This is a genomic window from Kribbella sp. NPDC003557, assembly GCF_040610805.1.
GTDB lineage: Bacteria > Actinomycetota > Actinomycetes > Propionibacteriales > Kribbellaceae > Kribbella.
The window spans coordinates 222,218-329,192 of sequence record NZ_JBEXMY010000003.1 but is presented as its reverse complement, the minus strand read 5'-3'; the positions used below and the strand labels follow the sequence as shown (position 1 = coordinate 329,192).

Below are 106,975 nucleotides of genomic sequence, written 5' to 3'. Positions count from 1 at the left end.
GGACGACAGGGCGGGGACGGGCGCTCCGCTGGGGGACGTGGGCCGGCTGACATGAGTCGGCCCACAAGGCTCCGCTCCACGCAGCCGTCTGGATCCATGAACTCACCTGGTTCATGTACAAAGCTGGTCATGGGCGCCTGGTCATGGATCCGCCTGGGCATGGACCCGTTTGGTCATGCACCCGTTTGGTCATGCACCCGCCTGGTTATGCACCGCCTGGTTCGGTACCCCACCTGGTCCCGTGACCAGCCTGGTCCATGCACGCGCTGGTCCATGCACGCGTCCACCTGGTTCCGTACACGCGCGTGGTTCCGCACACCGGGCTGGTCCGCGCGCGCATCTGGTTCGTGCACCCGCCTGGTTCCGTACATCCAGCTGGTTGCGCCCATCTGCTCGGTTCCGTGCCACCTGGTTGGCCGCACCTGCTCGGTTCCGTGCCACCTGGTTGGCCGCACCTGCTCGGTTCCGTATTACTGGTTGGGCGTGTGCCGGGTCAGGATCTGTGGTGGGCGGTGGGCGGTGGGCGGTGGGTGGGAGTGGTTAGGGGTGGGATAGGTGGTGGTGGGCTCGGGTGGCTAAGGACTGGACTGTGGGGTCGGTGTCTGGGGGGAGGGTGGTTAGGGGGAACCACTTGAGGGCGTGGGACTCGTTGCTTACTACGAATTCGGTTGTTGTTGCGGTTACCAGGAACTGGACGTCCAGGTGGTAGGCGCCGGCGCAGCCGCCTGCTTCTAGTTGGTGGCGGGAGAGTTGGAGGGGGGTGGGGGTGATGGTCAGGGCTGCGAGACCGGACTCCTCGGTTGCTTCGCGTAGGGCCGCGGCGGTGAGGGTGGGGTCGGCCGGCTCGCAGTGGCCGCCTAGTTGGAGCCATCGGCCTACTGTTTTGTGCAGCGTCAGCAGGGTGTTCTGGCCTGAGGCGTCGACGACCAGGGCGCTGGCGGTCACGTGCTCGGGGCGGCAGGTTCGCCACATTCCGTCCGGATGCGCGGACAGGTGTTGCAGGTAGTGCGCGCGCAGCTCCTCCTGCTCTGCGTCGGGCGCACTCCAAGCCTTCAAGACCTCAACAGCGTCCGCATGAAGCATTCCGCAAGTTTCCACACCGCCGCCCGAGGAAGCTCGGGCGGGGTGCGGTCCGCCTACTTGGTCGGGTTGTCGCCGTCGTCCTCGGCGGGCGGCTCGGGGGTCTCCGCGTCGAGGAAGTCGCTGATGTCGATGTCGGAGAGTTCGCCTGCGTGCTGGGCGAAGCCGATCGGGTCGTCCAGGTCGCCGGTGCTCGGCATCAGGTCCGGGTGGGACCAGAGGTTGTCACGGCCTTCGACACCGCGGGCGTCGCGGACGGCGGCCCACAGGTTCGCGGCGTCGCGGAGACGGCGCGGGCGGAGCTGCAGCCCGACGAGGGTCGCGAACGTCTGCTCGGCCGGTCCGCCGGCGGCGCGGCGGCGGCGTACCGTCTCGGCGAGCTGGACCGCGGCGGGCATCCGCTCCTTGGTGGCCTCCCGTACGACGTCGTCGACCCAGCCTTCGACCAGTGCGAGCGTGGTCTCGAGCCGGACGAGGGCTGCCTTCTGCTGCTCCGAGTCCTCGGGCTCGAACAGACCGCCGGCGAGCGCCTCCTGCATGGCCTCCGGGTTCTGCGGGTCGATGTCGGCCATCGCGCGCTCGATCTTGCCCGTGTCGACCTCGATCCCGGCCGCGTAGTCCGCGACCGCGGCCAGCAGGTGCTGACGCAGCCACGGCACCCCGGCGTACAGCCGCTGGTGAGCGACTTCCCGCAACGCGAGGTACAGCCGGACGTCCTCGTCGGTCAGCCCGAGGCCCTCGGCGAACTTGGCGATGTTGTCCGGCAGCAGGATCGCCTGACCGGTCGGGCCCAGCGGCAGCCCGATGTCGGACGAGCTGACGACCTCGCCGGCGAGCTCACCGAGCCCCTGGCCGACCTGCGCTCCGAAGACGGAACCGCCCAGCTGCCGCAGCATCCCGGCCATCGGACCGGCGAACTGCTGCGCTTCGGCAGGCAGCGCGTTGCCCATCGCACCCGCGACGTGCTCCGCGACCGGGTCGACGATCGTCTGCCAGACCGGAAGCGTGTTCTCGACCCATTCCGCGCGGCTCCAGGCCGCGGAGGTCGCGGACACCTCGGGCAGCGTGGTGGCGTCGTCGAGCCAGTGCTCGGCGAGCCGGACCGCGTCGGCGACCCGATCGCCGTCGGCGGACGTCATCGACCGGTCACCGGCGGTGGAGACGGTCTTGCGGGCGATGTCCTTGGCCAGGTCCCAGTTCACCGGCTTGCCGTCGGTGGAGCCGCTCAGCAGCTGCTGGACCTGGGCGAAGATCGCGTTCAGGTCCGGGGTGCCGCCCGCGCCGGCCGCACCCGAGAACTGCTGGAACATGGCCTCGAACGGCGTGCCCTTGAACGGGTTGTCCGGTTCGTCGCTCATCGGAGGGCCTTCCTGTGCGGGTGGGGCGTACAACTCCAACGTACTGGTTCCGTCGGCCAGTTCCCCGCCCGGTGAACGCATCGCCGCCTGTGTTCGCCGCAGGCAGAGCCGGGAACCCGGCGGGGCGGGCGGATGGCGGGTAGGTGAGGAAGGCAACAGTCTCTCCCGGTGCACGCCGCAGCACGCACCGCAGCCCCCGGATGCGCCGGAACCGGGAGGGGGTGTCCGGGAAACGGCGGGCGGGAGGGAGAATTGCGGCGTGGGGATGGAATGGTGTGGTGTGAGCGTGGGGACCCGGCGGGAATGAGGAACCGATGAGCGACGCGATCAGACTGCTGGACATCCGCGACAGCGCGCTGTCCAGCGACGAGGTGCTGGCGGCCGTCGCGGATCCGACGGCGGGCGGAACTGCGCTTTTCATCGGCACCGTGCGCAATCACGACCAGGACAAGCCGGTCGACCGCCTGAGCTACGAGGCCCATCCGGACGCGCTGGAGCACCTGCGGAAGGTCGCTCAGCGTGTTTGCGACGACCCGTCGGTGACCGCGCTGGCCGCCGTCCACCGCACCGGGGACCTGGTGATCGGGGACGCCGCGGTGATCGTGGCGGTGGCCGCAGCGCACCGGGATGTGGCGTTCGCCGCCTGCCGGCAGCTCATCGACGATCTCAAGGCCGAGGTCCCGATTTGGAAACACCAGCGCTTCAGCGACGGTGGCAGCGAGTGGGTCGGCGCTCACTGACCCGTACGCTGGGCGCATGAAGGTGGCCGGATGAAGGTTTTGGCGTGGCTGGCGTTTCCGCTGACCGCCACGCTGCTGGCGATGTGCTGGGCCGCCTGGCGCGGCTGGCGCAGCCGTGAGCCGCGCCGGGCCGGCGGTGCCTTCGCCTCGGTCGAGGACTTCCGTCGCTTCAACGCCGCGCTCGCCGCGCCGGGCCCGCGGGCCACCCCGGAACGTCGGCGCGGCCTCGGTCGTCGTATCCATCAGCCGGTCTCTTCCGAGGTCCCTGGCTCCGGCTCCAAGATCGCAGGGCAGGGTTCGTGACACGTCGTACCGCCACATTGGTCGCCTCGATCGTCGTGCTTGTCGTCTCGCTGGGACTGGTCACCGCCTTCCCGGTGCCGTTCGTCTCGTTCAGCCCCGGTCCGGTCAAGGACACGCTGGGGGCGTCGAAGAACAAGCCGGTCATCGAGATCTCTGGTCACGAGACGTTCCCGACGACGGGGCAGCTCGATCTGACGACGGTGTCCGTGACCTCTCCGGACCGTCAGTTGACCCTGCCGCAGGCGATGCGGAACTGGCTCGACCCGCACCACGACCTGTTCCCGCGCGACATCATCTATCCGCCGGACCAGAGCGCCGACGAGGTCGAGCAGCAGAACACCGCGGAGATGACCGGCTCCCAGGACAGCGCGGTCGCGGCCGCACTGCAGGCGGCGAACGTTCCGTTCCACACGAAGGTGTCGACGGTCGCGGACAAGTCCCCGGCAGAGGGCAAGCTCAAGCCGGGCGACATCGTGCTGGCCGTCGACGGGCAGCCGGTGACGCAGGTCCCGCAGGTCGGTGAGTTCGTCCGCAAGCACAAGGTGGGCGAGGACGTCGTGTTCCTGATCCGCCGCGGCACCGCCGAGCAGACCGTCGCGCTGAAGACCGCCGCGACGCCGGGCGAAGAGACCCGGCCGATGGTCGGGATCACGATCGGTGTCGACTCGCAGGTCAAGGTGACGGTCAACCTCGGGCAGGACATCGGTGGTCCGAGCGCGGGCACCGCGTTCGCACTGGCCATCTACGACAAGCTGACCCCTGGTGCGCTGCTGAACGGCAAGCACGTCGCAGGCACCGGGACGATCGACGCGCTCGGCCAGGTCGGCGCGATCGGCGGTATCCAGCAGAAGATCGCCGGCGCCCGGAACGACGGCGCGACGGTGTTCCTGGTCCCGGCGCCGAACTGCGCGGCCGCGCTGCACGCGGGCGTCAAGGACATCCAGCTGGTGAAGATCAGCACGCTGACCGACGCGATCAGTGCCCTGAAGGCGATCGCCGACGGCAAGGGAGAGGTCCCGTCGTGCAGCCAATGAGTCATGTGTTCGAACCGGTGAGCCGAGGGGAAGATCTGCCGGCATGGATTCCGTAGGCATGCTGCCGTCCGACGCGCTCAGCCGCGCGGTGATCGAGATCGAGAAGCACGTGAGCAGCTCGGGCTGGGACCAGCCCGCGCAGTTGTTCGCGCTGGTCCCGACCGCGGACCTGCTCCGCGCGGAGCCGCAGCTCGCCGCGGAACTCGGCGCCGAGGACGCGTCCCAGCCGCTGACGCCGGTCGCGCAGGGGGAGCTCCCCGGCGGCGTGGAGGACGAGCATCTCGCCGATACCCTCGGCCGGATCGAGTGGCCGGACGGCGTCGCCGGCTGCGCGCTGGCGATCGAGCGGATCGTGCTGCCGGCGGCGGCCGAGTCGGGGCTGTCCAGCGTCGAGTCCGATGCCGAACTGGCCCGGCTGGCCGGTAGCGATCCGCGCCGGCACGAGGTCCGGATGGTCGCCGCGGTGCTGCGTGAGGGCGACCGGTTCGGCGCCGTCCGGCTGCGCGCACACGACGAGGACAGCGCGGTGCTGACCGGCGTCGACTTGGTCCCCACGCTGTGCGAAGTACTGTCTTTGACATTCGAACCTTCGGTCGGCAGCCGGTCGGGCGAGGGTCCTGGGGTCGACGGCATGAGCGACAACGAGGAGAAACCATGAGCGACGGCGTCTATGACATGCCGGAGGAGCCCGCCGCCCGGAGACCACGGCGCAGTGGCGGGAGACCCCGTGCCCTGCTGCCGACGATCGCCACGCTGATCGTCCTGCTGATCCTCTTCAGCGTCTTCACCGACGTCTGGACCCAGCGGCTCTGGTACCGGTCGGTGGACCTCGGCTCGGTCTTCAGCACCGTGCTCGGCACCCGGGTGCTGCTGTTCGTGATCGTCGGGGTGCTGATGGCAGCGGCCGTCGTCGCGAACATCATCGTCGCGTTCCGCACCCGGCCGCGGGTGGCGCTCGCGCCGTCGCCGAGCCCGGGCTTCGAGCGGTACGGCGATCTGCTGCAGCAGCACGGGAAGATCGCGGTCGGTGTGATCGCGACCCTGATGCTGATCTTCGGCGGCTCGGCAGCGTCGGGGGAGTGGAAGGTCTTCCTCGCCTGGCGGAACCGGACACCCTTCGGCGTCACCGACAAGCACTTCAACAAGGACATCGCGTTCTTCGTCTTCGACTACCCGTGGCTGCGCGTGCTGCTCGGCTTCGGCTACTCGATCGTCCTGCTGTCGCTGGTCGCCGCGATCATCACCCACTACCTCTACGGCGGCTTCCGCCCGTCCGCCAAGGGCCAGAAGGCGTCGGGTGCGGCGCAGGTGCAGTTCTCCGTGCTGCTCGGGCTGCTCGTCCTGCTGAAGGCCTTCAGCTACTGGCTGGACCGGTACGGTCTGACGACCTCTGATGCCAAGCTCTTCACCGGTGTTTCCTACACCGGCGACAACGCCATCCTGCCCAGCAAAGAGATCCTGGCCGTCATCGCGGTTCTCTGCGCGGGTCTCTTCTTCGCCAATGTGGTCCGGCGGACCTGGCTGCTTCCCGGGGTCGGCACGGTAGTGCTGATCCTGTCGGCGATCCTGCTCGGTGCGCTCTGGCCGGCCGCTCTCCAGCAGTTGCGGGTGCGACCGAGCGAGCCGGTGAAGGAAGCGCCGTACATCACGAAGAACATCGAGGCCACGCGTCAGGCCTACGGGCTCGAGGGCGCCGATGTCACCGAGTACAGGGCGCAGACGACGGCCAAGCCGGAGGAACTGACCGCGGATGCCGAGGTCCTGCCGGGGATCCGGCTGATCGACCCGACCGTGATCGGCCCGACCTTCGAGCAGCTCCAGCAGGTCCGTGGCTTCTACTCGTTCCCGACCGATCTGGATGTCGACCGGTACAAGGTCAAGGGCAAGGTCAACGACACCGTCATCGCGGTCCGTGAGGTCCAGGTCGACCGGCTGCCGGCCGGCCAGCGCAACTGGAACAACGACCACACCGTCTACACGCACGGTTACGGCGTCGTCGCCGCGAACGGGAACCAGTCCCAGGGCGGCATCCCGGTGTGGACCGAGAAGGACCTGCCGCCGACCGGCGACCTCGGCAAGTACGAGCCGCGGATCTACTTCGGCGAGCAGTCCCCGGACTACTCGATCGTCGGCGCCCCGGAAGGCGGCCAGGCGGTCGAGCTCGACACGCCGGAGGGCAAGTCCGGCGGCGACCCGACGCTGAACACCTACGAGGGCAAGGGCGGCGTCCCGATCGGTTCGTTCGCCAACCGGTTGCTCTACGCCACGAAGTTCCGGGACGCGAACATCCTGCTGTCCAGCCGGGTGAACACCGAGTCGAAGATCCTCTACGACCGCAGCCCGCGCGAGCGGGTCGAGAAGGCGGCGCCGTGGCTGACGCCGGACGGTGACCCGTACCCGGCGATCGTCGACGGCCAGGTGGTCTGGATCGTCGACGGCTACACCACCTCGGACAACTACCCGTACTCCCAGAAGGTCGACCTGGACGTCAGCACCCGGGACACCACCACGGGCCGCGGGACGATCGCGCAGCAGCCGAGCGAGAAGATCAACTACATCCGCAACTCGGTCAAGGCGGTCGTCAACGCCTACGACGGCTCGGTCGAGCTCTATGCCTGGGACGACAGCGACCCGGTGCTGAAGACCTGGATGAAGGCGTTCCCCGGCACGGTCAAGCCGCGCTCGGACATCTCGCCCGACCTGATGTCGCACCTGCGCTACCCGGAGGACATGTTCAAGGTGCAGCGCGACCTGCTCGCGAAGTACCACGTCGAGGACGCCGGCACCTGGTACCAGAACAGCGACCTGTGGCGCGTGCCGGACGACCCGACCGCGGTCTCGTCCGGTGACTCGGCGACGCATATCAGCCAGCCTCCCTTCTATCTGTCGTTGCGGATGCCCGGTCAGACCGAGCCGAAGTTCTCGCTGACGTCGGTGTACGTGCCGAACGGTGAACGGGAGAACCTGACGGCGTTCATGGCCGTCGATGCCGAAGCCACCTCACCGGACTACGGCAAGTTCAGGATCTTGCGATTGCCGGGCAACCTGCAGATACCTGGTCCGGGGCAGGTCTACAACAAGTTCCAGACCGACGAAGGCATCAGACAGGCGTTGCTGCCGATCAACCAGCCGAACAGCGGGGCAAGAGCGCAGTACGGCAACTTGCTGACGCTGCCGCTCGGCGGTGGTCTGCTCTACGTGCAGCCGGTCTACTCGGTGCGGACCAGCGGAGCGGGCACCTACCCCGTCCTCCGGTACGTCCTGGTGTCGTTCGGTGACGGCGTCGCCTACGGCGGGACGCTGCAAGAAGCCCTCAACAAGGTCTTCAAGACCAACGTCGACACCGGCGAGCTGCCACCAGGAACCAAGACGCCACCTGAGCAGCAGCCGAACCAGACGGTCAAACAGGCCATCGCCGACGCGCAGGCTGCCTGGACACGCGCGCAGGCTGCCCTGACGAAGGGCGACCTCGCCGGCTACCAGACCAACCTGAACCAGATGAAGGCAGCGCTCGACAGAGCTGCCACCGCCGCGGCGGGAACGCCCACGGCGACGCCGTCGGCCACGCCGTCCGGCAGTCCGTCGAGTCCACCCGCATCGACGCCGACGAGTCCACCGACGTCGCCGACAGGCTGACGCACAGGGCTTCCAGGGGCGGCGACACCGACAGCAGTCGGCGTCGCCGCCCCTTCGCCTGTCCAGGTTGGTTGCCTACGGCATCACGTCGCCGGCTCCGGGTGGAACCCGGCCGCGGTGTCGACCAGGTCCTCGTCGGTGAAACGCTCGTGATCGATCGTCACCTCGGCCGCGACACCGGGCTCGACGAAGTAGAACACCTCGTCGCCGGCGAGCAGACCGTCGTACCCACCGACCTTGACCGGGACGAGCTGCCAGTCGCCCGGCTCCTTCTCCTCGTACTCGACCAGGAAGTCCTTCACGGCTTCGAGGTCGGTGAGCCGCTCGCCGCGCAGCGTCTTCACGGTCAGGTCGACCTTGAACGCGCCCTCCGCATCCGGCCCGGTCTCCCAGACCCGGCTGTGGAACGACACGTCCTCCCACTCGTACTCGAAGTCGCTCGGGGTGCCGAGGCCGTCGGGGAGGTTCTCGATCACGAAGCCGTCCAAGGTGCCAGCCCTTTGCTCGATCGATGGATGAATCGCTGCGGACGACGACGGTGTGAACCCGGTTGCTGAGGCAGGGACCGTCGTCGAGAGCCCGAGCGCGGCCAGGACGGCCGCGGTCCCGGTCACGATACGACGGGCGGACGGCACGGCTCGGGAACGAAGCGATGAACGCGACATGGCTGCCTCCTGGAAACGGCGGCGCCTCGCCTGCTGCGAGGCGTCCTTCGTGACCAAGAAGGTGCAGTGATCGTCGCTCGCCCGGACCGGCGAATCCGGATCTGTGGACAAACCCGGCGTCAGTACCCGCTCAGTACCCGATCAGTCGGTGCAATCGGTGGAACGTCTGCCGGAACCCGAGCCGCGGCCATGTCCGCGACGACAACAGGTTCGTCACCCGCCAGTCCGTCACGACCGACGTGTACCCGGTCTCCGCCGACCACTGCAGCACGGCCTCGCCCAGCACGCGTCCGGCGCCGAGGCCGCGCGCCGCGGGCAGCACAGCCGCGAACCCGAGGAAGCCGGCGTTGTCAGGCTTCGCCAGACCGTTGTGCGAGCTCGACTTGTCCAGCGAGCATCCGACCGACGAGCCGACGACCTCACCGTTGTACGAGGCAACGAAGGTCGCGTAGTCCTGGTCGTCGATCGAGTCCTCCCAATCCGCCACCGCCTCCTCCAGGGACGGCATCTCCCCGGACGAGAACACCGGCGACAAGCCTTGATGACGGGGGAGTGCGAGATCGAGCTCCGCGAGCACCGGAATGTCGGCGCGCACGGCCCGTCGTACGGCGAGATCGCGCGGCGATGCGAGGGGAGACTCGGGGACCGGGCGGACGGCGTGCGCATGCTGCGAACCGAACGCCAGGCGGAACCAGGCGTCGAGCAGTTCGCCGTCGTCGGGCACCAGGACGTAATGCGCGATGCGGCCGTCGTCGACCCACTTGGCAGCGGCGGCGCCGTACAGGTCGCGAATGTGTTCCGGCTCACGGACGGCGTGACCGGCGGCCTCGACCCAGATGTTCGGACCCCAGACACGCGAAGGCTTCGGCGCAGCCAGCAGATAGCCGGTGAGTTCGCCGTGCTCGACCATGACGGCACCGGACGCGCCCTCGGTCTCCCACGCCGCCGTCACTTCGACGAGCGCGAGCCGTTCGTCCTCGTAGTCGGCGGGAAGCAACGGGTGACGCTTGCGGTGCTCCTGATGCCGCTCGGCGAGCAGGCCTGCCGCCGCCGGCAGATCAGCCTCCTCGAACGGGCGGATGACGTGTTGGGACATACTCGGACGGTACGCCGGGACGTGCTCGGCAGACACGGGTTTTCGCCGGTCCGGAGCCGCGCCGGGACTCGATTTGGATGCTCGGCCCAGATCCTCTAAGCTAAAGACACAACGACGCGGGGTGGAGCAGCTCGGTAGCTCGCTGGGCTCATAACCCAGAGGTCGCAGGTTCAAATCCTGCCCCCGCTACGGAAGAAGGCCCGGACCATCAGGTCCGGGCCTTCGTTTGCTCCCTGCAAGGATGGTGGCCATGGTGAGCTTCCACGCGCGGTATGTGTCCGGTGATCCCGATGAGGTGTGGCGCGATCTGCGCGGGCTTGGTGTGAAGGTCTTCGACGACCCGTACCGCGAGGACGCCGAGGCGGTCGCGCGCGAGTTCGGCGACCGGGCTCGCAGGAACGTCGAGACGTTGGTCGAGCGGCTGCAGGCGCAAGGCTTCCGCGCGGAGGTGAACGACGACGAGGGGGCGCCGTGTCCCGCGCACGTTCCGCCGTCGCCGGGCGCGCCCGCGTTGGCCGACTGGCTGGAGGCGACGTTCACGCCGTTCCCGATGACGGTCAGCGCGTGGATCCGGCAGGTGGGCGATGTGTGGCTCGTCGGGCAATTGCCGGGATGGCCGGCCAGCGTGCTCGCGGATCCGCTGGTGGTGCAGTTCGAGTGGGCCGAGCGGGGCGGCTCGCGCTCCTACTACGAGGCGGAGCACGCCGAGTACCTCACCGACACCGTGCGCCGGGACGCCGGTATCGCGTTCCAGCTCGACTACGCGCCCGATGAGCTGCACAAGGCGAACATCAGCGGTGACGCGCCCTACGGCATCGACCTGCCCGGCCCCGGAATCGACGGGAAGGTGGGGCCCGAGATCTGGTTCGTCGACGATCTCAACACGGCGTTCGCGGCCGGCGGTTTTCCCGGTGCGCTGTGGGACGAGGGTTACCAGGAGCCACCCGCGGGCTTGCGCGAGTCACTCGCCGCGGGGCTGCTGCGGCTCTGAGGGTGCAGCTTCTAAGGAAGCTCTAAAGGTCGCTGAAAGTGGGGTTGAGGGCGGGGCGGTTGTGTGTCGTCCACGGCGCCGGAGCTCGTCCGGCGCGTTCGGTGGATGCGAGGGATCACGATGATGAAACGTGCACAACTGGTCGTGGCGACGGTGGCGGTCGCTGCGCTGGTCACGACTGGGTCGGCCTCGGCGGCGGTGTCCGGGGCGGATTCGAAACCGGGCGCCGCGAAGAGCGGGGCCGCGGTCAAGCTGGAGGCCAAGCCCGGCAAGGACGCCAAGCCCGGCAAGGACGCCGATCTCCGCAAGGTCGCGGCGCAGCTCGGGGTGACGGTCCATCGGCTCGAGGCGGCACTCGCGGCGGCCAAGATGTCGCTGGCAGGCCCGAGCAAAGTGACGCCGCAGGCGTTCGTCGCGGCGGTCGCGGCGAACCTGAAGCTGCCGGTCGCCCAGGTCAAGGCTGCCGTCGAACCGTTGTTCCTGAAGCCCGGTCGCCCTCGTCCCGGCGACAAGCACGACAGCAAGGGCAAGCAGGGCAGCAACGGCAAGCAGGGCAGCAAGGACAACAAGGACGACCCGTTCGCGAGTGACGCCGCGGCGGCGCGGTTGGCGGCCGCGCTCGGGGTCAGCCGGGCCAAGGCCAAATCCGCCCTGGCCGCCCTGGTATCGGCTCCCGGCGGGATCGTCCCGACGTCCAAGGCGTTCCGCGACGTCGCCGCCTCGCTCGGGGTCGGCGCCGAGCGGTTGAAGACCGCGTTGGGGGACCTGAAGCAGTCGCCGGCCGACGGCTGACGGTCGCGCACCTCATCAAAACTTCATGATTGACGGCGAGGATGGACGACCATGCGGATACTTGTCGTGGACGACGACCCGGCTGTACGGCGGTCCTTGGAGCACGCGCTGGGCCGCGACGGGGTACGACGTGGCGTCGGCCGCGGACGGGACCTCCGCCCTCGCCGAGCACGGGGTGTTCCGCCCGGACGCGGTGGTGCTCGACGTCCTCATGCCCGAACCGAACGGGCTCGAGGTCTGCCGGACGCTGCGTTCGGGCGGGTACGACACGCCGATCCTGATGCTCACCGCCCGGGACCTGGTGACCGACCGGGTCGCCGGGCTCGACGCAGGGGCTGACGACTACCTGGCCAAGCCCTTCGCGCTGGAGGAGCTGAGGGCTCGGCTTCGAGCACTGCTGCGGCGAAGCGGTGCCAGGGCCGAGGTGCTGCACTTCGATGACATCGTCCTGGACTTGAGCGGTCGCCAGGTCGTACGGGCAGGCCGCCGCCTGGAGCTGACCAAGACCGAGTTGTCGCTGCTCGAGCTGTTCCTGCGTAATCCTCGCCGGGTGCTGAGCCGGACCCAGATCTTCGAGTCCGTCTGGGGCTACGACTTCGGTCCGGAGTCCAACGCGCTGTGGGTCTACATCAGCTACCTGCGGAGCAAGCTCGAAGCGGACGGCGGCAGCAGGCTGATCCAGACGGTCCGCGGTCTGGGGTACGTCCTGCGCGAGGAGCCATGAACCTGCGTACCCGGCTCGCGATCGCCGGAGGAGCCACAGTCGTCGGCGCTCTGGTGCTCGTCTCGGTGGTCCTGTATCCGGCCGTGGAACACAGTCTGCGCGGCCAGATCGACAGCTCCTTGGTGACGGCGGCAGGCCAGGCTCCGGACGTGGCGAAAGCCATCAAGGAGAAGTTCCGGGGGACGTCGGACGAAGGGGCGTTCCCGGCTGTTCCGCTGGGGATCGGGAGCACCCAGCTGCAAATCGTGCCGGGTCCTGTCGAGGCCGGGCCGTCGACGCGTTTCGTCGACCTCACAGACCACGACGTCGCTGTCGCGAACGGGACCGCCCCTGCCTATTTCCGTAACGCGGCCTACGACAACATCGCCTACCGCGTCTACACCGCCCAGTTCCCAGGAGCCTCCGGCTCGCTCGTGCGTACGGCGATCCCACAGTCCGATCCGGCACCGACGCTGCACCGACTCGCCTGGCTGCTCGCCGCGTCGACGGTGGGCGCCGGACTCCTGGCAGCGCTTGCCTCACGGCTGACGGCTCGCCGCGTGCTCCGGCCCGTCCGTCGGCTCACGGAGACCGTCGAACTGATTCGCACGACCGGCGACCTGGCAATCCCGATCCCCGCCGACGGGCAGGACGAGATCGGGCGGCTCGGTTCCGCGTTCGCCGGGATGACCGCTGCCCTGGACGAGTCCGTCGGCGCCCAGCGCCGTCTGGTGGCCGACGCTTCGCACGAGCTGCGCACACCGCTGACGAGTCTGACCGTGAACCTCGAACTGCTGGCCGAAGATCTCTCCGACAAGCAGGCCCCACAACTCGCCGCCGAAGCGCTCGACCAGGCAAGCGAACTCAAGACGCTCATCAACGACCTCGTCGACCTGGCCCGCTACGGCCAGCCTGCGTTCCACACCGAAGACGTTCGCCTGGACCTCGTCGCCGAGCGCGTCGCGGCCCGCGCGACACGGCGGGCGGCGCAGGTCCGCTTCGAGCTGACCTGCGTGCCCACCCTCGTCCACGGAGACCCCGACGCCCTGGAGCGCGCCGTGGCGAACCTGGTCGACAACGCCGTGAAATGGAGCCCGTCCGGTGGCCAGGTCCGGATCAGCGTCAACGAGGGCACTCTCGACGTCGCGGACGCCGGCCCGGGGATCCCCGACAGCGACGTCGAATTCGTCTTCGACCGCTTCTACCGGTCGCCCGCTGCCCGCGCGCATCCCGGATCCGGGCTCGGCCTGGCCATCGTCCGGCAGGTCGCCGAGGCTCATGGCGGGACGGCTGAGGTCGTGCCGCGCCGAACCGGCGCGCTGCTCCGCCTGAAACTGCCGGTGGCTACCGAACCCGCCGAGCCCTGCAGGCAGATTTCACGAGCACCCACTGCAGCAAACGCGTCATCGGTTGGTAAGGAGTAGGACGTTCAAGGCAGATCTACCCTATGGTCAGGGGAGGTTGTCGTGAGACAGGCATGGGAGGTTCTGACCGCGGGGCCCGAGGATGCGGACCACTCGGTCCTGCTGCTGCCTGGGGGAGCCAACGCCGCCCGCTCGTTCGACCTGGTGATGGCTGACCAGGCGCTGTCCGGGGTTCGCCTGGTGGCCACGACGCTGCCGGGCATGGCGGGGGCCCCGCTGACCGACGACGTGTCCGTGCCGGCACTGGCCCGTACGGCGGGAAACCTGGCCGCGGAACATCGGTGCGACGTGCTGGTCGGCTTCTCTCATGGCGCAACCGTCGCGCTGGAGATGCTGCTGTCCGGCCACTTCCACGGCCCGGTCGTCCTGCTGGGCATCAGCTTGACGACTGAGGACGAGGCCGGGTTCTTCCGGGCCGTCGTCCGGGCGTCGCAGAGGGTGGGGAGCTGGCCCATGGCCGTGCTGCTCCGGCTCCTGCCGCTGGCGGCCAGGTCAGGCAAGATCCCTGAACCGCACAGACGGGAGCTCATCGAGGATCTCAAGCAGAACCGGGCCGGAGACGCCGTCCGGGTGAGCGGCGCGTACCTCGACTACATCGCCGCCGACCGGGACTACGCCGACCGCTTGGCCGCGTCGGGCAGTGCAGTGTGGGTCGTCCACGCGGTGAAGGGCGACGGCGGGCTCACCGACTCCGAGCGCGCCACACTCGATGCGGCACCCAACGTGACTTTGGTGACCGTCCCGGGCGCGGTGTTCCTGCTGCCGGACGAGGCGCCGGAGCAGACCGCGGCGGCGATCGCCGCGGCCGTTTCGAAGGTGACCTGACCGGATCAGTTGACGGCGAGTTCGCCGAGCTCCGACCAGTCGTTCTGGGCGAGCTTGAAGTTGACGATGCGCGGGGTCTCCACCAGGTGCGGCGGGAGGTGCTGCTGGGCGGCCTTGAAGTGGTCCGAGGTGACGTGGTGGCTGGCGGCCTCGTCGTCGGCGAAGGCTTCGACCAGGACGTACTCGTTCGCGTCGTCGACGGAGCGGGACCAGTCGAACCACAGGCAGCCGGGCTCCGCGCGGGTCGCGGTCGTGAAGTCGGCGGTGATCGACGGCCAGTCGGAGGCGTACTCGGGCTTCACGCGGAACTTCGCGGTGATGAAGATCATGAGGACCAACTTATCGGCCGCGGCCGGCGATGACGGTCGCAATCTGAGATCAGCGGAGCGTGAATCCTGTGCCCAGTGGGTCGCGCGGGTCCAGGCTGAATGTCGCCGCACCGGTCCGGTAGGCGGCCCCGGCCACCTCGGTGACGACCCCGTCCGGCGTCTGCGCGACGACGCGGCCGAGGAACGTCGTGCCGACGATCGAGTCGTGGCGCAGCGTCTGCCCCGGCCCGAGGCGACCTTCGTCGTGCAGAAGGGCCAGGCGTGCCGACGTACCGGAGCCGCAGGGGGAGCGGTCTGCCTCGCCGTCGGCGAAGACGGCCAGGTTGCGCTGGTGCGGGCCGTCCTCGAGGTCGCCGAGATCGTCGTACAGGATCGTGCCGTACAGCCCGTTGAGGCGCGGGTCGGTCGGGTGCACGGCGACCGGGTCGAGCGCCCACTTGATCTCGCGGCCGATCGCGATCAGGTCGGCGTACGACGAGGGCGTCACCGACAGGCCGACCGACGAGGCCGGGACCGAGGCGTAGAACGCGCCGCCGTAGCTGATGTCCGCCAGCACGTCTCCGCGTGCCGTCGACACCGGAACGCCTCGGCTCAGCACGTACGACGGAACGTTGCGGAAGGCAACACTTCCCGCGTCGTCCACGCGCGCGGTCACTCGCCCGGACGGCACGTCGATCGTGACCTGTCCAGGTCGGACCAGACCGGTTTCGACGGCCCAGGTGGCCAGCGCGATCGTCCCGTGCCCGCACGCGGTCGAGTAGCCGTCCTTGTGCCAGAACACCACGCCGAAGTCGGCGCCGTCGTCGTCACCCGGTACGACGAACCCGCCGTACATGTCGGCGTGACCGCGCGGCTCGTTCACCAGCAACTGCCGTACGGCGTCGATCTCCGCGGACCGCTGCGCCGTGACCCGGCGATCCGCCACGGAGGTGCCCGGGATCTCGACGGAGGTCACGATCCGGAACGGCTCCCCGGCCGTGTGATAGTCCACAACGCTGACGTCGTCCACGACGAACACCCTAGACAGGCGAAAGCCGCTGCCCGCCCCGGCATGGGGCTGACAGCGGCTCGAGCGGCCTGGACAGGTTGGGTCAGGCGGCTTGCGGTACGCGGTTCCGGGCGGCCCAGACAGCCCGGCGCAGTTTGGCCTTGTCGGGGTAGCCGGCTTCACAGCCGATCACGTACACGTCGTGGCTGCGCATGTTGACCATGCCGGCCACGAACCAGACCGGGCTCCCCTCGGCCAGCATGGTGACGATCATGGTCCGGACGTCGGTGGTGGTGTTCATTCTGACCCTCTCCTTTGGTCGCTCTTACTGATACGTCGAACCAAAGGGGCCGGATTCGACACCCGCTCGCACAAGAAAACGAAGCGCCCCGATCGATGATCGGGGCGCTTGTCCGTGTGGGTCCCGGGGGGAGTGGGACCACCACACGTTGGGGGGGATCTCGAAGGTAACCCCACCAAGGGGTCACGCCCGGGCGTTCCGTGCCGGTTCCGTCGCCGAACGGCAGCAGACCTGCGATCAGCGGTTGGTACGCCGCCGATACAGCGAAGTGGCCAGCACGACGGAGAACAGGAGCAGACCACAACACCATGCCAGCGCGATGCGGCCGTCGTTCTCCATCGGTGTCCCGATCAGCAGGCTGCGGACGGTTTCGATCACCGGCGTGATCGGCTGGTGCTCGCTCACCGGCCGCAACCACGACGGCATCGACTCCGGCCGGACGAACGCGCTGCTCAGGTACGGCAGGAACAGCATGAAGAAGCTGAGCGTGCTCGCCGACTCCACCGACTTGGCGATCACACCGAGTGCCGCCGCCAGCCAGGACAGCGCGAGGACGTACAGCAACAGCAGGCCGATCGCGGCCAGCCAGTCCAGGACGCCGCCGACCGGGCGGAAGCCCATGGCGAGCGAGGCGAGGATGACGATCGCGGTCGACGTCGCGTTGCGCGCGACGCTCGCGACCACATGCCCAGTCAGCACGGCGAAGCTGTGGATGGGCAGCGAGCGCAGCCGGTCGATCATCCCGTTGTGCATGTCGTCGGCGACCACCATCGCCGTCGACGCGGCGCCGTACCCGGTGGTGAGCAGCAGGATCCCCGGCACGACGTAGTTCACGTACTCGGTGCCGGTGTTGATCGCGCCGCCGAACACGTAGACGAACAGCGCCATCATCAGCAACGGCAGCAGCAGCGACACGAACAACGTGTCGACGTTGCGCCGCGCCAGTCGCACACTGCGGTCGATCATGGTCACCGCGTCCGAACAGGCGGCGACGACTCCTTGGTGTGACATCAGCAAACCCCTCAGGCGGTCAGTGCGAGGAACACGTCGTCGAGCGTGGGCCGATGGGACGACACCCGCTGCGGCTCCAGCCCGTTGTCGCGCAGGACGTCGAGCACGTGGTGCAGATGCGCCGCGGTGCCGTCGGACGGGACGTTCAGTACGAGCTCGTCGACCACACCGTCCAGTACGCCGGCCGCCTTCAGCAGTTGCACCTCGTCGGCGAAGCGCAACTCGATCCGCTCGCCGCCGATCTGGGTCTTCAGCGCGTCCGCCGTACCGCTGGCGACGATCCGTCCGCGATCGAGCAGCACGATCCGGTCGGCGAGCCGGTCCGCTTCCTCCAGGTACTGCGTGGTGAGCAGGATCGTCGTACCCTCGCGGACCAGCTCGACGATCGCGTCCCACATCGCCGACCGGCTGGCCGGATCGAGCCCGGTCGTCGGCTCGTCCAGGAAGATCACCCGCGGCCGGGCGATCAGGCTCATCGCCAGGTCGAGCTTGCGTCGCATACCGCCCGAGTACGTCTTCACGCGCCGGCCCATCGCGTCGGTCAACCCGAACTGGTCCAGCAGCTCCGCCGTTCGTCGCTGCGAGGTACGCCGGCCGAGGTGCATCAGCCGGCCGACCATCACCAGGTTCTCCCGGCCGGTCTGGTTCTCGTCGACCGCGGCGTACTGCCCGGTCAGGCTGATCACGCCGCGGACCCGGGCCGGCTCGCGCAGGACGTCGTACCCCGCGATCGTCGCCGTGCCGGAATCCGGGCGGGTCAGCGTGGTCAGGATCCGCACGGTGGTGGTCTTGCCGGCGCCGTTCGGGCCGAGCAGGGCGAGCACCGACCCCTCCGCGACGCTCAGGTCCACCCCGGTCAGGACGTCGGTCGCGCCGTACGACTTCCGCAGGCCGGTCGCCTCGACGATCATGGTCCGCTCCTTACTGCGTATTAGGTACGCTAAATAGCGTAGCAGGTACGCAGTACGGCCTGGCAAGCCCTAAACTGACCCGGTGGACAACGACGAGCTGCCGGCCGACGTCGCCCTGATGTGGCGGCTGCGGGAGACGCCGCGGCGCGGGCCGAAGCCTTCGCTGACCCTCGACGACATCGTCACGGCCGCGATCGCGCTCGCCGACGCCGAGGGGCTGGCGGCGGTCTCGATGGCGCGGGTCGCGGAGCGGCTCGGCAACTCGACGATGGCGCTGTACCGGCACGTGAAGAGCAAGGACGACCTGCTCGTGATGATGTCCGACGCCGCGCTCGAGCGTCCGGAACCGATGCCCGACGGCGTCGACTGGCGGACCGGGCTGACGTTCTGGGCGGACGGCGTGCTGACCGCGATCCGGCGGCACCCCTGGTACGCCCAGGTGCCGATCTCGGGACCACCGGCGGGTCCGAACAACCTGGCCTGGTTCGATTCCGCGCTCGGTGTGCTCCAGGACACCGGCCTGCCCGAGGAGGCGAAGGTCGGCGTGGTGATGGGCCTCATCACCTACGTGCAGGGCGAGATCCGGATGGCGTTCGACCTCGCGGCCGGCTACGCGGAGAACCCGGACGCCTTCCAGCGGTTCGGTTCGACACTGCGGCGGGTCGCGGACCCGCGGGTGTACCCGGCGGTGGCGCGCACGGTCGAGGCCGGGGTGTTCGACGAGGTCGGGAGCTTCGAGGAGGACAACGAAGCCGACTTCGACTTCGGGCTGCAGCTCTACCTGGACGGCGTGGCCGCGTTCATCGACCGGGTCGGATGATCGCGTCGGCCGCCGGTGCGGTCGCCGCGATCAGCTGGGCGTTGCGCTCGTCCGAGCCGTACGTCCGCTCGTGCGCTTCCTCGGGTGATCGGCCGAACGCCCGGTGCCTGGCCTCGAGCCGCGCGTGGCGGAGCTCCTCAGGCACCTCGACGTACCAGCACTCGTCGAGCAGCCGGCGTACGGTCGACCAGGGCGGCTCGTCGAGCAGCAGGTAATTGCCCTCGGTGAGGACCAGCGTGACCTCGGGTGCCACGCCGATGCTCGCGGCGATCGAGTCCTCGATGCCGCGGTCGAAGCGTGGCGCCCAGATCTGCTCGTCCGGTGACTCCTTGAGCCGCCGCAGCAGGGCGACGAAACCGAGACCGTCGAACGTGTGCGGCGCACCTTTCACGTCCGCGATGCCGAGATTCTCGAGCACCGACTGGGCGAGGTGGTAGCCGTCCATCGGCACGAGCGCGACCTGGTGACCGTCGGCGGTCAGCTTCGCGGCGACCTGCTCGGCGTACGTCGACTTCCCGGCCGCCGGCGCCCCCGTGATCCCCAGGACCTGCCGCCGCCCGCGCGTCGCCAGCTCGACGGCACGGTCATAGGCGGCGGCTGAGTCCAGGGTCATCTGCACCCACAGGATCCTAAGCGAGGTACCCGTCCGGGCGGATCAGGATCTCGTCGCCCGGTTGCGCGTGATAGATCGCGAAGGCTTCCGGGGAGGTGATGTCGACGGTGTGCGGGTGGGTCGCCGGGGTGGTGGGGGAGAACCGCAGCAGCGTCTCGTGCGGGCCGCGGAACAGCTCGAACAGGCGCACCTTGTTGCCCTCGGCATCTGTGAGTGGCGCGTCGGGCGCCCGGTCGCCGGAGACCAGCGGGCGGGTGTCCGACGGGTCCCGGTACGAGATGTCCAGTTGGCGGGTGTTCTCGCCGCGCTCCAGTGCAGAGTCGTCGCCGTCGACGTGCTTGCGCATGATGTCCTGGCTGATCCCGAGCACCCGCTCCGCGTTCGTCCGGCGCTCGGTCTCGTACGTCGCCAGCACCTCCTCGCGCCCGTCGGCCAGCTTCCAGCCGAGGTTGTACGCGTCCTGGACGCCGGTGTTCAGGCCCTGCCCGCCGGTCGGCGGGTGCACGTGGGCGGCGTCGCCGGCGAGGAAGACGCGGCCGACCCGGAACTTCGCGGCGAGCCGCACGTTCGGGCGCCATACCGTCGACCAGGTGAGGTCGCGAAGCTTCGCGGTCCCCGGGCCGGCGAACCTGTCGACCACCTCCTGCAGAGCCTCCAGCGACGTATCCGCGTCCTCGCCGTCGAGTGGGGCGCCGAACTGGAACTGGTCGCCGCCGGACAGTGGCGTCATCGCGATACCGGACATCGGGTTGTCCGCAGCGCCGAACCAGTACCCGACCTCGTGGTCGAGCCCGTCGGCCGCGACGTCGCCGAGCAGCATCCGGATCGATTCGTCGGTCGTGCCCTCGAAGGCGATGCCGAGGTGCTTGCGGACGAAGCTCTTCCCGCCGTCCGCGCCGACGAGGTAGTCGACCGTCAGTGTCTCGCCGGTCGACAGCTCGGCGGTCACCGCGTCCGCGGTCTGGGTGAATCCAGTGATCGCGGTGTCCAGTTCGACGCCGACGCCGTACTCCGCGAGCTTGTCGCGGAGGATTTCCTCGGTCTGGGACTGGCCGAGCATGTGGCCGTTCGGGTACGGGATGTCCGGCGTCGGCTCGACCGGCTCGGCCATCCGGCGCTCGCCCACGAACCGGCCGCCGACGTAGATCTTCATCACCGGCATCGGCCGGCCGCGGCGCAGCACCTCGTCCAGGACGCCGAGGTCCTCGAACACCTCCAGGGTCCGCGGTTGCAGGCCGTCGCCGCGCGATCCGTCGAAGAACCCGGCCGCCTTGTCGATCACCCGGACCGCGATGCCGCGCCGGGCCAGCTCGATCCCGAGGGTCAGTCCGGTCGGTCCGGCACCCGCGATCAGGACGTTCATGGTGGTCTCCTTGACTGAATTATGATTCACTGAATTCGGATTCAGTGTGCGGGTCACTAAGGTTCGGTGTCAAGGAGGTTGTCGTGACGGACACGGTGAGCCGCCGGCAGCGGGCGGCCGGGACCGAGGTGGCGCTGAAGCAGGCCGCGCGCGAGGTCTTCGCCGAGCGCGGGTACCTGAACACGAAGATCACCGACATCACTGCGGCCGCGGGCCGCGCGACGGGGTCGTTCTACAACCACTTCGCGAGCAAGGAAGAGTTGCTGGAGGCGCTGCTGCGCGACATGCTCGAGGCGGCGGACGAGGCGGTCATCGACGACGCCGGACACGACGCCGACTTCAGCAAACGGTCAGCGATCCGCTGGCATGTGGCGGCGTTCTGGCGGTTCTACCAGGCGCACCTGCCGGAGATGATCGCGGTGAAGCAGGCCGCGATGGTCGACCCGGAGCTCGGGCGCCGGCTGCAGCAGATCATGGCGGACGACGACCAGCACATGGTCGAGCACTTCGCCCACCTGCCGAACCCGCCGGCCGATCCACTGGTCACGATCTCGGCGATGAACGCCCTGATGGAGGGCTTCGCCTACACCTGGCTGGTGGTCAATCCGGCCGACGGCCGGACGATCGCGGACGACGAGGCCGTCGACACCCTCACCGACCTCCTGCACCACGGGCTGGTCGGTCAGTCCTCGGGCGGAGCTTCCGCGCCCTCGCGCTCGTCGCGCTCGGCCCACTCCATCAAAGTCGCCAGCGAGTAGACGTCGTCGTCGATCGTGGCGTGCAGGTCGCCGAGCTCGGCATAGCGCTGCGGCACGGTCCGGATCGTGAAGTCCTTCGGGTTCACGTCGTCGATCTCGTCCCAGCGGATCGGGGTCGACACGGTGCCCTCGGGGTTGCCGCGGACCGAGTACGCCGAGGCGATCGTGTGGTCGCGGGCGTTCTGGTTGTAGTCGACGAACAGCTTCTTCGGGTCGCGGTCCTTGCGCCACCACGTGGTCGTCACGTCGTCCGGCGCCCGTCGCTCGACCTCCCGCGCGAACGCGAGCGCGGCCCGCCGGACGTCGGAGAAGCCGTACGCCGGCTCGACCCGGACGTAGATGTGGATGCCGCTGCCGCCGGACGTTTTCGGGTAGCCGACCGCGCCGAGCTCGTCGAGGACCTCGTGGACGGTGTGCGCGACCCGGCGGACCCGGTCGAACGGGCAGTCGGGCATCGGGTCCAGGTCGATGCGCCACTCGTCCGGCTTCTCGGTGTCGGCGCGCCGGGAGTTCCACGGGTGGAACTCGACCGTCGACATCTGCACCGCCCAGGCGACGTGCGCGATCTCGGTGACGCACAGCTCGTCGGCGGTCCGGTTGTACCGCGGGAAGGTGACCCGGACCGTCTCCATCCACGGCGGCGCTCCGTGCGGCAGGCGCTTCTGGTGCACCTTCTCACCCGCCACACCCTCCGGGAACCGGTGCAGCATGCACGGCCGCTCCCGCAGCGCGTTGACGATCCCGTCGCCGACGGACAGGTAGTACTTCACCAGGTCGAGCTTGGTCTCGCCGCGCGCCGGAAAGTACACCCGGTCCGGATTCGAGATCCGGACCGTCCGCTCCCCGACCTCCAGCTCGATCGCCGGAGACTTCCCCTTGGACTCGGCCATGACGTCAACTTAACCGGCGGCGGGGACAATCGGCATCAGGCCAGGCGGGTGAGCCAGCCGCGGGGGTCGGGGATCCGGCCGTACTGGAGGTCGAGCAGCGTGCTGCGGATCTTCGCGGTGATCGGGCCGACGCCGTGGTCGACGGAGTGGTCGCCGATGGTCAGGTCGCCGTCGGGCCAGGCGACGCGGCCGATCGGGGTGATGACCGCGGCGGTGCCGGAGGCGAAGACCTCGGTGATCTCGCCGGTGCGGACGCCGTCGCGCCACTCGTCGGCGGAGATCCGGCGCTCCTCGACCGGGTGGCCGAGGTCGGCGGCGAGCTCGATCACCGACGCCCGGGTGACGCCTTCGAGGATCGACCCCGACAGCTCAGGCGTCGCGATCCGGCCGTCGGCGTAGACGAAGAACATGTTCATGCTGCCGATCTCCTCGAGCCACTTGTGCTCGACGGCGTCGACGAACGCGACCTGCTCACACCCGTTCGCGACCGCCTCGGCCAGGCCGGCCAGGCTGGACGCGTAGTTGCCGCCGCACTTGGCCGCCCCGGTGCCGCCCGGCGTGGCGCGGATGGTCGAGGTCGTCAGCCAGATGGAGACCGGCTTGGGGCCGGTGTCGAAGTACGGCCCGGCGGGGGAGGCGATGACGCCGAACAGCACCTCGTGCGCGGGCCGGACGCTCAGGACGGCCTCGGTGGCGATCATGTACGGCCGGAGGTACAGACTGGTCTCGCCGTCGTCCGCTGACGGGACCCAGGCTTCGTCGACGGTCACCAGCGCACGCAGAGCCGCGATGAACTCGTCCTCCGGCACCTGCGGGAGCGCGAGCCGCTCCGCGCTCGCAGTGAACCTGGCAGCGTTCCGATCCGGGCGGAACGCCCAGACCGAACCGTCCGCGTGCCGGTACGCCTTGAGGCCTTCGAAGATCTCCTGCGAGTAGTGGAAGACAGCAGCCGCCGGGCTGAGCGACAGCGGCGCGTACGCCGTGACCTTCGCGTCGTGCCAGCCGCGGTCCAGCGACCAGTTGGCAACGACCATGTGGTCCGTGAACGACTGGCCGAACGCAGGGTTCGCCAGTACGGCGGCTCGGGCCTCCGCGGTGGCCGGATCGGGACGCAGCTCGACCGCGAAGTCCCATGCGTCTGTCATTACCGTTGTCCGCTGTTCACCTGTCACCCGTCGCACGCTACCCCCGCCGTCACCTCCAGCTCGACCCGACGCCCACACTCCGGCCACTCCGGGACATCGGCCGGGCCAGCAGCCGCCGGAGCTCGGCCGCACCGGGCTCTGTCTGTACGACGCGCAGCACGCGGTCGGCCGCGTCGTACACCAAGGTGTCGTGCCACTCGTCCGGCAGCTCGACCAGGACCCGGAGTGCCGTCGCCAGGCCTGCCGCGACTTCCCCGGCGACGACGAGGCACTCTGCCAGGCTCAGGTCGAGGCGTGCGCGCTCTCCGATCCAGCTGTCCGGACAGAGCTCTCTGGCGCGCTCGAGTAGGACACAGCCCGCCACGCCGTACCCCAGCAAGGTGCAGACGCGTCCTTCGGCCCAGTGCAGTTCGAACGGCGAGGCCTGCGGAGTTGCCCGCAGGAGCTCGTCGCCGACACCGATCAGCTCCTGCAGCGCCTGATGCGCCTCGTGAGTCAGGCCGAGCTCGGCCAGCACCAAGGCCCGCGCGGTCAGCGGCGCGCAGCCTGCTCTGCCCGGTGCTGCCCGATCAAGCGCGACCGACTCGTCCGCGAGCTGCAGCAACTCCGTCAACGGACGCCGCTCGGCCAGACCGATGGTCGCCTCCCTGGCACGCGCCAGCGCCGGCAGTGGGCCGCTACCGGCGCTGTCCGCGGCCGCGCGTGCAGCCCACCACCAGCGCCTTGCACTGCTTCGCTCACCCAGCCTGGTGAGGGTCTCGGCGATCAGGATGCTCAGCTCGGCTGCCTCCGCCTGGGCGGCGCCCTGCAGTTGCCGCAGCAGATCAGGGAGCAGCGAGACCGGTGGCACGCTGTGGTGGTCGGCGGGCATCGGGCAGTCGGCACCGAGCGTCGCGGCCAGTCCGCGCCACGCAGTCTCCAACGGGTCGGCCTCCGGCCGGAGCTGCGCCGTGCGGGCGGGCCGCCGCTCGAAGGTGGCGGACAGCCGGCCGTCGGTGCCGAGCTCCTCGTCGCAGAGCCGCGCCAGGTCCGCGGAGCCCGGCCGCTGGCCGCGCTCCACCTGTGACAGGTAGCTGTGGTCGTAGCCGACACGTGCTGCCAGTTGGCGCAGGCTCAGTCCGGCCGCCTGCCTGCACTGCCGCAGCAGCGGACCGAACGATGTCTCGGTCGGTGTCTCGGTCGGTGTCTGAGTCGATGTCTGGGTCGATGTCTGGGTCACAGGATCACCCCGTTCGCGCTTCGAGCTCATGTGGTGCGTGCCGGCGAAGTTACAAGCCCTCGCCGACAAAAACCGTGGAAAACAAGGGCATGTGGGCTGTGGGCTGTTCCCACAGCCCACAGCCCACACCTGTTGGGCGCACTGCGTTCTGGGCGAGCCTGGGCAGGTGAACACGCTGCAGCGACAGGCTCGCCTCTTCCGTCTGGTCCGCCCCACCGCCGCCCCTGGTTCCCGGATGGTCGCGGAGGGCGCGGAGTGGTCCGATGGTGCCGTCGCGCTCCGGTGGCTCGGCCGCTGGTCGAGCACCTCGACCTGGGACGGCATCGAGTCCCTGCTGGCGGTTCACGCCGACGACGGCGACACCTGTCTGCACTGGCTCGACCCGCCGCCGGTCCGTCCCGCCGCACCACCTCCCGAGACGCCGGGCCGGGCGGTCTGGCTGCCTGCGCCGACTCCTGACGGCCTGTGTTCGCGGTGCGGCCGGCCGTGGCCCTGTCTGGCCTGCGGTCCGTGAGACATCGCGTCCGCACTTACTTGACGCGGTTTAGTGTGAGGTGGTTTGGGTTGGGTCGGTGAGGGGTGATGCGGGTGGCGGACGGTGCGGTGGTGGATCCGCTGGACGAACTGGACGCTCAGGTCGCTCGGTTGCGGGTGGTGGCCGACGAGTTGCGGGAGGCTCGGGGCAAGCCGGTGCTGGACGGGAACCAGGTCGAGCTGATCGAGGACGGGCCGACCCTGCTCCGGGCCTACGAGGAGATGCAGTGCAGCTGCCGGGTCCAGGTCCGGGCGCTGGACCGGCCGCCGTACTCGGCACCGCCCGCGGCGCAGCAGAAGCTGGAGCTGGACCGGCTGGCCGACGGCCTGGCGTACCGCGCGATCTACGGGTTCGAGGTGTTCGAGTCCGACGAGGTGATGGCGCTGCTGCCGGAGTTGCGCGCCGCCGGCGAGGTCAGCCGGGTGCTGCCGCAGATGCCGATGAAGATGGTGCTCGGCGACGACAACATGGCGCTGGTCGCGCTGACGAAGCGGGCGCCGGCGGAGTCGCACCTGCTGATCAGGTCGTCGGGTCTGCTGGACGGCCTGATCGCGATGTTCGAGATGCTGTGGGGACTGGCGGTCCCGATGCCGGAGCTGGAGGCGAACGGCGAGGTGGCCGAGCTGCGGGCTCCGGACCGGGACATCCTGATGCTGCTGGCCGGTGGGGCCACCGACGACATGATCAGCCGCCGGCTGCGGATCAGCCCCCGGACGACCCAGCGCCGGGTCCGCGCGCTGATGGATGCCCTCGGCGCGCAGACCCGGTTCCAGGCGGGCGTTCAGGCCGCCCGCCGGCGCTGGATCTGAAACAGCTGGGAGCTAGTTGATCGTCACCACCGTCCCGGCCCGGTTCGGGAACTCGACGAAGCCGGTGGAGCGCCGGTCGGTCGGCAGGCCGGACCACGAGGCCGTCACCTGGAACGGCTTGAACGCGGCCGGTGCCACCGGAGGCGTCACCTTGAGCGAGTTGCCGGACGAGGCGGTCACGACGTTCGTCTGCATGGTGTACTCCGTGGTGCTCGCGCCCGGCGGGTTGGACAGGGTGATCGCGAGAACGCCCCACACGCCCGGCGTCGGTGCGGGCACACTGGCGGACGCCTGGTTCGAGCCGTCACCGACGAACGACAGCAGCTGCATCTGGCCGTTCACGACCTTGTAGAGCACCAGCCAGATGCTGCCGGCCGGGTCCACGGTCTTGATGTTCCACTGCACTGCCTTGGTCTGCGAGGTCACGGTGACCGGGTAGTCGGGCAGATCCGCGTCCGCGGCACCGGCCGGTACCGCGCCGGGCACGAGCGGAGCCGACACGACGCCGTACGAGCGGATCGGTACGCCGGGCTTGCCGACGGTGGCGGTGAACGACGCCGAGCCGGACACGCCGGAGCCGGACACGGCCGCCGGAGCGAGCACGGACGTCGGGACGACGACGATCGGGCTGCGGACCGTCTTGCCTGCGCCCTGCCAGGTCAGCCAGCCGTTGGTCGACGTGCCGGAGTTGCCGGTGTCCAGGGTGAGCTTCACCGTGAACGTCTTGGTCTCGCCTGCCTTGCTGAACGAGAGGATCGACGGGGTCACCACGGCCTTCATCCCCGGCACCGAGACGGTCGCCCGGTACAGGCCCGGAGTCACCGCGGTCACCCGCCGGGTGATGGTCTGCGTGCCCAGCAGTTGGCCGACCGAGATCGACGGAGCGTTGTAGTCACTCGGGTTGATGGCAGGTACGCCGGTGCCGGTCTTGACGCCGGTGCCCTCCAAGTAGCCCAGCCAGTCCGTGTCGCCCGAGTCGTAGACGAGGCCCGGGTCCAGCATCTTCGACGGCTGCACCTCACCGGCGCCGGCGTCGAACGGGTTGGTGTTGACGGCACCAGTAGCGGTCAGCACGTTGCCAGCGGTCGTCATCAGCGCGGACTTGACCGCCATGGGCGACCAGTCCGGGTGCTTCGACAGGTAGAGCGCCGCCAGACCCGCCACGTGCGGTGCGGCCATCGACGTACCCGACAGGAACGCGTAGCTCTGTCCGCCGTTGGTGGGCGGTGCGACAGCGGCCAGAACGTTCACGCCCGGTGCGGCGAGGTCCGGCTTCAACAGGTTGCCGTTGCTCGACAGCGACGGGCCACGCGACGAGAAGTCGGCCATCTGCGGGTACGGCGTCGTCGTGGTGGTCTGGTTGCCCGGGACCAGCTCAGCGGTCGCGCCCGCCTGCGTGGCGTACGACTTCACCGACAGCGCCCCGGGGGTGTTGAGGTGCACAGTCGGTACGACGTGGGAGTCCCCGACGACGTCCTGGTCGAACAGGTTCAGCAGCACCATCGCGACGCCACCGGCACGCTGGACCTCGGTGGACTTGTCGACGCGGGCACTGATCCCGCGGTCGCAGGCGACGATCTTTCCGGCGGTCTTGGCCGGGTCGAGAGTGTTCGCGAGACAGATGAGTGCGTCCGCGTCGCTCACGCCGTCCTTCTTGACCGCGGCTCCGTTGACGAACGGCTTGCTGCCGGTCGGCGACGACACGGTCGTGCTGACGCCGGAGTACTTCTGGCCGTTGCCGAGCACGACAGTCCCGTTCCAGGGCGCGACCGTGGTGGCTCCGACGGTGGTCACCCACGGAGACGTGTTGTCGAGCGTCGACGCGTCCGGACCGGAGTTGCCGCCGGCGGCGGAGACGAACACGCCGGCCGAGGCGGCGGACAGGAACGCCAGCTGGATCGGGTCCGTGGCAGGAGACTCGATCGTCGAGCCGACCGAGTAGTTGATGACGTCGACGCCGTCGGCCACTGCCTGGTCGATGGCGGCGACGATGTCGGAGGTGAAGCCGCCGGTGTCCTGTGCCGTCTTGCCGGACCAGAGTGCCTTGTAGACGGCGATCTTGGCGGCAGGGGCGACGCCGGTGACAGTACCGAGGTCACGGCCACCCAGCTGGACGTCGACGTCGGCGCGGCCGGCAGCCGTGGTCGCGGTGTGCGTCCCGTGGCCCTCACCGTCGCGGGGCGACTCGTAGTCGGCGCGCCGCTCCGGCGGGACCAGGCTGAGCCAGCCCTCACCGAAGTACTTCGCACTGATCAGCTTGGTGTTGCACAGGTCGGCGGTGAAGTCCTCGCCGGTCTGGCAGCTGCCGGTGAAGGTACCGCCGTCGGCCTTCTGCATCACCGTCGTCGAGCCGGACAGGTACGGCCGGTACGGGTCGGTGCTCGAAGCCGGCTCGGTGCCGAGCGCGGGGCCGGACAGGGACGCGCTCTCGGGCCAGATGCCGGTGTCGACCACACCGACGACGACGCCCTGGCCGGCGGTCGCCTTGCCGCCGAGCTTGTTCCACACGCCGCTCTGGCCGGACAGCTTCAGGAAGTCGGTGGGGTTGCGGTCGTCCAGGGCGACGTGCAGCTGGTCGGGGACGACGGACACCACACCGGCGGTCTTGGCGAGCTGGTTGACCTGCTTCGCGGTCAGTGAGGCGGCGAAGCCGTTCAGCGTGGTCGAGTAGTTCTGGTCGACCTTCGCGCCGACCGCGGCCGCGACCTGTGCGTGCTTGCCGGTCAGGTAGGCGCGGTACGCCTTCCCGCTGGTGCTGTTGACCTCGACCTTGCGACCGGCCGCCGGCTTGGTGGCCTTCAGCCCGGTCACGCCACCCTGGTACGTCGCCAGCGGCTTGTCGGCCAGCGTCACGACGTACCGCCCGGGCGCGAAGGTGAAACGGCTGCTGCTGGTCGGCGCGTCCGTTCCGGGCGTCGCGGAGCCTGGTGGAGCCACCAAGGCGGTGGTGATCAGCGCGGCGCCTGCAAGCAGAGCGGCGCGCCGACGCAGGTTGGGATGGTTCACGTGATGCCTCCACGGCATGTAGTCCTGGCCGTGGCTGTAGCCCCGGCCGCCCGCCCCCGAGCTCGGACGCCGAAGAGCCTGCCAATCCGCCGCCCCGGCCACACGGTTTTGGCTTCAACTAGCCGCTGGCGAGAATCTGCCAGCCGGGTTCCCGACAGCGTCGGATAACCGCCTCCCGTGGCGCATTGACCAGCAGTTATGGAACGTCTCTACTAAATGGCTATGCGATGGCTTGCGGTGGTTCTCGGGGTCCTGGTGGCCGGCCTTGCCGTGTCGGCGCAGCCTGCGCAGGCGGCTAACGTTCTGAGCAATCCCGGGTTCGAGTCCGGCTCGCTGGATGGCTGGTCCTGCTCGGGTGGCTCGGTTGTGAGTACGCCGGTGCGCACGGGCACGCACGCTCTGAACGGTGCCGTGACGAACTCGGACTATGCCCAGTGCAGCCAGACCGTGGCGGTGCAGCCGAACACGGCGTACACGCTGTCGGCCTGGGTGCGTGGCTCGTACGTGTACCTGGGGGTCACGGGTGGCTCGTCCACCTGGACGCCATCTGCGGCCAACTTCACCCAGCTGAGCCTGTCGTTCACCACGGGAGCGAGTCAGACGTCCGCACAGATCTATGTGCACGGCTGGTACGGCCAGCCGGCGTACCAGGCTGACGACTTCGCCCTGGACGGTCCGGGTGGTACGCCGGGTGCTCCGAGCAGCCCTGGGACGCCGGCGGTCACCAGTTCGACCAACTCATCCATCTCACTGAGCTGGCCGGCCTCGACGGGCACTGTCACCGGATACCGCATCTATGAAGGCACATCAGTCGTGCAGACCGGTTCTGGAACGGCCGCTACCGTCAGCGGGCTGCAGTCGTGTAGCAGTCACTCTTACAGCGTCACGGCGTACAACAGCGCCGGAGAGTCGGCCAAGTCGGCGGTTGTGACGGGTAGGACGGCCGGGTGCACGAGCGCCGGGCTGGCGAAGCACGCGCTCATCGGCTACCTGCATGCGAGCTTCGCCAACGGGTCCGGGTACGTACGGATGGCCGACGTGCCGGACGAGTGGGACATCATCAACCTGGCCTTCGGTGAGCCCACGAGTGTGACCTCAGGTGACATCCGGTTCACCAGGTGTCCGGCCAGCGAGTGCCCGAACGTGGAGAGCGACGCGGACTTCGCGGCAGCCATCAAGGCCAAGCAGGCCGCCGGTAAGAAGGTGCTGATCTCCATCGGCGGGGCCAACGGGCAGGTCCAACTGACCACCATCACGGCCCGGGACGCGTTCGTCAGCTCGGTCAGCGCGATCATCGACCGCTACGGCCTGGACGGGCTCGACATCGACTTCGAGGGGCACTCGCTCTACCTGAACGCCGGCGACACCGACTTCCGCAACCCGACCACTCCGGTGATCGTGAACCTGATCTCGGCGCTGAAGACACTGAAGGCGAAGTACGGCTCGGGCTTCGTGCTGACGATGGCGCCGGAGACGTTCTTCGTGCAGGTCGGATACCAGTTCTACGGCGGCTCCAGCGGCGGCGACAACCGGACCGGTTCGTACCTGCCCGTCATCCACGCGCTGCGGGACTCGCTGACCGTGCTGCACGTCCAGGACTACAACTCCGGTCCGGTGATGGGGCTGGACAACCAGTACCACACCATGGGCGGCGCGGACTTCCACATCGCGATGACCGACATGGTCAAGGCAGGCTTCCCGGTGGCGAACACCGGTCAGACGTTCCCCGGGCTGCGCGACGACCAGATCGGTTTCGGGCTCCCGGCAGCGGTCAGCGCGGGCAACGGCTACACCGCCCCGGCAGCCGTGCACACGGCGCTCGACTGCTTGGTGAAGGGCCAGAACTGCGGCGGCTACAGCCTCCGCGGCGGCACTTCGCCCGGGTTCCGCGGCCTGATGACGTGGTCGGTCAACTGGGACCACTACTACAACTGGGAGTTCCGGAACAGCCACGCGCCGTACCTCGACGCCCTCCCGTAGGCCGCCCCTCGCGCCCGGTTCGCGAATCAGCCCCTCGCGAACCGGGCACGGGCCTGTGGATTACCGATCCCGGTTTGTACGTTGTCGCTGGTATGAAGGAGTCATGACAGCGTCTACGACCCGCTCGGTGATCCTCACCGTGGACGACGATCCCGGGGTTTCCCGGTCGATCGCCCGTGACCTCCGCCGTCGGTACGGCGAGGAGAACCGCATCGTCCGGGCGGAGAACCCGGCGCAGGCGCTCGACGCGCTGAAGGAGCTGAAGCTCCGGGGTGAGCCCGTGGCACTGCTGCTGGCCGACTACCGGATGCCCCAGATGTCGGGCATCGAGTTCCTCGAGGCCGCGATGGACCTGTTCCCGCTGGCCCGCCGCGTGCTGCTGACGGCGTACGCCGACACCGACGCCGCGATCCAGGCGATCAACGTGGTCGACCTCGACCACTACCTGCTCAAGCCGTGGAACCCGCCGGAGGAGAAGCTCTATCCGGTGGTCGACGCGATGCTCGACCTGTGGCGGTCGACCCCGGAGCCGTCCGGCGACGAGACCCGGGTGATCGGTCACCGCTGGTCGGCGCCGTCGTTCGCGGCCCGCGACTTCCTGGCCCGGAACGCGGTGCCCTACCGCTGGCTGAACGTCGACGACGACGAGGCCAAGCGGCTGCTCGACGCGGCCGACGTCGACGGGACGACGCTGCCGGTGGTGATCACGCCCGACGCCACGGTCATGGTCGCGCCGTCCGAGGCCGAGCTGGCCCAGAAGGTCGGCCTGTCGACAGCGCCCGCGAAGGACTTCTACGACCTCGTCGTGGTCGGCGGCGGCCCGGCCGGCCTCGGCGCGGCGGTGTACGGCGCCAGCGAGGGCCTGCGGACCGTGCTGGTCGAGCAGTTGGCAACCGGCGGCCAGGCAGGTCAGTCGAGCCGCATCGAGAACTACCTGGGCTTCCCGGACGGGGTGTCCGGCGCGCAGCTGACCGACCGGGCCCGGCGGCAGGCGGTCCGGTTCGGCGCCGAGCTGCTGACGACCCGGCAGGTCGTCGGGCTCGAGACGCTCGGCAACGCCCGGCAACTGCGGTTCGCCGACGGCAGCGAGATCTCGGCGCACTCGGTGATCCTGGCGACCGGAGTCTCGTACCGGACGCTCCAGGCGCCCGGCGTCGACGATCTGTGCGGCCGCGGCATCTACTACGGCTCGGCGACCACCGAGGGACCGGCCTGCGCCGGCGCCGAGGTCTACATCATCGGCGGGGCGAATTCCGCCGGTCAGGCCGCGGTCTATTTCTCCAGGCATGCGAAACGCGTGCATATGCTGGTCAGAGGACCATCGCTCACCGCGACGATGTCGTCGTACCTGATCGACCAGATCGATCAGATCGACAACATCGAGGTGCACACCTGCACGCAGGTCGTTTCCTGTATCGGCTCGGAGCACCTGGAACACCTCACCCTGCTGAACAGCGAGACCGGGGAGAAGCGCGAGGTGGACACGGAATGGATGTTCGTGTTCATCGGCGCGGCTCCGCGGACGGACTGGCTGCCCGGTGACGTGCTCCGCGACGACCGGGGCTTCGTGCTCACCGGACCGGACCTGCACGGCAGACCGCCGGGCTGGCCGCTGGAGCGGGAGCCGTACCACCTGGAGACGAGCATGCCGGGCGTGTTCGCCGCGGGCGACGTGCGGGCCGAGTCGGTGAAGCGCGTCGCCTCGGCGGTCGGCGACGGGGCGATGGCCGTCACACTGGTGCACCGATACCTGGAGATGCTCTGATGACCGACCAAGCTGTGAAGCGGCTGACGCCCGACGAGCTGCGCACGCTGTTCCTCTTCGAGAGTCTCGACGACGAGCAGCTCCAGTGGCTGTCCGACGCCGGGCATGTCGAGGACGTGCACGACGGGGTCGTGTTCAACGAGGGCGACGAGGCGACCTGTTGCTACGTGCTGCTCTCGGGCGAGCTGCGGCTCTGCAAGCGGTCGCACGGCGAGCTCGTGGAGATCAACCGGACCCGGCAGCGGGGCGTGTACGCCGGTGCGTTCAACGCGTTCTTCGGTGCCGCCGACCACAAGTCGTACACGGCGACGATGCTGGTCACCGAGCCGTCGGAGTTCTACGTCATCAGCGCCGAGACCATGGCGACGATGATGAACACCTGGTTCCCGATGGCGGTGCACCTCATCGAGGGCTTCGTGATGGGCATGCGGCGGACCAACGAGACGCTCGGTGAGCGGGAGCGGCTGCTCGCCCTCGGCTCGCTGTCGGCCGGCCTGACGCACGAGCTGAACAACCCGGCCGCCGCGGCGGTCCGGGCGGCCGCGACCCTGCGGCAGCGCGTGTCCGGGATGCGGTCGAAGCTCGCGATGCTTGCCGACGGCACCCTGGACGCGACCAAGCTGCACCAGATCGTCGCGCTCCAGGACGACGCGGTCGAGCGGCTGGACAAGACCAAGGACAAGGACATCCCGCCGATGGAGTTGTCCGACCGCGAGGACGCTCTCACCGACTGGCTCGACGACCACGACGTGCAGGCGAGCTGGGACGTGGCGCCGGTGCTCGCGTCGGCCGGGCTCGACGTGCCCTGGATGGAGAACGTGCTCGAGGTGGTCGGGCCGAAGTACCTCGAGGGCGCGGTGCGCTGGTTGATGTACACGATCGACACCGAGTCGCTGATGAACGAGATCGACGACTCGGTCACCCGGATCTCGACGCTGGTCGGCGCCGCCAAGCAGTACTCGCAGATCGACCGCGCGCCGTACCAGACCGTCGACCTGCGCGAGTTGCTGAAGTCGACGCTGGTGATGATGTCGGGCAAGCTCCAGGGGTACGAGGTGGTCAAGGACTTCGATCCCGAGCTGCCGGCGATCCCGGCGTACGCCGCCGAGCTCAACCAGGTGTGGACCAACATCATCGACAACGCGGTGAGCGCGATGGGCGGATCCGGGACACTGACGCTGCGCACCCGCCGCGACGGCGGGTACGCGGTCGTCGAGATCGGCGACACCGGACCGGGCATCCCGGAGGAGATCCGGCGCCGCATCTTCGAGCCGTTCTTCACCACGAAGCCGATCGGCGAGGGCACCGGTCTCGGCCTCGACATCTCCTGGCGGATCGTCGTCAAGAAGCACCACGGCGACCTGCGAGTGGAGTCCGAGCCGGGCCACACGGTCTTCAAGATCGTGCTCCCACTGGAGCCCGAACGAGAACTCGAGTCGGACCCGGCCCTGCTGTCCTGAACGCGTGCCGCTCCCCACTGCCCCCGCGGTGGGGAGCGGCGTTGCTTAGGGCAACCAGTCGGCAATGGCGGAGACCGCGTCCGGGTCGAGATGCCCGGGCGTCCGGTAGTCGGCCATGGTCGACGGACCGGTGCCGGCGAAGAACAGATGGTTGTCGGCGTCCAGCACCGTGATCGTGGCGTCGGGCAGGCCGTCGCGCCAGGCCGGGAGATCGTCGGCGACGGTGACCTGGTAGTCGCGCCCGCCCTGCAGAACGAGGATCGGCAGATCCAGCTTCGCGGCCGTGGCGACCGGATCGTACGTCCGCTGGTCCAGCCAGAACGACGCCGGTGCGCCGAGGGGCAGGTCGGTCGACGGGGTGTCGACGGAGAGATCGGGGCTGTCGACGACGGCTGCCTGGCGCTGGAAGACCTCGACGGTCTCTGGCGGGACGTCGCCCGCGTCGGCGAGATAGCGGACCACGCGGACGCAGGCGTGGTGCATCGGCTGGGTGTCGCCGGCCATGATCACCAGACCGGCGGCCAGCGGTTCCTCGGCGGCGATCTTCGGGGCGATCTTCCCGCCCATGCTGTGGCCCACGAGGAATACCTGGTCGACGTGGTCGGCGAGTGCGCGGACCGCGGCGATGCCGTGCGGGACGTACTCCGCAGTCATCGTGTAGCCGGGCTCGGCCATGGCCTCGGGCCGGTTCGCGGTCGGCTTGTCGAAGCGCAGGACGGCGATGCTCCGCGTGGCGAGGCCCCAGGCGAGGTCCTTCATCGGCTTGTTCGGCCCGCTGGTCTCGTCACGGTCGAACGGGCCGCCGCCGGTGAGCAGGACGACGCCGACGCGATGCTCAGAGTTCGGCAGGGAGAGGGTGCCGGGGACCGGGAGGGCGGCCGCGTCGAGGGTGATGTCGTGCTCGGTGAATGTCGTCGGATCGGCGTACGGCGGGGGTGTCCAGGGAGTCATCGGCGAACCTTTCTCAATGATTGAGAAAGGTAGCACGGTGTGAGATCGTTGCGCCATGGACCCGTTGGAGCTGCTGGGACATCCGGTGCGGTTGCGGATCGTGCATGCGCTGCGGGGCGGGCGCGCGCTGACGACCGGCGAGCTCGGTGAGCGGATCGCGGACGTGTCGAAGGCGACGTTGTACCGCCATGTCGAGCTGCTCGCTGACGGCGGGATCCTCGAGGTCGCGGAGGAGCGCCGGGTGCGGGGCGCCGTCGAGCGGCGGTTCCGGTTGCGGCAGGAGCGAGCCTCGATCACACCTGAGCAGTTGGAGCAGCTGACGGCCGAGGACCACCGGCGCGGGTTCGCCGCGGCGATGGCGGCGCTGGTCGCGGAGTTCGACGCGTACCTCGGACGCGACGGGGCCGACCCGATCGCGGACCTGGTCGGCTACCGCCAGCACGGCATCTGGCTGACCGAGACCGAGCTACACACCCTGATCGAGGGCCTGCGTGCTGCGATCCTCCCGGTCCTCTCGAACGAAGCAACCCCCACCCGCACCCGCTACCTCCTGAGCCCCATCTTGTTCCCCGCCGAGGACCCCTAACCAGCATGCGGATGGCGGGATATGTGACCGCTGGCAGGTTGCAACCCGGCAGTCGTCAAACAAGCCGCCAGCGACCAACAAGCTGGCAGCGTCCGGCCGCTCGTCAGCGGAGGGCGGTGCCTTGGGTGTGGGTCAGGAGGGTGAGGTCTTCGCGGGTGGGGAGGGATTCCCAGTCGCCGTAGGCCGTGACGCAGAAGGCGCCGGAGGTGGTGGCGCGGGTGAGGCGGGCTTCGGGGGAGAGGTTGTCGAGGGTCGCTGAGAGGTAGCCGGAGACGAATGCGTCACCGGCGCCGATGCTGTCGACGACGGTCACCGGAAGCGCCGGGCTGTGGATGGTGCCATCGGCTGTGTGGGACCATGCGCCTTTGCCGCCGGCCGTCACTACGACGGTTTCGACAGTGTTCAGCAGGTCGGCGACCGGGTCTTCGGTGTCCGTGAGGAGGTCGAGTTCGTCGTCGGAGGCGAAGACTGTGTGGATATGGGGGAGGAGTTCGCGTAGGGCGGTGGCCGCTGAGGAGCGGGACCACAGGCGGGCTCGGTAGTTCACGTCCAGCGAGACCCGGATGCCTGCCGCGGCTGCGGTGCGCACGGCCGCGAGAGTCGCGGCGCGGGCTGTGTCGGAGAGGGCGGGCGTGATGCCTGTGACGTGGAGGAGAGTCGGGGACAGGGCGGTGATCGCCTCGGTGACCTCGGCGGGGGTCAGCGTGGAGGCGGCCGAGCCGCGGCGGTGGTAGCTGACGCGGGTGATGTCGTGCGACGGCTGGTCGAACGCGATGAACCCGGTGAACGCCTCGTCGGAGAACCGGATCCTGGTGCCGACGTTCTCGGCGCGGAGGGTGCGCTGGATCAGCCGCCCCGGCTCGTCGTTGCCCACGGCGCTCAGCCAGGTGACGTCGTGCCCGAGGCGCGCGACACCGATCGCCACGTTGCTCTCGGAGCCGGCGATCGACAGGTGCGCGTCCCCGCCGAGCCGCATCGGGCGCGCGGTCCGCACCGAGACCATCGTCTCGCCGAGCGTCAGCAGATCGGTCATGGTGGCTCTCCCCGCGGTGGTCAGACGTTGAGTTCGGTACGGAACCTGCTGGCGCGGATCGACAGCTCCGACAGCGAGCCGCCGGTGCCCGCGTCGCCGAGCAGGGGGGATCCGACGCCCACCGCGAGCGCTCCGGCGGCCAGGTACTTCGGCGCCGACTGCGCGTCAACACCGCCCACGGCGATCAGCGGCGCGTCGGGAAGCGGAGCGCGGAGTTCCGTGAAGTAACCGGGGCCGTACACCTTGGCCGGGAAGATCTTGACCGCTGTCGCGCCGAGGTCCAGCGCGGCGACGACCTCGGTAGGTGTCAGCGCCCCGCACAGCAGCGGCAGACCGAGCTCGACCGAGCGGTGTGCGCCGCGCGTGATCGCGGGCGTGACGGTGAAGTCGGCCCGCGCGGCGGCGACCTGGTCGGCCTGCTCGGGGGTGACGACGGTGCCCGCGCCGATCAGGATGTCCGGGTCGTACTGCGACCGCGCCGTGGCGATCGCCTCGACCCCGCCCGGCGTGGTGAGCGAGACCTCGAGCGCGGTGACGCCGGCCTCGACGAGGGTCTGGACGCAGGCGAGCGCGGTCTCCGCCCCGTCGGCGCGGACGATCGCGAGCAGTTTCCGGCTCCGGAGTTCTCCCAGCAGGTCCATATTCTCCAACCTATGTGATCAGCGCGGACATAGGACGTCCCATGAGCTCTGGCGTGGACGCCGAATGTGTGGCTAAATTTCGAAGTGAACAACCGCCCCGTTGTTTACTTTCTGGAGGCATCCGCTCATGCCTAAGCTCACAGCCCTCGTCGCGGCGCTCGCCCTGGCCGCCCTCGCCCTCGCCGCCCCGGCACCGCCCGCCCGGGCAGCCGTCACCCAGGCCGTGCTGTTCAACAAGGGGGACGCCGGGTACGGCTGCTACCGCATCCCCGCGATCGTGAAGACCAAGGCCGGCACGCTGCTCGCGTTCGCCGAGGCCCGCCGCGCGTGGTGCGCGGACTCCCAGGAGATCGACCTGGTGATGCGCCGGTCCGAGGACGACGGCCGCACCTGGTCGGCGACCCAGACGGTCCTGTCCGGCACCGACACCGACCCGAACGCGGTCGCCACCCGGGGCAATCCGGCCCCGATCGTCGACTACGAGACCGGCCGGATCGTGCTGCTGAGCACGATGGACCCCGGGACGACGACCCGCCCGCGCACGCCGTACGTCCAGGTCAGTGACGACGACGGGAAGACGTGGAGCAAGGCGCAGAACATCGGCGACCAGATCGACGACCCGGCCTGGGGCTGGTACGCGACCGGCCCGGTACACGGCATCCAGCTGACCCGCGGCGCCCACGCCGGCCGGCTCGTCGCCGGCACCAACTACGACAACGGCGCCGGGAAGAACGCGGGCCAGCTCGTGTACAGCGACGACCACGGCGTGACCTGGCACAAGGGCGCGACCGATCTGAGGTCGGACGCGACGCCGCAGGAGATCAGTGTCGTCGAGAAGGTCGACGGCGGTGTGTACGCCGGTGCGCGCAACAACGCCGGTACGTCGGGCGCGAGCCGGATGGCGGCGGTGAGCAACGACGGCGGTCAAACGTTTTCCGCGCCGTTCGCCACGATCGCCGGCCTGACGACGCCGGTCGTCCAAGGGTCGCTGCAGCGCCTCAAAGCGGTCGACCGGGGCGACAAGTACAACCGCATCCTGTTCGCCGCGCCGGCCGACCCTGACCGGCGGCGGTACCTGACGATCCGGTCGAGCTTCGACGAGGGCAAGACCTGGCAGACCGTTGCCGAGGGCACGAGAATCACCAGCGACTGGTCCGGATACTCGGACCTGGCGATCCTCGACACCGGCGAGATCGGTCTGCTGTACGAAGGCGGTTCGGTCGACGCGCGTGACCAGATCCGCTTCGCGCGCTTCACCGAGAGCGACATCGGTCTCCCGGACGCGCCGCTCGGTCCGACGACGCCGGATGTCTCGGGCTACGGCAACGACAGTTACCTGCGGGGCGGCACCACGGCCGTGACCGGGAAGTTCGGGCAGGCCAGGGACCTCGACGGCGTCGACGACGCGATCCAGCTGCCGTTCGCCGAGTCGCTGGCGACCGACGCGGGGGACTTCACCGCGATGGCCTGGATCAAGTACGGCGCGAGCACAGCGGACCAGGCGATCTTCTGGGCCTACGGGATCAACGAGTTCTCGCAGTTCTGGCTGCGCGCCGAACCCGCGGACAGCCGGATCCGCGGCCTGATCACCACCGGCGGCACCACAGCCGCGGTCCAGACGACCAAGGCGTACAACGACAACGCCTGGCATCACGTCGCCCTGCAGCGCAAGGCCGGCACGCTGTCGATCTGGGTCGACGGCGCCCAGGCCGCGAGCATCACGGCGCCGACCGGCTCGGTCAGCCCCGGCCGTCCGTTCAAGATGTACGTCGGGCAGCGGCTCGACGGAGCACACCACTTCGACGGCTCGCTCGACGAGGTCCGCATCTACAAACGCGCTCTGACCGCGACCGAGCTCAACAGCATCCGCACCAGCAACAGCACGACCGTGCCCGACGCAGTCCTCGATCTGCCGCTGGGATGACATCACACCGGCCTGGCGGAGATCGTCAACCGCCAGGTCAGTTCACCACTTTCCGGGACCACGGCCGCGTCGCCTGGACCGGCGGTCGCCAGGTCGAAGACGCGGCCGAGCATCGGCTCGACCCCCAGACTCCGGTACGGCGCATCCTCGGGGAAGCCGCCCTGGTTACGCCACAGCGCGGTAGAGACTGGTTGCCCAGGGCAACTCAAGGTCAGAGTGAGCTCGGCGCCGCGATCGTGGACCGAGACCGCCGGGCAGTCCACGAGGACCGCTCCGACGGCGGTGCCGTCCGATGCTCCGTACGTCGACAGCTCCAACGGTGTGGGCCAGATGGCCGTGACCCATGGAGCGGTGTCCGGCCAGGCCCAAGGCAGCAGAGCGGCCGACTCGGGAAAGAGCCTGCAGGAAGTCCCGGGCACCGCGGAGACGACCGCACCCGCGGCGCAGTCGAGCAACGCGTGGGCGGCCCAGACGAACCGGTACCCCGGGGCTGCCTCGAGGTGATAGTCGACGGTGACCGTGTCCGTGCCGGAGGTGAAGGCGCGGGTCAGGATCGCGCCGTCGTACTCGACGGTGCCGTCCCAGGGCTGGTTCCAGAGGCCGCCGTGGTCGGGAGCGCCGCGGACGGTCGGGAAGCACTCGTCGAGGCCGCCGGCGTCGATGAAGGTGGCGAGGCCGGCACGGGAACCGGTGATCAGGCCGGGGCCGGCCCACAACCACTCGCGTCCGGCGAGTTGGAGCGACGTCCAGCGGCCGCCATCGGCCGGATCGACCGTGACCGCGCGGCCGGCCGAGGTCTGGGATGCCGGACGCTCCGGCGGCGGCGTCACCATTCGGCGAACGATCCGTCGTCGTGCGTCCACACCGGATTGCGCCACGCGTGCCCGGTCCGGTCCGCGGCACGGACGGCGTCCTCGTCGACCGTGATTCCCAGGCCGGGCAGGGGATTCCACTCCGCGTGGCCGTCGACCCAGGTGAACGGCGCCGGATCGACGACGTACGACGTGAGGTCGCTCGTCACGTTGTAGTGGATGCCGCGGCTCTGCTCCTGGATCAGGAAGTTCGGCGTGGCGAACGAGACCTGCAACGACGCCGCCAGCGAGATCGGTCCGAGCGGGCAGTGCGGCGCCAGCATCGCCCCGTGCGCGTCCGCGAGGACGGCGATCCGTCGCAGCTCGGAGATCCCGCCGGCGTGCGAGACGTCGGGTTGCACGACCGCGACGCCCGCGGTCAGCGGGGCCATGAAGTCGGCCCGGTGGTACAGGCGCTCGCCCAGGGCCACCGGCACGGTCGACGTCGCGACGACCTCCGGCAGGTGGGCCATCTGCTCCGGCAGCACCGGCTCCTCGACGAACATCGGCTGCAGGTCCTCGACCGCGTGCAGGATCCGCCGCGCCGCGGCCACGCCGACCCGTCCGTGCAGATCGATCGCGACGTCGCGGGAGTCGCCGAGCACCGCGCGGGCGGCGGCCAGCCTGGTGACGATCTCGTTGACCTCGGCAACCGACGGCGACGCCTGGATCTGCCCGCTGGCGTTCATCTTCACCGCGGTCATCCCGGCCTCGACCTGCTCGGCGACGGACTCGGCGATCGCCGACGGCTCGTCACCGCCGACCCAGGCGTAGACGCGCGCCCGGTCCCGGACCCGTCCGCCGAGGAGCGCCGCGACCGGAGCGCCGTACACCTTGCCGGCGATGTCCCAGAGCGCGTGGTCCAGGCCGGCGACCGCGCTGCTCAGCACCGGTCCGCCGCGGTAGAAGCCGCCCTTGGTCAGCACCTGCCAGTGCCGCTCGATCTGCAACGGGTCCTGGCCGATCAGGTACTCCGCGAGGACGTCGATCGCGGCCCGGACGACCTCGGCGCGTCCTTCGACGACCGGTTCGCCCCACCCGACGATGCCGTCGCTGGTCTCGATCCGGCAGAACAGCCAGCGCGGCGGGACGAGGAACGTCTCGATCCTCTCGATCTTCACCGGCGCCGCCGGGTGCGTGTCGAGCCGCGGACCTCGGTGAGGTCCTCGGCCGCCTTGGCGAGCAGCTCGCGCATCGCGAGCTCGGCGCCCTCGGGGTCGTGCGCGCGGACCGCGTCGACGACGCGCCGGTGGCTCGGCACCGGGTCGTCCGACGGCTTCACCTTGTGCACCAGCCGGTCGCGATCGGCGAGCCCGGTCTCCATGATCACTTCCATCTTCGTCAGCAGTTCGTTGCCGGTCGCCGCGAGCAACGCCCGGTGGAACGCGAGGTCGGCCGTCACCGCCGCGAGGTCGTCGGTCGCCGACTCCATCGCCGCGAGCGCCTCGTCGAGGGCGGTCAGGTGCGAGTCGTCGGAGCGGAGCGCGGCCAGCCGGGCGGCGGCCGGCTCGACGATGCCGCGGACCTCGTGCAGTTCCTCGAGCAGTTCAGGTCGCGCGTCGGCGTCGCTGAAGTGCCAGCGGATCATGTCCGCGTCGAGCAGGTTCCAGTCCGAGCGCGGCCGGACGAACGTCCCGCGTTTCTGCCGCGCGTCCACCAGGCCCTTGGCGGTCAGCACCTTCAGGGCCTCGCGCACGGCGGTCAGGCTGACGCCGAGGTCGGACTGCAGTTCGGTGACGTTGATCGTCGCTCCTTCCGGGATCTGCCCGGACAGGATGCGCTGCGCCATCACCTCCACGATCTGCCCGTGCAGTCCTCGCGGTACCCCACGCTGAATCCCCGTCACCCTGCTCTCCCTCACGCCGAGTCCTTCGTTGCGGACCATCCACCGTCGACCACCAGGCCGGCGGCAGTCACGTACGACGCCTCGTGCGACAACAGGAACGCCACCGCCTGGGCCACCTCGTCCGGCTGCCCGAGCCGCTTGAGCGCGGTCGCCTGCGCGCTGCGCTCCCGGCCTTCGGCGTCGACCCGGTCCCACATCGCGGTCACGATCGGCCCCGGCAGGACGGTGTTCACCCGGATCGAGCGGCCGTACTCGACGGCGAGCTGGCGTCCGAGCGAGACGAGTGCGCCCTTGGTCGCGGCGTACGCCGGATGGCCCGGCAGGCCGGCCAGTGCGTGCACCGACGACACCAGTACGACGGAGCCCGCACCCGCGACAAGGTCGTCGTACAACGCCTGGAAGCCGAGGAACGCGGCCGTCAGGTTGACGTCGAGCTGCCGCTGCCAGGACGGCGGCGACAGTTCGTGCGCCGGCTTCACGTCGACGACGACCGCGTTGCTGACGAGCCCGTCGATCGGGCCGAGCTCGTCGCGGCCGCGGGACCGGACCTCCGCCCAGGTGTCCGGCGACGACACGTCACCGACCACGCTGATCGCCTTGCCCGGCACGTCCTTGCAGGGACGGATGTCGACCTGCACCACCTGCGCGCCCTCGGTCAGCGCCCGTTCGGCGCACGCCGCGCCGATCCCCGACGCGGCCCCGGTCACCACGATCACCCGCCCAGCCAGCCGCACCCGCGCCTCCTTCGATCCGCTCCTACCCAAGCACGGAGGCAGGCCGCTTCCAACGATGAACGAGGCATCAGTTGATCGTGACGGCCGTGTCACGTCAAGCGATTTGCTCGTAATTTACGAATTAATATTGACACCTGCGACGCGCCGCCGCAAGATCGTCCGCAACACACCACTCACCCGACCTGGCATCGGCCGGGCGGGCAGATCTCAGGAGTCAGGACATGCTGGCAGCGGATCGACGGACATTCCTCAAGGGACTCGGGCTGCTCGGCGCGGCCACCCTGGTACCCGGGTGCGCGACGTCGACGAAGAGTCCCGGCAGTGGCAGCGCCGCGACCGGTGAGGTTGCGCTGCAGTCGAACCTCTCCAGCGAGCAGGCCAAGGCCGCGATGGAGAAACTCGTTGCCGCGTACAACAAGACCGGCGGGTCGCAGGTCAAGCTGAACACCGTCGCCGCGGAGATCTTCCGGACCCAGCTGCCGACCTACCTGACCTCGTCGAACCCGCCGGACGTCTACACCTGGTACGCCGGGTCGGTCGCGGACTCGTACGCGAAGAAGGACCTGCTGCTCGACGTCTCGAGCGTGTGGGACTCGATGGGCAACTACTCGAAGGCGATGCAGACGCTGTCGACGAGCAGCGCCGGGCAGAAGATCTTCGTGCCGACCAGCTACTACTGGTGGGGCATGTTCTACCGCAAGTCGAACTTCGCCAAGTGGGGCGTGACGCCGCCGAAGACCTGGGACGAGTTCGTCGCGGTGTGCAAGACCATCCAGGGCAAGGGCGTGCCGCCGATCGGGATCGGGCTCGGCGACACCCCGTGGGTCGCGTCGGCGTGGTTCGACTACCTGAACATCCGGATCAACGGCGCGCCGTTCCACCGGCAACTGCTGGCCGGCGAGGGGAACTTCACCGACCCGAAGGTGAAGGCGGTCTTCACCAAGTGGCGCGAGGTGCTGCCGTACTTCGACCCGAAGGGCAAGTCGTTCCCGTTCCAGGAAGCGACCTCGGCGCTGCTCGCGGGGAAGACCGGGATGTTCCTGATCGGCACGTTCTTCGCCGACTCGGCGCCGAAGGACGCGCTCGACGACATCGACTTCTTCCAGTTCCCGATCATCGATCCCGCCGTGCCGGTGGCCGAGGAGGCGCCGACCGACGGGTACTTCGCCTCGAAGAAGGTGCAGGACCCGGACTCGGTGAAGAAGTTCATGACCTGGCTGGCGACCGCCGAGGCGCAGGAGATCTACGTGCAGAACTCGTCCGGCACGGTCATCCCCGCGAACCCGGACGGCAAGGCCGCCGACACCCCGCTGGTCACCAAGGGCAAGGCGATGATCGAGGGCGCCGCCGAGATCACCCAGTTCTTCAACCGCGACTCGAGCGACGCCCTGCAGCCGACCGCCGACGCCGCGCTCACCAAGTTCCTCGACAAGCCGGACCAGATCGACCAGATCCTCAAGGACTGGCAGGCGGCGGCCGAGAAGGTCTTCAAGGCGTGACGGCTACAGCTGTGGAGCCGCGGAGCCGGACCGGGAACGGTCCGGCTGCCGGGTCGCGTCGTACGAGACGCCCGGGCCCTCGCCGGGTGTCGCCGTTGATCCTCGCGTTCGTGCTGGTGCCGTTCGCCATCGAGGCCGTGTGGGTGTTCTGGCCCGCGTTGCAGGGGTTCTGGCTGGCGTTGACGAGTTGGGACGGGTTGTCCGCGCCGCGGTTCGTCGGGTTCGGGAACTTCTCCGACATGGTGGCGGACCCGATCTTCCGGACCGCGTTGAAGAACACCGCGATCTGGCTGGTGCTGTTCGGCGGGCTCAGTGTCGTCGGCGGGTTCGGGATGGCGTTGCTGCTGCAGCGCGAACGGCGTGGCGTCGGGATCTACCGGGCCGCGCTGTTCACGCCGGTGGTCTTCAGCCTGGTCGTGACCGCGCTGATCTGGCGGGTGTTCTACCAGCCGGACGGACTTGTCGACTCGGTGTTCCGGACGGTTGGCCTGGGCAACTTCATCCGCCCGTGGCTGGCCGACCCCGACACCGCGCTGTACGCCGTGATCGTGCCGGCCCTGTGGCGCCAGATCGGCTACGTGATGGTGCTGTACCTGGCCGGCCTGAAGGCGGTCGACCCGGCGCTGTACGAGGCCGCGAAGGTCGACGGCGCCTCCGCCTGGCAACGCACCCGGTACGTCACGATCCCGCAGCTCAAGGGCGTGAACTCGGTCGTGCTGTCGGTGATCGTGATCGACTCGCTGCGGTCGTTCGACATCGTCTGGTCGATGACGAAGGGGGGCCCGTACCACTCGTCCGAGCTGCTCAGCACGTACATGTACTCGACCGCGTTCCAGTCCACCCAGCTCGGCTACGCGTCCGCGCTCGCGGTCGTGATCTTCCTGCTCGCCCTGGCCGTCATCCTCGGCTACCTGATCCGCGCCTTCCGGGAGGAGACATGAATCGCCTCAAGACGTCCGGCTACCACCTGGCGATGGGGCTGGTCTCGTTCCTGTGGGTCGCGCCGATCCTGTGGGTGGTGGTGATCTCGTTCCGGAGCTTCGACGACGTCGCCGCGAACGGGCTCGGGTCGCTGCCGCACTCGTTCACGTTCTCGACGTACAAGTCGGCGTGGGAGGACGCGGACGAGTTCCGGGCGCTGATCAACAGCCTGCTGGTGACGATTCCGGCGGTGCTGCTGAGCCTCGGGCTGGCGTCGATCGCGGCGTACGGGCTGGCGCGGTACAGCATCCCGTTCCGGCGGACGATCCTGTTGCTGATGTTGATGGGCAACCTGCTGCCGCCGCAGATCCTGCTGATCCCGATCTCGCGCTTCGTCGAGCTGATCGGGTACTACGACACGCTGATCGCGCTGATCGCGGTGCATGTCGGCTTCGGGCTCGGGTTCTACACGTTCGTGCTGCACGGGTTCATGCGGGACCTGCCGCGGGAGATCCAGGAGGCGGCGACGATCGACGGGGCCGGGCCGGGGAAGATCTACTCGGCGGTGATCCTGCCGCTGACTCGGCCCGCGCTGGCTGCCCTGGGTGCGTTGTCGTTCACGTGGATCTTCAACGACCTGCTGTGGTCGATCACGGTGATCCGCTCCGGCGAGAAGATGCCGGTCACTCCGGCGCTGCTCGGTCTGCAGGGATTGTTCGTGTCGTCGTGGAACGTGATCGCGGCGGGCACGGTGATCGCCGCGGTGCCGACGGTCGCGGTGTTCCTCCGTTTCCAGAAGCACTTCGTGGGCGGGCTGGCGATCGGAGCGGTCAAGTGAGGACGTGGACGCTGCGCGGGACGACGACGTCGTACTTGGTCGGGGTACCGGACCACGGGCAGTGGGCCCAGTTCGTCGCCTGGGGGCCGCACGAGGATCTCGCGCCCGTCGAGGTTGTGGGGACGGAGCACTTCGTGCCGCGGGCCGATGTGGAGCCGGTGGAGTACGGCGTGCGTGGGGTCCGCTACACGTCGCCGGTCGAGCTGGTGGTGAGCGGACCGGACGGGTCCGACGAGTTCCGGCCCGTGTTCGTCGGGTCGTCGGAGGACGACCATCTTCAGCTCGAGTTCGCCGGCACGATCCGTGTCGTCCTGCACTACCGGATGGTCGGCGACGTGCTGGAGCGCTGGGTCTCAGTACTCAACGACGGCGCCGACGACCTCACGCTGCATCGCCACGACTCGGCCGGGTTCGTGGTGCCTGCCGGCAACACCGTCAAGTACCTGTGGGGCGAGTGGAACAGCGAGTTCCAGCAGGCGTCGGTGCCCCTGCCGCGCGGGCGGTTCACGATCGGCAGCGCTCAGGGGATCACAGGGCACTCGTACTCGCCGTTCCTCGCCACCGACGGGCCCGTCGCCTACGGCGTCCAGCTCGCGTGGTCCGGGTCGTGGGAGATGTCGGCGGACGTCGACACCACCGGGTTGCTCCGCATCCAGGCCGGCCGGACCTCCTCGAGCCTCGGGTTACGGCTGGCACCGGGACAGACGTGGGAATCGCCGAAGGCGGTCGGCGCCTGCAGCGCGGAGGGCGGCGACGGACTGGCGCGAGCCTTCCACGAGTACGAGCGCGCGACGTCGCGGAAGCGGACGCCGCACGTGCTGTACAACTCCTGGTTCGCGACCGAGTTCGACATCCGCGCCGAGCATCAGCTCGAGCTGGCGCGGCGGGCGGCGGGGATCGGCGTCGAGACCTTCGTGGTGGACGACGGGTGGTTCGTCGGGCGGTCGGACGACGCCGGCGGGCTGGGCGACTGGGAGGTCGATCCGGCCAAGTTCCCGGCCGGCCTGGACGCGTTCATCGGGCAGCTGAAGGACCTCGGGCTGGACTTCGGGTTGTGGGTCGAGCCGGAGTCGGTGAGCCCGTCGTCGCAGCTGGCCGCGGAGCATCCGGAGTGGATCCTGCGGACGGCGGGCCGCGAGCCGGTGCTGATCCGGAACCAGCTGCTGCTCGATCTGAGCCGGGACGACGTGGCGGAGTTCATCTGGAGCACGCTGGACCGACTGCTCACGTCGTACGACATCAAGTACCTGAAGTGGGACGCGAACCGGCCACGGCTGGACAGCGGTGACCAGCGGCGGGATCTGGACGGTCTCGTGGTGACGAATCTCTACGGGATCCTGGATCGGCTGCGGGACCGGCACCCCGAAGTGTTCGTCGAAGGGTGCGCCGGCGGCGGTGCGAGGGTCGACCTGGGGATGGCTGCCCGCGTCGACACGTTGTGGCCGTCGGACAACACCGCGCCGCTGGATCGGCTGCGGATCCAGGACGGGTTCCGGACCGGTTTCGCGCCGCATCTGATGAGCTCGTGGGTGACCGACGCCGCCGGGACGCACGACGGACGGGAGCGGTCTCTCGACTTCCGGTTCCACGTGGCGATGGCCGGTGTGCTCGGGATCGGCGCGGACCTGTCGCGCTGGACCGACGACCAGCTGAAGACGGCCGCGCGGCACATCGAGCAGTACAAGGGCTTCCGAGAACTGATTGCTGATAGCAAGGTCTACGGACTCGACGCCGGCGTGCAGTACGTCGATGCGCGGAAGTCCGTGGTGTTCCTGTGGGAGACCGGCGACGGCAACGTGCGCGGCACGCTGCCGACCAGGCCGCGGCGGGTGCCGTTGGCCGGGCTGGATCCGGCGAAGAACTACCGGGTGGGCAACGAGACCCGTCCGGGCAGCTACCTGCTGCAGGCCGGGGTCGTGTTCGACGACTCCGCCGACTCGCACTGCCTGGTCGTCGAAGCACTCGACTGACCGTCCGCTCATACGGCAGCAAGGGAAGGAAAGATGAAAACACGTTCTGGTGGGGTGTTCGCACGCCTCCTCGGTGGGGTGACCGCGGCGGCGTTGCTGGCCGGCGCGCTCGTGGCCACGACCGGAGCTGTGGCGGCTCAGGCCACAGCTCCGCTCCTCAGCCCGACGCCCTACATGGGCTGGAACACGTACTACGGTCTCGGTGGCGACTTCACCGAGGACACGATCAAGTCGGTCGCGGACTCGCTGGTGAGCCGCGGACTGGCGAAGGCCGGCTACGACATCGTCTGGCTGGACGGTGGCTGGCAGGCCGATCAGTCCCGTAGCGACGCCGGTGACCTGGTGCCGAACCCGGCCAAGTTCCCGAACGGACTGAAGCCGCTGGTCGACTACATCCACAGCAAGGGACTGAAGGCGGGCATCTACACCGACGCCGGCCCGTACATCCCCGGCAAGTGCGGTCTCGGCAGCGGCGGGTACTACCAGCGCGACGCGGACCAGTTCGCCGCCTGGGGTTTCGACGCGGTCAAGGTCGACTACCTGTGCGGGATCGCGGCGAACCTGGACCCGAAGACGGTCTACACCGAGTTCGCCCAGGCGCTGCGCAACAACGCCAGCCACCGGCCGATGATCTTCAACCTCTGCAACCCGGTGACGTCGCCGGACTGGGGCAACTACCCGGAGTCCCAGCAGTCGATCAACTCCTGGTCGTACGCGCCGGGGATCGCGCAGTCGTGGCGTACCTACACCGACGTCGGGTTCCAGGGCGACATCAAGTTCAAGGACGTCCTGCGCAACTACGATGCGAACGCCCGGCACCCGGAGGTCGTGAAGCCCGGCGCGTTCAGCGACCCGGACTACCTGGCGCCGGAGCTCGGGATGAGCGACGAGGAGTTCCGCACGCAGCTCACGCTGTGGGCGGTGGCGGCCGCGCCGCTGGTGGTCGGCAGCGACGTGCGCAAGCTCAGCGCGACCACGGTCGGGATGCTGACCGATCCGGATGTGATCGCGATCAACCAGGACAAGGCCGCCGTCCAGGCGGTACGCGCCGGCGCGGCCGGTACGACGGAGACCTGGGTGAAGCGGCTTGCCGACGGCAGCCGCGCCGTCGTCCTGCTGAACCGGGGCGACAGTGCGAAGACCATCACCACGACGGCGTCGGCGGTCGGTCTCAGCGGTGACCGCTTCACGCTGAAGAACGCCTGGACCGACAAGGTGACCGAGAGCGGCGGCGTGATCAGCGCGGCGGTTCCGGCGCACGGTACGGCGCTGTTCCGGGTCTCGGCGGCCCGTGGCATCCCCGGGGTCCCGCATGTGACGGCGGGGATCCCGCAGGTGACCAAGGTCGGCACGGACGCGCAGCCCGAGGGTGCCGCGCCGGTGGTCGCCGGCGGCGACGAACTCACCGTGCAGGTGGCAGTGCGCAACGACGGCCTGATGCCGGTGTTCACCCCGGCCGTGGCAGTTGCTGGTGGCAACGGATGGATGGTGAAGCCGTTGTCGAAGGCGCCTGCTCTGATCGAGGGCGGCCAGCAGGCGACGTTCGGGTTCACCGTGACGCTGCCGGCCGGGGCCGCGCCGGGCACCGCGAGCCTGACCGCGACCACGACGTACCAGGCGATCGGGTACGGCGTGCAGCAGCAGACGACCGTGCTGTCGCCGGTGGTCGTAGCGCCCGCCCCGCCGAGCGGGACGGTGCCGCTGTCGCATCATCAGTGGATCACCGCGACCAGCGGCTGGATGTCGCCGACGATCGACGAGAGCGTCGGCGGGGGCAACCCGATCAAGCTCACCGGTACGACGTACGCCACCGGCATCGGCGTCGCGTCGCCGTCGCTGATCCGGTACTACCTGGGCAAGTCGTGTGCGCGGCTGACCGGCACCGTCGGCATCGACGACGTGGTGAGCAACGTCGGCCCGGACGGCGGTACGTCGACGTTCCAGGTCGTCGGTGACGGCAAGGTCCTGTTCGACAGCGGTACCGTCGACCGCTTCACCCCGAAGCAGTTCGACGTCGACCTGACCGGCGTCCGCGTCCTGGACCTCCTCGTCGGCGACGCCGGCGACGGCGGCTACAACGACCGCGCCGACTGGGCCGCACCGACCGCGACCTGCTGACGCTGCAGCTACCGCCAGCTGACCTCGACCGATTGCAGCCAGGTCCACGTGCGGTTGCGCCATGCCGGGGACTGCTCGGCCAGGCGTGCCGCGTACTCGGGCCAGTCGGTCGCGGTCTGCTGGGACCACGCCTTCTCGGCGGCGCCGGGGAGGCGGGGGAGCAGCATCAGTTCGAGGTCGTCGGGGCCGGTGATGGTTTCGCACCAGATCGCGGCCTCGACGCCGGCCAGCTGATCGGTGGACGTCACGCCCGGCGTGTCCTCGACCGGATCCCAGGCGAGCCCGTCGCGAAGGGTGGCCGGGCCGTAGAACTCCAGCCCCAGCCGTTTGCGCGCCTCCTCCTGTGCGGGGTCGGCCGAGGCGTCGCCGTGCGGGCGGTCGAAGTACAGCCAGGTGGTCGGCGACGCGATCAGCCGCGCGCCGGCGGCGAGTGCCTTCGGGGCGTCGCCCTCGGCCTTCCGTAGGTGTTCGACGAGGATCGGCAGCAGGTCCTCCGGCGGCTTCGGCCCGTTCCCGGCGTCCGCGGCGTCGACGTCGATGCTGATCCAGTACTGCGCGACATCGTCCGGACCCAGCGTGGCCCGGGCGATCTCCTGCCAGCCGACGACGCGCTTGCCCCGTGCCCGCACCAGCGCGGCGGCCTGGTCGACGAACGCGGCGTGGTCCTCGTCCGCCATGCCCCACGCCTCGTCGCCGCCGATGTGCACGTACGCGCTCTGCGGGAACTGCGGGACGACCGCGTCCAGCACGTCCTCGACGAACGCCCAGGTTTCGGGGCGGCCGGGCTCGAGCGCGTTCAGCGGGATCGAGTTCCCGTTGCCGAGATCGATGGTGCGCAGCTCGGCCGGGGCCAGCTCCGGGTACGCCGCGAACACCGCCGACGTGTGCCCCGGCATGTCGATCTCGGGGACGACGGTCACGTACCGGTCGGCCGCGTACGCCACCAGGTCGGCCAGCTCCTCCTGGCTGTAGTACCCGCCCGGACGGTCACCGATCGCGCCGGCGGCGCCCACCTGCGTCAACGCGGGCCGCGACGGTACTTCGACCCGCCAGCCCTGGTCGTCGGTGAGATGGAGGTGCAGCACGTTGAGCTTGTACAGCGCGAGCATGTCGATGACGCGCTTCACCTCGGCCGGCGGATGGAACGTCCGGACCACGTCGAGCGACAGCCCACGCCACGCGAACCGCGGCCCGTCGACGATCCGCGCGGCCGGGAGAACCGCCGTACCGTCCTGCAGATGCGCGGAGATGAGCTGACGCAGTGACGTCAGTCCGCGGTGGACCGCTTCGGGCGTCGGGCCCCACACGCGGACGCCGTCGCTCGTGACCTCCAGACCGTAGCGCTCGTCCACAGCGTCGCCGTCGGCGCGGACCCCGGCTGCGGACGGCACACCGTCGAGGCCGTCGGCGCTGATCAGAACGGTGACCGCCGCCGCCCGGGTCTCGTCCGGCGGGACCGTGCCGTCCACCGTTCGATCGCGGATGACCGGCGGGTGGAGCGTGAGGCCGCTGTCGAGCCGGACCTCGCGGACGAACAGCGCGGCCGGACCGGCCAGCTCCGGCGACTGCACGACGACAGCGGAATCGCCGCTGAGGGTGCAGGTGTCGTCACTCGTGGTCGTCGTCGTGGGGGCAGGGATCACGGGAAGACTCATGCCACGATTCTGCGGCATCGCCGCCGCGCGGGCTGGGTACCGGACACCAATGGACACGCAACGGCTGCTGGACATGGCAGAACGGCTGTCGAAGGTGATCACGCCCGGTGACCTCGACCATACGCTCGAGCGCATCACGGCCGCCGCGGTCGAAGTGCTGGACGAGGTGGACTACGCCAGCATCACGATCCTGCACCTCGACGGCCGGCTGGAAACGGTCGCACCCACCGACGAGTTGCTGTGGGGGGTGGACGCGGCGCAGTACGAGCTGCGGGAAGGACCGTGCTACGACGCCGCCGCCGAGGACATCCATGTGGTCTCGCCGTACCTCGACGGTGATCCGCGCTTCCCGCGGTACGCCGCGACCGCTGTCGCCGCCGGGGTCCAGGCGCAGGCCGGCATCCGGCTCTTCGACGCCCCGAAGTCGCGCGGCGCGCTGAACCTGTACGCGCGCAAGGCCGGCGCCTTCGGCGATCTCGGCGCGCTCGGGCAGCTCTTCCAGCACCAGGCGGCGACGGCGATCGGGTACGCCCGGGAGATCCACAACCTGCAGGAAGCCGTGCGTACCCGGGGCCTGATCGGCAACGCGGTCGGGATCGTCATGGAGCGCTACCACCTGTCCGACGACCGTGCGTTCGCCTTCCTCACCAGGCTGTCCCAGGACGGCAACGTGAAACTGCGCGTGGTCGCCGAGCAGATCGTCGCCGGTACCGCCACCCACTGAACCGGGCCGCGGCGTTCGGACGGCTACTGCGGATAGGGCAGCGGGCCCGACGGTGGCGGACTGCGCCGGGCGACGGCGGTCGCGCTGCGGGCGGTGCCGGTCACCAGGGAGCCGATGGTGATGCCGATGGCCAGATTGATCAGCGCGGTGGCCACGCTCTCCCACGAGCGTTCGGCGGCGAAGGGCGCGAGTACGGCGGCCAGCGTGACCAGCGTCATGACCCACTTGAAGAACCGGAGCGGTCGCGGCGTGGACAGGATCAGCAGATGAACGAGTCCGGTCGCCAGGAGGGCCGCGCCGGCGGACACCCAGGCGTACGTCCACGTGTCGGCGTCGCCCCAGACTCCCTGCCCCTGGGGAGCGAGCACCTCGAGGTCGAAGACACCACGGGCGACCAGGATGCCGACGACCGCGACGAGGGCGGCAACGACGGCGGTGGCCGCTCCGCCCGCCCAGAGACGGCCGGCATTCACGCGCGGGGCCTGGTCGGCGGCGGGTGACGAAGGTGGCACGGTCATGCGTCGGACCCTCCTGTCAGGCGGCGTTCCCCAGACCTTGGCCAGCTGCGCGGCCGGGTCGCATCACTCGGAGCGGATGATTCGCCGATCCACCCCGGCGTCGTTCACCCAGTGGGGATGAGGCGGCGGCCGTGTCGTCGGCCGAGGCTGCAGTTGACGTACAGACCGACCCACAAGGGAGCGCACGATGGCGACACTGACGGTGTGGAAGTTCGACAGCCCGGCAGGGGCCGAAGAGGCGGTCGGAACGTTGGAGCACCTGGCCAAACAACAGCTCATCCAGCTGCACGACGCGGCGACGGTGACCTGGGAGCCGGGCAAGAAGAAGCCCAAGACGCGGCAGCTGCACAACCTCGCGGGCGCCGGGGCGCTGGGCGGCATGTTCTGGGGCATGCTCTTCGGGCTGATCTTCTTCGTTCCGCTGTTCGGCGCCGCCATCGGCGCCGCGACCGGCGCGCTGGCCGGATCGATGAGCGACGTCGGTATCGACGACGACTTCATCAAGACCGCCCGCGACAAGGTCACCCCCGGAACCTCGGCACTGTTCGTGATGTCGAGCGGCGCCGTGGGCGAGAAGGTGAAGGCAGCCTTCGACGAGCGCGGGCTGCGGCCCGAGCTCATCGAGTCGAACCTCTCGAGCGAGCAGGAGGCGGAGCTGCGCGAGCTGATCTCCCAGTAGCCGCGACAGACCGCGACGAACCGCGACCGGATCGGCGGATGGATGTCCGAGACGACAACGGCCACCGTCAGCCGATCCGAGCTCGCCGGACGCCTCGCCCATGGTGTGCGGCACCGGCGCTGGTACTCGTGGCTGGCGTCGGCGCTCGTGTGGGTGGTGGCGACGGCGCTGGCGGTGCTGGTGGCCGACGCGATCGTGCCCGGGTTCCACGCGGACGTCCCGCTCGGTCCGCTCGGTTTCGCCGTCGTCCTCGGGATCGCGGGCGTCGCGCTGCAACCGCTGCTCGTCGCCGGGGCGGTCCGGCTCGGCTGGGCAGGCGTCCTGGTGCTGGCCCTCGTCGGGCAGGCGACGATGGTCCTCGTCGCCGCATGGATCCTGCCGGGAGTGCACATCGACGACTTCTGGTCCGCGTTACTGGTCGCCTGGATCGTCGGTGTCGTCGGCACCGTGGTCGGCTGGCTCAGCACCGCCGGCACCGACGACGGCATGGTCGAGCGGCTCGTCGCCTCCGGCCGTCGCCGCCCGGCCGAGCTGGACGACGCCGCCGTGGACGGTGTGGTCTTCGTCCAGATGGACGGCGTACCGTTCCCCGTCCTGCAGATGGCGGTCACGGCCGGCGCGGTGCCGACACTGTCGCGCTGGCTGCGCTCGGGCAGTCACCGGCTGCACGAGTGGACGCCGAAGCTGCCGGCCACGACGCCCGCGAGCCAGATGGGCATCCTGCACGGTGTGATCGACGGGATCCCGGCCTTCCGCTGGTACGACCGCGAGGGCGACCGGATCCTGGTGGCGAACCGGCCCGCCGACGCCGCCGTGATCGAGGCCGCGCTGACCACCGGGCACGGGTTGCTCGTCGACGGCGGCGTCAGTATCGGCAACCTGTTCACCGGTGACGCGCCGCAGGCGGCGCTGACCATGAGCCGGCGGGCCGGCCGGGGCGAGATCACCCGGCGCGCGGTGGCCCAGTTCGTCGCGAGCCCGAGCGGGCTGACCCGGGGCCTGTCCCGGTCGGTCTCGGAGCTGCTGCGCGACCGGTTCCAGGCCCGCCGCGGCGTCCGGCGGGACGTCCAGCCGCGGTGTCACCGCTCGTGGTCGACGGCGGCTCTGCGGTCGGTCACCAACGGGGTGCTGCGCGACGTCAACACCGCACTCGTCGCCCAGCACATGCTGCGCGGCACGCGGTCGATCTACGTCGACTACGTGGACTACGACGAGGTCGCGCACCACGCGGGTGTCCTACGTCCGGAGAGCCTCGAGGCGCTGGAGTCGGTCGATCGCGTCCTGCACCAGCTCGAGCTGGTCGCGTCCGTGGCGCCGCGCCGGTACCGCTTCGTGATCCTGTCGGACCACGGCCAGGCGCAGGGCACCCCCTTCGCGGACCGGTACGGCGAGGAGCTCGCGGTCGTCGTGTCGCGCCTGGCAGCGGCCGATGTCGCGGTGTCGTCGGCACCGGTCGAGGGCTGGGGCCGGACCCGGATCCTGGTGGACGAACTGGCCACCGGCAAAGGCGTCGGCGGGCGGACCATGCGCAACGCCGCCGCAGCCATCGAGCGTCGCGGGCACGACGACGCCGACGCCGTCGAGGCCGGCGACCGCCGCCGGTCGGGCAAGGCCGAGGGCGACGAGGAGTTCCACGTGTTCGGGTCGGGCAACCTCGGACTCGTCTACGTCCGCGGCAGCCGGGAGCGACTGACCAGGGGCGAGCTCGACCGCCGGTATCCGGCACTGCTGGCGGGGCTGGCCGCGCATCCGGGCGTCGGCTTCGTGGTCGTCCTGGACGAGGTCGACGGGCCCATCGCGTTCGGCGCCGCGGGCAGCCACCGGCTCGACGACGGCCGGGTCGACGGCGTCGATCCGCTGGCCCCGTTCGGACCGGACGCGCCCGCCTTCGTCCGCCGGGCGGCGCTGCGCCCCGAGGCGCCCGACATCTACGTGAACAGCCTGGTCGATCCCGGCACCGAGGAGGTCGCCGCGTTCGAGGGCCTGGTCGGGTGCCACGGCGGGCTGGGCGGCTGGCAGGACCGCGGCCTCGTCGCCGTTCCCGTGGACGTGCCGTTCCCGGACGAGCGGGTGGTCGGCGCCGACGCCTTGCACGTCGCCCTGCTGGGCATCCTGAGGTACTGCGGCCATCGGACCGACGTCTCCCGCGACGTGCGGTCCACCGCGACGCCGGGCACCTGAGCGGGCCCGCGGGCCGCGGCTACAGGCCTGTCTCGGCCTCCAGCCGGCCGCTCTCGACCGCGTTCAGGAACACCTGGTAGTCGCGCTCGTTCTGGTCGGCGTACGCCTCGGCGTACTCGACCATCGCCTCGGGGAAGGCGTCGTCGCCGCCGAGGTACGTCGCCAACGCGATCCGGTCACCGGAGCGGGCGTGGGCCCGGGCCAGTGTCCAGCCGCACAACTGGCCGTACATCGTCATGCCGGCCGGATCCAGCTTGTGGACCACGGCGGCGCCCTTCGTGTCCCGCAACTGCCGGACGTAGAAGTCGCGCGCCTGCCCGTCGATCCCCTCGGTCCGCCGCCAGCCGAGGAGGATGTCGCCGGTCGCCTGCAGCAGGCGTTGCCCGACCACCACCCGTTCGCCGTCGTTGCGCGGTGCGGGCCGCTGCCTGAGCGCGGTCGGGACCTTCGCCTTGAGCACGGACGGCCCGGCCTCCTTGACCTGGAGGAGGAGCTGATCACCGTCGTCGCGGCCACGGAGCAGCACGATCCAGCAGCGCGTGCCGACGCTGCTCACGCCGATCACCTTGCGCGCGATGTCGACGACCTCGAACTGGTCCAGGAGCACCCGGCACTCGGCCGGCAGCGACCGGCGGTGCAGGTTCAGCAGGTCCTTGATCCCGGCCTCGAGCTCCTCCCGGCCGTCGTCGGGCAGGAGGTCGGCGATCGGCTCGAGCAACGGAGGATCGGCCTTGAACCGGATCCCGTCGTCGGTCATCTCGGTGAGCTTGGGGAAGGACTTGAGGCTCGCGCCGCCGCGGGCCTTCGGCACGGCCTGGCCGACGTTCTTGCGCCTGCTCGAGGTCATCTTGGCCCGCAGCATCGCGTAGACGTCGTCGACGTCCGTGCGGGCGTACCAGACGTCCAGAGCGTGCATGGTCCCGAACTCGGCGCCGGCGTCGCGATAGCGCTGGACCGTCTCCAGCACAGCCTTGCGGCGCTCCTTGCGCGTGAACCCGTTGCACCGGCCCGCGACCGCGATGCTCGTGGCCAGGCGTTTGACGTCCCACTCCCACGGACCGGCGATGGTCTCGTCGAAGTCGCTGACGTCGAACAGCAACCGGCGCTCGGGCGTTCCGAACACGCCGAAGTTCGCCAGGTGGGCGTCACCGCACAGTTGCACCCCGAGACCGGACACCGGCGCCACCGCGAGATCGGTCGCCATGCCGACGGCATTGCCGCAGAAGAAGGCGAACGGCGACACCGTCATCCGGCCGTGCCGGACCGGCACGAGGTCCGGAACGCGGGACCGGGCCTGCTCCTCGAGCAGGACGACCGGATCCCGGCGCAGCGCGGGGAGCACCAGCTGCCCCTGCTCGCGCGGCGGCAGCGCGGTCCGCGCGGCGAGTCCGAGGCGGGCGTGGTCGGACGGCGTCAGCCGCCGGACGGGCGCCGAGCGATCGACGGCAGGGACCGAACCGGGTGCGCGGACGACGGCCGGGGCCGGCACCAAAGGCATGGATGCGCTCATGTTCGGTTACCCCTCCGTCGTGCCCGGGCGCGTGATCCGGCGCTGATTCCCCGACGTCCACCGAACACCGCGGGCCCGCCGGACAGCATCACCCGTTCCGGATGAAACCATCCGCGCGGTCCTGATCGGTACAGCTAGGCCTTCGCGCCGGCGTCCCGGGCCGGCGGCGGACCCTGCACGCGGACCATCCGGAAGGAGTTCAGCAGCCCGGCGAGACCGGCCAGGATCGGGATGCCCAGCGCCACCTGCAGGGCGATCGGTCGCGCCGTGGTGTTGATGTCGAGGATCTCCGCGCTGACCTCGGGCGGCTGGGTGGCGAGCAACTCCTCGAGCTGGGTGTTGCTCATCACCTCCGCGTCCTCCTCGAGCGCGTCGGCGACCTGTTGCTGCTGCGCCGGCTGCAGCACCGTGCTGGATTCCGCGAGGTTCGTGAAGGTGAAGGCCAGCGTCGCGAGCATGATGGCCCCGGCGAACGCGAGCCCGAACGACAGGCCGAACGAGCCGGCCGCCGAGTTGACCCCGGCCGCCTCGCTGACCCGTTCCTGGGAGATCGGGGACAGCGTGTAGTTGTTGAGCTGGGACACCAGCAGGCCCAGACCGACCCCGACGACCACCAGCGGTGCGGCAAGCGCCCAGCCGGAGTCGGCCCGCGGCACGATCGGGAGCAGCACGACCAGGCCCGTGGTCAGGATGACGAATCCCCACCTGATGATGTGGCTCGGGCGCCGTCCGCCGGCCTTCTTCTCCGCGAGGATCGCCGTCCCGAACATGCTCAGCGAGAGCGGGGCCAGCGACAGGCCGGCTTCCATCGCGTTGTACTCCAGAACCATCTGCAGATAGATCGGCAGCACGATCATCGTGCCGCCCAGCGCGATCTGCTGGAGCATCTGCCCGGAGATTCCGAGCCGGAAAGCGTCCGACCCGAACAGGCCCGGGTCGATCAGCGTCGGCCGGTCCCGGCGCTTGCGGCGCACCAGCCAGTACCCGAACGACCCGAGCCCGACCGCGCCGACGGCAAAGATCAGGCCGACGTACTCGCCGCCTTCCTGCCAGACCAGGATGCTCGCGACGATGCCGCCCATCCCCACCACGGACAGGATCGCGCCGACGACGTCGACGTGCCGGGATCCGGTGAACGGCGCGTCATGGATCAGGCCGTGCCCGGACAGCACGATCGCGATCACCACGACCTCGAGCAGGAAGGCCACCCGCCAGGACAGGTACGTGGTGATGAACCCGCCGAGCAGCGGCCCGACCGCGGCGGCCAGCGCGGCCGCGGCGCCGACCAGGGCATACGTCTTGGTCTGCGCCTCGCCTTCGAAGTTGCCGTGGATCAGGGCCTGCATGGCGGGCAGCAGCAGCGACGCCCCGATACCGCCGACCAGGGCCCAGAAGACGATGATCGCCGTCAGGCTCTGCGCCAGCGTCATCGCCGAGGCGCCGATCGCGTACCCGCACAGGCCCAGCAGGTACGCGCGCTTGCGGCCGATCAGGTCGCCGACCTTGCTGCCGATCAGGATGAACGCCGCGGAGACCAGCGCCTCCAGGGCGATCGCCGACTGGACACCGCTCACCGTCGTGTCGAGGTCCCGGACCACCGAGGCGATCGAGACGTTCATCAGCGACGTGTCCACGACCAGCACGAACATCGCCATCGCGAGCAGGATGCTGAGCCGCGGGTTGGCCTTCGTGCCGGCCGGCACACCGCTCGGGTCGTCGGTCATGACTGCCGCTCCTATCGATCGGCCACCGACCAGGCCCGGGTCGGTCGCGGCCACGACGCCCCGTGCGGCGGCTGGTCAGCCGGCGAGGATCTTCGCCTTCTGCGCCTCGAACTCGGCCTCGGTCAGGACACCCGACTGCTTCAGTTCGCCCAGGCTCTTGAGCTGCTCCAGGCGGTCGGTGGTGCCCGGCTGTGCGGGCGCCTGTTGGGGTGGCGGCGGCGGTGGTGCCGTCTGCTCGGCGTACTCCTGATCGCGCGCGGCCGCCGTATCGGCGTCGCGCTGAGCGAACTTCGCGTCCTGACGGCGCTGCACCCGGCCGTGCACCGCGGTCGCGGTGCCCGCGACGGCAGCGGTCCTCACGATCCCTCGCAACAGTCCTGGCATGTCAGGCTCCTCAACTCGTCGTTTCCAGGGACTCCAGAGCTTCCAGCGCGTCCAGGACTTCCATCACGTCCTGGGCCGGGATGCGTCCGCCGGCGATCAACTGACCGCCCGACTCGAGCGCCGCCGCGACGAACGGGATCGCCCACGTGTTCTCGTACACGATCAGCGCGGCCAGGGTGCCCGGCTCCATCGCGGCCGCCGCCGCCGCCAGATCGTCGTCGGCCAGGATCCCGGTCCGGGCACCGCTGAGGTCCGCGAACCCGCCGGCCGGCCCCGTGGCCTCGGCCAGATCGACCAGATAGGGCGAACCGCCGGCGTCCTTGCCGACCAGCATCACGTCGTACACGTGGATGATGCCGCGATCGACCAGGCTCACCAGTTCCTCGGCCGCTCGTCCGGTCAGCTTGTTGCCGGTGAACTCGAGGAGTACGTAGTCGATGGGTCCGTGAACGTCTGCATCCGACATGGCTCTCCATCCCTCCCAAGGGGCGTGCGCCCCCGGCGTCCTGTGTGGCCCACCCTGCCGTGGGCCGGTGGTGGCGGCATCACCCTCGCGGGATGAACTCCGGCGGTGCGGGTGCGGGTGCGGGTACGGGCGCGGGGGCCGCGACCTCGGCCGGCGTCAGTTGCCGGATGCTCAGGATCGTCAGGCCCGCGACCTGCAGCCGCGCGACCAGGTCGTCGATGCCCTGGTCCTCGCGCAACCGCAGCCGGAACACACCGGCCGTCCGGTGATCGACCGACGGCCCGGCGCAGAACGCCAGCGTGGCCGGCCTGACGTCGCCCGCGAGCACCACCTGGTACGACGGGTGGCAGCGTTCATGTGGTGGTGTCATCGTCTCCGCTCCGTTGGTCGAAATCCGTCCACTCCGTCGACGGTGACGCCGGATCGAGCACACGCCGTACTTCGATGACCTCGATGCCCAGGGACCGGAGTCTCGCGAGCAGGCCGTAGAGCGCCGCCTGGCTCGGGATGCTGTAGACGACGGTGTTCACCTGGTCGACCGCGACCGTCACCGCGCGCATGTCTCGGAGATCCTTTTCGGGTACTGCGTCGGCCACGCGCACCTCGTACGTCGCATCGACCATCGAAACCACTCCGTTCGCCACCTGTGCGATCGACGCTCGCAAAGGTCCGATGCCGCGGCGTCACCCCTGCGGGGTGAACTGCCCGCCGACAGCTGCCGGACAGTGCCGAACGTCCGGCGATCGGACGCGAAACGCTGGTTTTATGGGCCTGTTGGTGGTTTCGTCATGAAGGTAAGTCCGCTCACGTACGCCCTCCCCAGCGTTTGGCGCGACCACACGTCCTCGGGGAGGGATCATGCCGAGCGAGCAGTTTGCGAGAACGGGCGGCAGCCGCCGTACGTCGCCCCACACGTCGTTCGAGGGCCGCCTCGGATCCGCGATCGGACCGCCGGCGGCAAGGGCCGGCACGGTGCCCAGGCAGCGACTCGTCGATCGCTTGGACCTCGGCGTCCAGCGACCCCTGACCCTGATCAGCGCGCCGGCCGGCTTCGGCAAGACCCTGCTGGTGGAAGCGTGGGCCGAGCTCTATCGCGGCCCCGCCGTGGTCCGGCGGGTCAACCTGGCGACCGGAGGTGAACCGGCGGACGTCCTGAAGTCGGTCCACCAGGTGTTGCGCCGCGAGGACCGCCAGGTGCTGGTGCTCGTCGTGGACAGCGGCGACCAGGTGATCACGCCGGAGTTCGGGAAGAGTCTCGACCACCTCGTCCGCGGCTACGCCGGACGTTTCCGGGTCGTCCTGCTGACGCGGTACGACCCGCCGCTCCCGTTGCACCAGTACCGGCTGGCCGATGCCATCGCCGAGATCCAGGCCGCCGACCTGGCGTTCACGACGGACGAGACGAGCGCGCTGATGCGCGAGTTCAGGCTGGACCTGACCGCGGCGCAGATCGCCGACCTGCACGTCAGGACCGACGGCTGGCCCGTCGGTCTGATGTTCGCGGCCATGAACCTGGCCGGGAAGTCCGACCCGGAGCGGGTGATCCGCGAGTTCCGCGGCGACACCGGCAACGTCGCGGCGTACCTGATGTCCGAGGTGCTCGACTCGCAGCCGGCCGAACTGCGGCAGTTCCTGCTCCGGACCAGCCTCGTGGACGTGATCAGACCGGGCTTGGCCGAGACGTTGACGGGGCGTCGGTGCGACCTTCGCTCACTGCAGTTCCTCGCCCGCGGCAACTCGTTCATCCAGCCCGTGCCGGGCACGGCGGACGGGTACGGCTACCAGGCGCTGTTCCGTGAGTTCCTGCGCGCCGAGATGCTGTACGAGCAGCCGGCCGCCGTTCCTGCGCTGCACCGCGCCGCGGCCGCCTGGTTCGCCCGGAACGGTCAGCCGCTGGAGGCGATCCACCATGCGGTCACGGCCGGCGACTGGTCCCGCGCGGCCGGCTACCTGGCGGCGGATCTCGACTCGGCCGCGCTCCTGATCGGACGCCGCAGGCGGCAGGTGACCGCGTTGCTCGCGGGCTTCCCCGATGACCTGGAGGGCCCCGAGGCGGCGGTCGTCAGGGCGACCCTCGCCCTGGCCGGGTTCGATGTCGGCGGCTGTATCTCGGAGCTCGACCGGGCGCAGGCCTGGCTGGACGACGAAGCATCCGTCCGCAGCCAGGCGGTCGACCTGGTCATCAGCATGCTGCGGGCGGTCTGTGCCAGCCTGGGGGCCGCGACCGATGCCGACCTGGGTGTCGTCCTGGCCGCCGAGGCCAGGCTTCAGGCGGCATCGCCGCGATCGGCGGTCTTCCATCCGGAGGCGAGGCTGCTGATCCTCGCCTGCAAGGGCCGGATCCTGCTCCAGCGCGGGGACTTCCCGGCGGCCGTCGCGGCCTTCGACGACGGCATCGCGCTCGCGGAGGAAGCCGGCGCGGTGGAGGCCTTGACCGAGTTTCTGGGGATGGCCGCACTGGCCGAGGCGATCCGTGGACGGCTGCGGCGGACCGGTGAGATCGTCGCGCAGGCGGCCGCGCTCGCGGAATCGGGGGCAGCGCCCGATCTGGCGCAGGCCACGCTGGTGGCGGAGGCCTGGCTGCACACCGACCAGGGAGATCTGGCCGAGGCCGGCGGGCTGGTGCGGCGCGCCGAGGAGGCCGTCGATCCCACCCACGACGCCCGGGTCGTCACCGCGGCGTGCGCGCTGGTGCGGGCCAGGCTGCTGCGAGCCGGCGGCGACCTCGAGCAGGCCACCGCGGAACTGCGGGCTGCCAGCGACGACTTCGGCGCGTACGGCGGCTGGCTCGACCAGGCCCTGATCATCGACGCGGCCAAACTCCTCGTGACGCAACACCAACTGCAGGAGGCCGTCGGAATGATCGAGCGGTCGCCAGGTCGTGAGCAGGCCGGGTCGCTCCTGGTCCTGCAGTGCGCGGCGGTCGACGCAGGCGAGCGCGTACCCGCTCAGCCGCCGGTGGCCGTCGATCGTGCCGCGCCCCTGCAGACCCAGGTGGACGGCTGGCTGGTCCAGGCCGCGGAGTCGATCCGGGCCGGGAACACCGCACGCGGTGGGCTCTGTCTGGAACGAGCCCTCCGGCTGGCGGCTCCGGAGCACCTGCGCCGGCCCTTCGTGGAGGCACCGCCGGTCCTGCGGAAGCTGCTGCAGCCGACCGGTGACGCGATCCGGCATCACCCCTGGCTGCGGACGCCGTCCCATCGACGGCCGGACCGGGCCGCCGATCGGTGGGGGACGTCCCGGAACGAACTCGTCATCACCACGGCACTCACGGGCAAGGAACAGGAGGTGCTCGAGCACCTCGCCGAGCTGCTGACCACGGAGGAGATCGCCGACACCATGTTCGTGTCGGTGAACACGGTCCGGAGCCACGTCCGGAGCATCCTTCGCAAACTCGGCGCGTCGCGCCGCAACGAGGCTGTCCGCCGGGCCTGGGAGATGGGACTGCTGCCCACGCACCCGGAAGCTTGATCACGCAGAACACGAAGCCCGGTCAGAACTCCGCCGACCCTCGTAGCCGGCGGGGGCGGCCGTCCGGGTCGTAGACCAGGCGGTAGAGCGGCTCGGCCCAGAGCGCCTGGAAACGGCTGAGCGGCTCGGTCCGGTGCGCGCGGATCTGTCCGGGAGGCCGCGCGCCCTGGCAGCCCCCGGCGTACCAGGCGTCCAGCTTCGCGGCGGTTCGCGTCCAGAGATCCAGGCCGTCCGCGGGGTCGAGAGCAGCGAGACGTTCGCGCGTCTGGCCGAGGTGCTCCGACCACACCTCCAGCCGCAGGTCACGAGCCAGCCGCCGCGCGCCGTCCGTGCCGGTCGTCCGGCTCTCGACGGTCGTGTCGACAACGGCGCAGGTGAGCTCGCTGTCGCTGGTCCAGGAGCGGCGGTTGAAGTTGTCCGAACCGCACGTGAACCACGTGTCGTCGACGACACAGATCTTCGCGTGCACGTAGATCGGCGTGCCCTCGTCGTTCTCCAGGTCGAAGATCCCGACCCGCTCGGGCGCCGTCTGCCGCAGCAGGCGCACGGCGCGCAACTGACCGAAGCGGGACGGCGGTCCGCTCAGGGCGCCGTCGGCGTCGGGGTATCGCGGGACGACGATGATCACGCGGAGCCCTGGAGACCGCGCCAGGGCGTCGTGGATCCCCTGGGCGACCAGCTCGGACCACAGGTACTGGTCCTCCACGTAGATCAGGTGCCGGGCGTTGGCGAACGCCTTCTCGTACGCCCGGGCGACGCTGCGCTCACCCTCGGGCGCGAACGGATAGCCGGGACGCTTGTGACCGTACGTCCGCAGCACCTGGACGGTGTGCGGACCGGCCGGCGGCGGATCCGGGAACGACTCGGGCAGCGGCCGCGGATGCCGCGGCATCCGGGCGAGCCGCTGCACGACCATCCGGTACGGCGTCCACCGGTCGAGCGAATGGCGGTCGTCCCAGCGCTCGCAGAACGTGCGGAGCAGGTCGCCGACGACCGGACCGCGGATCTCCAGCGCCGCGTCGTGCCAGGGCGTGCGGTCGCCGTACCTGCGGTCCATCGGCGCCCGCTGCGGATCTCCCAGGTGGTCGCGATCGTCGCGGCGCTGGTGGCACAGGTCGATGCCGCCGACGAACGCGAGGTCCCGTTCCGGCCGTCCGGCGTGCCGGATGACGAACAGCTTCTGGTGGTGCGACCCCAGCCGCCGGACCCGCTGGTCGAGAAGAACCTCGGCGCCGACCCGGTTGAGCCTGGTCCCCAGCCGCCGGTTCTCCCGGGCGCTGAACCGCAGGTGATCCGAGTGCGACCGCCACAGCAGCCCTCTGACCTCGACACCCGAGCGGACCAGGTCGGTCAGCACAGCGCCGATGGTCGGGCCGTCCGGCAGCAGCTTCTCGTCCGCGTCGCCGCGCCAGTCGGTGAAGTACACGCGGTCGCCGGGGCGCAGTGCGCACAACTCCTCGTACAGCCGGCGGAAGTAGGTCGCGCCGTGGATCAGCGGGCGGACCAGGTTGCCCTCGACCCAGGACCCGTCCACGTCGCCCATCCGGTCGATGTCCGTGCCGGGGTTGCCGCGCTCGTCGGTGCGGAGGAACCACTTCCCGGCGATCTGGTCGGTCATCGTTCACCTCCGTCCGCCGGGTATCGCCGAGGCCGTCCGTCAGCTACGCGGCGGCCGCGCGGGAACCGGTCAGTGCCCAGATGACCCAGACGTCGAGAGCGATCAGCAGCAGCGCCAGGAACGGCTGGTACGGGATGAAGAAGAAGTTGTTCAGCGCACTCAGCATGACCAGGAACAGCGCGACCCACTCCGCCCAGCCGGCCCGGCGGAACAGGCCGACCGCGGTGCCGAGGAGGGCCAGCCCGAAGATCAGGTAGATCCAGCCCCAGGCCGTGAGGTCCAGGTCGAACGCGTAGCCGCGGACCTGGACGAAGTACTCGTCGTCGATGATCGCGGACAGGCCGGTGATCACGTGGAACGCGCCGATCGCCACCAGCACCACGGCGGCGAAGACGACGGCGCCCTTCGCCCAGCCCGACCGGGGCGGTGACGCGACGGTGCGGTTGTCGGTCATCTGCGATCACTTCCTCCCGCTCGATCCCCGACGGACGCCGGGATCGCGTCGACAGTAGGTCCGCGCCGATCGTCCGCGCGTCACCCGCGGCGGACGACGTGCACCCCGCGCAGTGCGGCAACTCAGTGCGACAAGGCGGCCTTCAGCAGGACGATCACCAGGCCGAGCAAGAGGTTGACCACCCCCGCGGCGACCAGACGAATCCAGGTCGCACCCGCCCGGGCAGCGACGTACAGCGCCCATCCCAGCTGGGAGCCGACCGCGACCGCGAGCGCCAGCCAGGCGGCGCCGGCGTCCGACAGGCCGGCGAGGGCGCCGATACCGGCCGCCGCCGCGGGCGGTACGGCGGCCTGGACCAGCGGCCACTCCCGCCGGGCGGCGGCGCGGATGCTCCGCAGTGGCGGGAAGGCCCGCGTCGACCGCTCGGTGGCGAGCTGCGCATAGACGTGGGCCAGCCAGAACACCACGCCGGTCGCGAGCAGGAGGGCGATCAACTGACCCGGACGCGGCGGCTGCTCCCCGGGACCGGTCCCGGCCACCACCGAGGCCGCGAGCAACGATCCGTAGACCGCGCCGGCGTTGTCGGACGGCTCCGGCCGGTCCACACCGGCGGTGCCGGCCGTCGACTCGTCGCCCATCCCGCCTCCTCCGCGAACCGCTGTCACGCGTCCGCGATCGCCGCCGGGCGCCTCATCTCGTCCGGGATCGAGGGCAGTGTCCGGCAGCGACGTCCGGGTGCTCCTCACCCTGCCCGGATGACCGATCCGCCCGCCCCGCCGCGGATCATCCGGTGCGGGTGATGCTGCCCGGGGCGATCTGGGCGATGTTCGGAGCCGGGTGAGTCGGCGAGAGGGGGTTGCGACGATGTCCGCAGGCTCCGGCGGGTCCCCCGACGAGCGGGCTCCGGCTGCGGAGCCGGCGACTCCCAGCTGGGCGCTTCCGCGCGGGGTCGTCGTCCTCACCGGGACCGCGGGCGCCGTCCTGACCGCGATCGGCCTGCGTGGTCTCTCGCATATCGCCGGTCCCGTGTTCCTCGCGCTCGTGCTGACGATCGCCGTCAGTCCACTGCGCGTGCTGCTCGTCCGGCACGGGGTCAAGCGCTGGCTCTCCGCGCTGATCGCGCTCGTGGTCGTGAACGCGATCCTCCTCGGGGTGGCAGCCGCTCTGGCCTTCTCGGTCGCCAGGCTGGCGACCCTGCTACCGGCGTACCAGGACAAGTTCACCGAGCTCGTCGACGACGTGCGCGGCTGGCTCGCGGACCTCGGCGTGGGCGCCGACCAGCTCCAGGCCGCGCTGGAGAAGATCGACCTGCGGCAGTTCTTCGACGTCCTCCAGGGCTGGTTGTCCGGGCTGCTCGGGGTCGTCTCGGGCCTGGGGTTCGTGATCGTCATCCTGTTCTTCATGGCCATCGACGCCGCCCCGTTCGCGGACCGGATGCGGGAGGCGGGACAGAGCAGGCCGGACGTCATCGGCGCGCTGGCCGGCTTCGCGCGCGACACGACGCGCTACCTGATCGTCGCCACCGTCTTCGGTCTCATCGTCGCCGTGTTCGACGTCGGGATCCTTTACCTGCTGGACATCCCGCTGCCCTGGCTGTGGGGCCTGCTCGCGTTCATCACCAACTACATCCCGAACGTCGGGTTCTTCATCGGGGTGCTGCCGCCCGCGCTGCTGGGACTGCTCGGCCAGGGCTGGGCGACGCTCGTGTGGGTGATCGTGGCGTACAGCGTCGTCAACTTCATCATCCAGTCGATCATCCAGCCGAAGGTCGTCGGCGACGCGGTCGGCCTGTCCACGACGCTGACCTTCCTCTCGCTGATCTTCTGGGCCTGGATCCTCGGCCCCGTGGGCGCCGTCCTCGCCATCCCGCTGTCACTGCTGGTCAAGGCCCTGCTGCTGGACGCCGACCCCTCCACCAAGTGGCTCAGCGGGTTGATCTCCGGCGGTCAGAGTCAGGACGAGGTCCCGGCCCCCGAGCCGCCCCCCGAGTCGCCCCCTGAGTCGCCCTCCGAGTCGCCCTCCGAGCCCGCGGAGCTGCCCGCGGACGAAGTCGCCGCGGAACAACCCGGATGAGGAGACCAGCATGCCGCGCTCGGTGTCGTACGAGTTCCCCGACCAGATCCTGCCGACCTGCCAGGGCTTGCCCGGCAGCCTCGCACCCGGCTCACCCACCGCGGATCCGGCCGACGGGAGCGTGCGGATCGGACCCGCCCGGAGCCTGCACTACCAGCTCGACACCCCGCTGTGCGACGTCATCGGGCTCAGCTGCCGGGTACGGATCAAGTACCCCACGCCGACGGTCACGTCGTCGCTGCAGATCCTCCAGCTCGGGGACGCCTTCGACCTGGGACTCGAACCGCTGACCACCTGCCGGGCGCTCGTCCGGGTCAGGCTGCAACAGGTCAGCCACGATCTGGGCCAGGTGGCCAATCCCAGCACCCGCTTCGTCGAGCTGCGCTTCGACTGGCACACCAGCGGCAAGACCTTCCTGCGCGTGGACGGGCGGTTGGTCGGCTACCACGACACGCTCGGCCGGGGACGCCGGCTCAGCATCGCGGACGTCACGTTCGGCCCGGCGACGTCGCTCCCGCAAGTGCCCGCGCAGCAGTACCAACTGGACGAGTTCTCCGTGCGCGCGCTCGTCGGCCGGCCGCACCGGCCGCATCGGCACCGTACGGTCGTGCACCGGCCGTGACGGCCGGTCAGGGCTACCCGCCAGGCTCGGAATCTTCGTGCCGGGCCTTGGTCAAGGACCAGATCACCCACGCGCAGAGTGCGATGACCACCAGGGACCACACGGGCTGGTACGGCAGGAAGAAGAAGTAGTCGATCGCGACCAGCCCGGCCAGGACGATCGCGACGATGCCGGCCCAGGACTGGTTGGCGAACAAGCCGATCCCGACGCCGACGAGTGCCATCCCCAGGAACAGGTGGATCCAGCCCCAGGCAACGGTGTCGAGATCGAACGCGTACCGCCGGCTGACGACCAGATAGTCGTCGTCGAGGATCGCGGCGAGTCCGGCGACGATCGAGAACGAGCCGACCATGACCAGCACGGACGCGGCGAAGGCGAGCCCGCCGACCGCCGTACTCGGAACGGACCGCCGCGAATCCAGATCGCCGTACGTCATCGCGTCCTCCTGCCCGAGTGGGGTCCTCACCCACCGACGATGCCCGCCGGATCGCCCGGATCGCATCGTCCGGCCGGGATGAGGCGACGGTCGCGGCCGGCTGTCAGGGTGCAGCTGGGCGAGTCCGGACCGGGGCCGTTCGCACGACGGAGGCGCGGCCATGACTGAAGCCACGTTCGCGGTGCTCGCGCTCCTCGTCCTCGCCTGGGTGGTCGTCTCGGACCTCCTGGCCAGGGTGAACATCACCGGTCCGCTGGTCTTCACGGTCGCCGGATACCTGATCGGGAGCCACGACTGGGGACACCTCACGGTGGAGGTCGACGCCCCGTCGGTCCACCTGGTCGCGGAGGTGACGCTCGCCCTGCTGTTGTTCGCCGATGCGGCGCGGGTCAACCTCTCCCGGCTGAGACGCGACATCTACCTGCCCGGACGCCTGCTCGGTATCGGACTGCCGCTGTCGGTCGTGCTGGGTTCGCTCCTGGCGGCTTGGCTGTTCGACGACCTCACCTGGGCCATCGCGGGCTTCGTCGGCGCCACGCTGGCTCCCACCGATGCCGCGCTGAGCGCACAGGTCATCAACGACCGGCGGATACCGATGCGCCTGCGTCGCGCGCTGAACGTGGAGAGCGGCCTGAACGACGGCATCGTCACGCCTGTCGTCACGTTCACGCTCGCGGTCGCCGCCGGACAACTCGGAGCGCACGACGGGGGTGGTGGCGCACTGCTCGAGCTCGCGGTCGGCGTGCTGGTCGGGCTGGTGATCGGGCTGGGGAGCGCCAGGCTGCTGGCGGTCGGTTCCCGGCGGCACTGGACGAGCACCGGGGCCCGCGGACTCGGCACCCTGGCAGCCGCACTCGGCAGCTTCGCGCTGGCGCTGACGTTCAGCGGCAACGGGTTCATCGCGGCGTTCGTGGCCGGCCTTGCCTTCCGGGCCGGGCTGGGCAACGAGCCTCTGGACGTGGACGAGGTCGTCGAACTGCCGGAGTTGCTCGGCGAGATCCTGGCGTTCGTCGTCTGGTTCCTGTTCGGGGCGGCGCTGGTTCCGATCGCGATCGACAATTTCGACCTGCCCCTGCTCGCGTACGCCGTGCTGAGCCTGACCGTGGTTCGCATGGTTCCGGTCGCGATGTCCCTGATCGGCAAGGGACTCGACGGGCGCACGGTCCTCTTCCTCGGCTGGTTCGGTCCCCGGGGCCTGGCCTCGGTCGTGTTCGCCCTGCTGGCGATCGAGGAACTGGGCTCGACCGGCCCGGTGCAGCCCGCGATCGCGGCCGTGGCGCTCACCGTCCTGCTGAGCGTCGTACTGCACGGGGTCTCGGCCGGGCCGTTCGGCAGTTGGTACGTGCGCCACGAGCAGGCCGCCGAGGACCCGACCCCGGGCCCGCGGTCACGACGTCCTGCTCATCGACGACCGTGACCGCGACGCAGCGCGACCCGGGCGGCCAGTCGCCCGAAGACCGCTCCGACGGCCACGCCGACCAGAACGTCGCTCGGGTAGTGCACGCCGGTGTACACCCGGGAGAAGGCGACGACCGACGCCGCGGCCAGCAGCGGCGGCCTGAGCACCGGCAGGACCCCGCCGACGGCGACCGCGAAGGCCGCCGCCGACGCGGAGTGTCCGGAGGGGAAGGACCCGGAGGACGGCATCGAAACCCAGCGCTCGACCGGGACGCCGTGGCCGCCGCGGTCCGGACGCAGCCGATCACTCGCCATCCGCTTCAACGGCTGATTCACCACCAGGGAGGCGGCCCCGATCGCGCCCAGGCCGGTGATCGCCGCCCGTCGTCCCCGCGGACCGCCGAACAGCGCGAGAGCGCCGGCCGTCAGGAACCACGGCTTGGAGAAGTCCGCGAAATCGGACACCCGCCGCAGCGGCTCGTCCAGCAACGGCACGGACAGCCGCGCCACCGACTCGAACAGCGCGTGGTCGTAGGCCTCGAGGCGGCGAAGTGTTCGGGACGTCCGGCCGTCGTCGGACTCCGGCCCTCCGGCCGGTCTCATCCGGCCGGTTTCCGGTCCCGGCCGAGCGCGATGCGCACGAGCTCGGCCAGGCCGTCGCGCAGTCCCTCGGGCGCGGTCGCCGACGGCGACGATCCGGGGTGCTGGTGGGCGATGCGTACCCGCAGAACTCCCGGCCGGATCTTGAACCGCAGCGGTGCGTCGAGAACGAGCGCCTCCCCGTCGACACCCGCCGGCAGGGGGCGATCGGCCTCGACCTCGAACGTCGGAGCCGACCACTCGCGCCACGGTCGCTGGACCCGACGTTCGTCGCCCCCGGTCGGCGCTCCGAGCACGGTGATACCGAGCAGACCGTCGTCGATGCGCGGACGCGTGCCGGAACCGACGGCACGACCGAGGCGGTAGCGATTGTTGGACACCAGCACAGCCGCACCCCCACGGTGCCCGTCGCCACCGGGACCGGTCCAGCGCATGTCGAGCTGGCTGCCCTCGGTGCCGAGCGCGTCCGGCACGGTGTCGAGCAGCGTCCGGAGCTTGGCCTCGCGGTAACCGCTGCGCTGGACGGCCTCGGCGTACAGGCCGAGCGACACGTTGTTGACGAACACCCGGCCGTTGACCTCGGCGAGGTCGACCAGCCGTTCGCCGCCGTCGACGAACGCGTCCAGAGCGCCGACGACGTCGTCACGGTCGACCCCGAGGTCGAGTGCGAAGTGGTTGCGAGTGCCGGCCGGCACGCAGGCGTACGGCAGGGACCGCTCGGCGGCGATCGCGGCGACGATCGCCTGCGACCCGTCACCGCCCGCCATCGCGAGTGCGTCGGCTCCCTGCGCGACCGCGCTGCGGACCAGTGTCTCGAGGTCGTCCCCGGCCTTGAGCTCGATCGGCTCGATCCCGCGTTTGCGCGCTTCCTCGGCGAGGGCGAACCGCTCCGCCTTGCCGCCGCCCGAGCGCGGGTTGTAGAACAGCACCGGCCGCTGCGGAGGGGGCACCCGTGGCAGGTCCACCCGGGCGAGGAACGCGGCGCGGGTCGCTGCCAGCGTGAGCAGGAGCCCGCCCAGGACCAGCAGGTCGACGCCGAACGAGCCGCCCACCGCGATGAGCACGATCGCACCGGCCGCCGCCAGACCGCCGATGTACAGCCCGGCGACACGGGCGACACCGCGCCGCAGCGCGCCGTACCAGGCCGCCACGGCGGCGATCACCAAACAGGCCGTGACACCGAGACCCCGCGGGAACTCCCTGACCGCGACCACCACGCCGAGAACAGCTGTCGCCGTCCCGGCCACCAGCGCCACCACCGCCGCGACCCGTCGCCTCATGGGACCACGTCACACCCGTCGCGCGCCGCGGGCATCCCACACCCAGGATGAATCCGTCCCGGAAAGGGCCCGGCCCGATCGTCCCTCAGGGGTGATGCGGGGGCGCGGCTGGTGCTGAATCGTCGGCGCCGTACGCGGATCGCAGGGCCGCGTATCCGGTACGTCCGGCGTGCCGCGCCGGCGACGAGGAGAGAGGCGGCCGGCCATGTCCACGCAAGTGCACCATCTGACGCTGGAGGAACGGCAGGCCCAGGGGCTCGAGGCCCGCCGTCGGGTTCCGCCGGACAGCCACGCGGGCTGGACGCCGGCCGCGGACCGGCCCGACCCGGTCGCGCTGATCGAGGAGCAGAACCTGCGCCGGGACCCGGACCTGGTCCCGGTCCGGCACGGCCGGATGATGGCCTCGCCGTTCACGTTCTACCGGGGCGCCGCCAAGATCATGGCGGTCGACCTCGCCGAGACACCGACGGCCGGTCTGGTCGTCCAGCTGTGCGGTGACGCCCATCTGTCCAACTTCGGCGCTTTCGCCTCGCCCGAGCGCACCCTGGTGTTCGACATCAACGACTTCGACGAGACCCTGCCGGGGCCCTTCGAGTACGACGTCGAACGGCTGGCCGCGAGTTTCATGGTGGCGGCCCAGAACAACGGCTGCTCGGCATCGGATGCCCGTGCGATCACGAAGGGCTGTGTCACGTCCTACCGGCTGGCGATGGCCGAGTTCGCCGCGATGCGGACCCTCGACGTCTGGTACGCGCACGTGGGCGAGACACAGATCAAGGAGGCCGTGGACGCGTTCTTCGCCGCCAGCGGCCGGGCCAAAGGACCCAAGAAGAGCAAGGAGAAGCAGAGCGGCGACAAGGAAAGCGTCACCGCGATGACGCAGAAGCAGGTGAAAGAGGCCCAGAAGCGCTTCCAGAAGAACGCGTTGAAGGCGCACGCCCGCAACAGTGACCAGGCCCTGTCCAAGCTCAGCGAGGAAGTCGACGGCCGCTACCGGATCCTCAGCGCCCCGCCGGTGATCGTCCCGGCACGCGAGCTGCACACGGTGTACGGCCGGCAACCCGATGACTTCGAGGAAGTCGTGATCAACCTGTTCACCGGCTACCGCGCCAGCCTCCGCCCCGAGCTGCGGCGCCTGCTCGAGCGCTTCGAGATCATCGACTGGGCCCGCAAGGTCGTCGGCGTCGGCAGCGTCGGAACCCGGGCGTTCATCGTCCTGCTGCAGGGCCGCGACCGCGACGACCCGCTGTTCCTCCAGGTCAAGGAGGCCACCCAGTCGGTGCTCGAAGGACCGTTGCCGAAGAGCGAATTCGCGCAGTCCGGGGAGCGGGTCGTCCACGGGCAACGCCTGATGCAGGCCACCAGCGACATCTTCCTGGGCTGGTCCGAGGGAGTGGAGCCCGGTCGCTACTACTACTGGCGCCAGCTGCGCGACATGAAGGGCTCGGCGCTCGTGGAGATGATGAAGCCCGCGGAACTGGACTTCTACGCCCGCACCTGTGGATGGACCTTGGCCCGGGCGCACGCACGGTCCGGCGACCCGGTCGCCATCGCCGCCTACCTCGGCGAGGACGACACGTTCGACACGTCGATGACCGACTTCTCCGAACGGTACGCGGCCCAGAACGACCAGGACTTCGCGGACTTCGCCAAGGCCATCAGCTCGAACCGGATCGACGCTCTGCAACAGGTCTGAGATCGGCGGCCGGCCCGTCCCACACGGCGGCGCCGGGCTCGCCGATCCGAGGAGGGAAAGCACCGTGGGTGAGATCGGTATGGCAGTGCCTCCGGCGACCGGGGGCGAGCAGGCGCCGTACGCGCTGGCGGCGGACGCGGTGGTCGCGGCGGCCGGATCCGACACCGGGGCGGGCCTGTCCGCGGCCGAGGCGGCCCAGCGGCTCTCGTCGTACGGTCCGAACGAGATCCCGGCCGAGAAGCCACCCTCGATCTGGGCCGTCGCGACCCAGCAGTTGCGCGACCCGATGAACATCATGCTGATCGGCGTCGTGGTCGTCAGCCTGGTGATCGGGGAACTGTCGACCGGCATCATCGTCGCGCTGCTGATCGTGCTGAACGTCGGTCTGGGCACCCGCCAGGAGCTGACCGCACGGGCGAGCGTCAACGCTCTCGCCACCTTGCAGGTACCGCAGGCGCGGGTCGTCCGCGACGGCGAGGTGACGATGATCGCGGCCACCGAGGTGGTCCCGGGGGACATCGTCCAGGTCGAGGCGGGCGACATCGTGCCCGCGGACGGACGGATCGTGCAGTCGGCGACGCTGGAGGCACAGGAGGCCGCGCTGACCGGTGAGAGCGCGCCGATCGCCAAGGACGCCACCGCACTGGACGCGCCTGACATCGGCCTGGGCGACCAGACCGACATGTTGTTCCAGGGCACGTCGGTCACCAGGGGAACCGGCGCCCTCGTGGTCACCGCGACCGGCCTGCAGACGCAGATGGGGCGGATCGCGACGATGCTCACGTCCGTGACCCGGACCCGGTCACCGCTGCAGAAGGAGCTGGACTCGCTGACGAAGATCCTCGGCGTCATCGCCTGGGGAGCGGTCGCGATCATCGTGGTGGTCGGCCTGATCCGCGGGATGCCCGCCAAGGACCTGCTGCTGCTCGGGACCGCGATGGCGATCTCGGCGATCCCGACCGGCATGCCGGCGTTCGTCTCCGGCCTGCTCTCGCTCGGCGCCAGGCAGTTGGCCGACGCGAAAGCCGTGGTGAAGAACCTGACCGATGTCGAGACCCTCGGTGCGACGAACGCGATCAACACCGACAAGACCGGGACGCTGACGCTGAACCAGATGATGGTGTCGACGTTGTACGCGAGCGGTTCCTGGTTCACGGTCGACGGCGAGGGCTACAAGATGAGCGGCGCGATCCGGTCGGTGGCCGGCGTCCCCGTCCCGGACTTCACGCGGCTCGGTCTCGGGCTGGCGCTCGACAGCGACGCGGTGGTCGACGCCGACGGCTCGGTGATCGGCGATCCGACCGAGGCGGCGCTGGTGGTGCTGGCCGGCAAAATCGGCATCGACGCGGAGGAGACCCGGCGGCGGTACCCGCGGCTGTCGGAGGTTCCGTTCGACTCCGAGTACAAGTTCATGGCGACCTTCCACCGGGTGACCGTCGACGGCGCCGAGCACGTCATCGAGCTGGTCAAGGGCGCGCCGGACGTCGTCGTGGCCCGCTGCAGCCAGGTCGGCGGACCGCTCAGCGGCTCGCAGGTCCCGATCGCCGAAGGACGGTCCGGGATCGACGAGGCCAACCTGCGGATGGGGCGGCAGGGCCTGCGGGTGCTGGCGTTCGCGGCCCGCCTGGTCGCCGACGACGAGCTGACGTCGATGACCGGCGATCCCATGTCGCTGACCACCGGGCTGTCGTTCGTCGGGCTGGCGGGCATCATCGACCCGCTCCGCGCCGAGGCGAAGAGCGCGGTCCGTACGGCGCTCGCGGCCGGCATCGACGTCCGGATGATCACCGGCGACCACGCGGTCACCGCGCAGGCGATCGGCGAGCAGCTGGGGCTCGGGCCCGGCGCGATCAGCGGTACCGAACTGGCGGCGCTGACCGACGAGCAGCTGAAACAGCGACTGCCCGAGCTGCACGTGTTCGGACGGGTCACCCCGCAGGACAAGCTGCGCCTGGCCCGGGCGATGCAGGAGCAGGGCATGATCGTCGCGATGACCGGCGACGCGGTCAACGACGCGGCCGCGCTCAAGCAGGCCGATATCGGCGTCGCGATGGGCAGCGGCAGCGAGGTGACCAAACAGGCCGCGCGGATGGTGCTCACCGACGACAACTTCGGCACCCTCGTGCACGCCGTGGAGATCGGCCGGCGTGTCTACGACAAGGTCGTCTCCTACGTCCGGTACCAGATGACGCAGCTGCTCTCACTGGTCCTGCTCTTCCTCGCCGCGACCGCGTTCGACATCAACGACGGCGTGGCGATGACCCCGTCGATGGTGCTGTTCCTGCTGTTCTTCGCGACCGCCGTCGGGGTCGTGGTGATCGCGATCGATCCCGGTGATCCCGACGTCATGCACCGCCCGCCGCGCGACCCCGCCGTACCGATCACGAACCGGGGCGCGGTGATCCGGTGGGTCGGCTACGCGTTCGTGCTGTTCCTGGCCGCCGGGGCGCCGCTGGTGGCGGGGCCGGACGATCCGAGTACGACGCAGGGCACGGTGTCGATGACGATGACGTTCGTCGTGATGGGCCTGGGGACCGCGTTCAACTCGGTGGTCAACCGGCGGGCACCGGCCAGCGGCCTGGTCCCGCCGATCATCAAGGCGGTGGCGATCGCGCTGATCCCCGTCGTCCTGTTGTTCCTGGCGAGCGAGCTGCCGACGCTGCAGGCCGGCCTGCTGACCGTCGAGCTGAGTCCGCGGCAGTGGCTCACCAGTTTCGGCCTGGCCGCGCTGCTCCCGATCGCCGTCGAGCTGGACAAGCTGGTCACCAGGCGCAGACGGCGGACGCCGGCGAGACTCCGCCCGGAGGACGCCCTCGCGCCGGCCCGCGTCCGGAGCATGCCCGCGCAGGGATAGGGGGAGACCATGACATCTCGCGAGCAGCGGATCGCCGACTTCATCGCACCGTTCCGCGTCGAACCGGGCCAGAAGGTGAGGCTGGGCAAGGATTTCGCGCCGGACTTCAAAGGGACGATCGGTTCGAAGAAGCGCGGCCGCAAACTGCTGGTCCAGGGCACCGAGATGCTGTCCGAGTACCAGTCCCGGCTGTACGCGGACAACACCCACGGTGTGCTGGTGGTCCTGCAGGCGCTGGACGCCGCCGGGAAGGACGGCACGATCCGGCACGTCATGACCGGGGTCAACCCCCAGGGAGTGGCGGTGCACAGTTTCAAGGTCCCCTCCAGCGAGGAGCTGGACCACGACTACCTGTGGCGCTACGGGTTGCGCCTGCCGGCCCGCGGGCAGATCGGGATCTTCAACCGGTCGCACTACGAGGAAGTGCTCGTCGTCCGCGTGCACCAGGAACTCCTCGACCGGCAGAAGCTTCCGCGCGGCACCCGGAAAGGGGTGTGGAAACGCCGCTACCACGAGATCAACGAGTGGGAGCGGATGCTCAGCGCCAACGGCATCAAGATCGTGAAGCTCTTCCTGAACCTGTCCCACGAGGAGCAGCGGATCCGCTTCCTGCGCCGGATCGACCTGCGCGACCACAACTGGAAGTTCTCCGCGGCCGACGTCCGCGAGCGCGAGTACTGGGACTCCTACCAGCGGGCGTTCTCGCGGATGCTGTCCAGGACGAGCACCGAGTGGGCGCCCTGGTACGTGATCCCGGCCGACCGCAAGTGGTACGCGCGGATCGCCGCGGCCGCCGTGATCGCCAACACGCTGATCGAGATCGATCCACGCTATCCGAAGGTCGGCAAGGACGCCCGGGCGGCGCTGCAGGAGATCAAGGCCGCGCTGGAGAAGCAGGCGCCCGAGGGCGCGGCGCCCGATCCGTTCGCGGGCGAGTAGGCCGAGCGGCGGACGACCATGGCCGAGGGCACCGATCGACCCGACGTGAAACCGTCCCGGTGGGGCGAGTACCTGCCCGGTGTGGAGATGGCGAGGTCCTACCGGCGGGCCTGGCTCCCGAAGGACGTCGTCGCCGGCCTCGTCCTGTCGGCCCTGCTGGTGCCGCAGGGGATGGCGTACGCCGAGCTGGCCGGCCTGCCGCCGGTGACCGGCCTCTACACCTCGATCCTGTGCCTGCTCGGCTACGCGGTCTTCGGGCCGTCCAAGGTGCTGGTGCTCGGCCCGGACTCGTCCCTCGGACCGATGATCGCGGCAACGATCGCGCCGCTGCTGCTGGCCGGCGGCGACCCGGATCGCGCGGTCGCCCTCGCCTCGATGCTGGCCGTGATGGTCGGTGTGGTGATGACGGTCGCCGGAGTGGCCCGGCTCGGGTTCGTGGCGGACCTGCTGTCCAAGCCGACCCAGATCGGGTACCTGAACGGGCTCGCTCTGACCATTGTCGTCGGTCAGCTCGACAAGCTGCTCGGCTTCTCGGTCGATGCCGACGGGCTGGTGGCCGAGACCGGCGACTTCCTGTCGGGGGTCGCGAACGGCGAGGTCAACGCGACGGCCGCGGTCCTCGGCATCGGCTCGCTCGCCGGCATCCTGCTGCTGAACCGGCTGCTGCCCAAGCTGCCGAGTGTTCTCATCGTCGTGGTGCTGGCCGCCCTGGTGGTGAACGCGTTCGATCTGGAGACCCACGACGTCGACACCGTCGGCGTGCTTCCGCAAGGCTTCCCGCCGTTCACGATCCCCTCGGTCGGGTGGGGCGACCTGCCACCGCTGCTCGCCGGGGCGGTCGCGATCGCCGTCGTCGCGCTGGCCGACACGATGTCCACGGCCTCGGCGTTCGCCGCGCGCAAGGGCGATCGGGTGCGCGGCAACCAGGAGATGGTCGGCATCGGCGCCGCCAACATCGCGGCCGGCTTCTTCCAGGGCTTCCCGGTCAGCACCAGCGGGTCCCGTACCGCCGTCGCCGAGCAGGCCGGCTCGCGGTCCCAGGTGACCGGCGTCGTCGGCGCCGGCGTCATCACCGTGGTCCTGGTCTTCGCCACCTCGCTCATGCAGTACGTCCCGCAGCCGACGCTCGGTGCGATCGTCATCGCGGCCGCGCTGTCACTGGCCGACATCGGCGGCACCCGTCGCCTGTGGCACCAGCGCCGGACCGAGTTCGGGCTGTCCGTCGCCGCGCTGCTCGGTGTGGCCCTGCTGGGAGTGCTGCCCGGCATCCTGATCGCCGTCGGCCTGTCGATCCTGAACGTCTTCCGCCGCGCCTGGTGGCCGCACCAGGCCGAGCTCGGCCGGGTGAGCGGGATCGCCGGTCTGCACGACACCGCCAGCTACCCCGACGCGCAGCGGCTGCCCGGTCTGGTCGTCCGGCGTTTCGACGCGCCGCTGATCTTCGCGAACTCGCGGATGTTCAGCGACTCGGTGCGCCAGATCGCCAACGACCGGCCCGATCTGCGCTGGATCATCGTGGCCGCCGAGCCGATCACCGACGTCGACACCACGGCCTCCGACATGCTGCAGGAGCTCGACGCCTGGCTCAACGCGCGCGGTGTCTCGCTGGTCTTCGCGGAGATGAAGGATCCGGTCCGCGCGAAGATCGAGCGGTACGAGCTGACCCGGACGATCGACCCGGCGCACTTCCTGCCGACGGTCGAGGACGCCGTCGCGGAGTACATCCGGCAGACCGGCGCGCAGTGGCGGGATCCGCAGCCCGGCGACGCCCAGCCCGACGACGAGAACACCCGGCGGTGAGATCACCCGGTCCGGGTCCGGACGTGGCTCGAGCACGTCCGCGAACGGACGTGCTCGAGGGTGTCGGCCTGAGGAACGACCGGGTGAGTCTCCTCGCCGACGGCCGATCGCCACTCAGGCCATCGTCGGTGGCACCCGCTGTTCGGCCGCGGACCGCGGAGCCTCGTCCTCCTGACCGTTCCAGGCGGCTTCGGAGCGCTGGGTGATCCGCTCGCTCGCCCCACCCCACCCGGCGGTGAGGGCGTACAGCACGGCGGTGTCCAGCGCGATCATCAGCAGCGACCAGACCGGGTAGGCGCCGAGCGACACGATCTGCAGGACGGCGTGCAGTCCGACGACGATGATCGCCGTGATCCTGGCCCACGTCTGCGCTGCCAGCAGACCGCAGCCGACGGCCAGCAGCAACAGCCCGAAGATCAGCAGGAACCATCCCCAGGCGGTCAGGTCCACGACGATGAGGTTGTCCGGCGTGATCACCAGACGCTCGTCGTTGAACAGCGCGATGAATCCTTCGAACACGTTGACCAGCCCCATGACCACGAGCATCACACCCGCGAAGACGACCAAACCGGCCATGGCCCCCGGAGCCCGTTTCGCAGCCATTCGACATCCCCTCTCGTGCGTCGGGCGCCGCCGGAACCGGCGGCTCCTCACCTGGATGCTGTCCCCGTCGCCGTCCGTGCACCTCACCCCACGCGGATGAGGCCCTGCCCGCCCCGGGCGGCGCGCAGCTTCATCCACGCAGGGTGAGGTTCTCCGCTGCCCGCCGCGGAGACGATCGAGCTCTCAGACGACCGTCGAGGAGGCGCAGCATGTCCGATTCGAACCCGACGCTGCCGGATCCCGAGCCCACCGCTTCGGCGGCGGAACGGCCGTCCAAGGGCCGTGCGGCCGCGGTGGTGATCTGCCTGGTGCTGGCGGCGTTGCTGACGGCGCCCGCGGCCCTCGCCTACTGGGGGCAGCGGACCCTGAACGACACCACGCGGTACGTGAACACGGTCGGTCCGCTGGTGAACTCGCCCGAGGTCCAGAACGCCATCGCGACCAAGGTGACCGACACGATCCAGGAGCAGGTCGACATCGAGGCGCTGCTCAACGACGTGTTCTCCGGGGTCATCACCGACCGTCCCCGGCTGCAGCGACTCGTCGGGCCGCTGGCCGCCGCGATCAACAGCCTGATCGACCGCCAGGTCCGGGAGTTCCTCGCCTCGGACGAGTTCGCCGACCTCTGGACCGCGGTCAACACCAGAGCCCAGCAATCCCTGCAGCGCATCCTGTCGGGTGACCAGTCGGGGGCCGTCTCGCTGCAGGGCGATCAGGTGGTCCTCGACGTCTCCGAGGTCATCGATCGTGTCAAGCAGCGACTCGTCGACCGCGGCCTCACGATCGTGCAGAACATCCCGGTGCCCAATGTCGACAAGCAGATCGTCCTGCTGGAAGCGCCGCAGCTGAAGCAGATCAAGAACATCTACGCGTTCGCGAACCCGGTGGCCAAGTGGCTGATCGTGGTGGTGGCGGGCCTCTATCTGGTCGCCCTGGTGCTCTCCCGCCGGCGTCCGCGGACAACCGTGATCATCGGGGCGGTGCTGGCGGCGAACGCGCTGCTGGTCGCGCTGGCGGTGTCCGTCGGGCGCCAGCTGTTCAGCGACGCGCTCGCGGGAACGGTGTTCGCGCCGGCGAGCCGGGTCTTCTACGACACGCTGCTCGTGTACCTGGACCGAGGCCGGCAGGTGCTGTTCTGGCTCGGGCTGATCCTGATCGTCGTCGGCTGGTTCGCCGGTGCCAACAGGTACGGGTCCGCCGTCCGCGGCACGGTCCGGGGCGGGCTGGAGAACATCGGTGGTGCCGTCGCGAGCGGACCGGTCGGCGACGCGGGCCGATGGGTCGCGCCGAACGCCAAGTGGCTGCGTGTGGTCGTTGGCCTGCTGGGTGTCGTCGTACTGCTCTGGGGCAACGACATGTCGGTGTCCCGGCTGTTCTGGTCGCTCCTGCTCGTCGTCGCTCTGCTGGCCGTCGTGCAGGTCCTCGTCGGTGCGGGCCGGTCGGCGTCCGGCGCCCGGCCGATGGTGCCGGGACAAGCCGTCCCCGGCGCCGCGAAGTAGCCGGCCGGTCTCAGCCGCGGGGCTCGGTCGGCGGGGCTCAGTCGGCCTGGCGGCGGCGGTCGGCGACGTACGGCAGGGGGTTGCCGGAGGCTCGTGCGCCGGCCGCGAGCCAGGCGGCGACGCCGTCCGGGGACCGCCGGTCGAGCTCGTCGAGATACCGCTGCCGCTGGGCCACGACGGCCAGACGCTCCGCCATCGTGACAGCTGCCTCGAGCCGCCGGAAGCTTCGCCGCCAGGCGAGACACAGGGCCTCGTCGTCGAGAGAATCGAGCTCCACCACCGGATCGACCGCGGGACCGCCCACGAACGACGTCACGGGCACGAGGCCTGTGGACGGCGCCGAGCGGGCGTCCGGAGTACCGCCTTTGGCGTCCCGGCGCGCCCTGAGGAACGAGGAGACAGCGGGCGTCGTCACCACCAGGGCCAGCACCAGCAGGACGCCGGCGAGCTTGAGAACGGCGATCAGCCCCACCGCGGCCGGAGCGGCCAGCCCGGCACCGAAACCGGCCCGGAGGATTCTGGGCACCGCACGGCGGCCGTCCTCCGCCCACGCGGACGCGGCGATGACCGCGGCCACCGACGTCAGCACGATCACGCTGAGGACGACGGAACTCAGACCCCAGCTGATGATCGCGCAGATCAGCCCGATCGCCGTGGCGAGGGCGACGGACCACGACCAGACACCGCTGCCGCCGGACCTGCCGCGATTGTGCCTTCCGGCGCCGGGAGACCGCGTCGGTTCGCTCACGATCCCAGCCCTTCGCCCCGTCGGTCGCGTCAGCCTGCATCCGCCGGCTCTTGGCGCCACCCACCCCTCAGAGAATGACACCAAGAGCGACGGCGGTGGCCGGGTGCGGGTCGATCCCGACACTTGATCGCACGCTCCACCTGTCTGCCGACGATAGGCGCGGCCGGACGGGATCCGCTTCACCCTCGGCGGACGATCTCGGCGTGCTCAGCGGCCCAGCAGACCGAGCTCGCGGGCGCGCCGTACGGCGTCGCGGCGAGTGGTCACACCCAGCTTCTGGAAGATCCGCTTGAGGTGTGCTTTCACCGTGTTCACGGACACGAAGAGCTCGGCCGCGATCTCCGCGTTGGTCATCATCGCCGGCAGGTAGTGCAGGACGGTCAACTCCCGATCCGTCAGCGTTTCGGTCGCCGGGGCGACGACCGCGGTCAGCGGCCTGGCCAGGCCCAGGGCCGCGAGGAGTTCGTCCAGGAGAGCGGTGGCGTCGGGGTCCCACCGCTCGGCCTGGGGGAGCAGCCGCGACAGCGGTTCGGTGTTGCCGAACAGGAGCGGTCGCCGTACGCCCGCGCGCCGGGCGGCGTCCACGGCCCGGGCGAGCGCGTCGAGGGCGCGGTCGGTCGCCCCCAGCCGGTCGGCCACCAGCGTCGTCAGCAGCCAGACCTCCACCGCGGCGGTCGGGTCGTGCGTTCCGGCCCGCAGCGGCGCCAGGATGTCGTCGGCACGGTACGGCTCGCCGCCGGCGAGCAGCGCCTCTGCCAGGCAGGTCTGCTCCCGGTCGAAGGGCGGCTGCCGGCCGGCCGGCGGACCGAACCTGGCGATCGCCGCCGTCGGGTCGTCGGCGGCGAGGTCGATCTCGGCCTCGGTGACGGCCAGCCACCGTTGCAGGAGCACCGGTGGCCGCCACCGATGGAACTCGCCGCGCACGCGGGCCAGGTGCTCGCGCGCCGGCTCCACCCGGCCGAGGGTGGCGTACAGACGCGCCTGGGTCAGGCCCACCGCGCACCTGACCGCGGGTTCCGGGCGCGCCGCCGTGGCGCTGCGGGACAGCTGGCTCTGCGCCTCGTCGACGTTGTTCCAGCGAAGGTGGACGATCGACAACGCCAGGTGTGCCGTTGCGGCCTGCGGGAGCGGCTCCCAGCCGCGGGCGTCGACGAGTTCGACGGCCTCGGTGGCGCACCCGGCCCCCTCGTGCAGCCTGCCCGCGACGGCGGCGGCGAGTCCCAGATGGGCCAGGACGTTGATCCGGGACGCGTCCAGCCGGTGGGCGGTGGTGAGCTGGAGGCCTTCCCGCAGCCGCGTCTCGGCCTCGTCGAAGGCGTCGCACCACAACAGTCCGGTACCGAGGTTGCTCAGGGCGATCGCGCGGTACTGGTCGGAGACCGGAAGCGACGTCCCGGGCCCGGACGTCTCGTCGAGCGCCGCCGCGGAGTCCGCGACCAAGGCGTCGATGTCCCCGCGCGAGCGCGTGACGGCGGCCGAGAACGTGTGGACCGCGATCGAGGTGGCGATCCGCGCCTCCGGACCCGCGCGGTCCAGCTGTGCCCGGGCCCGGTCGAGGTGCGGACGCATCTCCTGGTAACGGCCGGCGTGCAGACACAGTGCCGCCGCGGTCACGGCCAGCTCGGGCTCTTCCGTCAGCCGGCCGGCCGGGACGCGGGACAGTTGCGCGGCGACCGCGGCGCGTTCGGACGACAGCATCAGTGGGGCGGCCTGGGTGACGAACAGCCGGCCGAGCAGCGGCCAGTCGGCCGCGTCCGCGCTGTGCCGCAGCGCCTCGATCGGCTGACCGTTCGACGCGAACCAGAGGGCGGCCCGCCGTTCCAGGTCGGGCACGATCTCGGGCTCGACGAGCGTCAACTGGTGCCGCAGCATCTCCCGGAGCATCGGGTGGTAGCGGTACCACCTCCGGTCCGGGCTCAGGCCGACCACGAACGCGTTCGACCGCTCGAGCTGCTCCAGGAAGCGCTGCCCGCGAGGGTCGTCGGTCAGCGCCTCGGCGAGGCCGCCGGTCAGCCGGTCGGTGACGGAGGTCCGCAGCAGGAATCGCTGCAACTCGGGAGGCTGACTGGTGAGCACTTCCTCGAGCAGGTACTCGCTCACCGCCTGGTCGTTGCCGGCGAAGGCTTCGGCTGTCCGGCCCGGGCCGGCGCCCTTGAGGAAGTAGGCCGCCAGCCGGAGTCCGGCCGGCCATCCTTCGGTCCGGTCGACGAGCAACCGGACGTCGTCCGGGCCGATCGGGACGCCGTCCGCGGCGAACAGGGCCACCGCCTCGGGGACGTCGAAGGCGAGGTCCCGGGAGCGGATCTCGGCGAGCTCGCCGCGGAGCTCCAGGCGACGCAGTGGCAGGGCGGGATCCACTCTGGTCAGCAGCACCAGCCGCAGTTGCGCGGGCGGGTGCCGCAGCAGCCCGGTGATGCGGGCGAGCACCGCCGGTTCGCGGACGAGCTGGAAGTCGTCGAGAACGACGACGACCGGATCCGGCAGCAGCGTCAGCCCGGAGACGAGCCGGCGGTGGCTGCCGTCCCGGCCGCCGAGGCCCGGCGCGAGACCCGCCAGCGGGTTGCCGCGGGGGATCTCGGTGGAGCTGCGGATCGCGGCCACGAAATAGCTCCAGAAGGACCGCGGATCGTTGTCGTTCTCGTCGAGCGAGAGCCATGCGACCGGTCCCGGGACCGGTGGGGACGCGGCCCACGACGCCGTCGCCAGCGTCTTCCCCCAGCCGGCGCCGGCGCTCACCACCGTGAGCGGGCGCCGCGTGCCCTCGTCCAGCATGCCGGCGATCCGCGGCCGGTCGACGTACGTCGACGGCAGGTGCGGTCGCGCCAGCTTCGTGGTCAGCAGGCGGAGGTCCGACGCCTCGGAGGCATCGAAACGGAACTCTTCGGCTTCAGCAGGTGACATTGCCCCGACCCTGTCGACCGCCCGCAGCCGCGTACCGAAGGCCCTGCACTGCACGGCGGACAAACGCGCGGATACCGAGCGCTGGTCCTCAGTAGCCCCGGATCACATCGCCCCCGCGACGAGGCACTCGGTCTGTATCGTCGCCCCCAACGACCAGCCCCTCTCTCAGCCCATGCTACGCGCGTTCGCCCGGCATTACCCGTAGCGGGTGATGCCCTCGGGCCCGAGCAGGGTCACGGTATGGATCGTGGGGGGCATCTACAGAACTGAGCAGTCCGCAGGGATCGACGGTGGAGGGCCTGTCGATCCGCTGTCGGCTGTCAGATTCGGGATCCCACGACGTCCGCGGCGGTACGTCGACCGGCCGCGGCTGAACAAACGCTTGGACGACGGCGCGGAACGGCCGTTGACGCTGGTCAGCGCTCCGGCCGGGAGCGGAAAGACCGCGCTCGTCGCGGCCTGGGCGGCGGCCCGGCACGCGGCGACCGGGCACGGCATGGCCTGGCTGACACTCGAGGAGCAGGACGCCCCGGCCGCGATGTTCTGGGCCGACGTCGTCGAGGCGCTCCGCCGGCAAGGCGTGGTCCTGGCGGGTGCCCGCGACGACAGCGCGGACGCACACTCCCAGCTGCTCACCGAGCTCGCCACGGCGCTGGCCCGGCGGACGCGGCCGGTGACACTGGTGCTGGACGGCTACGAGGTCGCCGCGGCCGAGCGGTCGAGCGACCTGGACTTCCTGCTGCAGCACAGCGATCAGCGCCTGCGCGTGGTGATCCTGACCCGCGTCGATCCCGCACTCCCGCTGCTGCGCTACCGCCAGGCCGGGATCATCACCGAGGTACGGATGGCCGATCTCGCCTTCACCGAGGAGGAGACGGCCCGCCTGATGCAGCTGTCGGCGATCAGCCTCTGCGGTGACTCCGTCGCCGCGCTGACCTCGCGGACCCGGGGCTGGGCGGTCGGCCTGCGCTTCGCGAGCATGTACCTGGAGCGGGGCGACGACCCGGACGAGGCCGTGGCCCACCTCGCGGGCGACAGCGGCAACATCGCCCAGTACCTGACGGTCGAGATGCTCCGCACGCAGTCCGTCGACGTACGGTCGCTGCTGCTGCGGACCAGCGTCGTGGACGTGCTCCAGCCCGGGCTGATCGAGGAGCTCGCGGGGCCCTCGGCGGGAGAGACCCTCAGGTCTCTCGCTGCCGGCAACGTGCTCGTCGAGCCGCTGCCCGAGCATCCCGGCTGGTACCGCTACCACCCGTTCCTGCGCGACCTGCTGCGCGCCGAACTCGCCTACGAGTCACCGCGGCAACGGCGACAGCTGCTCAAGACGGCGGCCGACTGGTTCGCACGGCAGGGTCTGCTCGAGGCCGCGGTCGGACTCGCCTCCGAGGCCGGGGCCTGGAGCGATGCGTCGGCGTACGTCGTCGACGGTCTCGCCATCGGCGAGGTCCTGCTGGGTGACGACAGCAGCGGGGTGTACGTGACCCTGCGGAAGATGCCGCCCGACGTTGCCGATCCGGCCGCCACCGTGGTCAGGGCCGCACTGGCGCTGACCGACCACGACACCGCCTGGTGTGCTCACGAGCTGGAACAGGCCTGTCGGTCGCCGGCCCCGGAATCGGACCATGATCACGCCGTCGAACTGGCAGCCGACATCGTCCGGGCCACGAGCTCGGCGCTGACCGGCGATCCGCGCACCGCGCTGCTCGCCGACCTGGCCGAGCAGAAGCTCGGCACACTGGACCAGCAGAAGGTCGCGGCCCATCCGGAACTCGCCCTGCTGGTGCGGGCGGTCAAGGCGCGGTCGCTGCTGCAGGACGGCGACATCGCCGGGGCACGCGCCGCGCTGATCGCGGCGGTGGACGCGGAGGCACCGGGGTACGAGAGCCTGACCGCGGCGTGCCTCGGCTACCTCGCGCTGCTGGACTCCTCCGAGGGCGCGCTGCGCTGCGCTCACGAGTGGGCGGCGCGGTCGGTGGCCCTGACCGAGTGCGCGGGGGTGCTGGCGGACGGTCCGCTGGCGGCGGTCGAGATCGCCCTCGCCGGTGTGAGTATCGAGCGGCACGAGCTCCGGGCCGGCGACGACCACGTCCGAGCGGCGATGCGGTCGTTCGACGCGTGCGACGAGCCTGTCCTGCGCGCCCAGGCCGCAGTGGTGCAGGCACGCCTGCTCGAAGCTCGCGGAGCGCTCGACGAGGCGATGGCCCTGGTCGAGGAGGCCGCCGGCAGTCCCGGCATCGACACCGGCTGGCCCGTCCGGCCGCTGCAGGTCGAAGCGGCCAAGCTGATGGTCGCCCAGGGCTGGCCCGACGAGGCGGCGCGGATGATCGAGCGGCTGGACGATTCCGGGGACGCGGTCAGCACGCTCGTGCTCGGTCACGCGCATCTGCAGCGCCAGGACTGGACCGGCGTCGCGGCCTCGGCGTCGAGCATTCTTGCCCAGGGCAATGACATGCCGCTGCAGGCCACCGTCGGCGCCCGGCTGCTGGAGGCCGCGTACGAGCTGCACCGCGGGTCACCCGGCCGCGCCCGGACCGCGGTCGCCGACGCGGTCCGCCTGGCCCGGCCGGAGGAACTGCGCCGGCCCTTCTGGGAGGCGGCGCCGGCCGTCCGGCACCTGCTCGAATCCGACCCGGAGTTGGTCGGTCAGAACACCTGGCTCAGGCCCGTCCTCGGCCCGCGGACCAGGACGGTCCGGATCCGTACCGGCTCGCCACCGGGCCGGGCGGACACCGAGCCGATCATCGAACCGCTGACACCGAAGGAGATCGAGGTCCTCGGACACCTGTCCGAGCTGCTCACCACCGAGGAGATCGCGCTGGAGATGTACGTGTCGGTCAACACCGTGCGCACCCACATCCGCAACATCCTGCGCAAACTCGCGGTCTCCCGGCGGAACGAGGCCGTACGGCGGGCCCGCGCGCTCAGCCTGATCCCGGCCTGAGCCCCAGATCGTCCGGAGCGGGTGATGCCGGTCCGGCCGGCACGGCGCATCGTCCGGGTATCGGGTCAGGAGCCTGGCGGTCCGTCGCGGCCGCCGCGCACGACTCCGGATCACGATGGCACGACAGTGGCCGACACATCAGGGAGTGAACGACAGTGACCCAAGGGGCAGCAGCATCGCACTACGACGCCGCCGGCGAGGAACACGAGGTCAGCAGCTGGGCGGTCGGATTCGTCCTGTTCGCCGGCGTCATGATGATCATGGCCGGAGCCTTCCAGGCGTTCTCCGGTCTGGTGGCGCTCTTCGAGAACGAGTTCTACGTCGCCACCCGCAACTACCTGTTCCAGTTCGACGCCACCGCCTGGGGCTGGATCCACCTGATCGTCGGCGCGCTGGTGGCGGTGGCCGGCTTCGCCGTGATGGCCGGGCAGACGTGGGCGCGGGTGATCGGCATCATCCTGGCGGCGCTGAGCGCGCTGGCCAACTTCACCTTCATCCCGTACTACCCGTTCTGGGCGATCATCGTCATCGCCGTCGACGTCTTCGTGATCTGGGCGCTGGCCGTGCACGGTCGCGACGTGAAGGTCTGACGGACCGTCGCCCGGTGGCGGCAGCAGGGCAACAGCAGGGCAACGGGAGGAGCGCACACAGATGGCTGACGAACGAAAAGGGATGGCGTTGTCCGGGTTCGTCGTGTTCGCCGGTGCGATGCTGATGGTGATCGGCCTGGTGAACGTCTTCCAGGCGTTCGTCGCGTGGTTCGCCGACGACCAGCTGGTGGTGCGGCCCGAGCACTTCGTGGTCGTGAACACCACCGGCTGGGGGTGGGCGCTGATGATCTCCGGCCTGCTGCTGATGGCGGTCGGCGGCGGCCTGCTCGCGGCCACCGGCTGGTCCAGGATCGTCGCGATCGTGGTGGTCGGCCTGCACGCCGTCTCGCAGATCGCGTGGTTCGGGGCGTACCCGGTGTGGTCGCTGCTGATGATCGCGCTCGACGTGATCGTGCTGTGGGCGCTCACCGTCCGGTGGCACGACGTACGGGACCGCCTGGGCGGCGTCGGCGACGCTCCGTGGAGCAGCGCGCAGGGGCCCCAGGCTTAGCCAGGTCGAACGGAGGCAGTGCCTGCCGGCGCCGGATCACTCGATCCGGCGCCGGCTCTCGTCGACGTACGGCAACGGGTCACCGGACGCCCGTGCCCCGGAGGCGAACCAGGCCGCGAGCCCGTCCGGCGACCGCCGGTACAACTCGTCGAGGTAGCGCTGCCGCTGCTCGACCACAGCCAGCCGCTCACCCGCCGTCGCCGCCCCCTCCAGCAAGAAGAAACTCCGCCGCCACGCCAAACACAACGCCCCGTCATCCAGCCCCCCGAATTCCCCCACAGGCTGCCCATCCGCCACCCGCGGCGAGTCCCCGGCTGGCTGCGTCTCGGCCGGCGGCTGGGCGTCTGCCGGGTGCCGTGGGTCCGCAGGCTGCCCATCCGCCGCCCGCGGGGAGTCCGCCGCTGGCTGCGTCTCCGCGGGCCGCTGGGCGTCTGCCGCGTGCTGAGGGTCCGCCGGTTGTGCGTCCTCCGGCTGCGGTTCCGCCTGCGGCTGCGCGTCTGCCGGTCGCTGGGCGTCCGTAGGTGGGTTCGCCGGCCCCGCTTCCTCGGGGCGCGGCGGGTCCGCCGCCTGCTGGGCGTCCACCGGCCACGGCGGGTACGCCGGTTGGTCGGTGGGGTCGATTTGTTCTGGGGTCTCGGGGTGCTGCGGCGGCGTGAACCATCGTGTGCGCACGAAGGTTGTGACCATGGGCGACGAGCCGGTGAGGAGCAGCACGATCAGCAAGCCGGTGGAGCCGAAGGCTGACATCAGGCCGGCGATGGACGGGCCCAGTACGGCGCCGGCGCCTGTCGTCTTGGCGATCTTGCGGCCCGCACCTTGCACGTCCTCGCCCGACCAGATGGCCGACGCGGCGACGGCCGCCACCAGCGTGCCGAGCGCCATGAGTACGACCGCGGCCGACCATCCCCACCAGACGAAGATGCACAGCGTCCCGAGCCCGACCGCCCCACACGTGCAACACCACCAGACCAGTCGGCCCACGCTCCGTGGTCCGCCGGCACCGGATCGCCGTGGCGTCGCACTCACCCTCAGGAACCTGTCACCTCACCGCCTGACCTGCCTCATCCTCGCCGGATGAGGCACGCGCGCCCGACGGGGCGAAGGCTGGATCCGAGGATTCCGTCGAGGGGAGACCGGCCATGTCGCATTCCACGAAACCGCCCGAAGCCGCCGACGTGGCTGAGCCGGAGAAGCCGTACCACGTCCAGCCGACGATGATGTCGGCCTGGGTCGGCTGGATCGCGTTCGCCGGCGTGATCATGGTGCTGCTCGGGATCTTCCACATGCTGCAGGGGTTCGTCGCCCTGTTCGAGGACGGGTACTTCCAGGTCGACAAGTCGCACCTCACCGTGCACGTCTCCTACACGGTCTGGGGCTGGGTCCACATCATCGGCGGCGCCGTCGTCGCGGGGGCCGGGATCGCGGTGTTCGCCGGCCAACTGTGGGCCCGGATCGTCGGCGTCCTGGTGGCGATGGCGAGCGCGATCGTGAACGTCGGATTCCTGGCCGCGCACCCGGTCTGGTCGTCCTTGATGATCCTGATGGACATCCTGATCATCTGGGCGCTGACCGTCCACGGACGCGAGATCGCCGAGTAGCTGCCACCACGACGGGCAGACCGGCGGAGCCCGACCGCGGCTCCGCCGGTCCACCCGCGGTCCTCACCTCACGACGTCCGGCCGGCCCGATGCAGGGCGGCGAGCTGCTTCAGGTACAGCGCGCTCTGTTTCGGTGTCCGGGCCTGGGTCTCGTAGTCGACCCGGACGATGCCGAAGCGCTTGACGTAGCCGTAGGCCCATTCGAAGTTGTCCATCAACGACCAGGCCAGGTAGCCGCGGATATCGGCGCCCCGGGCGATCGCGTCGGCCACGGCACCCAGATGGGACGTGAAGTATTCCGTCCGGCCGGTGTCGGCGACGTACCCGTTCTCGTCGGCCACGTCGTCGAACGCGGAGCCGTTCTCGGTGATCACCATCGGCAGCCCGGGGTAGTCGCGGGCGATGCTGAGCAGCAGGTCGGTGAATCCCTCGGGGACGATCTCCCAGTCCATCGCGGTGCGCGGCCGGCCCAGTGGTACGTCGCGGCTCACCGGCAGCCCGTTCGCGTCGGCGGTGCTGCCGTCCTCGGCGTACCCGGTGAACTTCTGGCTGAAGTAGTAGTTCACGCCGAGCACGTCGATCGGCGCCGAGATGATCTCCAGGTCGCCGTCCTCGATCGGCAGTTCGACGCCTTCGCGGGCGAGGTCCGCGACCACGTCGGCGGGGTAGTGCCCGTGGACGAGCGGGTCGAGGTAGATCCGCCGGCCCATGCCGTCCGCCCGTCGTGCCGCGTCGACGTCCGGCGCCGCGTCCGAGGCCGGGTACGCCGTCGCGACGTTGAGCGTGATGCCGATGTCGAGCTTGCGCGGCGCGGCCGCACGCATCTGCTGCGTCGCGAGCCCGTGGCCGAGCAGCAGGTGGTGGACGGCGGCGATCGCGTCCGGGTACTCCCGCCGGCCCGGCGCGTGCACGCCGTACGCGTAGCCGAGCATCGCCGAGCACCACGGCTCGTTCAGCGTGGTCCAGGTGTTCACCCGGTCCTGCAGCGCGTCGAACACCAGCATCGCGTACTCGGCGAACCGGTACGCCGTGTCGCGCACCGGCCAGCCGCCCGCGTCCTCGAGCTCCTGCGGCAGGTCCCAGTGGTACAGCGTCACCCACGGGTCGATGCCCTGGGCAAGCAGTTCGTCGACCAGCCGGTCGTAGAAGCCGATACCGGCCGCGTTCACCGGGCCCTTGCCCCGCGGCTGGACCCGCGGCCAGGCCACCGAGAAGCGGTACGTGTCGAGGCCGAGGTCCTTGATCAGCGCCACGTCGGCCGGCATCCGGTGGTAGTGGTCGCAGGCGACGTCGCCGGTGTCGGAGTTGTCGATCGCTCCCGGCACCCGGCAGAACGTGTCCCAGATCGACGGGGTCCGGCCGTCCGTGCTCACCGCGCCCTCGATCTGGTACGCCGAGGTGGCGACGCCCCACCGGAAGCCGGACGGGAACCCCGCGACAAGGGTCTCAGGAGTGCTCATAGTTGCCTTTCTAGGCTGTGCGGCCGGGGAGCCAGCACGCGACAGATCGGTGGGGGTCGTTGCGCGCGGACGGGATCTCGAGGATCGGGATCTCCGCCGAGCAGCGCTCGAACGCTTGGGGGCATCTCGGGTGGAACGAGCAGCCTGAAGGCATACCGCGCAGATCGGGTGGCGAACCAGGGATCCCGGACAGCTCGCGCCGTTCGCCGCGCAGGGCGGGGAACGACTTGAGCAGGCCTTCGCTGTAGGGGTGCAGGCTGTCGGTGTAGAGCTCCTTGGAGCGGGCTTCCTCGACGATGCGGCCGCCGTACATGATCGCGATCCGGTCCGAGAACTCGACCAGCAGCGACAGGTCGTGGGTGATGAACAGCACCGAGAACCCGAGCCGTTCGCGCAGCTCGACCAGCTGCGCGAGGATCTGCCGCTGCATCACCACGTCCAGCGCGGTGGTCGGCTCGTCCATGATCACGACCTGCGGCTCGAGCACGAGCGCCATCCCGATCATCACCCGCTGCCGCATGCCGCCGGACAGCTGGTGCGGGTAGGCGTCCATCCGGTCCGCGGAAATCCCGACGAGTTTCAGCATTTCCTGAGCCCGGGCGATCCGGGCCTGCGGGGACAGCTGCGGCTCGTGCGCCCGGATCACGTCGAGCATCTGGGTGGAGACCTTGTGCACCGGGTTCAGCGAGTTCATCGCGCCCTGGAACACGATCGACGTCTCCGCCCAGCGGAATTTCCGCAGTTCCGCGTCGGTCAGCGCCAGCACGTCGTACGGGTCGCCCGACGGCGGGTGGTAGACCACCGACCCGCCGCTGATCACGCCGGGCGGCGGCAGCAGCCGCGTGACGCCGTACGCCAGCGTCGACTTGCCGCTGCCGCTCTCGCCGGCCAGGCCGAGGACCTCGCCGCGGTGCAGCGTCAGGTTCACGTCGCGGACCGCCTGCACGGCGTCGTCGCCGAGGCCGTAGTCGACGTGGAAGTTCTTGATCTCCAGGACCGGCGTCTTCACGCGACCTCCTCCTCACGGCGGCGTACGACGGGCGTCACCGGCGCCTGCTTGGACGACAGCACCGGCGTGAAGCCGACCCGCATCCGGACCGAGTGGCCGTCCTTGGTCTTCACCCGGGTGCGGCCGCTGCTGCGCAGCCGCGGGCTGACGAACTCGTCGATGCCGAAGTTGATCAGCGACAGCGCCGTGCCGAGGACGGCGATCGCCAGGCCGGCCGGGACGAACCACCACCAGGCGCCCTGGGCCAGCGCCTGCTGGCTCTGCGCCCAGAACAGGATCGTGCCCCAGTTCCACTCCGAGATCGTGGAGATCCCGATGAACGCCAGCGTGATCTCCGACATCACCGCGAAGATCACGGTGCCGACGAAACCGGACGCGATGATCGCGGTCAGGTTCGGCATGATCTCGAAGGTGATGATCCGCCAGGTGCTCTCACCGGTCGCCCGCGCCGCCTCGACGTAGTCGCGCCGGCGCAAGGACAGCGTTTGCGCCCGCAGCACCCGCGCGCCCCAGGCCCACGAGGTGAAACCGATGACCAGGGCAACCATCAGGTCACCCGCCGACGGGATCGTGGACGCGACGATGATGATCAGCGGGAGCGCCGGAATCACCAGGAAAACGTTGGACAGCGCGGACAGGCTGTCGTCCGCGGCACCGCCGAGGAAGCCCGCGCTGACGCCGATCAGGATCGACAGCGCGGTCGCGACCAGGCCGGCCAGCAGGCCGACGAACATCACGCCGCGGGTGCCGACGAGCACCTGGCTGAAGATGTCCTGCCCGAGGTGCGTGGTCCCGAACCAGTGCTTGCCGGACGGTGGCTGGATCAGGTCGCTGCTGCGGGCGGACGGGTCGTACGGCGCGACCCACGGGCCGATGATCGCGATCAGGCAGAAGAACGCGAGCACGACCAGGCCGGTCGCGGCCTTCGGGTTCGCGACGAACCGCAACCGGCGGCGCTTGGCCGGCGTAGCGGCGACCTCCGGTCCCTCGGGGGTGACCGCGGTGATGGTGGTGGCTGGTGCGGACATCGTCAGCCCTCCTTCCGGGTACGCGGGTCGAGGAGCAGGTACGCGACGTCGGCGAGCAGGTTGGCCACCAGGACCGACAGCGTGATCACCAGGAAGACGCCCTGCATCAGCGGGTAGTCCTTGGCGCCGACGGCCTGGAACAGGTTGTAGCCGATGCCCGGGTAGGAGAACACGATCTCCACCAGCAGCGTGCCGCCGACGATGAAGCCGAGCGACAGCGCGAAGCCGGACACGTTCGGCAGCAGCGCGTTCCGGGCCGCGTAGCTGACCATCACCCGGCGCTCGGGCAGGCCCTTGGCGTGCGCGACGGTGATGTAGTCCTCCGAGGACACCGTCACCATCATGTTCCGCATGGTCAGGATCCAGCCGCTCACCGAGGAGATCAGGATCGTGATCGCCGGCAGCAGGCTGTGCTGGATCGCGCTGCCGATGAACTCGCCGCCCCAGCCCGGCACCAGTCCGGGCTCGTAGCCGCCCGACGACGGGAAGAAGCTGTCCGGCCCGGCGAGCAGCGTGATCGCCAGCAGGCCGAGCCAGAAGTACGGGATCGACGACAGGAACGTCGTCACCGGCAACAGCCCGTCCATCACCGACCCGCGCCGCCAGCCGGCCAGCACGCCGAGCGACGTACCGATCATGAAGCTGGCGAACGTGGTGATGCCGACCAGCGCGATCGTCCACGGCAGGCTTTGCCGGAGGATCTCCGAGACCGGGGTCGGGAAGAACGTGAACGACAACCCGAGGTCGCCGTGGAACACCTGGCCCCAGTAGTCGACGTACTGGCTCCACAGCGACGCGTTCTTGTCCAGGCCGAACAGCACGTAGAGCGAGTTGATCGCGTCGGTGCTCATCTGGCCCTGGAACTTGTTGATCAGCGACGTCACCGGGTCGCCCGGGATCAGCCGCGGGATGAAGAAGTTGATGGTCAGCGCGGCCCACGCGGTGAAGACGTAGAAGGCCAGCCGCTGCAGGAGGAACTTCACTTCGCCGTCCCTTCTTCGTAGAGCCAGCACGCGGCCCAGTGGCCCGTGGCCGGCAGCTCGAAGCGGGGCGGCAGATCGGTCGAGCACTTGGGCATCGCGTGCACACAACGCGGGTTGAACCGGCAGCCGGTCGGCGGCGCGATCAGGCTCGGCGGCTCACCGCCCGCCTGGTCCTCGGGTGTGCTCAGCTCGCCGAGCCGGTCGGGGTCCGGCGCGCTGTCGATCAGCAATCGCGTGTACGGATGCGCCGGGTTCTGCGTGACGGTCTCGGAGTCGCCGCCCTCGACCATGCGGCCGGCGTACATCACCAGCGTCTCGTCGGCGAAGTACCGCGCCGAGGCGATGTCGTGGGTGATGTAGAGGATGGCGAGGTTGAGCCGTTCCTTCAGGTCCCGCAGCAGGTTGAGTACGCCGAGGCGGATCGACACGTCGAGCATCGAGACCGGCTCGTCGGCGAGGAGTGCCTCGGGGTCCGCACCGAGGGCGCGGGCGATCGAGACCCGCTGGCGCTGACCACCGGACAGCTCGTGCGGGAACTTGTCCAGGTAGCGCTCCGGGGGAGTGAGCTGGACCTGCGCCAGGAGGTCGCGCAGGTTCTGCTCGAGGTCGCCCTCGCGTCCGTGGATGCGCAGCGACCGGGTCAGGTGGTACCGCACGGTGTGCGTCGGGTTCAGCGAGGCGAACGGGTCCTGGAAGATCATCTGTACGCGGCGTGCGTACGCGCGGAACTTGCGGCCGCCGTGCACGGTGATCGGCTCGCCGTGCAGCCGGATCTCGCCGGAGGTGCGCCCGTACAACTGGGCCAGCAGCCGGGCGACGGTGGACTTGCCCGATCCGGACTCGCCGACCAGCGCGGTGACCCGGCCCCGGCGCAGCGTGAGCTTGACGTCGTCCACCGCGTGCACGGCCTTGTGCTCGCGGGTGAGGAGGTCGCGGATGCCCCGCCGTACCGGGAAATGCTTGGTGAGGCCCTCGGCCTCCAGAACAACCTCGGTCTCGGTGACCGTCATGGGTCTCCAATCGTGCTGCCGGCGGCGCCGGGCCCGAGCCCGGCGCCGCCGGCAGAGGTCACTGGCTGCCGGCCGGCTTCAGGTTCAGGATGATCTGCAGAGCGTTCTGCTGGGTCGGCTGCGCCGGCCCGTACTGGTTCTGCTCGTCGGGCCAGCCGGTCCAGTTCTTGGTGCTGTAGAGACCGCCGACGTTGGACGCCGAGGTGGGGATGATCGGCATCTGCTCGACCATGATCTTCTGCAGCGTGTTCAGCGCGGTGGTGCGGGTCGCGTCGTCCGCGGCGTTGGCGTACTCGTCCAGCGCCTTGGTCGCCTCCGGGCTGTTGAACCGGCCGTAGTTGCCGCTCACGCCGCCCTTGCCGACCGGCTTCAGGATCTTGCCGTCCATGATGTTCTGGTAGATGTCGTACGGCGTCGCGCCGCCGTTGGTCCAGTGCATCGCGGCGTCGAAGTTGCCCTCGTCGATGTTCTTGAACCAGGCGTCCTGGTTGGCCTTGTCGACGGTCGCCTTGATGCCGATCGTGGACAGGTTGTCCTTGATGATCTCCAGGTCGGTGATGTAGTCGGACCAGCCGGCCGGGTCGGTCAGCGTGATCGTCACCGGCTTGCCGGCCGGGTCCTTGAGCACGTCGCCCTCGAGCTTGAAGCCGGCGTCGGTGAGCTCCTTCTTGGCCGCGTCGACGTCCACCTTGTGCTTGAGGTCCTTGTACTCCGGGGCGATGAACGACTCACCGGCCGGGGTCGGGATGCCGGTCATCGACTCGACCTTCGGGTAGAAGTACCCGGCCTCGCCCTGCTGGAAGATGTCGTCGCGGTTGATCACCAGGTTCATCGCGCGCCGCAAGGCCGGGTTGTCGAACGGCTTGCGGGTGGTGTTGATCCACAGACCGTGGATCCCGAGGTTCGCCGGGAACCACAGCTTGTGGTTCTTCGGGTCCTTGTCCTGGTAGACGGCCTTGACGTTCGGGACGAAGACGAAGCTCCACTCCGAGGCGCCGTTGGCCAGCGCGGTGGTCTGCGCGTTGTTGTCGTTGTACGAGGTGTACCGCAGCTCCTTGACCTTCGGCAGGTCCTGCCAGTACGCGTCGCGCAGCGTCAGCGTCGTGGTCTGCGGGGTGAACGACTTCACCGTGTACGGACCGGTGCCGATCGGGCTCTTCAGGGTGTCCTGGCTCGGGTCCTTGATCGTCGACCACTGGTGCTTCGGGATCACGAACACGGTCAGGATCTTGTTCTGGTTGGTGAACTGCGACCGGGTGAAGGTCAGGTCGACCTTGTTGCCGGACGCGGTGATCGTGCCGTACGGGATCGCGTCGGCGTTCAGCGCCTCGTTGTCCTTGCGGATCTGGAACGAGTACGCCACGTCGTCGGCGGTCATCGGCTGACCGTCGGAGAACTTCACGCCGTCGCGGATCGTCAGCGACAGCTTGGTGTAGTTGGCGTCCCACTTCCACTCGGTCGCCAGCCAGGGCTTGCCGGGCTCGGTCGGCTTGATCCCGTTGATCATCACCAGCGGCTCGAAGATCATCCAGCGGTAGCCCAGCGAGGCGCCCGAGGAGGAGCCGAGGAACGGGTTGTGGTTCTCGGTCTGCGGACCGTTCGGCATGCCGATGTTGAGCACGGTCGCACCCGTGCCCGACCCGCCGTTTCCAGAGCTGCCTGTCTTCCCGTCCCCGCTACTACAAGCAGCCAGGGTGGCTGCCGCGAGCAGGCCCGCAAGGGCCAGCGCGACGCTACGTCGTGCTCGCATCGGTTCCTCCTGTGTTCCAGTTGACGGATGGCCCACCCTGAGCCGGTGGGCCAGTGCATCCTGGCGTGAGAACGCTCTCATCGGAAGAGCGAACGCCATATCGGTTCGGTGTCGAGGGGTTGCCGGCGGCGGGACAGGGGCAGCTGCCCCGCCGCCGGAGAGCTACCGGCGGGGCCGGTTCTTCGGGGCGGGGGTGGTCCCCATCGGTCGACTCAGTGGGGCGGTTGAGCTGCGCACGATCAGCGTCGTCGGCAGCACCTGCGGGGTCTCGGGCAGCGGAGTGCCGCCGAAGTACCCCATCAACATCCGGGCCGCGGCCTGACCCATCTGGCGCATCGGCTGATGCACCGTGGTCAGCGGCGGCTCGGTGTGTTCGGCGTACGGGATGTCGTCGAACCCGACCACCGACACGTCGTTCGGCACGTTCCGCCCGGTCTCCCGGACGGCCTGGATGGCGCCGCCGGCGGAGAGGTCGTTGTGGGCGAAGACCGCGTCGAACGCGAGCCGTTCGTCGAGCGCGTACTGGACGCCGCGGCGTCCGCTCTCGTGGGTGAAGTCGCCTTCGAACACGAGTCTCGGGTCGAGCTCGAGGCCGGCCTCCGCATAGGTGTCGCGGAAACCGTCCAGGCGTTCGTGGGTGCAGCCGAAGCGCTCGACGCCGGTGATCACCAGTGGCCGGCGGCGGCCGAGCTCCAGCAGGTGCCGGGCGGCGGCCTCGCCGCCGGCGTAGTTCGTGGTGGCGACGGACGGGAACTGCGGGCGCTTGTCGCGGTCGTCGATCAGGACCACCGGCAGACCGCGCGCGTGGAGTTGCTCGATGTAGGTGAGCGTGCCCTCGGGCTCGATCACCAGCAGGCCGTCGAACGACTGCGCCGAGACCTGGGAGGCGAACTGCTGCATGGATTCCTCACCCCGGTTGAAGGTGAACAGCAGCAGGCCGTAGCCCTCGCTCTCGACGACGTCGACCGCGCCCTGCAGCACCTCGCCCATCCAGGGCCAGGTGAGCGACGGGACCAGCATTCCGACGATCCGGGTCCGGCCACGGGCCAGGCCGACCGCGCGGGCGCTCGGCACGTACCCGAGCTCGGCGATCACCTGGCGGACGCGCTCGGCGGTCCGCAGGTCGAGCTCGCCCTTGCCGTTGAGGACGCGTGACACGGTCGTCTTGCTGACGCCGGCACGGGCCGCGACATCGGCGATGGTGATGGACACGCTGACTCCCCTCGGGCGGTCGGGGTGGCGCTGCGGACGGGACGGAACCGGTTTCGGAAGCGGTTCCGTAGATCAAAGCCGAGACCGCAACGGGCCGTCAATCACGGAGTGGTAACGAATCGCGACTTAGTTCACGACTTGGAAGAAGCCACCTCTTCCGTCGGGTGGGACGGCATGATGAACTCGGGTTCGAGTGGCCCGTCCGGGGCCGGATGCGCTACGCCATGGTGAGGTTGAGGATGGAAGTTCGCCGGACCACGGTGCGTGACATGCGCCGGTCCAACCGCTCGGTGATCCTCACCAGCATCTACCGCGAAGGCCCGCTGAGCCGCCAGGAGCTGACCGTCCGCACCTCGCTGAGTGCGGCGAGCGTCAGCAATCTGGTCGCCGAGCTGATCGCCGAAGGTGTCGTCGAGGAGGCCGGCTCGGTCGAGTCCGAGGGCGGCCGGCCGCGGGTGCTGTTGCGGGTGGCACCGACCTTCCGGTACGTCGTCGGCGCCGAGGTGGGGGAGACCCGGGTCCGGGTCGAGCTGTTCGACCTGGCCATGAACGTGCTGGCGCGGGCCGACCACCCGATCAGCTCGCCGACACCCGAAGAGGTCGTGAAGCACGTCCTGGAAGGGCTTTCGGCCGTCGTCGCGTCCTCGGAGGTGCGGTCGGAGCAGGTGCTCGGCCTCGGGGTCGCGGTCTCGGGTGTGGTCGAGGACAACGCGGTCGTCGACGCGCAGACGCTCGGCTGGGACGCCGTACCGCTCGCCGCGATGCTTGCCGAGGGCACCGATATACCAGTGCACGTGGACAACGGCGCGAACATGCTCGGCCAGGCCGAGATGTGGTTCGGCGCGGGCCGCGGCGCGACCGACGTGGTGGTCGCGCTGGTCGGCTCGGGTGCGGGCTCCGCCCTGGTAGCGGGCGGATCCAGCTACCGCGGCGCCCGCAGCAGCGCGGGCGAATGGGGCCACATGACGATCGTGTACGGCGGCCGCCGGTGCCGCTGCGGCGCTCTGGGATGCCTCGAGACGTACGTCGGCGCGGAAGGTGTCCTGGACCGGTACCGGCAGGCCGGCGGCGAGGTCGGCGGCGACGAGGAGACCGCGTTCGTCGAGCTCCTGGAGTCGGATTCGGAGCTCGCGGCAACGATCGTCGCGGACACGATCGGCTACCTGGCCGCGGGTTTCGCGAACCTGGTCAACCTGGTGAACCCCGAGCGCATCGTGCTCGGCGGCTGGGCCGGCCTGCTGCTCGGTGAGAAACACCTGGACGCGCTCCGCGCGGAGGTCGGCAACCACGCCCTCCGCCGCCCGTACGCCCAGGTCTCCATCGTCCTGTGCGAACTGGGCCGCGACGCCGTCGCACTCGGCGCCGCGACGCTTCCGGTAGTGCGGTTGCTGCGCGACGGAGGCGCCGTACCTCCTCGCTAGGTGGCGAAGCCGTCGAGGAGGGTGTTGACTCCGAGGCGGAAGCGCCGGTCGGACGACTGCTTGGAGCCGCCGAGGCGGTGCGCGTTCTCGGCGGCGGCGAGGCCTTCGACGAGGGTGAAGAAGATCAGGGCGATGTCCGTCGGGTCGCCGTCGAGCTGGCCGGCGTCGACGGCGTTCCGGACGTGCTGGACGAAGATCCTGCGCACCTTGGCGCCTGCCCGGGCTTCGTCCTTGGTGGGGTCGAAGTCGGCGAACGGCCGGGAGAACATCACCTCGGCGAGCATCGGGTGCGCCAGCAGGAATCGGCGGAACGCTTCGGCGAGGCGTCGGAGCGCCTCGAGCGGATCCGCCGCCGGGGGGAGGGCCGCCAGTTCGGCGCCGAGCAGCCGGAAACCCTCGAAGAAGATCTCGCGGACGATGCCGGCCTTGTCGCCGAAGACCTCGTAGATCGCCGGCAGTGAGGCGCGGGCGCGCTCGGCGACGGTCCGCGTCGTCAGACCCGCGACGCCTGCCTCGGCGAGCACCGCCATCGCGCTCGCGAGTCCGCGCTCGTGGAGCGCTTCGGTGCGCTGCTTGACCCGGGGCACGGTCCGACCGTAGCACCTACTCCGATCATCGTTACGGAACACTGTTACGGAACGGTGCTATAAAGGTGTCGTGGACACAGCTCTGGGCCTCCGGAAGACCGTCGACCTACCAAGCGGCCGGGTCGCGTACGCCGAGCGTGGGTCGGGCCCGCCGGTCGTGTTCGTCCACGGCCTGCTGGTGAACGCCGAGCTCTGGCGCAAGGTGGTTCCGGACGTCGCTGATGCGGGCTTTCGCTGCCTGGCCCCGGACTGGCCGCTCGGCGCGCATCAGCTCCCGATGCCGGACGACGCGGACCTGACGCCGACCGGTGTCGCCGCACTGATCGCGGAGTTTCTCCAGCAGCTGGATCTGACCGATGTCACGGTCGTTGCCAACGACACCGGCGGGGCGCTGACCCAGATCCTGATGGCCGGCCACCCGGAGCGAATCGGGCGCGTGGTGCTGACGCCGTGTGACGCCTTCGAAGACTTCTTTCCCGCGCCCTTCGACTCGATGCCGAAGCTGGCTCGCCTGCCCGGTGCGATCTGGTTGGCGAGCCGCCTTCTTCAGCTGCCCTTCGCGCAGCGGCGGCCGAACACCTACGGCTGGTTGGCGAAGCGCGGCATTCCCGCAGAGATCCTCAAGTCCTACGTGCAGTCGATCCGCGGCAGCAGCGAGATCCGCAGGGACGCGCAGCGGTTCATCTCGGGTGTGGACAGCAGCTACACCTTGGCCGCCGCGAAGGCGCTGGCCGGCTTCGACAAGCCCGTCCTCCTGGTCCGGGCCGCGGAGGATCGGATCTTCTCGCCGACCCTGTTCGAACGCCTCGCCGCGATACTCCCCGACGCCACAGTGGCGACGGTCGCGGACTCGTGGTCCTTCGTCCCGGAGGACCGGCCGGACGAGCTGACCCGGCTGATCGTGGACTTCGCCTCATGATGCGGGCCTTCAGGACCGCGCTCGTGCTGGCGTGGCTGGCCGTCGTGGCCGTCACGGTGAACGCCATCGCGACGCAGGGTCTGTCCGGCGGCAGCGTGTTCTTCACGGATTTCACGCACCCCTGGCGCGCGCAGATCAACGGCGACTTCTCTGTGCATCTGCTGTTGGTCATGGCGTGGATCGTCTACCGGGAAGGGCTGTCGCTGCGCGGGGTGCTGCTGGCTGTGCCTGTGGGGCTCGGCAGCGTCTACACGCTGCCGTACATCTTTGTGGCCACTTTCAGGTCTGCTCCGCGACAGCAGGCTGTCGCGGAGCAGACCGGTGGGTAGTGTCAGACCGTCCACTTCTGGTTTGCTGCGCCGGTGCAGGTCCATGTCTGGAGTGGGGTGCTGTTGGCGGAGTTGTTGCCGGTGACATCGAGGCACTTGTTCGCCTGTGGGTTCACCAGGTCGCGGCCGGAGGTGTAGGTCCATTGCTGGGCGCCGGTTCCGTTGCAGGTCCAGAGCTGGACCTTGGCTCCGTCGGCGAGTGAGCCGGCGTTGACGTCCAGGCACTTGCCGAGCGCGCGGATCGTGCCGTCGCCGGGGCGCGTCCACTTCTGCGCGTTCGTACCGTTGCAGTCGTACAGCTGGACCGGCGTGCCGTCGGCGGAGTTGGCGGCCGCGACGTCCATGCACTTGCCGGCCAGGCCGGTGATCTGCGACCCGCCGCCGCCCGAGCTGCCGAGGGTGGAGACCCGCACGTAGTCGACGGTCATGGTCTGCGGGAACACCGTCGTACCGTCCGGGTAGCCAGGCCAGTAGCCGCCGACCGCGAGGTTCAGGATCATGAAGAACGGGTGGTTGAAGACCCAGGTGTTGCCGTTCAGGTCGGCCGGCGTCCGGCGCTGGTACTGCACGCCGTCGACGTACCAGGTGATCGAGTCCGGGGCCCAGTCCACCGCGAAGGTGTGGAAGTCGTCGGCGAACGACCAGCCGTTGGGATGGTTGTACGCGGCACCGATCCCGCCGGCGCCGGAGTAGCCCGGGCCGTGGATCGTGCCGTGCACGGTGGCCGGCTCCTTGCCGATGTTCTCCATGATGTCGATCTCGCCGTCGTTCGGCCAGTTGCCGCCGCCGAGCATCCAGAACGCGGGCCAGATCCCTTGCCCGCGGGGGATCTTGATGCGGGCCTCGAACCGGCCGTACGTCTGGGTGAAGGTCTGCGCGGTGAGCAGCCGGGCCGACGTGTACTGGCACGGGCCGTAGTGGCACTGGAAGCCGCCGTTCTCCTTCCGGGCGGTGATCACCAGGTTGCCGTTGCCGTCCAGCGCGGAGTTGCGGGTGCTGTTGGTGTAGTACTCCATCTCGTTGTTGCCCCAGCCGCTGCCGCCGATGTCGTACCGCCACTTGGCGGGGTCGGGAGCCTGGCCTGCGGGGCCGTCGAAGGTGTCCTCCCAGACCGTCGCAGTCGTGGCGGCGGCGGCCTGTTGGTGCGCGGTGGCCGCGGGCTGGAGGAGGGCGGTGCCGGCGAGTGCGGCACCGATCGCGAGGAACGCGAGCATGCGGGGACGCTTCATGAAATACCTCATTTCGGGGGCGTCTGAATGAGGGCAGTGATTGGGCGGCAGCGTGCCGTGAGAACGCTCTCAGGTCAACCCCGGGACTAAATAAAAGATCTGAAAAAAGTCTCGGTTCCGGCGTTGACACACCTTTGCACGGATGGTTACCTCTTGCTGACCAGCCGTTGCGGCGCGGGCAGACGCCGACAACGCGAACCGCCCCGAACTCCTTTACACCAAGGGAGAACCGCCCCATGCCCGCGAAACGGCTCTTGCCGGCCGCGGTCGCTGCGCTCTGCGTGGCCGCCGCCGGTCTCGGCTTCGGAACCGCCCCACCCGCCGCCGGATCGGTCGCCGCCGGCGAACAGGTCAACATCTGGCTGACCACCACCAACGACGCCGCAGGGCAGAACGTCACCCGCGGCCTGCAGCAGCAGACCCCGGTGAACTTCGGCCCGGCCGGCGGTACGGCCAACCAGACGATCACGGTCAACGAGAACACCACGTACCAGTCCTTCGAGGGCGGCGGCGCCTCGTTCGCCGACAGCTCCGCCTGGCTGCTGAACAGCAGCGGCGTGATCTCCGCCGCGACCCGCGACCAGGTGATGAGGGACCTGTTCGACCCGGTGAACGGGATCGGGCTGGCCTTCGTCCGCAACCCGATGGGCGCCTCCGACCTGGCCCGGTTCAACTACTCCTACGACGACACCTGCTGCGACCTGAACGACTTCAGCATCCAGCACGACCTCGCCGACGTCGTACCGCTCACCAAGCAGGCCCGGCAGCTCAACCCGGCGCTGAAGGTGATGGGCTCGCCGTGGAGCGCGCCGGCCTGGATGAAGGACAACAACGACTTCGTCCACCGCGGCTGGCTGAAGTGGGAGTACGCGCCGACGTACGCGCAGTACTTCGTCAAGTACCTGCAGCAGAACGAGGCGCAGGGCAACCACATCGACTACATCTCGGTGCAGAACGAGCCGACCTGCTGCGGCAGCGACAGCACCGGCTACGCGTCGATGAACTGGAACGGCTCCGGCCTGCTCGAGTTCACCAAGAACAACCTGATGCCCGCGCTGCAGGCCGCCGGGCTGACCACAAAGGTGCTGATCCTCGACTACAACTGGGGCAACTACAACGACCTCGGTTCGGTCCCGATCGCGGACGCCGCGCTGCGCAACCACCCGAACTTCGGCGGGATCGCCTGGCACGGGTACGGCGGAGACGTGAACCTGCAGACCCAGGTGCACAACCAGTACCCGGGCGTGAACGCGTACATGACCGAGCACTCCGGCGGGACCTGGATCGCGAACCAGCAGGTCGAGGACATGAACAACCTCATCGACTACACCCGCAACTGGGACAAGTCGTGGGTCAAGTGGGGCATCGCCCTGGACGAGAACCACCTGCCGTACGTCGGTGCCGGCTGCAACGTCTGCACCGGCCTCGTGACGGTGCACCGCAACGACAGCCAGCGCGGTCAGGTCACCAAGACGGTCGAGTACTACACGATGGGCCACCTGACGAAGTTCGTGAAGCCGGGCGCGCTGCGGATCGACTCTACCGCGAACAGCTCGGTCAAGAACGTGGCCTGGAAGAACCCGGACGGCTCCAAGGCGCTGATCGCCTTCAACACCACGGGGAGCTCGCAGTCGGTGCGGGTGAACTGGGGCTCGCAGTCCTTCGTCTACACGCTGCCGACCAAGACGTCCGCGACCTTCACCTGGTCGGGCTCGCAGAGCGGCGGCGGTGGTGGCGGCGGGCAGATCACCGGTCTGGGCGGCAAGTGCGTGGATGTCGCGGGCGCCAACTCGGCCGACGGTACGGCAGTGCAGCTGTACGACTGCAACGGCACGACCGCCCAGCAGTGGACCCGTCCTGGTGACGGCACGCTCCGCGCGCTCGGCAAGTGCCTGGACGTCAACGCCGGCTCTGTCGCCAACGGTGCTCGCGTGCAGCTGTGGACCTGTAACGGCAGCGGAGCCCAGCAATGGACCTATACGAGTGGGAGGGACCTGGTGAATCCACAGGCGAACAAGTGTCTCGACGTCACGAACAACACCTCCGCCAACGGCACTCCGCTCCAGCTGTGGAGCTGCACCGGCGCGGCGAACCAGAAGTGGACTCTGTCGTGAGGCGGGTGGCGGCGGTGGCCGCGGCTCTCGTGCTCGGCGGCGGCCTGCTGATGACGGCTGCTCCCGCGCAGGCGGCGACCGGAGCGGTCACCGGCCTGGCCGGTAAGTGCATGGACATCGCCGCGGCCAACAGCGCCGACGGCACGCCGGTCCAGCTGTACGACTGCAACGGTACGAGTGCTCAGCAGTGGACCCGGTCGAGTGACGGGACCCTGCGCGCACTGGGCAAGTGTCTGGACGTGTCCGGCGGGTCTGTGGCGAACGGCGCCAAGGTGCAGCTGTGGACCTGCAACGGCAGCGGTGCGCAGAAGTGGACGTACACGTCCGGGCGCGACCTCGTGAACCCGCAGGCGAACAAGTGTCTCGATGTCACGGGCAACAACTCCGCGAACGGTACGCCGCTGCAGCTGTGGAGCTGCACCGGTGCGGCGAACCAGAAGTGGAACGTCCCGGCGGCGGACGACGGGCCTCCGCCAACGGGCGGCGCGCCGATGGCGGCCGCGCCGTACCTCTATCAGGGCTGGGGTGACCCGCCGAATCCGGCGACCGTGATGAACGCGTCCGGGGTGAAGTGGTTCACGATGGCGTTCATCCTGTCCAACGGGTACTGCAACCCGCAGTGGGACGGTGGGCGGCCGCTGACCGGTGGAGTGGACCAGCAGGCGCTCAACACGATCCGGTCCAACGGCGGCGACGTGGTGGTCTCGGTGGGCGGCTGGTCCGGCAACAAGCTCGGCCAGAGCTGCGGTACGGCGAGTGAGCTGGCGGCGGCGTACCAGAAGGTGATCAACGCGCTGTCGCTGAAGGCGATCGACGTGGACATCGAGGACCAGGAGTTCGCGCAGCCCGCGGTCCGGCAGAAGGTGATCGACGCGCTGAAGATCGTCGAGCAGAACAACCCGGGGATCGCGACGTACCTGACCTTCGGGACCACGACGTCCGGGCCGGACGCGAACGGTCAGGACCTGATCCGGCGCGGCGCGGCC

Annotated in this window: 93 protein-coding genes, 1 tRNA gene and 1 pseudogene (1 of these 95 only partly in view); 46 read left to right on the top strand and 49 right to left on the bottom strand. The window is 69.9% G+C overall.

Going from position 1 to position 106,975, the window contains the following annotated elements:
• Positions 1-540 precede the first annotated feature (540 nt).
• Complete coding sequence (locus tag ABZW60_RS13420; RefSeq protein ID WP_355477602.1) at positions 541-972, bottom strand: NUDIX domain-containing protein; 432 nt, start codon at positions 970-972, stop codon at positions 541-543.
• Positions 973-1,136: 164 nt separating this feature from the next.
• Complete coding sequence (locus ABZW60_RS13415) at positions 1,137-2,438, bottom strand: zinc-dependent metalloprotease (RefSeq protein WP_355476443.1); 1,302 nt, start codon at positions 2,436-2,438, stop codon at positions 1,137-1,139.
• Between the two features lie 314 nt (positions 2,439-2,752).
• Between ABZW60_RS13415 and ABZW60_RS13410 the strand changes: the two genes are divergently transcribed.
• Genes ABZW60_RS13410 through ABZW60_RS13390 form a run of 5 tightly spaced genes read left to right on the top strand, consistent with a single transcriptional unit; the run spans position 2,753 to position 8,151 of the window.
• Positions 2,753-3,178, top strand: a complete 426-nt coding sequence (locus ABZW60_RS13410; protein ID WP_355476441.1) for a molybdenum cofactor biosynthesis protein MoaE — start codon at positions 2,753-2,755, stop codon at positions 3,176-3,178.
• 30 nt (positions 3,179-3,208) lie between these two features.
• On the top strand, positions 3,209-3,481 hold the full coding sequence (locus tag ABZW60_RS13405) for a hypothetical protein (protein WP_355476440.1): 273 nt from the start codon (positions 3,209-3,211) through the stop codon (positions 3,479-3,481).
• On the top strand, positions 3,478-4,515 hold the full coding sequence (locus tag ABZW60_RS13400; protein WP_355476438.1) for a PDZ domain-containing protein: 1,038 nt from the start codon (positions 3,478-3,480) through the stop codon (positions 4,513-4,515). Before ABZW60_RS13405 ends, ABZW60_RS13400 begins: the two co-directional genes overlap by 4 nt.
• Before the next feature lie 43 nt (positions 4,516-4,558).
• Positions 4,559-5,173 carry a PPA1309 family protein gene (locus ABZW60_RS13395; protein WP_355476437.1) on the top strand — a complete coding sequence of 205 codons (615 nt, stop codon included), beginning with the start codon at positions 4,559-4,561 and terminating at the stop codon, positions 5,171-5,173.
• Complete coding sequence (locus ABZW60_RS13390; protein ID WP_355476435.1) at positions 5,170-8,151, top strand: UPF0182 family protein; 2,982 nt, start codon at positions 5,170-5,172, stop codon at positions 8,149-8,151. The genes ABZW60_RS13395 and ABZW60_RS13390 overlap by 4 nt, the downstream gene beginning before the upstream one ends.
• An 83-nt stretch (positions 8,152-8,234) precedes the next feature.
• Here the strand turns inward: ABZW60_RS13390 and ABZW60_RS13385 are convergent, their stop codons facing one another.
• Together ABZW60_RS13385 and ABZW60_RS13380 are read right to left on the bottom strand one after the other, a co-directional pair.
• Positions 8,235-8,627, bottom strand: coding sequence for a hypothetical protein (locus ABZW60_RS13385; RefSeq protein WP_355476433.1), 393 nt, complete (start codon positions 8,625-8,627; stop codon positions 8,235-8,237).
• A 319-nt stretch (positions 8,628-8,946) separates the two neighbouring features.
• Positions 8,947-9,912, bottom strand: coding sequence for a GNAT family N-acetyltransferase (locus ABZW60_RS13380; RefSeq protein WP_355476432.1), 966 nt, complete (start codon positions 9,910-9,912; stop codon positions 8,947-8,949).
• A 115-nt stretch (positions 9,913-10,027) separates the two neighbouring features.
• Here ABZW60_RS13380 and ABZW60_RS13375 point away from each other — a divergent pair.
• The 6 genes and pseudogenes from ABZW60_RS13375 (at position 10,028) to ABZW60_RS13350 (ending at position 14,647) form a co-directional block, all read left to right on the top strand.
• A tRNA-Met gene (locus tag ABZW60_RS13375) sits at positions 10,028-10,101 on the top strand.
• Between the two features lie 61 nt (positions 10,102-10,162).
• Positions 10,163-10,903 (top strand): hypothetical protein, encoded by a 741-nt coding sequence (locus ABZW60_RS13370; RefSeq protein ID WP_355476430.1) that lies wholly within the window; start codon positions 10,163-10,165, stop codon positions 10,901-10,903.
• Positions 10,904-11,023: 120 nt separating this feature from the next.
• Positions 11,024-11,695, top strand: a complete 672-nt coding sequence (locus ABZW60_RS13365; protein ID WP_355476429.1) for a hypothetical protein — start codon at positions 11,024-11,026, stop codon at positions 11,693-11,695.
• A 51-nt stretch (positions 11,696-11,746) separates the two neighbouring features.
• Positions 11,747-12,419 (top strand): annotated as a pseudogene (locus ABZW60_RS13360) (response regulator transcription factor).
• On the top strand, positions 12,416-13,822 hold the full coding sequence (locus ABZW60_RS13355) for a HAMP domain-containing sensor histidine kinase (protein ID WP_355476427.1): 1,407 nt from the start codon (positions 12,416-12,418) through the stop codon (positions 13,820-13,822). The pseudogene ABZW60_RS13360 and the gene ABZW60_RS13355 overlap by 4 nt, the downstream one beginning before the upstream one ends.
• A 42-nt stretch (positions 13,823-13,864) precedes the next feature.
• Positions 13,865-14,647: an alpha/beta fold hydrolase gene (locus tag ABZW60_RS13350; protein WP_355476426.1), complete on the top strand. Its 783-nt coding sequence runs from the start codon at positions 13,865-13,867 to the stop codon at positions 14,645-14,647.
• 5 nt (positions 14,648-14,652) lie between these two features.
• On the opposite strand, the gene ABZW60_RS13345 is transcribed toward ABZW60_RS13350, so the two are convergent.
• From ABZW60_RS13345 to ABZW60_RS13325, 5 genes are all read right to left on the bottom strand, one after another.
• Positions 14,653-14,976, bottom strand: coding sequence for a putative quinol monooxygenase (locus ABZW60_RS13345; protein WP_355476424.1), 324 nt, complete (start codon positions 14,974-14,976; stop codon positions 14,653-14,655).
• A 49-nt stretch (positions 14,977-15,025) separates the two neighbouring features.
• Entirely contained in the window at positions 15,026-15,985 is a 960-nt protein-coding gene (locus tag ABZW60_RS13340) for a proline racemase family protein (protein WP_355476422.1), read from the bottom strand.
• An 82-nt stretch (positions 15,986-16,067) separates the two neighbouring features.
• Positions 16,068-16,265: a hypothetical protein gene (locus ABZW60_RS13335; RefSeq protein WP_355476420.1), complete on the bottom strand. Its 198-nt coding sequence runs from the start codon at positions 16,263-16,265 to the stop codon at positions 16,068-16,070.
• Between the two features lie 237 nt (positions 16,266-16,502).
• Positions 16,503-17,276: an ABC transporter permease gene (locus ABZW60_RS13330; RefSeq protein ID WP_355476419.1), complete on the bottom strand. Its 774-nt coding sequence runs from the start codon at positions 17,274-17,276 to the stop codon at positions 16,503-16,505.
• Between the two features lie 11 nt (positions 17,277-17,287).
• Positions 17,288-18,187, bottom strand: a complete 900-nt coding sequence (locus ABZW60_RS13325; protein ID WP_355476417.1) for an ATP-binding cassette domain-containing protein — start codon at positions 18,185-18,187, stop codon at positions 17,288-17,290.
• Positions 18,188-18,269: 82 nt separating this feature from the next.
• On the opposite strand from ABZW60_RS13325, the gene ABZW60_RS13320 reads away from it, so the two are divergent.
• On the top strand, positions 18,270-19,007 hold the full coding sequence (locus tag ABZW60_RS13320) for a TetR/AcrR family transcriptional regulator (protein ID WP_355476415.1): 738 nt from the start codon (positions 18,270-18,272) through the stop codon (positions 19,005-19,007).
• On the opposite strand, the gene ABZW60_RS13315 is transcribed toward ABZW60_RS13320, so the two are convergent.
• Positions 18,988-19,620 carry a nucleoside/nucleotide kinase family protein gene (locus tag ABZW60_RS13315; protein WP_355477600.1) on the bottom strand — a complete coding sequence of 211 codons (633 nt, stop codon included), beginning with the start codon at positions 19,618-19,620 and terminating at the stop codon, positions 18,988-18,990. The two genes, ABZW60_RS13320 and ABZW60_RS13315, sit on opposite strands and share 20 nt — an antisense overlap.
• A gap of 16 nt (positions 19,621-19,636) precedes the next feature.
• Entirely contained in the window at positions 19,637-20,983 is a 1,347-nt protein-coding gene (locus ABZW60_RS13310; protein WP_355476413.1) for an FAD-dependent monooxygenase, read from the bottom strand.
• A gap of 83 nt (positions 20,984-21,066) precedes the next feature.
• Here ABZW60_RS13310 and ABZW60_RS13305 point away from each other — a divergent pair, with 83 nt between their 5' ends.
• The gene (locus ABZW60_RS13305; RefSeq protein ID WP_355476411.1) at positions 21,067-21,741 is read left to right on the top strand and encodes a TetR/AcrR family transcriptional regulator; all 675 of its coding nucleotides are present in this window, start codon (positions 21,067-21,069) and stop codon (positions 21,739-21,741) included.
• On the opposite strand, the gene ligD is transcribed toward ABZW60_RS13305, so the two are convergent.
• Genes ligD through ABZW60_RS13290 form a run of 3 tightly spaced genes read right to left on the bottom strand, consistent with a single transcriptional unit; the run spans position 21,666 to position 24,995 of the window.
• Positions 21,666-22,631, bottom strand: coding sequence for a non-homologous end-joining DNA ligase (gene ligD / locus ABZW60_RS13300; RefSeq protein ID WP_355476409.1), 966 nt, complete (start codon positions 22,629-22,631; stop codon positions 21,666-21,668). The genes ABZW60_RS13305 and ligD overlap by 76 nt on opposite strands.
• A 35-nt stretch (positions 22,632-22,666) precedes the next feature.
• Positions 22,667-23,776: a branched-chain amino acid aminotransferase gene (locus ABZW60_RS13295; protein ID WP_355476408.1), complete on the bottom strand. Its 1,110-nt coding sequence runs from the start codon at positions 23,774-23,776 to the stop codon at positions 22,667-22,669.
• Positions 23,777-23,825: 49 nt separating this feature from the next.
• Positions 23,826-24,995 carry a helix-turn-helix transcriptional regulator gene (locus tag ABZW60_RS13290; RefSeq protein WP_355476406.1) on the bottom strand — a complete coding sequence of 390 codons (1,170 nt, stop codon included), beginning with the start codon at positions 24,993-24,995 and terminating at the stop codon, positions 23,826-23,828.
• A gap of 166 nt (positions 24,996-25,161) precedes the next feature.
• Between ABZW60_RS13290 and ABZW60_RS13285 the strand changes: the two genes are divergently transcribed.
• Positions 25,162-25,509, top strand: coding sequence for a hypothetical protein (locus tag ABZW60_RS13285; protein ID WP_355476404.1), 348 nt, complete (start codon positions 25,162-25,164; stop codon positions 25,507-25,509).
• 74 nt (positions 25,510-25,583) lie between these two features.
• The gene (locus ABZW60_RS13280; RefSeq protein WP_355476402.1) at positions 25,584-26,339 is read left to right on the top strand and encodes a hypothetical protein; all 756 of its coding nucleotides are present in this window, start codon (positions 25,584-25,586) and stop codon (positions 26,337-26,339) included.
• A gap of 12 nt (positions 26,340-26,351) precedes the next feature.
• Here ABZW60_RS13280 and ABZW60_RS13275 read toward each other — a convergent pair whose 3' ends face one another.
• On the bottom strand, positions 26,352-29,345 hold the full coding sequence (locus ABZW60_RS13275) for a S8 family peptidase (RefSeq protein ID WP_355476400.1): 2,994 nt from the start codon (positions 29,343-29,345) through the stop codon (positions 26,352-26,354).
• Positions 29,346-29,567: 222 nt separating this feature from the next.
• On the opposite strand from ABZW60_RS13275, the gene ABZW60_RS13270 reads away from it, so the two are divergent.
• The 3 genes from ABZW60_RS13270 to ABZW60_RS13260 all read left to right on the top strand — a co-directional run bounded on the left by ABZW60_RS13270 (position 29,568) and on the right by ABZW60_RS13260 (position 34,550).
• A complete protein-coding gene (locus tag ABZW60_RS13270; protein WP_355476399.1) occupies positions 29,568-31,325 on the top strand; it encodes a glycoside hydrolase family 18 protein in 1,758 nt (585 codons plus the stop codon).
• A 103-nt stretch (positions 31,326-31,428) separates the two neighbouring features.
• Positions 31,429-33,090, top strand: coding sequence for an FAD-dependent oxidoreductase (locus ABZW60_RS13265; protein WP_355476397.1), 1,662 nt, complete (start codon positions 31,429-31,431; stop codon positions 33,088-33,090).
• Positions 33,090-34,550: an ATP-binding protein gene (locus tag ABZW60_RS13260; RefSeq protein ID WP_355476395.1), complete on the top strand. Its 1,461-nt coding sequence runs from the start codon at positions 33,090-33,092 to the stop codon at positions 34,548-34,550. The genes ABZW60_RS13265 and ABZW60_RS13260 overlap by 1 nt, the downstream gene beginning before the upstream one ends.
• A gap of 45 nt (positions 34,551-34,595) precedes the next feature.
• Here ABZW60_RS13260 and ABZW60_RS13255 read toward each other — a convergent pair whose 3' ends face one another.
• Complete coding sequence (locus ABZW60_RS13255) at positions 34,596-35,501, bottom strand: alpha/beta fold hydrolase (RefSeq protein ID WP_355476393.1); 906 nt, start codon at positions 35,499-35,501, stop codon at positions 34,596-34,598.
• A gap of 55 nt (positions 35,502-35,556) precedes the next feature.
• Here ABZW60_RS13255 and ABZW60_RS13250 point away from each other — a divergent pair, with 55 nt between their 5' ends.
• The gene (locus ABZW60_RS13250; RefSeq protein WP_355476392.1) at positions 35,557-36,087 is read left to right on the top strand and encodes a helix-turn-helix domain-containing protein; all 531 of its coding nucleotides are present in this window, start codon (positions 35,557-35,559) and stop codon (positions 36,085-36,087) included.
• Positions 36,088-36,190: 103 nt separating this feature from the next.
• Here the strand turns inward: ABZW60_RS13250 and ABZW60_RS13245 are convergent, their stop codons facing one another.
• Positions 36,191-37,120 (bottom strand): sugar kinase, encoded by a 930-nt coding sequence (locus tag ABZW60_RS13245; protein WP_355476390.1) that lies wholly within the window; start codon positions 37,118-37,120, stop codon positions 36,191-36,193.
• 20 nt (positions 37,121-37,140) lie between these two features.
• Positions 37,141-37,761: a bifunctional 4-hydroxy-2-oxoglutarate aldolase/2-dehydro-3-deoxy-phosphogluconate aldolase gene (locus ABZW60_RS13240; RefSeq protein ID WP_355476388.1), complete on the bottom strand. Its 621-nt coding sequence runs from the start codon at positions 37,759-37,761 to the stop codon at positions 37,141-37,143.
• A 127-nt stretch (positions 37,762-37,888) separates the two neighbouring features.
• On the opposite strand from ABZW60_RS13240, the gene ABZW60_RS13235 reads away from it, so the two are divergent.
• A complete protein-coding gene (locus ABZW60_RS13235; protein WP_355476386.1) occupies positions 37,889-39,685 on the top strand; it encodes a sialidase family protein in 1,797 nt (598 codons plus the stop codon).
• Positions 39,686-39,687: 2 nt separating this feature from the next.
• On the opposite strand, the gene ABZW60_RS13230 is transcribed toward ABZW60_RS13235, so the two are convergent.
• From ABZW60_RS13230 to ABZW60_RS13215, 4 genes are read right to left on the bottom strand one after another with little or no spacing between them, the layout of a single operon-like run.
• A complete protein-coding gene (locus tag ABZW60_RS13230; protein ID WP_355476385.1) occupies positions 39,688-40,518 on the bottom strand; it encodes a hypothetical protein in 831 nt (276 codons plus the stop codon).
• Positions 40,512-41,657, bottom strand: a complete 1,146-nt coding sequence (gene dgoD / locus ABZW60_RS13225; protein WP_355476384.1) for a galactonate dehydratase — start codon at positions 41,655-41,657, stop codon at positions 40,512-40,514. The genes ABZW60_RS13230 and dgoD overlap by 7 nt, the downstream gene beginning before the upstream one ends.
• Entirely contained in the window at positions 41,654-42,421 is a 768-nt protein-coding gene (locus ABZW60_RS13220; RefSeq protein ID WP_355476382.1) for a FadR/GntR family transcriptional regulator, read from the bottom strand. The genes dgoD and ABZW60_RS13220 overlap by 4 nt, the downstream gene beginning before the upstream one ends.
• Positions 42,394-43,116: an SDR family NAD(P)-dependent oxidoreductase gene (locus ABZW60_RS13215; protein WP_355476381.1), complete on the bottom strand. Its 723-nt coding sequence runs from the start codon at positions 43,114-43,116 to the stop codon at positions 42,394-42,396. The genes ABZW60_RS13220 and ABZW60_RS13215 overlap by 28 nt, the downstream gene beginning before the upstream one ends.
• Before the next feature lie 221 nt (positions 43,117-43,337).
• Here ABZW60_RS13215 and ABZW60_RS13210 point away from each other — a divergent pair, with 221 nt between their 5' ends.
• From ABZW60_RS13210 to ABZW60_RS13190, 5 genes are all read left to right on the top strand, one after another.
• Positions 43,338-44,615 (top strand): substrate-binding domain-containing protein, encoded by a 1,278-nt coding sequence (locus ABZW60_RS13210; RefSeq protein WP_355476380.1) that lies wholly within the window; start codon positions 43,338-43,340, stop codon positions 44,613-44,615.
• An 86-nt stretch (positions 44,616-44,701) separates the two neighbouring features.
• Positions 44,702-45,556, top strand: a complete 855-nt coding sequence (locus tag ABZW60_RS13205) for a sugar ABC transporter permease (protein WP_355476379.1) — start codon at positions 44,702-44,704, stop codon at positions 45,554-45,556.
• Positions 45,553-46,374 (top strand): carbohydrate ABC transporter permease, encoded by an 822-nt coding sequence (locus ABZW60_RS13200; RefSeq protein ID WP_355476377.1) that lies wholly within the window; start codon positions 45,553-45,555, stop codon positions 46,372-46,374. Before ABZW60_RS13205 ends, ABZW60_RS13200 begins: the two co-directional genes overlap by 4 nt.
• Positions 46,371-48,344, top strand: a complete 1,974-nt coding sequence (locus ABZW60_RS13195) for an alpha-galactosidase (protein ID WP_355476376.1) — start codon at positions 46,371-46,373, stop codon at positions 48,342-48,344. The genes ABZW60_RS13200 and ABZW60_RS13195 overlap by 4 nt, the downstream gene beginning before the upstream one ends.
• A 33-nt stretch (positions 48,345-48,377) precedes the next feature.
• Positions 48,378-50,462 (top strand): NPCBM/NEW2 domain-containing protein, encoded by a 2,085-nt coding sequence (locus tag ABZW60_RS13190; protein ID WP_355476374.1) that lies wholly within the window; start codon positions 48,378-48,380, stop codon positions 50,460-50,462.
• A gap of 8 nt (positions 50,463-50,470) precedes the next feature.
• Here the strand turns inward: ABZW60_RS13190 and ABZW60_RS13185 are convergent, their stop codons facing one another.
• Positions 50,471-52,117 (bottom strand): family 20 glycosylhydrolase, encoded by a 1,647-nt coding sequence (locus tag ABZW60_RS13185; protein WP_355476372.1) that lies wholly within the window; start codon positions 52,115-52,117, stop codon positions 50,471-50,473.
• Between the two features lie 49 nt (positions 52,118-52,166).
• Between ABZW60_RS13185 and ABZW60_RS13180 the strand changes: the two genes are divergently transcribed.
• Positions 52,167-52,841, top strand: coding sequence for a GAF and ANTAR domain-containing protein (locus ABZW60_RS13180; RefSeq protein ID WP_355476371.1), 675 nt, complete (start codon positions 52,167-52,169; stop codon positions 52,839-52,841).
• Between the two features lie 23 nt (positions 52,842-52,864).
• Here ABZW60_RS13180 and ABZW60_RS13175 read toward each other — a convergent pair whose 3' ends face one another.
• The gene (locus tag ABZW60_RS13175; protein ID WP_355476369.1) at positions 52,865-53,359 is read right to left on the bottom strand and encodes a DUF6069 family protein; all 495 of its coding nucleotides are present in this window, start codon (positions 53,357-53,359) and stop codon (positions 52,865-52,867) included.
• A gap of 187 nt (positions 53,360-53,546) precedes the next feature.
• Here ABZW60_RS13175 and ABZW60_RS13170 point away from each other — a divergent pair, with 187 nt between their 5' ends.
• Together ABZW60_RS13170 and ABZW60_RS13165 are read left to right on the top strand one after the other, a co-directional pair.
• On the top strand, positions 53,547-54,038 hold the full coding sequence (locus ABZW60_RS13170) for a DUF1269 domain-containing protein (protein WP_355476367.1): 492 nt from the start codon (positions 53,547-53,549) through the stop codon (positions 54,036-54,038).
• Positions 54,039-54,080: 42 nt separating this feature from the next.
• Entirely contained in the window at positions 54,081-56,219 is a 2,139-nt protein-coding gene (locus ABZW60_RS13165; RefSeq protein ID WP_355476366.1) for a phage holin family protein, read from the top strand.
• Between the two features lie 19 nt (positions 56,220-56,238).
• On the opposite strand, the gene ABZW60_RS13160 is transcribed toward ABZW60_RS13165, so the two are convergent.
• The 6 genes from ABZW60_RS13160 to ABZW60_RS13135 form a co-directional block, all read right to left on the bottom strand.
• On the bottom strand, positions 56,239-57,717 hold the full coding sequence (locus tag ABZW60_RS13160) for a DUF2252 domain-containing protein (RefSeq protein WP_355476364.1): 1,479 nt from the start codon (positions 57,715-57,717) through the stop codon (positions 56,239-56,241).
• Positions 57,718-57,863: 146 nt separating this feature from the next.
• A complete protein-coding gene (locus ABZW60_RS13155; RefSeq protein ID WP_355476362.1) occupies positions 57,864-59,453 on the bottom strand; it encodes an MFS transporter in 1,590 nt (529 codons plus the stop codon).
• A gap of 75 nt (positions 59,454-59,528) precedes the next feature.
• Positions 59,529-59,837, bottom strand: coding sequence for an SHOCT domain-containing protein (locus ABZW60_RS13150; protein WP_355476361.1), 309 nt, complete (start codon positions 59,835-59,837; stop codon positions 59,529-59,531).
• A gap of 10 nt (positions 59,838-59,847) precedes the next feature.
• Positions 59,848-60,303, bottom strand: a complete 456-nt coding sequence (locus tag ABZW60_RS13145; protein ID WP_355476359.1) for a DUF6325 family protein — start codon at positions 60,301-60,303, stop codon at positions 59,848-59,850.
• 79 nt (positions 60,304-60,382) lie between these two features.
• Positions 60,383-60,673, bottom strand: a complete 291-nt coding sequence (locus ABZW60_RS13140; RefSeq protein WP_355476357.1) for a hypothetical protein — start codon at positions 60,671-60,673, stop codon at positions 60,383-60,385.
• Positions 60,657-60,863 (bottom strand): hypothetical protein, encoded by a 207-nt coding sequence (locus ABZW60_RS13135; protein ID WP_355476355.1) that lies wholly within the window; start codon positions 60,861-60,863, stop codon positions 60,657-60,659. Before ABZW60_RS13135 ends, ABZW60_RS13140 begins: the two co-directional genes overlap by 17 nt.
• Positions 60,864-61,161: 298 nt before the next feature.
• Between ABZW60_RS13135 and ABZW60_RS13130 the strand changes: the two genes are divergently transcribed.
• On the top strand, positions 61,162-63,774 hold the full coding sequence (locus tag ABZW60_RS13130; RefSeq protein ID WP_355476353.1) for a LuxR C-terminal-related transcriptional regulator: 2,613 nt from the start codon (positions 61,162-61,164) through the stop codon (positions 63,772-63,774).
• Positions 63,775-63,796: 22 nt separating this feature from the next.
• Here ABZW60_RS13130 and ABZW60_RS13125 read toward each other — a convergent pair whose 3' ends face one another.
• The 3 genes from ABZW60_RS13125 to ABZW60_RS13115 form a co-directional block, all read right to left on the bottom strand.
• Entirely contained in the window at positions 63,797-65,392 is a 1,596-nt protein-coding gene (locus ABZW60_RS13125; RefSeq protein WP_355476351.1) for a phospholipase D-like domain-containing protein, read from the bottom strand.
• Positions 65,393-65,435: 43 nt separating this feature from the next.
• A complete protein-coding gene (locus tag ABZW60_RS13120) occupies positions 65,436-65,846 on the bottom strand; it encodes a hypothetical protein (protein ID WP_355476349.1) in 411 nt (136 codons plus the stop codon).
• A 122-nt stretch (positions 65,847-65,968) separates the two neighbouring features.
• Positions 65,969-66,484, bottom strand: a complete 516-nt coding sequence (locus ABZW60_RS13115; RefSeq protein ID WP_355476347.1) for a hypothetical protein — start codon at positions 66,482-66,484, stop codon at positions 65,969-65,971.
• Between the two features lie 226 nt (positions 66,485-66,710).
• On the opposite strand from ABZW60_RS13115, the gene ABZW60_RS13110 reads away from it, so the two are divergent.
• Both ABZW60_RS13110 and ABZW60_RS13105 read left to right on the top strand, forming a co-directional pair.
• Entirely contained in the window at positions 66,711-67,919 is a 1,209-nt protein-coding gene (locus ABZW60_RS13110) for an AI-2E family transporter (protein WP_355476345.1), read from the top strand.
• 10 nt (positions 67,920-67,929) lie between these two features.
• The gene (locus ABZW60_RS13105; RefSeq protein ID WP_355476343.1) at positions 67,930-68,541 is read left to right on the top strand and encodes a hypothetical protein; all 612 of its coding nucleotides are present in this window, start codon (positions 67,930-67,932) and stop codon (positions 68,539-68,541) included.
• A gap of 13 nt (positions 68,542-68,554) precedes the next feature.
• Here ABZW60_RS13105 and ABZW60_RS13100 read toward each other — a convergent pair whose 3' ends face one another.
• Positions 68,555-69,007 (bottom strand): hypothetical protein, encoded by a 453-nt coding sequence (locus tag ABZW60_RS13100; protein ID WP_355476341.1) that lies wholly within the window; start codon positions 69,005-69,007, stop codon positions 68,555-68,557.
• A 130-nt stretch (positions 69,008-69,137) separates the two neighbouring features.
• On the opposite strand from ABZW60_RS13100, the gene ABZW60_RS13095 reads away from it, so the two are divergent.
• The gene (locus ABZW60_RS13095; RefSeq protein ID WP_355476340.1) at positions 69,138-70,394 is read left to right on the top strand and encodes a sodium:proton antiporter; all 1,257 of its coding nucleotides are present in this window, start codon (positions 69,138-69,140) and stop codon (positions 70,392-70,394) included.
• On the opposite strand, the gene ABZW60_RS13090 is transcribed toward ABZW60_RS13095, so the two are convergent.
• Together ABZW60_RS13090 and ABZW60_RS13085 are read right to left on the bottom strand one after the other, a co-directional pair.
• Complete coding sequence (locus ABZW60_RS13090) at positions 70,379-70,978, bottom strand: phosphatase PAP2 family protein (RefSeq protein ID WP_355476338.1); 600 nt, start codon at positions 70,976-70,978, stop codon at positions 70,379-70,381. The genes ABZW60_RS13095 and ABZW60_RS13090 overlap by 16 nt on opposite strands.
• Complete coding sequence (locus ABZW60_RS13085; RefSeq protein WP_355476336.1) at positions 70,975-72,255, bottom strand: diacylglycerol kinase family protein; 1,281 nt, start codon at positions 72,253-72,255, stop codon at positions 70,975-70,977. The genes ABZW60_RS13090 and ABZW60_RS13085 overlap by 4 nt, the downstream gene beginning before the upstream one ends.
• Positions 72,256-72,460: 205 nt before the next feature.
• Here ABZW60_RS13085 and ABZW60_RS13080 point away from each other — a divergent pair, with 205 nt between their 5' ends.
• The 4 genes from ABZW60_RS13080 to sulP all read left to right on the top strand — a co-directional run bounded on the left by ABZW60_RS13080 (position 72,461) and on the right by sulP (position 79,544).
• On the top strand, positions 72,461-73,951 hold the full coding sequence (locus tag ABZW60_RS13080; RefSeq protein ID WP_355476334.1) for a DUF2252 domain-containing protein: 1,491 nt from the start codon (positions 72,461-72,463) through the stop codon (positions 73,949-73,951).
• A gap of 79 nt (positions 73,952-74,030) precedes the next feature.
• The gene (locus ABZW60_RS13075) at positions 74,031-76,805 is read left to right on the top strand and encodes a cation-translocating P-type ATPase (RefSeq protein WP_355476332.1); all 2,775 of its coding nucleotides are present in this window, start codon (positions 74,031-74,033) and stop codon (positions 76,803-76,805) included.
• Positions 76,806-76,814: 9 nt separating this feature from the next.
• Entirely contained in the window at positions 76,815-77,744 is a 930-nt protein-coding gene (locus ABZW60_RS13070) for a PPK2 family polyphosphate kinase (protein WP_355476331.1), read from the top strand.
• 45 nt (positions 77,745-77,789) lie between these two features.
• On the top strand, positions 77,790-79,544 hold the full coding sequence (sulP, locus tag ABZW60_RS13065) for a sulfate permease (RefSeq protein ID WP_355476329.1): 1,755 nt from the start codon (positions 77,790-77,792) through the stop codon (positions 79,542-79,544).
• A gap of 114 nt (positions 79,545-79,658) precedes the next feature.
• Here sulP and ABZW60_RS13060 read toward each other — a convergent pair whose 3' ends face one another.
• Complete coding sequence (locus tag ABZW60_RS13060; RefSeq protein ID WP_355476327.1) at positions 79,659-80,147, bottom strand: hypothetical protein; 489 nt, start codon at positions 80,145-80,147, stop codon at positions 79,659-79,661.
• Positions 80,148-80,356: 209 nt separating this feature from the next.
• On the opposite strand from ABZW60_RS13060, the gene ABZW60_RS13055 reads away from it, so the two are divergent.
• Positions 80,357-81,646: a hypothetical protein gene (locus ABZW60_RS13055; protein ID WP_355476326.1), complete on the top strand. Its 1,290-nt coding sequence runs from the start codon at positions 80,357-80,359 to the stop codon at positions 81,644-81,646.
• 37 nt (positions 81,647-81,683) lie between these two features.
• On the opposite strand, the gene ABZW60_RS13050 is transcribed toward ABZW60_RS13055, so the two are convergent.
• Entirely contained in the window at positions 81,684-82,394 is a 711-nt protein-coding gene (locus tag ABZW60_RS13050; RefSeq protein WP_355476325.1) for a hypothetical protein, read from the bottom strand.
• Between the two features lie 207 nt (positions 82,395-82,601).
• On the bottom strand, positions 82,602-85,295 hold the full coding sequence (locus ABZW60_RS13045) for a LuxR C-terminal-related transcriptional regulator (protein WP_355476323.1): 2,694 nt from the start codon (positions 85,293-85,295) through the stop codon (positions 82,602-82,604).
• Positions 85,296-85,542: 247 nt separating this feature from the next.
• On the opposite strand from ABZW60_RS13045, the gene ABZW60_RS13040 reads away from it, so the two are divergent.
• The 3 genes from ABZW60_RS13040 (at position 85,543) to ABZW60_RS13030 (ending at position 89,340) form a co-directional block, all read left to right on the top strand.
• Positions 85,543-88,239 (top strand): LuxR C-terminal-related transcriptional regulator, encoded by a 2,697-nt coding sequence (locus tag ABZW60_RS13040; protein ID WP_355476321.1) that lies wholly within the window; start codon positions 85,543-85,545, stop codon positions 88,237-88,239.
• A 155-nt stretch (positions 88,240-88,394) separates the two neighbouring features.
• Positions 88,395-88,829, top strand: coding sequence for a hypothetical protein (locus tag ABZW60_RS13035; RefSeq protein WP_355476319.1), 435 nt, complete (start codon positions 88,395-88,397; stop codon positions 88,827-88,829).
• Between the two features lie 61 nt (positions 88,830-88,890).
• Entirely contained in the window at positions 88,891-89,340 is a 450-nt protein-coding gene (locus ABZW60_RS13030; protein WP_355476318.1) for a hypothetical protein, read from the top strand.
• A gap of 36 nt (positions 89,341-89,376) precedes the next feature.
• Here ABZW60_RS13030 and ABZW60_RS13025 read toward each other — a convergent pair whose 3' ends face one another.
• A complete protein-coding gene (locus ABZW60_RS13025) occupies positions 89,377-90,321 on the bottom strand; it encodes a hypothetical protein (RefSeq protein ID WP_355476316.1) in 945 nt (314 codons plus the stop codon).
• Positions 90,322-90,479: 158 nt separating this feature from the next.
• Here ABZW60_RS13025 and ABZW60_RS13020 point away from each other — a divergent pair, with 158 nt between their 5' ends.
• Positions 90,480-90,938, top strand: a complete 459-nt coding sequence (locus tag ABZW60_RS13020) for a hypothetical protein (protein WP_355476315.1) — start codon at positions 90,480-90,482, stop codon at positions 90,936-90,938.
• A gap of 68 nt (positions 90,939-91,006) precedes the next feature.
• Here the strand turns inward: ABZW60_RS13020 and ABZW60_RS13015 are convergent, their stop codons facing one another.
• From ABZW60_RS13015 to ABZW60_RS12985, 7 genes are all read right to left on the bottom strand, one after another.
• Positions 91,007-92,398: a GH1 family beta-glucosidase gene (locus ABZW60_RS13015; protein WP_355476313.1), complete on the bottom strand. Its 1,392-nt coding sequence runs from the start codon at positions 92,396-92,398 to the stop codon at positions 91,007-91,009.
• 10 nt (positions 92,399-92,408) lie between these two features.
• A complete protein-coding gene (locus ABZW60_RS13010) occupies positions 92,409-93,407 on the bottom strand; it encodes an ABC transporter ATP-binding protein (protein ID WP_355476311.1) in 999 nt (332 codons plus the stop codon).
• Entirely contained in the window at positions 93,404-94,435 is a 1,032-nt protein-coding gene (locus tag ABZW60_RS13005) for an ABC transporter permease (protein ID WP_355476310.1), read from the bottom strand. The genes ABZW60_RS13010 and ABZW60_RS13005 overlap by 4 nt, the downstream gene beginning before the upstream one ends.
• A 2-nt stretch (positions 94,436-94,437) precedes the next feature.
• Positions 94,438-95,418: an ABC transporter permease gene (locus ABZW60_RS13000; RefSeq protein WP_355476308.1), complete on the bottom strand. Its 981-nt coding sequence runs from the start codon at positions 95,416-95,418 to the stop codon at positions 94,438-94,440.
• Complete coding sequence (locus ABZW60_RS12995; RefSeq protein ID WP_355476306.1) at positions 95,415-96,428, bottom strand: ABC transporter ATP-binding protein; 1,014 nt, start codon at positions 96,426-96,428, stop codon at positions 95,415-95,417. The genes ABZW60_RS13000 and ABZW60_RS12995 overlap by 4 nt, the downstream gene beginning before the upstream one ends.
• Positions 96,429-96,486: 58 nt before the next feature.
• Positions 96,487-98,178: an ABC transporter substrate-binding protein gene (locus ABZW60_RS12990; RefSeq protein WP_355476305.1), complete on the bottom strand. Its 1,692-nt coding sequence runs from the start codon at positions 98,176-98,178 to the stop codon at positions 96,487-96,489.
• A gap of 162 nt (positions 98,179-98,340) precedes the next feature.
• The gene (locus tag ABZW60_RS12985; protein WP_355476303.1) at positions 98,341-99,390 is read right to left on the bottom strand and encodes a LacI family DNA-binding transcriptional regulator; all 1,050 of its coding nucleotides are present in this window, start codon (positions 99,388-99,390) and stop codon (positions 98,341-98,343) included.
• Positions 99,391-99,629: 239 nt separating this feature from the next.
• On the opposite strand from ABZW60_RS12985, the gene ABZW60_RS12980 reads away from it, so the two are divergent.
• Positions 99,630-100,811 carry an ROK family transcriptional regulator gene (locus ABZW60_RS12980; protein WP_355476301.1) on the top strand — a complete coding sequence of 394 codons (1,182 nt, stop codon included), beginning with the start codon at positions 99,630-99,632 and terminating at the stop codon, positions 100,809-100,811.
• On the opposite strand, the gene ABZW60_RS12975 is transcribed toward ABZW60_RS12980, so the two are convergent.
• A complete protein-coding gene (locus tag ABZW60_RS12975; RefSeq protein ID WP_355476299.1) occupies positions 100,808-101,398 on the bottom strand; it encodes a TetR/AcrR family transcriptional regulator in 591 nt (196 codons plus the stop codon). The genes ABZW60_RS12980 and ABZW60_RS12975 overlap by 4 nt on opposite strands.
• 70 nt (positions 101,399-101,468) lie before the next feature.
• Between ABZW60_RS12975 and ABZW60_RS12970 the strand changes: the two genes are divergently transcribed.
• Positions 101,469-102,317, top strand: coding sequence for an alpha/beta hydrolase (locus tag ABZW60_RS12970; protein ID WP_355476298.1), 849 nt, complete (start codon positions 101,469-101,471; stop codon positions 102,315-102,317).
• Positions 102,314-102,646, top strand: a complete 333-nt coding sequence (locus tag ABZW60_RS12965) for a hypothetical protein (protein WP_355476296.1) — start codon at positions 102,314-102,316, stop codon at positions 102,644-102,646. The genes ABZW60_RS12970 and ABZW60_RS12965 overlap by 4 nt, the downstream gene beginning before the upstream one ends.
• Before the next feature lie 2 nt (positions 102,647-102,648).
• Here ABZW60_RS12965 and ABZW60_RS12960 read toward each other — a convergent pair whose 3' ends face one another.
• The gene (locus ABZW60_RS12960; RefSeq protein ID WP_355476295.1) at positions 102,649-103,875 is read right to left on the bottom strand and encodes a family 16 glycosylhydrolase; all 1,227 of its coding nucleotides are present in this window, start codon (positions 103,873-103,875) and stop codon (positions 102,649-102,651) included.
• A gap of 236 nt (positions 103,876-104,111) precedes the next feature.
• Between ABZW60_RS12960 and ABZW60_RS12955 the strand changes: the two genes are divergently transcribed.
• Together ABZW60_RS12955 and ABZW60_RS12950 are read left to right on the top strand one after the other, a co-directional pair.
• Entirely contained in the window at positions 104,112-105,989 is a 1,878-nt protein-coding gene (locus ABZW60_RS12955; protein WP_355476293.1) for a lectin, read from the top strand.
• Positions 105,986-106,975 carry the 5' portion of a ricin-type beta-trefoil lectin domain protein gene (locus tag ABZW60_RS12950; RefSeq protein WP_355476291.1) on the top strand. The gene runs 381 nt beyond the window's last position, so only the first 990 of its 1,371 coding nucleotides appear in the window; the start codon lies at positions 105,986-105,988; the stop codon falls past the right edge of the window. Before ABZW60_RS12955 ends, ABZW60_RS12950 begins: the two co-directional genes overlap by 4 nt.

What these genes read in the sequence shown, in the direction of transcription:
- ABZW60_RS13105 (WP_355476343.1), top strand. Translation starts at nt 67,930, where the DNA reads ATGCCGCGCTCGGTGTCGTACGAGTTCCCCGACCAGATCCTGCCGACC.
- ABZW60_RS12965 (WP_355476296.1), top strand. Translation starts at nt 102,314, where the DNA reads ATGATGCGGGCCTTCAGGACCGCGCTCGTGCTGGCGTGGCTGGCCGTC.
- ABZW60_RS13075 (WP_355476332.1), top strand. Translation starts at nt 74,031, where the DNA reads ATGGCAGTGCCTCCGGCGACCGGGGGCGAGCAGGCGCCGTACGCGCTG.
- ABZW60_RS12960 (WP_355476295.1), bottom strand. Translation starts at nt 103,875, where the DNA reads ATGAAGCGTCCCCGCATGCTCGCGTTCCTCGCGATCGGTGCCGCACTC.
- ABZW60_RS13150 (WP_355476361.1), bottom strand. Translation starts at nt 59,837, where the DNA reads ATGCCAGGACTGTTGCGAGGGATCGTGAGGACCGCTGCCGTCGCGGGC.
- ABZW60_RS13380 (WP_355476432.1), bottom strand. Translation starts at nt 9,912, where the DNA reads ATGTCCCAACACGTCATCCGCCCGTTCGAGGAGGCTGATCTGCCGGCG.
- ABZW60_RS13085 (WP_355476336.1), bottom strand. Translation starts at nt 72,255, where the DNA reads ATGAGGCGACGGGTCGCGGCGGTGGTGGCGCTGGTGGCCGGGACGGCG.
- ABZW60_RS12990 (WP_355476305.1), bottom strand. Translation starts at nt 98,178, where the DNA reads ATGCGAGCACGACGTAGCGTCGCGCTGGCCCTTGCGGGCCTGCTCGCG.
- ABZW60_RS13415 (WP_355476443.1), bottom strand. Translation starts at nt 2,438, where the DNA reads ATGAGCGACGAACCGGACAACCCGTTCAAGGGCACGCCGTTCGAGGCC.
- ABZW60_RS13090 (WP_355476338.1), bottom strand. Translation starts at nt 70,978, where the DNA reads ATGAGACCGGCCGGAGGGCCGGAGTCCGACGACGGCCGGACGTCCCGA.
- ABZW60_RS12995 (WP_355476306.1), bottom strand. Translation starts at nt 96,428, where the DNA reads ATGACGGTCACCGAGACCGAGGTTGTTCTGGAGGCCGAGGGCCTCACC.
- ABZW60_RS13255 (WP_355476393.1), bottom strand. Translation starts at nt 35,501, where the DNA reads ATGACTCCCTGGACACCCCCGCCGTACGCCGATCCGACGACATTCACC.
- ABZW60_RS13185 (WP_355476372.1), bottom strand. Translation starts at nt 52,117, where the DNA reads ATGAGTCTTCCCGTGATCCCTGCCCCCACGACGACGACCACGAGTGAC.
- ABZW60_RS13055 (WP_355476326.1), top strand. Translation starts at nt 80,357, where the DNA reads ATGTCCGATTCGAACCCGACGCTGCCGGATCCCGAGCCCACCGCTTCG.
- ABZW60_RS13015 (WP_355476313.1), bottom strand. Translation starts at nt 92,398, where the DNA reads ATGAGCACTCCTGAGACCCTTGTCGCGGGGTTCCCGTCCGGCTTCCGG.
- ABZW60_RS13220 (WP_355476382.1), bottom strand. Translation starts at nt 42,421, where the DNA reads ATGGTCCGCAACGAAGGACTCGGCGTGAGGGAGAGCAGGGTGACGGGG.
- ABZW60_RS13325 (WP_355476417.1), bottom strand. Translation starts at nt 18,187, where the DNA reads ATGATCGTCGAGGCGACCGGCCTGCGGAAGTCGTACGGCGCGACCGAC.
- ABZW60_RS13115 (WP_355476347.1), bottom strand. Translation starts at nt 66,484, where the DNA reads ATGGGCGACGAGTCGACGGCCGGCACCGCCGGTGTGGACCGGCCGGAG.
- ABZW60_RS13110 (WP_355476345.1), top strand. Translation starts at nt 66,711, where the DNA reads ATGTCCGCAGGCTCCGGCGGGTCCCCCGACGAGCGGGCTCCGGCTGCG.
- ABZW60_RS12980 (WP_355476301.1), top strand. Translation starts at nt 99,630, where the DNA reads ATGGAAGTTCGCCGGACCACGGTGCGTGACATGCGCCGGTCCAACCGC.
- ABZW60_RS13265 (WP_355476397.1), top strand. Translation starts at nt 31,429, where the DNA reads ATGACAGCGTCTACGACCCGCTCGGTGATCCTCACCGTGGACGACGAT.
- ABZW60_RS13330 (WP_355476419.1), bottom strand. Translation starts at nt 17,276, where the DNA reads ATGTCACACCAAGGAGTCGTCGCCGCCTGTTCGGACGCGGTGACCATG.
- ABZW60_RS13020 (WP_355476315.1), top strand. Translation starts at nt 90,480, where the DNA reads ATGTCGCATTCCACGAAACCGCCCGAAGCCGCCGACGTGGCTGAGCCG.
- ABZW60_RS13295 (WP_355476408.1), bottom strand. Translation starts at nt 23,776, where the DNA reads ATGACAGACGCATGGGACTTCGCGGTCGAGCTGCGTCCCGATCCGGCC.
- ABZW60_RS13260 (WP_355476395.1), top strand. Translation starts at nt 33,090, where the DNA reads ATGACCGACCAAGCTGTGAAGCGGCTGACGCCCGACGAGCTGCGCACG.
- ABZW60_RS13190 (WP_355476374.1), top strand. Translation starts at nt 48,378, where the DNA reads ATGAAAACACGTTCTGGTGGGGTGTTCGCACGCCTCCTCGGTGGGGTG.
- ABZW60_RS13420 (WP_355477602.1), bottom strand. Translation starts at nt 972, where the DNA reads ATGTGGCGAACCTGCCGCCCCGAGCACGTGACCGCCAGCGCCCTGGTC.
- ABZW60_RS13270 (WP_355476399.1), top strand. Translation starts at nt 29,568, where the DNA reads ATGCGATGGCTTGCGGTGGTTCTCGGGGTCCTGGTGGCCGGCCTTGCC.
- ABZW60_RS13165 (WP_355476366.1), top strand. Translation starts at nt 54,081, where the DNA reads ATGTCCGAGACGACAACGGCCACCGTCAGCCGATCCGAGCTCGCCGGA.
- ABZW60_RS13170 (WP_355476367.1), top strand. Translation starts at nt 53,547, where the DNA reads ATGGCGACACTGACGGTGTGGAAGTTCGACAGCCCGGCAGGGGCCGAA.
- ABZW60_RS13180 (WP_355476371.1), top strand. Translation starts at nt 52,167, where the DNA reads ATGGACACGCAACGGCTGCTGGACATGGCAGAACGGCTGTCGAAGGTG.
- ABZW60_RS13005 (WP_355476310.1), bottom strand. Translation starts at nt 94,435, where the DNA reads ATGTCCGCACCAGCCACCACCATCACCGCGGTCACCCCCGAGGGACCG.
- ABZW60_RS13200 (WP_355476377.1), top strand. Translation starts at nt 45,553, where the DNA reads ATGAATCGCCTCAAGACGTCCGGCTACCACCTGGCGATGGGGCTGGTC.
- ABZW60_RS13030 (WP_355476318.1), top strand. Translation starts at nt 88,891, where the DNA reads ATGGCTGACGAACGAAAAGGGATGGCGTTGTCCGGGTTCGTCGTGTTC.
- ABZW60_RS13405 (WP_355476440.1), top strand. Translation starts at nt 3,209, where the DNA reads ATGAAGGTTTTGGCGTGGCTGGCGTTTCCGCTGACCGCCACGCTGCTG.
- ABZW60_RS13365 (WP_355476429.1), top strand. Translation starts at nt 11,024, where the DNA reads ATGATGAAACGTGCACAACTGGTCGTGGCGACGGTGGCGGTCGCTGCG.
- ABZW60_RS13335 (WP_355476420.1), bottom strand. Translation starts at nt 16,265, where the DNA reads ATGAACACCACCACCGACGTCCGGACCATGATCGTCACCATGCTGGCC.
- ABZW60_RS13345 (WP_355476424.1), bottom strand. Translation starts at nt 14,976, where the DNA reads ATGATCTTCATCACCGCGAAGTTCCGCGTGAAGCCCGAGTACGCCTCC.
- ABZW60_RS13145 (WP_355476359.1), bottom strand. Translation starts at nt 60,303, where the DNA reads ATGTCGGATGCAGACGTTCACGGACCCATCGACTACGTACTCCTCGAG.
- ABZW60_RS13125 (WP_355476351.1), bottom strand. Translation starts at nt 65,392, where the DNA reads ATGACCGACCAGATCGCCGGGAAGTGGTTCCTCCGCACCGACGAGCGC.
- ABZW60_RS13245 (WP_355476390.1), bottom strand. Translation starts at nt 37,120, where the DNA reads ATGACCGATCTGCTGACGCTCGGCGAGACGATGGTCTCGGTGCGGACC.
- ABZW60_RS13355 (WP_355476427.1), top strand. Translation starts at nt 12,416, where the DNA reads ATGAACCTGCGTACCCGGCTCGCGATCGCCGGAGGAGCCACAGTCGTC.
- ABZW60_RS13240 (WP_355476388.1), bottom strand. Translation starts at nt 37,761, where the DNA reads ATGGACCTGCTGGGAGAACTCCGGAGCCGGAAACTGCTCGCGATCGTC.
- ABZW60_RS13370 (WP_355476430.1), top strand. Translation starts at nt 10,163, where the DNA reads ATGGTGAGCTTCCACGCGCGGTATGTGTCCGGTGATCCCGATGAGGTG.
- ABZW60_RS13130 (WP_355476353.1), top strand. Translation starts at nt 61,162, where the DNA reads ATGCCGAGCGAGCAGTTTGCGAGAACGGGCGGCAGCCGCCGTACGTCG.
- ABZW60_RS13235 (WP_355476386.1), top strand. Translation starts at nt 37,889, where the DNA reads ATGCCTAAGCTCACAGCCCTCGTCGCGGCGCTCGCCCTGGCCGCCCTC.
- ABZW60_RS13160 (WP_355476364.1), bottom strand. Translation starts at nt 57,717, where the DNA reads ATGCCTTTGGTGCCGGCCCCGGCCGTCGTCCGCGCACCCGGTTCGGTC.
- ABZW60_RS13210 (WP_355476380.1), top strand. Translation starts at nt 43,338, where the DNA reads ATGCTGGCAGCGGATCGACGGACATTCCTCAAGGGACTCGGGCTGCTC.
- ABZW60_RS13045 (WP_355476323.1), bottom strand. Translation starts at nt 85,295, where the DNA reads ATGTCACCTGCTGAAGCCGAAGAGTTCCGTTTCGATGCCTCCGAGGCG.
- ligD (WP_355476409.1), bottom strand. Translation starts at nt 22,631, where the DNA reads ATGGCCGAGTCCAAGGGGAAGTCTCCGGCGATCGAGCTGGAGGTCGGG.
- ABZW60_RS13120 (WP_355476349.1), bottom strand. Translation starts at nt 65,846, where the DNA reads ATGACCGACAACCGCACCGTCGCGTCACCGCCCCGGTCGGGCTGGGCG.
- ABZW60_RS13395 (WP_355476437.1), top strand. Translation starts at nt 4,559, where the DNA reads ATGGATTCCGTAGGCATGCTGCCGTCCGACGCGCTCAGCCGCGCGGTG.
- ABZW60_RS12955 (WP_355476293.1), top strand. Translation starts at nt 104,112, where the DNA reads ATGCCCGCGAAACGGCTCTTGCCGGCCGCGGTCGCTGCGCTCTGCGTG.
- ABZW60_RS13175 (WP_355476369.1), bottom strand. Translation starts at nt 53,359, where the DNA reads ATGACCGTGCCACCTTCGTCACCCGCCGCCGACCAGGCCCCGCGCGTG.
- ABZW60_RS13155 (WP_355476362.1), bottom strand. Translation starts at nt 59,453, where the DNA reads ATGACCGACGACCCGAGCGGTGTGCCGGCCGGCACGAAGGCCAACCCG.
- ABZW60_RS13095 (WP_355476340.1), top strand. Translation starts at nt 69,138, where the DNA reads ATGACTGAAGCCACGTTCGCGGTGCTCGCGCTCCTCGTCCTCGCCTGG.
- ABZW60_RS13060 (WP_355476327.1), bottom strand. Translation starts at nt 80,147, where the DNA reads ATGGCTGCGAAACGGGCTCCGGGGGCCATGGCCGGTTTGGTCGTCTTC.
- ABZW60_RS13080 (WP_355476334.1), top strand. Translation starts at nt 72,461, where the DNA reads ATGTCCACGCAAGTGCACCATCTGACGCTGGAGGAACGGCAGGCCCAG.
- ABZW60_RS13390 (WP_355476435.1), top strand. Translation starts at nt 5,170, where the DNA reads ATGAGCGACGGCGTCTATGACATGCCGGAGGAGCCCGCCGCCCGGAGA.
- ABZW60_RS13070 (WP_355476331.1), top strand. Translation starts at nt 76,815, where the DNA reads ATGACATCTCGCGAGCAGCGGATCGCCGACTTCATCGCACCGTTCCGC.
- ABZW60_RS13250 (WP_355476392.1), top strand. Translation starts at nt 35,557, where the DNA reads ATGGACCCGTTGGAGCTGCTGGGACATCCGGTGCGGTTGCGGATCGTG.
- ABZW60_RS13230 (WP_355476385.1), bottom strand. Translation starts at nt 40,518, where the DNA reads ATGGTGACGCCGCCGCCGGAGCGTCCGGCATCCCAGACCTCGGCCGGC.
- ABZW60_RS13315 (WP_355477600.1), bottom strand. Translation starts at nt 19,620, where the DNA reads ATGACCCTGGACTCAGCCGCCGCCTATGACCGTGCCGTCGAGCTGGCG.
- ABZW60_RS13310 (WP_355476413.1), bottom strand. Translation starts at nt 20,983, where the DNA reads ATGAACGTCCTGATCGCGGGTGCCGGACCGACCGGACTGACCCTCGGG.
- ABZW60_RS13410 (WP_355476441.1), top strand. Translation starts at nt 2,753, where the DNA reads ATGAGCGACGCGATCAGACTGCTGGACATCCGCGACAGCGCGCTGTCC.
- ABZW60_RS13135 (WP_355476355.1), bottom strand. Translation starts at nt 60,863, where the DNA reads ATGCGCGCGGTGACGGTCGCGGTCGACCAGGTGAACACCGTCGTCTAC.
- ABZW60_RS13140 (WP_355476357.1), bottom strand. Translation starts at nt 60,673, where the DNA reads ATGACACCACCACATGAACGCTGCCACCCGTCGTACCAGGTGGTGCTC.